Origin of the sequence: Hymenobacter cellulosilyticus, from assembly GCF_022919215.1 — a bacterium.
GTDB classification, from domain to species: domain Bacteria; phylum Bacteroidota; class Bacteroidia; order Cytophagales; family Hymenobacteraceae; genus Hymenobacter; species Hymenobacter cellulosilyticus.
The window spans coordinates 4614104-4728843 of sequence record NZ_CP095046.1 but is presented as its reverse complement, the minus strand read 5'-3'; the positions used below and the strand labels follow the sequence as shown (position 1 = coordinate 4728843).

General features: G+C 60.9%; 102 protein-coding genes and 6 pseudogenes (2 of these 108 running past the window's edge). 58 read left to right on the top strand and 50 right to left on the bottom strand.

All coding sequences use genetic code 11. The features are described from left to right. The 5 genes and pseudogenes from MUN79_RS23250 to MUN79_RS23235 all read left to right on the top strand — a co-directional run. A protein-coding gene (locus tag MUN79_RS23250; RefSeq protein ID WP_244674908.1) for a hypothetical protein crosses the window boundary here: on the top strand, window positions 1–663 show its 3' portion. Its footprint begins 18 nt before the window's first position; 663 of the gene's 681 nt are visible here — the last part of the coding sequence; its start codon lies beyond the left edge, outside the window; the stop codon is at window positions 661–663. Window positions 664–980: 317 nt separating this feature from the next. Next, window positions 981–2525: an SIR2 family protein gene (locus MUN79_RS23245; RefSeq protein WP_244674907.1), complete on the top strand. Its 1545-nt coding sequence runs from the start codon at window positions 981–983 to the stop codon at window positions 2523–2525. Next, entirely contained in the window at window positions 2522–4492 is a 1971-nt protein-coding gene (locus tag MUN79_RS23240; protein WP_244674906.1) for a hypothetical protein, read from the top strand. Before MUN79_RS23245 ends, MUN79_RS23240 begins: the two co-directional genes overlap by 4 nt. A gap of 193 nt (window positions 4493–4685) precedes the next feature. Then, a pseudogene (locus tag MUN79_RS30350) lies at window positions 4686–5333 on the top strand (serine hydrolase); the annotation flags it as partial. 47 nt (window positions 5334–5380) lie between these two features. Then, window positions 5381–6163, top strand: coding sequence for a serine hydrolase domain-containing protein (locus MUN79_RS23235; RefSeq protein ID WP_311136575.1), 783 nt, complete (start codon window positions 5381–5383; stop codon window positions 6161–6163). A gap of 308 nt (window positions 6164–6471) precedes the next feature. Here MUN79_RS23235 and MUN79_RS23230 read toward each other — a convergent pair. From MUN79_RS23230 to MUN79_RS23220, 3 genes and pseudogenes are all read right to left on the bottom strand, one after another. Continuing rightward, window positions 6472–7166: pseudogene (locus tag MUN79_RS23230) on the bottom strand (SDR family NAD(P)-dependent oxidoreductase). Between the two features lie 151 nt (window positions 7167–7317). Continuing rightward, a complete protein-coding gene (locus MUN79_RS23225; RefSeq protein WP_244674905.1) occupies window positions 7318–8262 on the bottom strand; it encodes a helix-turn-helix domain-containing protein in 945 nt (314 codons plus the stop codon). A gap of 345 nt (window positions 8263–8607) precedes the next feature. Next, complete coding sequence (locus MUN79_RS23220) at window positions 8608–9588, bottom strand: SDR family oxidoreductase (RefSeq protein ID WP_244674904.1); 981 nt, start codon at window positions 9586–9588, stop codon at window positions 8608–8610. A 412-nt stretch (window positions 9589–10000) separates the two neighbouring features. Here MUN79_RS23220 and MUN79_RS23215 point away from each other — a divergent pair, with 412 nt between their 5' ends. Further along, window positions 10001–12931, top strand: coding sequence for an endo-beta-N-acetylglucosaminidase (locus MUN79_RS23215; protein ID WP_244674903.1), 2931 nt, complete (start codon window positions 10001–10003; stop codon window positions 12929–12931). Window positions 12932–13063: 132 nt separating this feature from the next. Here MUN79_RS23215 and MUN79_RS23210 read toward each other — a convergent pair whose 3' ends face one another. From MUN79_RS23210 to MUN79_RS23200, 3 genes are all read right to left on the bottom strand, one after another. Continuing rightward, window positions 13064–15607, bottom strand: a complete 2544-nt coding sequence (locus MUN79_RS23210) for an alpha-amylase family glycosyl hydrolase (protein ID WP_244674902.1) — start codon at window positions 15605–15607, stop codon at window positions 13064–13066. A 358-nt stretch (window positions 15608–15965) separates the two neighbouring features. After that, window positions 15966–16085, bottom strand: coding sequence for a hypothetical protein (locus MUN79_RS23205; protein WP_244674901.1), 120 nt, complete (start codon window positions 16083–16085; stop codon window positions 15966–15968). Window positions 16086–16111: 26 nt separating this feature from the next. After that, window positions 16112–18694: a hypothetical protein gene (locus MUN79_RS23200; protein ID WP_244674900.1), complete on the bottom strand. Its 2583-nt coding sequence runs from the start codon at window positions 18692–18694 to the stop codon at window positions 16112–16114. 295 nt (window positions 18695–18989) lie between these two features. On the opposite strand from MUN79_RS23200, the gene MUN79_RS23195 reads away from it, so the two are divergent. Beyond that, the gene (locus MUN79_RS23195; protein ID WP_244674899.1) at window positions 18990–19997 is read left to right on the top strand and encodes an SDR family oxidoreductase; all 1008 of its coding nucleotides are present in this window, start codon (window positions 18990–18992) and stop codon (window positions 19995–19997) included. A 149-nt stretch (window positions 19998–20146) separates the two neighbouring features. Here MUN79_RS23195 and MUN79_RS23190 read toward each other — a convergent pair whose 3' ends face one another. Together MUN79_RS23190 and MUN79_RS23185 are read right to left on the bottom strand one after the other, a co-directional pair. Beyond that, the gene (locus MUN79_RS23190) at window positions 20147–21067 is read right to left on the bottom strand and encodes a T9SS type A sorting domain-containing protein (protein ID WP_244674898.1); all 921 of its coding nucleotides are present in this window, start codon (window positions 21065–21067) and stop codon (window positions 20147–20149) included. Next, the gene (locus tag MUN79_RS23185; protein WP_244674897.1) at window positions 21061–21909 is read right to left on the bottom strand and encodes an FG-GAP-like repeat-containing protein; all 849 of its coding nucleotides are present in this window, start codon (window positions 21907–21909) and stop codon (window positions 21061–21063) included. Before MUN79_RS23185 ends, MUN79_RS23190 begins: the two co-directional genes overlap by 7 nt. Before the next feature lie 266 nt (window positions 21910–22175). On the opposite strand from MUN79_RS23185, the gene MUN79_RS23180 reads away from it, so the two are divergent. The 4 genes from MUN79_RS23180 to MUN79_RS23165 all read left to right on the top strand — a co-directional run bounded on the left by MUN79_RS23180 (window position 22176) and on the right by MUN79_RS23165 (window position 25259). Then, the gene (locus tag MUN79_RS23180) at window positions 22176–22568 is read left to right on the top strand and encodes a PAS domain-containing protein (RefSeq protein ID WP_244674896.1); all 393 of its coding nucleotides are present in this window, start codon (window positions 22176–22178) and stop codon (window positions 22566–22568) included. Then, the gene (locus tag MUN79_RS23175; protein ID WP_244674895.1) at window positions 22520–23770 is read left to right on the top strand and encodes a sensor histidine kinase; all 1251 of its coding nucleotides are present in this window, start codon (window positions 22520–22522) and stop codon (window positions 23768–23770) included. The genes MUN79_RS23180 and MUN79_RS23175 overlap by 49 nt, the downstream gene beginning before the upstream one ends. Before the next feature lie 172 nt (window positions 23771–23942). Continuing rightward, window positions 23943–24101: a chryseobasin-related MNIO class RiPP peptide gene (locus tag MUN79_RS23170; RefSeq protein WP_244674894.1), complete on the top strand. Its 159-nt coding sequence runs from the start codon at window positions 23943–23945 to the stop codon at window positions 24099–24101. 3 nt (window positions 24102–24104) lie between these two features. Further along, window positions 24105–25259, top strand: coding sequence for a multinuclear nonheme iron-dependent oxidase (locus MUN79_RS23165; RefSeq protein WP_244674893.1), 1155 nt, complete (start codon window positions 24105–24107; stop codon window positions 25257–25259). Between the two features lie 133 nt (window positions 25260–25392). Here the strand turns inward: MUN79_RS23165 and MUN79_RS23160 are convergent, their stop codons facing one another. After that, window positions 25393–26268 (bottom strand): SDR family oxidoreductase, encoded by an 876-nt coding sequence (locus MUN79_RS23160; protein ID WP_244674892.1) that lies wholly within the window; start codon window positions 26266–26268, stop codon window positions 25393–25395. Window positions 26269–26763: 495 nt separating this feature from the next. Between MUN79_RS23160 and MUN79_RS32080 the strand changes: the two genes are divergently transcribed. The 4 genes from MUN79_RS32080 to MUN79_RS32075 all read left to right on the top strand — a co-directional run bounded on the left by MUN79_RS32080 (window position 26764) and on the right by MUN79_RS32075 (window position 29191). Then, window positions 26764–27090, top strand: a complete 327-nt coding sequence (locus MUN79_RS32080; protein WP_375378194.1) for an NHL repeat-containing protein — start codon at window positions 26764–26766, stop codon at window positions 27088–27090. 90 nt (window positions 27091–27180) lie between these two features. Then, a complete protein-coding gene (locus MUN79_RS30345) occupies window positions 27181–28194 on the top strand; it encodes an alkaline phosphatase D family protein (protein ID WP_262922927.1) in 1014 nt (337 codons plus the stop codon). Beyond that, a complete protein-coding gene (locus MUN79_RS30340) occupies window positions 28191–28919 on the top strand; it encodes an alkaline phosphatase D family protein (RefSeq protein WP_262923080.1) in 729 nt (242 codons plus the stop codon). Before MUN79_RS30345 ends, MUN79_RS30340 begins: the two co-directional genes overlap by 4 nt. Window positions 28920–28993: 74 nt before the next feature. Next, window positions 28994–29191 (top strand): recombinase family protein, encoded by a 198-nt coding sequence (locus tag MUN79_RS32075; RefSeq protein WP_375378193.1) that lies wholly within the window; start codon window positions 28994–28996, stop codon window positions 29189–29191. Here the strand turns inward: MUN79_RS32075 and MUN79_RS23150 are convergent. From MUN79_RS23150 to MUN79_RS31400, 4 genes are read right to left on the bottom strand one after another with little or no spacing between them, the layout of a single operon-like run. Then, the gene (locus tag MUN79_RS23150) at window positions 29181–30536 is read right to left on the bottom strand and encodes a sensor histidine kinase (RefSeq protein WP_244674891.1); all 1356 of its coding nucleotides are present in this window, start codon (window positions 30534–30536) and stop codon (window positions 29181–29183) included. The two genes, MUN79_RS32075 and MUN79_RS23150, sit on opposite strands and share 11 nt — an antisense overlap. Continuing rightward, window positions 30526–30657, bottom strand: coding sequence for a helix-turn-helix domain-containing protein (locus tag MUN79_RS31410; protein ID WP_311136574.1), 132 nt, complete (start codon window positions 30655–30657; stop codon window positions 30526–30528). The genes MUN79_RS23150 and MUN79_RS31410 overlap by 11 nt, the downstream gene beginning before the upstream one ends. Then, complete coding sequence (locus MUN79_RS31405; protein WP_311136573.1) at window positions 30645–31439, bottom strand: sigma 54-interacting transcriptional regulator; 795 nt, start codon at window positions 31437–31439, stop codon at window positions 30645–30647. Before MUN79_RS31405 ends, MUN79_RS31410 begins: the two co-directional genes overlap by 13 nt. A gap of 44 nt (window positions 31440–31483) precedes the next feature. Continuing rightward, window positions 31484–31906, bottom strand: coding sequence for a response regulator (locus tag MUN79_RS31400; protein WP_311136572.1), 423 nt, complete (start codon window positions 31904–31906; stop codon window positions 31484–31486). A gap of 303 nt (window positions 31907–32209) precedes the next feature. Here MUN79_RS31400 and MUN79_RS23140 point away from each other — a divergent pair, with 303 nt between their 5' ends. The 6 genes from MUN79_RS23140 to MUN79_RS23115 all read left to right on the top strand — a co-directional run bounded on the left by MUN79_RS23140 (window position 32210) and on the right by MUN79_RS23115 (window position 37924). Continuing rightward, window positions 32210–33469, top strand: a complete 1260-nt coding sequence (locus MUN79_RS23140) for an efflux RND transporter periplasmic adaptor subunit (RefSeq protein ID WP_244674890.1) — start codon at window positions 32210–32212, stop codon at window positions 33467–33469. Between the two features lie 39 nt (window positions 33470–33508). Beyond that, complete coding sequence (locus MUN79_RS23135; RefSeq protein WP_244674889.1) at window positions 33509–34192, top strand: ABC transporter ATP-binding protein; 684 nt, start codon at window positions 33509–33511, stop codon at window positions 34190–34192. An 18-nt stretch (window positions 34193–34210) separates the two neighbouring features. Further along, window positions 34211–35776 (top strand): ABC transporter permease, encoded by a 1566-nt coding sequence (locus tag MUN79_RS23130; RefSeq protein WP_244674888.1) that lies wholly within the window; start codon window positions 34211–34213, stop codon window positions 35774–35776. Window positions 35777–35781: 5 nt separating this feature from the next. Next, complete coding sequence (locus MUN79_RS23125) at window positions 35782–36567, top strand: FtsX-like permease family protein (protein WP_244674887.1); 786 nt, start codon at window positions 35782–35784, stop codon at window positions 36565–36567. Window positions 36568–36842: 275 nt separating this feature from the next. Then, window positions 36843–37253 carry a carboxypeptidase-like regulatory domain-containing protein gene (locus tag MUN79_RS23120; RefSeq protein WP_244674886.1) on the top strand — a complete coding sequence of 137 codons (411 nt, stop codon included), beginning with the start codon at window positions 36843–36845 and terminating at the stop codon, window positions 37251–37253. A gap of 368 nt (window positions 37254–37621) precedes the next feature. Beyond that, window positions 37622–37924, top strand: coding sequence for a hypothetical protein (locus tag MUN79_RS23115; RefSeq protein ID WP_244674885.1), 303 nt, complete (start codon window positions 37622–37624; stop codon window positions 37922–37924). A gap of 72 nt (window positions 37925–37996) precedes the next feature. Here MUN79_RS23115 and MUN79_RS23110 read toward each other — a convergent pair whose 3' ends face one another. Together MUN79_RS23110 and MUN79_RS23105 are read right to left on the bottom strand one after the other, a co-directional pair. Continuing rightward, window positions 37997–38497, bottom strand: coding sequence for an ankyrin repeat domain-containing protein (locus tag MUN79_RS23110; RefSeq protein ID WP_262922926.1), 501 nt, complete (start codon window positions 38495–38497; stop codon window positions 37997–37999). Window positions 38498–38565: 68 nt separating this feature from the next. Further along, window positions 38566–38904, bottom strand: coding sequence for a TfoX/Sxy family protein (locus MUN79_RS23105; RefSeq protein ID WP_244674883.1), 339 nt, complete (start codon window positions 38902–38904; stop codon window positions 38566–38568). 555 nt (window positions 38905–39459) lie between these two features. Between MUN79_RS23105 and MUN79_RS23100 the strand changes: the two genes are divergently transcribed. The 12 genes from MUN79_RS23100 (at window position 39460) to MUN79_RS23045 (ending at window position 57382) form a co-directional block, all read left to right on the top strand. Next, window positions 39460–40299, top strand: coding sequence for a ligand-binding sensor domain-containing protein (locus MUN79_RS23100; RefSeq protein ID WP_244674882.1), 840 nt, complete (start codon window positions 39460–39462; stop codon window positions 40297–40299). Then, window positions 40197–43514, top strand: coding sequence for a hybrid sensor histidine kinase/response regulator transcription factor (locus MUN79_RS23095; RefSeq protein WP_244674881.1), 3318 nt, complete (start codon window positions 40197–40199; stop codon window positions 43512–43514). The genes MUN79_RS23100 and MUN79_RS23095 overlap by 103 nt, the downstream gene beginning before the upstream one ends. 483 nt (window positions 43515–43997) lie before the next feature. Next, window positions 43998–45452 (top strand): T9SS type A sorting domain-containing protein, encoded by a 1455-nt coding sequence (locus MUN79_RS23090; protein ID WP_244674880.1) that lies wholly within the window; start codon window positions 43998–44000, stop codon window positions 45450–45452. Between the two features lie 75 nt (window positions 45453–45527). Next, the gene (locus tag MUN79_RS23085; RefSeq protein ID WP_244674879.1) at window positions 45528–46154 is read left to right on the top strand and encodes a GNAT family N-acetyltransferase; all 627 of its coding nucleotides are present in this window, start codon (window positions 45528–45530) and stop codon (window positions 46152–46154) included. 65 nt (window positions 46155–46219) lie between these two features. Then, on the top strand, window positions 46220–48964 hold the full coding sequence (locus tag MUN79_RS23080) for a beta strand repeat-containing protein (protein ID WP_244674878.1): 2745 nt from the start codon (window positions 46220–46222) through the stop codon (window positions 48962–48964). After that, a complete protein-coding gene (locus MUN79_RS23075; protein ID WP_244674877.1) occupies window positions 48949–49494 on the top strand; it encodes a tail fiber domain-containing protein in 546 nt (181 codons plus the stop codon). The genes MUN79_RS23080 and MUN79_RS23075 overlap by 16 nt, the downstream gene beginning before the upstream one ends. 71 nt (window positions 49495–49565) lie before the next feature. Beyond that, window positions 49566–50108: a hypothetical protein gene (locus MUN79_RS23070; RefSeq protein WP_244674876.1), complete on the top strand. Its 543-nt coding sequence runs from the start codon at window positions 49566–49568 to the stop codon at window positions 50106–50108. Between the two features lie 66 nt (window positions 50109–50174). Beyond that, complete coding sequence (locus MUN79_RS23065) at window positions 50175–50714, top strand: DUF6252 domain-containing protein (protein WP_244674875.1); 540 nt, start codon at window positions 50175–50177, stop codon at window positions 50712–50714. Window positions 50715–51222: 508 nt separating this feature from the next. Further along, window positions 51223–53382, top strand: coding sequence for a prolyl oligopeptidase family serine peptidase (locus tag MUN79_RS23060; RefSeq protein WP_244674874.1), 2160 nt, complete (start codon window positions 51223–51225; stop codon window positions 53380–53382). Between the two features lie 154 nt (window positions 53383–53536). Beyond that, window positions 53537–54613 carry an OmpA family protein gene (locus MUN79_RS23055; RefSeq protein WP_244674873.1) on the top strand — a complete coding sequence of 359 codons (1077 nt, stop codon included), beginning with the start codon at window positions 53537–53539 and terminating at the stop codon, window positions 54611–54613. A gap of 933 nt (window positions 54614–55546) precedes the next feature. Then, window positions 55547–56368 (top strand): SDR family NAD(P)-dependent oxidoreductase, encoded by an 822-nt coding sequence (locus MUN79_RS23050; RefSeq protein ID WP_244674872.1) that lies wholly within the window; start codon window positions 55547–55549, stop codon window positions 56366–56368. A gap of 111 nt (window positions 56369–56479) precedes the next feature. Then, window positions 56480–57382 (top strand): helix-turn-helix domain-containing protein, encoded by a 903-nt coding sequence (locus MUN79_RS23045; RefSeq protein WP_244674871.1) that lies wholly within the window; start codon window positions 56480–56482, stop codon window positions 57380–57382. A gap of 37 nt (window positions 57383–57419) precedes the next feature. Here the strand turns inward: MUN79_RS23045 and MUN79_RS23040 are convergent, their stop codons facing one another. The 13 genes from MUN79_RS23040 to MUN79_RS22980 all read right to left on the bottom strand — a co-directional run bounded on the left by MUN79_RS23040 (window position 57420) and on the right by MUN79_RS22980 (window position 71552). Next, window positions 57420–57956 carry a pyridoxamine 5'-phosphate oxidase family protein gene (locus MUN79_RS23040; protein ID WP_244674870.1) on the bottom strand — a complete coding sequence of 179 codons (537 nt, stop codon included), beginning with the start codon at window positions 57954–57956 and terminating at the stop codon, window positions 57420–57422. 186 nt (window positions 57957–58142) lie between these two features. Then, window positions 58143–58562, bottom strand: coding sequence for a hypothetical protein (locus tag MUN79_RS23035; RefSeq protein ID WP_244674869.1), 420 nt, complete (start codon window positions 58560–58562; stop codon window positions 58143–58145). Window positions 58563–58649: 87 nt separating this feature from the next. Then, window positions 58650–59003: a hypothetical protein gene (locus MUN79_RS23030; protein ID WP_244674868.1), complete on the bottom strand. Its 354-nt coding sequence runs from the start codon at window positions 59001–59003 to the stop codon at window positions 58650–58652. Window positions 59004–59019: 16 nt separating this feature from the next. Next, window positions 59020–59286: a helix-turn-helix domain-containing protein gene (locus MUN79_RS23025; protein ID WP_244674867.1), complete on the bottom strand. Its 267-nt coding sequence runs from the start codon at window positions 59284–59286 to the stop codon at window positions 59020–59022. A 395-nt stretch (window positions 59287–59681) separates the two neighbouring features. Beyond that, window positions 59682–60908 (bottom strand): ATP-binding protein, encoded by a 1227-nt coding sequence (locus MUN79_RS23020; RefSeq protein ID WP_244674866.1) that lies wholly within the window; start codon window positions 60906–60908, stop codon window positions 59682–59684. Window positions 60909–61069: 161 nt separating this feature from the next. Beyond that, window positions 61070–61657 (bottom strand): hypothetical protein, encoded by a 588-nt coding sequence (locus tag MUN79_RS23015; protein ID WP_244674865.1) that lies wholly within the window; start codon window positions 61655–61657, stop codon window positions 61070–61072. A gap of 38 nt (window positions 61658–61695) precedes the next feature. Then, window positions 61696–63156: an AAA family ATPase gene (locus tag MUN79_RS23010; RefSeq protein WP_244674864.1), complete on the bottom strand. Its 1461-nt coding sequence runs from the start codon at window positions 63154–63156 to the stop codon at window positions 61696–61698. Next, window positions 63117–66725 (bottom strand): DNA repair ATPase, encoded by a 3609-nt coding sequence (locus MUN79_RS23005; protein ID WP_244674863.1) that lies wholly within the window; start codon window positions 66723–66725, stop codon window positions 63117–63119. The genes MUN79_RS23010 and MUN79_RS23005 overlap by 40 nt, the downstream gene beginning before the upstream one ends. A 45-nt stretch (window positions 66726–66770) precedes the next feature. Further along, window positions 66771–67145 (bottom strand): DUF3592 domain-containing protein, encoded by a 375-nt coding sequence (locus tag MUN79_RS23000; protein WP_244674862.1) that lies wholly within the window; start codon window positions 67143–67145, stop codon window positions 66771–66773. Between the two features lie 204 nt (window positions 67146–67349). Then, the gene (locus MUN79_RS22995) at window positions 67350–69518 is read right to left on the bottom strand and encodes a flotillin family protein (RefSeq protein ID WP_244674861.1); all 2169 of its coding nucleotides are present in this window, start codon (window positions 69516–69518) and stop codon (window positions 67350–67352) included. Window positions 69519–69691: 173 nt separating this feature from the next. Then, a complete protein-coding gene (locus tag MUN79_RS22990) occupies window positions 69692–70318 on the bottom strand; it encodes a hypothetical protein (protein ID WP_244674860.1) in 627 nt (208 codons plus the stop codon). A 99-nt stretch (window positions 70319–70417) separates the two neighbouring features. After that, window positions 70418–71134 carry a PspA/IM30 family protein gene (locus MUN79_RS22985; protein ID WP_244674859.1) on the bottom strand — a complete coding sequence of 239 codons (717 nt, stop codon included), beginning with the start codon at window positions 71132–71134 and terminating at the stop codon, window positions 70418–70420. A 19-nt stretch (window positions 71135–71153) separates the two neighbouring features. After that, complete coding sequence (locus MUN79_RS22980; RefSeq protein WP_244674858.1) at window positions 71154–71552, bottom strand: type III secretion system chaperone family protein; 399 nt, start codon at window positions 71550–71552, stop codon at window positions 71154–71156. 200 nt (window positions 71553–71752) lie between these two features. Between MUN79_RS22980 and MUN79_RS22975 the strand changes: the two genes are divergently transcribed. The 3 genes from MUN79_RS22975 to MUN79_RS22965 all read left to right on the top strand — a co-directional run bounded on the left by MUN79_RS22975 (window position 71753) and on the right by MUN79_RS22965 (window position 73465). Further along, window positions 71753–72181 carry a helix-turn-helix domain-containing protein gene (locus MUN79_RS22975; protein ID WP_244674857.1) on the top strand — a complete coding sequence of 143 codons (429 nt, stop codon included), beginning with the start codon at window positions 71753–71755 and terminating at the stop codon, window positions 72179–72181. 11 nt (window positions 72182–72192) lie between these two features. Further along, the gene (locus tag MUN79_RS22970) at window positions 72193–72543 is read left to right on the top strand and encodes a S24 family peptidase (protein ID WP_244674856.1); all 351 of its coding nucleotides are present in this window, start codon (window positions 72193–72195) and stop codon (window positions 72541–72543) included. A gap of 337 nt (window positions 72544–72880) precedes the next feature. Continuing rightward, window positions 72881–73465 carry an alpha/beta fold hydrolase gene (locus MUN79_RS22965; RefSeq protein ID WP_244674855.1) on the top strand — a complete coding sequence of 195 codons (585 nt, stop codon included), beginning with the start codon at window positions 72881–72883 and terminating at the stop codon, window positions 73463–73465. Window positions 73466–73690: 225 nt separating this feature from the next. On the opposite strand, the gene MUN79_RS22960 is transcribed toward MUN79_RS22965, so the two are convergent. Both MUN79_RS22960 and MUN79_RS22955 read right to left on the bottom strand, forming a co-directional pair. Next, complete coding sequence (locus MUN79_RS22960) at window positions 73691–74677, bottom strand: hypothetical protein (protein ID WP_244674854.1); 987 nt, start codon at window positions 74675–74677, stop codon at window positions 73691–73693. A 29-nt stretch (window positions 74678–74706) separates the two neighbouring features. After that, window positions 74707–75609: a histone deacetylase family protein gene (locus MUN79_RS22955; RefSeq protein ID WP_244674853.1), complete on the bottom strand. Its 903-nt coding sequence runs from the start codon at window positions 75607–75609 to the stop codon at window positions 74707–74709. Between the two features lie 273 nt (window positions 75610–75882). Here MUN79_RS22955 and MUN79_RS22950 point away from each other — a divergent pair, with 273 nt between their 5' ends. The 13 genes and pseudogenes from MUN79_RS22950 to MUN79_RS22890 all read left to right on the top strand — a co-directional run bounded on the left by MUN79_RS22950 (window position 75883) and on the right by MUN79_RS22890 (window position 87113). Beyond that, window positions 75883–76146, top strand: a complete 264-nt coding sequence (locus tag MUN79_RS22950; RefSeq protein WP_244674852.1) for a hypothetical protein — start codon at window positions 75883–75885, stop codon at window positions 76144–76146. A gap of 830 nt (window positions 76147–76976) precedes the next feature. Beyond that, window positions 76977–78278: a PcfJ domain-containing protein gene (locus tag MUN79_RS22945; RefSeq protein WP_244674851.1), complete on the top strand. Its 1302-nt coding sequence runs from the start codon at window positions 76977–76979 to the stop codon at window positions 78276–78278. Between the two features lie 58 nt (window positions 78279–78336). Next, entirely contained in the window at window positions 78337–79026 is a 690-nt protein-coding gene (locus tag MUN79_RS22940; protein WP_244674850.1) for a TROVE domain-containing protein, read from the top strand. Next, the gene (locus MUN79_RS22935; protein ID WP_244674849.1) at window positions 78957–79523 is read left to right on the top strand and encodes a TROVE domain-containing protein; all 567 of its coding nucleotides are present in this window, start codon (window positions 78957–78959) and stop codon (window positions 79521–79523) included. Before MUN79_RS22940 ends, MUN79_RS22935 begins: the two co-directional genes overlap by 70 nt. Next, complete coding sequence (locus MUN79_RS22930) at window positions 79490–79858, top strand: hypothetical protein (RefSeq protein WP_244674848.1); 369 nt, start codon at window positions 79490–79492, stop codon at window positions 79856–79858. The genes MUN79_RS22935 and MUN79_RS22930 overlap by 34 nt, the downstream gene beginning before the upstream one ends. 128 nt (window positions 79859–79986) lie before the next feature. Next, window positions 79987–80834 (top strand): annotated as a pseudogene (locus tag MUN79_RS32070) (TIGR02452 family protein). A gap of 1388 nt (window positions 80835–82222) precedes the next feature. Further along, complete coding sequence (locus MUN79_RS22920; protein WP_244674847.1) at window positions 82223–82591, top strand: hypothetical protein; 369 nt, start codon at window positions 82223–82225, stop codon at window positions 82589–82591. Next, window positions 82567–83583, top strand: coding sequence for an RtcB family protein (locus MUN79_RS22915; protein WP_244674846.1), 1017 nt, complete (start codon window positions 82567–82569; stop codon window positions 83581–83583). Before MUN79_RS22920 ends, MUN79_RS22915 begins: the two co-directional genes overlap by 25 nt. Window positions 83584–84100: 517 nt before the next feature. Beyond that, window positions 84101–84430, top strand: a complete 330-nt coding sequence (locus tag MUN79_RS22910; protein WP_244674845.1) for an ArsR/SmtB family transcription factor — start codon at window positions 84101–84103, stop codon at window positions 84428–84430. A 1-nt stretch (window position 84431) separates the two neighbouring features. Continuing rightward, window positions 84432–84893, top strand: coding sequence for an SRPBCC family protein (locus MUN79_RS22905; RefSeq protein WP_311136571.1), 462 nt, complete (start codon window positions 84432–84434; stop codon window positions 84891–84893). A 14-nt stretch (window positions 84894–84907) separates the two neighbouring features. Next, window positions 84908–85299: pseudogene (locus tag MUN79_RS32065) on the top strand (DoxX family protein). A gap of 40 nt (window positions 85300–85339) precedes the next feature. After that, window positions 85340–85993 (top strand): YdeI/OmpD-associated family protein, encoded by a 654-nt coding sequence (locus tag MUN79_RS22895; protein WP_311136568.1) that lies wholly within the window; start codon window positions 85340–85342, stop codon window positions 85991–85993. 226 nt (window positions 85994–86219) lie between these two features. Beyond that, window positions 86220–87113: a carbohydrate kinase family protein gene (locus tag MUN79_RS22890; RefSeq protein ID WP_244674844.1), complete on the top strand. Its 894-nt coding sequence runs from the start codon at window positions 86220–86222 to the stop codon at window positions 87111–87113. Here MUN79_RS22890 and MUN79_RS22885 read toward each other — a convergent pair. After that, window positions 87110–87514: a hypothetical protein gene (locus MUN79_RS22885; protein ID WP_244674843.1), complete on the bottom strand. Its 405-nt coding sequence runs from the start codon at window positions 87512–87514 to the stop codon at window positions 87110–87112. The genes MUN79_RS22890 and MUN79_RS22885 overlap by 4 nt on opposite strands. Window positions 87515–87549: 35 nt before the next feature. On the opposite strand from MUN79_RS22885, the gene MUN79_RS22880 reads away from it, so the two are divergent. The 3 genes from MUN79_RS22880 (at window position 87550) to MUN79_RS30335 (ending at window position 89722) form a co-directional block, all read left to right on the top strand. Then, window positions 87550–87876: a zinc ribbon domain-containing protein gene (locus tag MUN79_RS22880; protein WP_244674842.1), complete on the top strand. Its 327-nt coding sequence runs from the start codon at window positions 87550–87552 to the stop codon at window positions 87874–87876. Between the two features lie 419 nt (window positions 87877–88295). Beyond that, a complete protein-coding gene (locus tag MUN79_RS22875; protein ID WP_311136567.1) occupies window positions 88296–89513 on the top strand; it encodes an RtcB family protein in 1218 nt (405 codons plus the stop codon). Then, entirely contained in the window at window positions 89432–89722 is a 291-nt protein-coding gene (locus MUN79_RS30335; protein WP_262922925.1) for an RtcB family protein, read from the top strand. Before MUN79_RS22875 ends, MUN79_RS30335 begins: the two co-directional genes overlap by 82 nt. 67 nt (window positions 89723–89789) lie before the next feature. Here MUN79_RS30335 and MUN79_RS22870 read toward each other — a convergent pair whose 3' ends face one another. The 7 genes and pseudogenes from MUN79_RS22870 to MUN79_RS22840 form a co-directional block, all read right to left on the bottom strand. Further along, on the bottom strand, window positions 89790–90008 hold the full coding sequence (locus MUN79_RS22870) for an alpha/beta fold hydrolase (protein ID WP_244674841.1): 219 nt from the start codon (window positions 90006–90008) through the stop codon (window positions 89790–89792). Window positions 90009–90040: 32 nt separating this feature from the next. Further along, window positions 90041–90604 (bottom strand): annotated as a pseudogene (locus MUN79_RS32060) (alpha/beta fold hydrolase); the annotation flags it as partial. A 37-nt stretch (window positions 90605–90641) separates the two neighbouring features. Beyond that, the gene (locus MUN79_RS22865; protein ID WP_244674840.1) at window positions 90642–91199 is read right to left on the bottom strand and encodes an efflux RND transporter periplasmic adaptor subunit; all 558 of its coding nucleotides are present in this window, start codon (window positions 91197–91199) and stop codon (window positions 90642–90644) included. After that, the gene (locus MUN79_RS22860; RefSeq protein WP_244674839.1) at window positions 91196–91528 is read right to left on the bottom strand and encodes an efflux RND transporter periplasmic adaptor subunit; all 333 of its coding nucleotides are present in this window, start codon (window positions 91526–91528) and stop codon (window positions 91196–91198) included. Before MUN79_RS22860 ends, MUN79_RS22865 begins: the two co-directional genes overlap by 4 nt. Continuing rightward, window positions 91474–91812 carry a hypothetical protein gene (locus MUN79_RS22855; protein ID WP_244674838.1) on the bottom strand — a complete coding sequence of 113 codons (339 nt, stop codon included), beginning with the start codon at window positions 91810–91812 and terminating at the stop codon, window positions 91474–91476. The genes MUN79_RS22860 and MUN79_RS22855 overlap by 55 nt, the downstream gene beginning before the upstream one ends. A gap of 27 nt (window positions 91813–91839) precedes the next feature. Beyond that, window positions 91840–96264 (bottom strand): annotated as a pseudogene (locus MUN79_RS22845) (CusA/CzcA family heavy metal efflux RND transporter). A gap of 99 nt (window positions 96265–96363) precedes the next feature. Further along, a complete protein-coding gene (locus MUN79_RS22840) occupies window positions 96364–96846 on the bottom strand; it encodes a hypothetical protein (protein WP_244674837.1) in 483 nt (160 codons plus the stop codon). Between the two features lie 358 nt (window positions 96847–97204). Here MUN79_RS22840 and MUN79_RS22835 point away from each other — a divergent pair, with 358 nt between their 5' ends. Together MUN79_RS22835 and MUN79_RS22830 are read left to right on the top strand one after the other, a co-directional pair. Then, complete coding sequence (locus tag MUN79_RS22835) at window positions 97205–97870, top strand: DUF2461 domain-containing protein (protein ID WP_244674836.1); 666 nt, start codon at window positions 97205–97207, stop codon at window positions 97868–97870. 236 nt (window positions 97871–98106) lie between these two features. Next, window positions 98107–98436: an META domain-containing protein gene (locus MUN79_RS22830; protein ID WP_375378272.1), complete on the top strand. Its 330-nt coding sequence runs from the start codon at window positions 98107–98109 to the stop codon at window positions 98434–98436. A gap of 75 nt (window positions 98437–98511) precedes the next feature. Here the strand turns inward: MUN79_RS22830 and MUN79_RS22825 are convergent, their stop codons facing one another. Both MUN79_RS22825 and MUN79_RS22820 read right to left on the bottom strand, forming a co-directional pair. Continuing rightward, window positions 98512–99255, bottom strand: a complete 744-nt coding sequence (locus MUN79_RS22825; RefSeq protein WP_244674834.1) for a T9SS type A sorting domain-containing protein — start codon at window positions 99253–99255, stop codon at window positions 98512–98514. Continuing rightward, on the bottom strand, window positions 99228–100199 hold the full coding sequence (locus MUN79_RS22820) for an SBBP repeat-containing protein (RefSeq protein ID WP_244674833.1): 972 nt from the start codon (window positions 100197–100199) through the stop codon (window positions 99228–99230). The genes MUN79_RS22825 and MUN79_RS22820 overlap by 28 nt, the downstream gene beginning before the upstream one ends. A gap of 482 nt (window positions 100200–100681) precedes the next feature. Here MUN79_RS22820 and MUN79_RS22815 point away from each other — a divergent pair, with 482 nt between their 5' ends. Then, window positions 100682–101470 (top strand): hypothetical protein, encoded by a 789-nt coding sequence (locus MUN79_RS22815; protein WP_244674832.1) that lies wholly within the window; start codon window positions 100682–100684, stop codon window positions 101468–101470. Between the two features lie 167 nt (window positions 101471–101637). On the opposite strand, the gene MUN79_RS22810 is transcribed toward MUN79_RS22815, so the two are convergent. Next, window positions 101638–102774, bottom strand: a complete 1137-nt coding sequence (locus tag MUN79_RS22810; RefSeq protein ID WP_244674831.1) for a hypothetical protein — start codon at window positions 102772–102774, stop codon at window positions 101638–101640. Between the two features lie 627 nt (window positions 102775–103401). On the opposite strand from MUN79_RS22810, the gene MUN79_RS22805 reads away from it, so the two are divergent. Next, window positions 103402–103839, top strand: coding sequence for a VOC family protein (locus tag MUN79_RS22805; protein ID WP_244674830.1), 438 nt, complete (start codon window positions 103402–103404; stop codon window positions 103837–103839). Window positions 103840–104095: 256 nt separating this feature from the next. After that, window positions 104096–104665, top strand: a complete 570-nt coding sequence (locus tag MUN79_RS22800; RefSeq protein ID WP_244674829.1) for a hypothetical protein — start codon at window positions 104096–104098, stop codon at window positions 104663–104665. A 312-nt stretch (window positions 104666–104977) separates the two neighbouring features. Here MUN79_RS22800 and MUN79_RS22795 read toward each other — a convergent pair whose 3' ends face one another. Then, on the bottom strand, window positions 104978–105142 hold the full coding sequence (locus MUN79_RS22795; protein WP_244674828.1) for a hypothetical protein: 165 nt from the start codon (window positions 105140–105142) through the stop codon (window positions 104978–104980). 281 nt (window positions 105143–105423) lie between these two features. Here MUN79_RS22795 and MUN79_RS22790 point away from each other — a divergent pair, with 281 nt between their 5' ends. After that, window positions 105424–105822: an endonuclease domain-containing protein gene (locus MUN79_RS22790; RefSeq protein ID WP_244674827.1), complete on the top strand. Its 399-nt coding sequence runs from the start codon at window positions 105424–105426 to the stop codon at window positions 105820–105822. Window positions 105823–105985: 163 nt separating this feature from the next. Here the strand turns inward: MUN79_RS22790 and MUN79_RS22785 are convergent, their stop codons facing one another. The 8 genes from MUN79_RS22785 to MUN79_RS22755 all read right to left on the bottom strand — a co-directional run. Then, window positions 105986–106816: a T9SS type A sorting domain-containing protein gene (locus tag MUN79_RS22785; RefSeq protein WP_244674826.1), complete on the bottom strand. Its 831-nt coding sequence runs from the start codon at window positions 106814–106816 to the stop codon at window positions 105986–105988. Next, window positions 106807–107652 (bottom strand): SBBP repeat-containing protein, encoded by an 846-nt coding sequence (locus tag MUN79_RS22780; RefSeq protein WP_244674825.1) that lies wholly within the window; start codon window positions 107650–107652, stop codon window positions 106807–106809. Before MUN79_RS22780 ends, MUN79_RS22785 begins: the two co-directional genes overlap by 10 nt. A gap of 102 nt (window positions 107653–107754) precedes the next feature. Beyond that, window positions 107755–108006 (bottom strand): sterol desaturase family protein, encoded by a 252-nt coding sequence (locus tag MUN79_RS30330; protein WP_262922924.1) that lies wholly within the window; start codon window positions 108004–108006, stop codon window positions 107755–107757. Further along, window positions 108006–108482 carry a sterol desaturase family protein gene (locus MUN79_RS30325; protein ID WP_262922923.1) on the bottom strand — a complete coding sequence of 159 codons (477 nt, stop codon included), beginning with the start codon at window positions 108480–108482 and terminating at the stop codon, window positions 108006–108008. Before MUN79_RS30325 ends, MUN79_RS30330 begins: the two co-directional genes overlap by 1 nt. Window positions 108483–108625: 143 nt before the next feature. Then, window positions 108626–110278 (bottom strand): T9SS type A sorting domain-containing protein, encoded by a 1653-nt coding sequence (locus MUN79_RS22770; protein WP_244674824.1) that lies wholly within the window; start codon window positions 110276–110278, stop codon window positions 108626–108628. Window positions 110279–110445: 167 nt separating this feature from the next. Further along, a complete protein-coding gene (locus MUN79_RS22765; protein ID WP_244674823.1) occupies window positions 110446–112173 on the bottom strand; it encodes a T9SS type A sorting domain-containing protein in 1728 nt (575 codons plus the stop codon). Between the two features lie 70 nt (window positions 112174–112243). Next, window positions 112244–113911: an SBBP repeat-containing protein gene (locus MUN79_RS22760; RefSeq protein WP_244674822.1), complete on the bottom strand. Its 1668-nt coding sequence runs from the start codon at window positions 113909–113911 to the stop codon at window positions 112244–112246. 138 nt (window positions 113912–114049) lie between these two features. Then, window positions 114050–114740: the 3' portion of a T9SS type A sorting domain-containing protein gene (locus MUN79_RS22755; protein ID WP_244674821.1), read on the bottom strand. The gene runs 245 nt beyond the window's last position; the window shows 691 of its 936 coding nt (coding positions 246–936); its start codon lies off the right edge, out of view; it ends in the stop codon at window positions 114050–114052.

Sequence of the window (114740 nt, the reverse complement as noted above, 5' to 3'; positions counted from 1 at the left end):
GAGCTGGGCCGGGCGGCGCTGGCCGGACTGGTGGGGCGCATTGGGCAAACCACAGTGGCCCAGGACCACACCACGACGGAGGTAACGCGTGACCGGCAGACGGTGAAAGCCGAGGCGGCGCAGAAGGCGGAAGTGCTGCGGCTGCTGGTGGTGGCCCTGACGAAGGACGCGGCCCTGCGCGGGGAATTGAAGAAGCCGCTCAGCAAGATGCTGCCCGGCAAGGACTATGAGCTGCTGGCCTACCTGCGCAAGGTGGACGAGGCCGTGGACACGCTGCTGCCGGCCGACCTGGCCGACGCGGGCTACGACCCCAGGGTGCGGCAGACGCTGCAATCGGACGTGCAGGAGCTGACGGCGACTCAGGGTCTGACGCGGCAGATTGAGGTGGGCACGAGTACGGCCACGGCCACGCTGCCGGAGCTGCTGGCGGCGGCCCGCGAAACGCTGGAAACGGAACTGGACCCCTTCGTGCGGGCCCAGGAGCTGGCCCAGCCCGAGCTGGTGCGGCAGTATGAGGCGGCGCGGACGCTGGTAAAAACGGCGGCTACGCGCAAGGCTGAGTATCGGGGCCGGTGCGCTACGGCAAGCCGGTGCTGGTGTATGACCGGCGGGAGGCGGGCGTGGTGGCCCCCACGCTGGGCAACCGCAGCGGCAAGGGGCTGACGCTGCGGTATTACACGGCGGTTTCGGCGTCGGCGGGTCCGGCCCCGGGCAGGGCGTGGTGGTGAAGCACAAGACGGACGTGGCCTTGGGGATTACAGCCGGCTGGGGCAGAGGACGCGCCGTATTTGCTGGTGGTGCTGGAGCAGGTGGACGGGGAGGGGCGGTGGCTGGTTAGGTGAGGGGGTGGTTTGGTTAGAACGAGAGAGGCCCCGGCGTTAGCCGGGGCCTTTTTTGATTGTTATTGCGAGGTCAAAGATGTAATATTGAATTGCAAAGTCATGTGCTTGACTTATTCAATGAAATTAAATACACTTTTTATGTCTTTCGTCATCCCTAATAACGTTTTGAGCGCAGTAAAAGCAAAAAAATTGGTGGTTTTTGCGGGAGCTGGTATGTCAAGAAGGTTTGGTCTACCAGACTGGAAACAAATGGTGGTCGATGTTATTAACAAATCTGACGATAATAAATTAAAAGGGTTTATTCAATTATTAGAAGATGGATTACTAAGTCCAATAGAGGTATTGGATAAGCTATTGCCAGAAAAAAATGATATATATAGATATATAGAGGAAAATTTTAAGATAAATAATGTTGAATTATTGAATTGTCATTATGATATAATGAAGTTGTCTGGCAAAGTAGTTACTACTAATTATGACAATGCATTTGAGCTTGCATGTCCAGAAGCTTACAGTGCAGTATATGATTCCAGTTTTAAAATAAATCAACTAAAAGGTAAAGATAGTTACATATTTAAGATCCACGGTAGTTCTAGCGTTGATCCGTCAGGATGCGTAGTATTCACAAAAGATTACGAGGCATTGTATGCTAGGGAAAATGCTGCAATATTAAAAATGAAGGAATTATTTATAAATAATACAATTTTATTTATTGGATTTGGGTTTAATGATCCATACGTGAATAATTTATTTACATATATTGATCAAATGTTTGATGGGAGTAATGTGCATTATGTTGTTACAAGTACACCAAATGATTTTAAAAAATTTAGTTTTATAAAACCAATTGTTGTATCAAATTACAGTGATATTGATCAAGTTATTAATCAGTGTTTGGATTCCAAAAAAGACGTTATTGAATCTGCTCCTGTCTTGTTAAGTAACTTTAATAAAGTTGAGCGCTTTCCAAAATTTGCATTTTTGTATCCTAAACCAGTTGATATTAAGATTTTTGACGATATACATCAAATTGTAAATTGTTTCGAGAATTTGAATATTGAGTTTGTAAAGTCTTATCTTAATGTTCGTGCTCTTCAAAAAGTTGATGACTATGATTTTATTATTATAATAGCCAAGGTATATAAAGGTAAGCTTTATATAGAAGATGATAATATGAAGAGTCAGCTAGTTTCTATTGATGAGTTAAGTTCTTATTTAATGGATGAAACTATTTGTAAGATAATTATATCTGATGATGTGATTGATATTAGCCTTGTTAGTAATGCTGTTAATATATTCAACTATAAAAACTCTGCTATCAACAAGTTTGTGTATAAGTCGTTGCGTAATCTTGAAGATGTGAGTTCTATTGATAATATCAATGTTAATAATTTTATGCCAGTTGATAAAATCACCAAAGGTAGTTTTGTCGAAAAAAGCTTATATGGCAAAAGAAATATTATAGATTTTACACATAAGAGTGTAGATGATATTGTTGGTAGAATTGAAGAGCAAGGCATTGTTGCTGGTAAAATTAGATCTATAGTGTCTTCTGGCAAGGTTCTTAATATAAAAGGGTCTGGGGAACGGGTAAAACGACCTTGGCAAAAAAAGTTGCATTTGAGTTATATAACAGAGGATTCTTTGATAACGGTGTGTCTTTTATATCTTGTGAACAAGTGACGAATTATATTGATTTTGAGGAGCAATTAATTAAAGGGTTTAAACTTCAAAATATTATTAATTTCCAAGAGTATCTTTTGGATTTAAACACTAAGTTTGATTTGCTTATTATTCTAGATAACTTTGAAACTGTTGTAAATATTGATAATAAAGATGAATTTAATAGAATTTTGAATTTACTGGAGTTTGCAACCGATTATGCAAATATTATTATTACTTCCAGAGAAACATTAGGTGTTGACTTCGAAGATGTTTTTAATTTATCATCAATGACAACTGATGATGCAGTAATCCTTTTTGAAAAATATTATGGGAAAATAGATGAGGATGAAATGCTGATTTTAAGATCTGATGTACTTGAAAATATATTAAACAACAACCCTCTTGCAATAAAGCTTGTTACTCGGAATACTGTTAAACAGAGTATATTGAATTTGAAAGAGCAATTAATTGACTCGTTTTTTGAAATAACATCTACTGATTTTGATAAAATATATAATAAAAATGCTGATCTAAATATTGAGAGGACCAAATCTATTTATCAGTCTATAAATTATTCATATAGCAAATTATCCTCAAAAGAAAAATTGGCTTTTGAGCTTCTTCACCTGTTTCCTGACGGAATTGGGTTGAGTGATTTTAAGAAGTGTTTTGCGAAGAACAGTGGTTCGAATAGAATTAGTGATTCTGAACTCAGGAGTTTGCAAAACAAATCCTTGGTAGAGAATTATGATGGCGTTTTGCAACTGCAGCCTATTGTAAGACGCTTTGCTGAGTTTCAATTCTCCAAAAAGAGCTCTGATGTTAAGCGTAAATATTATAATAATGCATACCAATTTAATGTATACCTAATTCAATATTTAAATGATGTGTATACTTTGAGAGATATTAATGCTGTGTATAAAATGCAGAATCTGGTGAAAAATAATCTTTCTCTTGTGTTAGAGTATATTCCATATATTGAAGTGGCCGATAACGGCGTTGTTACTAATAAAAAGCAGCTGCTTAGTTATGTCAATCTTCTTAGTCATTATGTAGTTAGTGAAAGTCAGGTTAATAAAATAAGATTGGAGATTGTGAATCTAAAAGGTTATTTCAGTGATGTAAAATATGCTGATAAATTGCTTGATGCTAATATTGCAAAAATGACATATTATTTAGAAAACTTTGATACTTCTTATGTTGATATAGTTAACCTTCTTACTGTCGAAGAGATGGGAAATAGAAAAATTGATACTGAAGATGATATTGAAAAGCTCTATAAGAATACAGCTTCTGCGATTCATAGCATGGAAGGATATACATTAAAATATATAAGTAATCAAATTAATTACAATGTAAGTGAAGCTAATAGGAGCTTGAACGATCATCTTTTCTATCTAGGTATTCATGATGAAGTCAAATATTTACCTAGGAGATTTTATTCTTTTGAACGTGATTATGTTGCAAAAAAACTTGATGTTGAGGTCTTGGAAAAATATATTGAAAATATTTTTAGTGAATATCATTTAGAAGTAGTGCAATGCACGTATGTACTATCAAAAATTAAGAGTATACCAATGGATAAAATAAAAAGATTAGTGGTTACTAATCCTTATACAAAAGGGCTTAAGGAACTTATGATGGCTTTTAATGAAGAAGATAACATGATGAAAAGGAATAATTTTCTCCAAGCAATCAAATACCTGTATCACATTAAGTATTATTATTTGGAAGCTTTGTATTATTATTGTAAATATTTGAAAAAGATGATTGATCCAGAATTTGATATAGTATATCAAAAAGGTCTTGATCTTTGTGTTGAATATAGGTATCAATATATGGAGTTTAGGTTTAAGAGTATAAATAGTGTACAATCAAATCCCTACGTTTGCTCATATGATTACTATGGACAAGAGGGACTTGAAAAATTTGTAATTGATTATATTAAATATAATTCAAACAAAGCTAAGAGCGCTAGGCTATAAGTTTGGTTTGCTTGCTGTATCTCAAAAGCATATATGCGTTTTGTTTATGAGGAAGATGGTTACATACTCGCCTCATTCCGTAGCTTGCTGCTGCTCGGGTGGCTGAAGAAGCGGCGGGCGGTAGTCTGGTTTCACTTTTACTTATTGCTATGATGCGTCGTTATGTTCAGGCCGCGGGCCCTTGGTGGGGGTGATGGGGTTGTTTTGGGCGGCGGAGGGGCGGGCTCAGGCGCCGCGGTTTACCTCGTATGCCCAGTTTAATGATACGCTGGTGGCGCAGTTCAACCGGGGCGACTTCAAGGGCATTGAGGCTTTTAAGAGTGAGGCCCTGAAGAAAGTGGAGCCGGTGGGCGTTATGGCGGCGTACCTGCAAAAGCAGCAGGCCAAGACGGGGCGCATCGTGGGCAGCAGCGGGCTGCCGGAGCGCAAGACCCGGCACGACTTTGCCTGGCGTGGGGAGCAGCAGAACCTGCGGGTGAGTCTGGTTTCGTCGGCCCCGGGCGTGATTGACGACTACTTTATTTCCGACTTCATTGCCCAGCCCACCGCCCGGGCTACGCCGCTGGCAACCGACAACCGCAAGCGCACGGCCCTGGACCAGGCCGTGGACCGGGCCGCCACGCTGTATTTGCAGCACCCGGATGCGGCGGGCATGTCCATTGGGTTGTACTGGCAGGGGCAAAGCTACTTCTACAACTACGGGGAGGTAACCAAGGGCTCGGGCCGCCTGCCCACGGCCAACACCTACTACGACCTGGGCTCGGTGGCCAAGACCTTCGTGACCACGCTGCTGGCCCAGGCCGTGCTGGACAAGAAGGTGCAGCTCACGGACGACATCCGGAAGTATTTGCCGGGCCGTATCCTAATCTGGAGTTTGAGGGGCAGCCGGTGCGGCTGGTGGATCTGGCCACCCACACCTCGGGCCTGCCCAGCACGGCGCGGCAGTACAGCAAGGAGAAAAAGGCGCGGCTGGAGAAGGAGCACGCTGATTTGGGGGTGCGCATCGCGCATTATAACCGCTACACGGCCGATAGTCTGCTCCAGGACATGCACACCTTTACGCTCAGCACCAAGCCCGGGGCCGCCTACCGCTACCAGAACCTGGACGTGCTGATCTTGCAGCTGGTGCTGGAGCGGGCTTACCAGAAACCCTACGAGCAGCTTATCACCCAGTTTGTGCAAAGCCGCTTCGGAATGAAGGACACCAAGCGGGTACTGTCGGCCCAGGAGCAGGCCCGCTTTGCTACCGGCTACGACGAAACCCTGCGGGCCCAGACCCACGCCAACTACACTGGCTACTGGGGCGGCTCGACGATGTGCTCCACGCCCGCCGACCTGCTGACCTACGTGCGGGCCAACCTGGCCGAAAAAGAGCCGGCCGTGAAGCTGGCCCACCAGCCGGCCTGGGGCACGAGCATCGGGCTGGGCTGGATGCTGGACACGGACCCCGACGGGCAGCGGCGCATCTTCCACAACGGGCATTCCATTGGCTTCAACACCCGCTGCGTCATGTATCCGGGGCAGCAGGCAGGCTTCGTGGTGCTGGTGAATGAGGCCATCAGCCAGACCCGGGTGACGGAAATGGAGGAGTACCTGAAGCAGGAGCTGGACCGGGTAGCTACTCCGGCCGCGAAGCCGGGCAAAGCGGGAAAGTCGGTAGGGCGGCGCTAGGGTGGGGGTTGCTTGCCCGTGCAGCGGCGGATTGGATGCGGTAGTGGTGACCTGGTAGCTGATGCTGCCGTTTTCGTCCGCGTCGGTTTCGATGGCCGTTGCCCGGGTCCCGGCTAAACCACACTTTCAGTAGCCGGGCCCAGGATAGCGCAATTCGGCTGTCATCGACGGGTGCGGCGGGCCTCGTACGTTTTGCAGTAGCGCTTAATGGGGCGCCCCTGGCTAAAATGACGCAAACGAAAGGCCTTTACTGGTATAACCCAGTAAAGGCCTTTCATTTGCGTGAACAGCTGACGGGCAAGGTGTTATTACAGCATCATACCACCCGTAGCTTCGAGGCGCTGGCCATTGAGCCAGCGGGCGGCATCGGTGCAGAGGAAGGCGACGATGCCGCCGATGTCGTCGGGCTCGGCCACGCGGCCCAGGGCCGTAATCTGGGCCACGTAGGCGCGGATTTCGGGCGTGTCCGTCATGGCTCCGCCGCCAAACACCGCGCCGGGTGCTACCACATTGGCGGCAATGCCCCGGCTGCCCAGCTCCAGGGCCAGATAGCGCGTGAATACTTCCACTGCGCCTTTCATACTGGCATAGGCCGAGCTTCCGGCGAAAGCAACCCGCGTGGTACCGGAGGAAATATTAATAATCCGGCCGCCGTCGCGCAGCAGGGGCAGCGCCTGTTGCGTAAGGAAGTACACGCCCTTGAAATGAATGTTGAGCATCTCATCAAACTGGGCCTCGGTCGTCTCGACAATGGGGCGGTGAGGCTGGTCCCGGCGTTATTGATGAGAAAGTCGAACCGGTCGGTGCCGAAGGTGGCGGAGAGGGCCGTGGTGAGCTGGGCGAAGAACGTAGCAAACGTGCTCAGGTCGGCGGCGTTCAGCGGCAGGGCCACGGCGCGCCGGCCCATGGCCTCGATGTCGGCTACCACCGCGGCAGCTTCGGCCTGCTGGCTGCGGTACGTCAGAACAACGTCGATGCCCTGCTGGGCCAGTTTCAGGGCCATATCTTTGCCCAGGCCCCGGCTGCCGCCGGTCACGAGGGCAATTTTGGAAGTACTCATACGAAGTGCATTTGTGGTGTTGATTTGAACACGACAAAGGTCTCCGGGCACGTTGGCAGCGGCGTTGTATCCGCCAATCAGCTTTTTGTAGAAATCAATCCGCCGTCGTCTTTAGGGTCCGATATGCGCCGGGACTCACGGCGGCATAGCGGCGGAAGAAGTGGGAGAAGTGGGCGACATCGACGAAGCCCAGGCTATCGGCAATTTCCCAGAGTGTCCAGTCGGATTGTTGCAGAAGCACCTTGGCTTCCTGCACCAGTCGCCCGCCGATAAGGTCGGTGGTAGTGCGGCCGGTGCTGTCCTTGAGTACTTTATTGAGGTGGTTGACGTGCACGGCCAGTTGGTCGGCAAAGTCCTTGGCCGTGCGCAGCGGTACCCGTTGCTGGGCCGTGGTTAAGGGAAACTGCCGCTCGAGCAGTTCCACGAAGCGCGAACTCAGCCGCGCCGCTGCCGAGTGGGCCGGGTGCAGTGTCGTGGTGGGCTGCCGCTTCTGGCCCAGGTGCAGCAGCTCCAGCACGTAGGCCCGCAGCAGGTCGTATTTGTGGGCGTAGTCGGAAGCTAGCTCCTCGTGCATCTGGCTGAAAATAGCCGTGGCCCGCGCCGCTTCGGCCGGCGTCAGCTGAAATACGGGGTAGCCGTCGGCCCGGAACAGGGGCAGCTCGTCGGGGGTGCTACCCCCAAGTACGGGCAGCAAAAACTCGGCCGTGAACAGGCAGAACTGTCCTTGCTGCGGCTCGGCAGGCCACCACTCAAACGACACTTTGGGCGTCGAAAAGACCAGCGCATCCGGCTCAATAGTGATAGTTTGCTCGGCATACTCGGCGTGACTACGGCTGCGCAACAGGCTGATTTTGTAGAACGAGCGGCAGGTGTAGGGAGTGGCGGGCCGCATCTGGGTGGGCTCCCAGAGGTCGGCGATGTCGAACACATTGAAGTGGCCGACTTCGCGCTGAATGCCACCGGGCAGCAGCGTGCTCAGGTCGAGGCTGGTGCAGGGAGCTAACTCCTGGTAGAGCGTATGGAGCGCGGTAGAAGTCATGGGAGCGGGTCGATTGTAGGATTCAAAGCTACGGTAGCCTCTCCAGGACACCAAATGTTTGGTATTGCTGAGACTAGCGGCCTACGAAATGACCTTTGTGCAAGGGGCTCGCTACAACGAAGCGAAAAATTACGATAAGCGCCCCGCCGCTGCGACTTAATGCGCTCAGTTGGGGCTCCACTGAATGCACATGTTGTGAGGTAACTAGGAGCTTGCAAAAAGCATTCTTTATCACCAACCTACGCGCCGTTTAGTGGTATCTCACTAGCTCACTAAGTAGCCAAGTGGCCGCTTGGTGAGCTAGTGAGACTTTTACTAATTCGCGGAGTGCAGTGCTAGTATTGCCTACCGGGCATTGCGGGGCCAGATGAGTAGCCCGGCACCCAGGCCGGCGACTAGAGCCGCGCCCACCCACTTGCCGTTGCGGGGCTTGGTGGGCTGGCGCCAGCCGCCGGACGTATCAGCGCCGTGGGGGGCGGGATTGGGCGTAAACAGGCTATTTTCACCGGTGGGAGCGGGGCGGGCCTGCTTAAAGTACGTGTCGAACAGGCGGCGGCTGGCCCGGCCCATCAGGCCCGGGGCCAGGGCGTAGGACCAGCGCAGCACCGGGGCCGGCCAGCCCACCATAGTAGTAGCTCGGGGGCGGGAAGCTACGGCCAGGATGGTATCGGCCACCTTCTGGGCGGGAAATACCGGCGGGGCGGGCTTGATGACCTTGCCCACGTAGTTGGCCCCGTGCTGAAAGCCCGGCGTGTCGATGTAGGAGGGGTGCACGTCGCAGACGTGAATGTGGGGCTCATTGCTGAGCTCGGCCCGCAGCGTATCCATCAAGCCTCGGGCCCCGTACTTGCTGGCGCTGTAGGAGGCCGTGTAAGGCTCGGGCAGCCAGGCTCCCAGGGATATAACGTTGATGAGCGTGCCGTGGCCCTGCTCCCGGAAGTAGGGCAGCACGGCGTGGGCCCCGTAGAGGTAGCCCAGCAGATTGAGCTTGATGACCTGCTCGTGGGCAGCTAGCGGTACTTCCTCAAACTTGCCCACGGCTCCGCTGCCAGCGTTATTCACCCAGATATCGATGCCACCGAAATGCTGGGCGGTCTGGGCCAGGCGGGCTACGGCCTGGGCGTCAGTAACGTCGGTGGGCACGGCCAGCACGTGGGCGCCCAGCTGCTCGCACTCGTGGGCCACTTCGGCCAGCACGCCGGAGCGCCGGGCGGCCAGGATCAGCTTGGCGCCGTGCCGGGCAAAGGTGAGGGCCGTGGCGCGGCCAATGCCGCTGCTGGCGCCGGTAATAACCACGACGGCACCGCTCAAGGAGTTCTTTTTCATAGCGAAGGTAGGTTAGCAGATCAGGTAAGTAAGCCTGTTCTAACGCCCCGCGCCGGGTGGGGTTTTGTAATGTGCTGGGAAGGAGAAGGTGAGAAGTACGCTGATGTTGTCATTGCGAGCAACGCTAAGCAATCCGTCCTCTGCTAGTGACCAACACCCTTTTACCAGAAAGCCCTAACATCATAGCAGACGCTAGGGCTTTTCAGTTAAGGCAGCTCAGCACATTTCAGAGGACGGATGGCGTCGTCGGACCTCCTCGCCATGACACGAGGCTTTGACAGACACTTTGCTTGGTCATGCTTCGTGGGTAAGAGTCGGCTTAAGTCAAATGCTAAAAGGATATAGCAGAATCCGAATTCAGTTGTACCTTGACCGGCGAGTGAATGGATTGTCTACTAAACCCCTAAGCCTGATGCTGCTACGCTACTCTTATTCTGGTTTGAACTCCGCCCGGCTCCGCCACCTTGCCTGGGCTCTGGTGCTGCTCCTGCTCAACTCCCTGCCGGCCCTGGCCCAGCTGGAACCCGCCGCGCAGTACACCAAGCTTTCGGTGGCCCAGCTGCTGGCCTGGACGCCCACCGGCCCCACCGCCGTACCGGCCAACGTGAGCCGGGTGGCGCTGGCGGCGCGCCAGAATTCGCTGAGCACCCAGCTTAACCCCAACCAGAGCTTCAGTCACAAAGTCAACTACATCCCCGACGGCATGACGGGCTTTGCGGGCTACCTCAACGAGCAGAACCGCTTCAACCTCTACAACTTCACCCACTGGCAGTACATTGACGTGCTGACCTGGTTTGACGGGCCGGTGGCCCTGCCCACCCGCCCTTGGGTGGAGGCGGCCCACCGCAACGGGGTGAAGGTTATCGGCTCGGTATTCACTTCGGCCGCCGACGTAAACCTGCTCATTCAGAAAGACGGCAGCGGCGAGTACACTGCGGCCCAGAAGCTGGTGGACGTAGCCAACTACTACGGCTTCGACGGGTGGTTTTTCAACCAGGAGTCGTCGGTGCCCACGGCCACGGCCACCGAGCTGCGCAACCTGCTCAAGCGCCTGCAGCAGCTGCGGCCCGCAGGCATGGAAATTCACTGGTACGACGCCATGCTACCCAGCGGCAGTATTTCTTACCAGAACGCGCTGAATGCCAACAACCAGCTCCTGCTGCAGGACGGCTCGGCCCGGGTCAGCGACGCTATGTTTACCAACTACTTCTGGTCGGGGCCCAACAACATCAACACCTCCGTAACCACTGCCCAGAACCTGGGCCGCAGCCCGTTCGACGTGTACATGGGCGCCGACCTCTGGCCCGGCCGCAACCCCCAGGCCCTGTTCACCCAAACGGCCTGGATTGACAACTACTTCACCGGCGGCAACCCGGCCCAGCCCCGCTTGTCCCTGGGTTTGTTTGCCACCAACCTGACTTACAACGGCGGCCTGAACTCGTTTAACAGCTCGGCGGCCGACTACGCGGGCTTTTACCGAACCGAGCAGCGCCTGTTTGCCGGCAACGACCTGGACGTAACCACCGAGGACGCCAGCGGCTGGAAAGGCTTCGGCAGCTACGTGCCCGTGCGCAGCGTCATCAACTCGTTGCCATTTGACACCTACTTCTCCGTGGGCCAGGGCAAGCTGTTCGCCAACAACGGCGAGCAGCTAACCAAGGGCTGGACCGACATGGGCAAGCAAAGCCTGTTGCCCAGCTGGCAGTGGAACAAGTCGGGCGCGGCGCCCATCACCGTGGGCTACGATTTCAGCCGGGCCTACTACGGCGGCAATTCGGTGAAGCTGCAGGGCAGCCTGAGCGGTAGCAACAGCGCCACCGTGAAGCTTTTCCAAACCAAGCTGCCCTTGCCCAGCACCACGCCCGCCAATCTGGACGTAACCTTCAAAACGGCCGCCGCGGGACCCAGCCACACCCAGCTGCTGCTCTACTTCACCGACGACCTGGCCAACCCCGCCGCCCTCGATCTGGGCGCGGTGTCCGACACGCTCTGGAACACGCGCACCCTCAGCCTGGCAGGCTACGCCGGGCGGGAAATAGCCCTCATTGGGGTGCAGGCTTCGGCGGCTGCGGCCGTCACCGACTACCGCCTGAACCTGGGCCGTCTGAAGCTCTACACCGGTGCGGCCGTGACCACCAAACCAGCCGTGGACTTCACCGCCAGTGCCACCGTGGTAGTGCCCAATCAGACTGTCACGTTTTCCAACGCCTCGACCAACGCCAGCAGCTACTTCTGGACGTTTGAGGGCGGCACTCCGGCGACCAGCACGGCCGTGTTTCCCACGGTGCAGTATGCCGCGCCGGGTACCTACAGCGTGAAGCTGCGGGCCACCAACGCCGCCGGCCGCGATTCGCTCACCCGCACCGGCTACATCACCGTGGTGGCGCCCGGCAGCTCCGGCGGCAACACCAGCCTGAGCTTCGACGGGGCCACCAAGTACGTAGACGCCGGTCCTATCAACCTGACCGGCTCGGCCCTGAGCATGGAGTGCTGGCTAAAGCCGAATGGCTTTAAGGCTACTTCGCCCTTCATTTCCAGCGTAATGGGCATGGAAGACGGCGCCAATACGGCCCTGGTGCGCCTCGGCGACGCCAACCAGGCCGCCAACCGTCTGCAGTTTGTGATGCTGGTCAACGGTATTGCCCGCAAGGTCAACTCGCCCACGGACCTGTTGGCCGGCACCTGGTACCACGTGGCGGCCACCTTCGACGGCTCCGTAATGCGGCTTTACCTCAACGGGCAGCTCAATGCCTCGCTCAACGCCACGGGTTCGTTTGTGGCCAACAGCAACTTCTTTATGGGCCGCAACTTCGACAACAGCCGGGTGCTCAACGGGGCCCTCGACGAAGTGCGCGTCTGGACCCGGGCCCTGACCCCGGCCGAAATCCTGGCGGGCCGGTGCGCGGTGCCCTCCACCGCGGCAGGCCTGGAGGGCTACTGGACCTTCAACGAAGGTAGCGGCCTGGTAACCGTCGACCAAACCGGGCACGGCCACCAGGGGGCGCTGGTCAATATGACGCCCACTGACTGGTCGACCAATGTGCCGTCGGCCTGCGTGTCGATGGCCGTGCAGCCGGCCCGGGCCACTGCGGAGCTGGGCGTTGCGGCCGTGGTCAACCCCATTCACGGCAACGTGGCCCAGGTAGAAATTCGCGGGGCCCAGGGTCAGTCCACGCTGGTGCAGCTGGTAAATCTGCTGGGCGCGGTGGTCTGGCAGCAGCAAATCCGGCCCGCTACCGCCGCCGAGCGGCTGTCGGTGCCCGTAACCCAGGCGGCCGGCCTTTACGTGGTGCGGGTAAGCAATGCTACCGGCACGGCCACGGTGAAGCTGCTCAAGCAGTAACGCCCGGCCCCTTCCGAGTGGATATCATTCGGTTACATTGAACAGCGAAGAGCCCGTCCTACACCAGTAGAACGGGCTCTTTGTCTTTAAACGAGCTTATTGATTTACAACAGGCTGGGTAGCTCAGGCCGGCTAGCGGGCAATGAGCAGACGCTGGGTTGAAACGCCGGCGCCTGACTGTACGCGCAGGAAATACACGCCCTCGGCCCAGGCACTGGTATTCAGCGTGCGGCTCGGGCCCGAGAAGGAAGCCGTGTGCAGCAGGCGGCCCTGCAAGTCGTACACCTGCACCGTGCTGGTAGCCGCGAAGGAAGCGCCCAGCTCCAGACGAACCTGGCTGGCGGCGGGGTTAGGGAACAACTGGGGCGCGAAGGCCGTGTGAGCTCCCGCAGTGGACAAGGTCTGAGCGGGCACCAGGCGCAGCAGCCAGGTCTGGTTGGCGCCCAGCGCCGCCAGGCTCGGCGTCCAGTTGCTGACGCCACCCTGGGCGTTGAGCGTCACGGTGCCGGCCGACTGGCCCGAGAGCAGCTCCGTAACCTGGTAGCTACCGGCTGGCAGCGTGGATACATTCACGGCCAGGGTAGTGCTGCTGGTAGCGCCGCCCATGTTAGTTACCGTAATGGTGGCTTCCTGCTGGTACACGCGGGCATAGCTGAGCACCGAGGTAGCCGAAGCCGCCACGGGCAGTACGTAGCCTTTGCGCAGCACCTCGTGGGTATTGCGCAGGCGGATGAGCTGCTTATAGTGGTTGAGCAGGGAAGTAGGGTCGGCCTGCTGGGTGGCCACGTTGAACTGCGTGTAGTTGGAGTTCAGGGCGCGCCAGGGCGTACCGGTGCTGAAGCCGGCATTGGTGCCGCTGGTCCACTGCATGGGCTTGCGCTTGTCTTCGTCGGAGCCGGTGCCAAGCATGCCGATTTCCTCACCGTAGTACAGGAACGGCACCCCGGGCATGGTCAGATACAGCGCCGCGGCCTGCTTCATGCGGGCCTGGTCGCCGCCGAAAGCATTCATTACCCGGTTCTGGTCGTGGTTGCTCAGGAAAGTGGCGTACTGCAGCTTGGGGTACGAACGGTCCACCAGCTCCAGCTGGGTGCGCAGGGCCGCGGGGTTGCCCGCGCTCAGGCTGCTGATAATGGCCGTCGACAAATCAAACTCAAAGCAAGCGTCGAGGCGCTGGTTGAGCACGTAGGGCACCACGGCCGGGGTGTTCGACCAGGCTTCGCCCACGGTAAAGGCCTGGGGATTAACGGCCCGTACCGAGTCGTGAAATTCTTCCAGCACGTTCAGCGTGCCGGGTGTGTTTTCGTTGGTCGTGCCGTCTTCCACCAGAAACTTCACCGCGTCGAGGCGGTAGCCGTCCACGCCTTTTTTCAACCAGAAGCGGGTAGCATCCCACATGGCGGCTTTCATCTGCGGGTTGCGCCAGTTCAAGTCGGGCATTTCGCTCCAGAAGTAGCCGTAGTAGTAGCTGCCGTTGCGCTGGTACCAGCCCAGGCCCGGGCTGGTGGCCGACCACCGGTACCAGTCGCGGTAGGAGCTGGTGGCGCTGCCGGCCGACTGCTGAAACCAGGGGTGCTGGCTGGAGGTGTGGTTGAGCACCAGGTCGATGATAACCTTAATGCCGCGGGCGTGGGCCGCCGCCAAAAAGGCTTCGAACTGAGCCATGGTGCCGTAGTCGGGCTCGGTGGCCTTGTAGTTGGTCACGTCGTAGCCGTGGTAGCTCGGCGACTCCATCATGGGCATCAGCCAGATGCCGGTAACGCCTAGGTCAGTGGTAGTAGCGGGGTTGCCGTCGTTGAGGTAGTCGAGCTTCTGGGTGAGGCCAGCAAAGTCGCCCTGTCCGTCGCCGTTGCTGTCGTAGAAGCTGCGTACAAACACCTCGTAGAACACCGCGTCGTTCCACCAGTGAGTGGTGTAGTCGGTCAGGGAAGGCGAGCAGGTCTGGCAGGTGTTGAAGCACACGGCCGGCATGGTATTTACGGCCGCCGTGGCGTCAAATACCCGGTTGAGCGTGCCGTTGGCGTCGGCCGTGCCGCAGGCGGCGGGCACGGTTTCGGCCTCGGCCAGCGTCGAGCCATTCACGAAGCGGTACATAAACCGGATGGGGCCTGGCAGGGCAATCTGTACCTCGTAGATACCGTCGCCGTTGTCGTCGGAAAGCGGCAGGGCCGTGGCGTCACCCTCGAGGCCGTAGCCGGCCAGGGGCTGGAAGTTGCCCACCACGTGCACGCCATTGCGCGACACGGTTTGGCCGCGCATGTTCACGGCAAAGCGCACCTGGGTGCTGCAGTCGCCAAAAGCCGGGGCGGGGAGGCGCACGGCGCTACCGGCTACCAGTACCTGGCGGTTCACGTTGCCGCTGCCATCGGTGGCGCCGCAGGTAGCGGGCGGCAGCTCGGCCCCGGCCCAGGTGTTGCCGTTCACAAACTTGTAGAGGTAGTTGCCGGCGGGCACGTTCACGGTCACCTCGTAGACTTTGTCATTATCCGCGTCGGTGAGCAGGGTAGTGGCCGGGTTCCAGTCGCCGGCAAAACCGGCGGCGGCCTGGAAGTTGCCGGCTACATGTACGCCGCTGGCGGATACCGTTTGCTGGCGCATATCGACCCGGAGCGTAAGCTGCACGGCCCGGGCGCCCAGGCTGCCAAACAGCAGAAAGAGTAGTAAAAGGTGTTTCATCAACAGGTGGGAAAAAACGGAAAAAACTACGCAAGAAATCTTTGACTAAAGGTAGTCTGATTTCGTGGAAACGGTAGCTAAAAGATTTTAGCGAAAATCAGATGAGGGAGCTGCCAAATCTGCGCGCAGGTGGTGACTGTTGGTTCGTTACCAGCCAAAATCCTCCCTGAGCAGTGTATTGGGAAAGCACTGCCAGGGCTGGGTTATAGTAAAAGAGGGAAGTCCACGCCGGCTATTTAGACGAACCGGTTGTAGGCAATAGCTACCTCGATAAACGCCCTGCTGAGGCAGTGGCACTGACGATGCAAGTGCAGGTTGCCGGCACCTGTAAAGAGCGGCCTGCGACTAGGCTGATTTGCTAGCGGATAACTTCCAAATGCCCTTTGTACACAGTGCTGCCTTGCCGGAGTAGGTAGTAGTAAACGCCGGCCGCGGCATCCGGGCCCCAGTCGTGGTGGTAGGCGCTGGTGTAGTACACCTGGCGGCCCCAGCGGTTATAGAGCGTCAGGGCCCAATCCCGCGGGTCAGGTTCTTGATGACGAAGGTGTCGTTGCGCTGGTCGTCGTTGGGCGTAATGACGTTGGGAATAAACAGGCAGCTGGTATAGCCCACCCGGACGCTGGCCGTGCGCGTGTTGCAGAGCGTGTTGACTTGCAGGGAATACGTGCCTGCATCCTGGACCAGCAACGTCGGGCCGCTGCTGCCATCCGACCAGCGGAAGGCTACGCCGGGACCACTCAGCGCCGGGGCGCGCAGTAGCAGCGGCCGCTCCAGGCATAAGGTTGTATCAGGGCCCAGGGTGAAGGCCGGGGCTACGGGTGCCGGTAGTACCCGCAGGGAGTCACGGCTGGTGCAGCCACCGGTATAGGTGAGCAGCACAGCATAGGTTCCGGGCTGAGTAGCCGTGATGGTAGGCGTGGTGGCCCCGGTATTCCACTGGTAGCTGATGGCGTCGGTGTTCAGGGCGGTGAGCCGGAGTGTAGTACCGGGGCACAGCAGCGTGTCGCCGCTTACCGAGGCTACTTTGGCCGTGGGCGGCCCCACGGTGTGGGTGGCCGTTTGGGTGCAGCCGTCGGCAAATGTAGCCGTGACGAAATACGTGCCGCCCTGGCTGACCAGCAGCGTCGGGGTGGTTTCGCCGTTGCTCCAGCGGTAGCCCGTCACGGCACTGCCGCTGGCCGTTGCCATGAGCGTGGTATTCTGGCCGGGGCACAGCTGCAGCCGGCCGCTGATACCGACGCGGTTGGCCTGCACCACTACCTGGCTCGTGAGCGAGCAGGCCGTGCTATAGGTAGCTACCACCGTGTAAGTGCCCGGCTGCGTCACGGAGATGCTAGGTGTGGTGGCACCCGTGTTCCAGCGCACTTGCTGCGCGCCCGGGGCCACGGCCGTGAGCTGGCGCGGCGTGCCGGGGCAGAGTACGCCCGTATTGCCTGTAATCTGCAGGCTGGGCGAGATACTACGCACCTGAAACTGCTCGGTGAGGCTGTAGCCGCCCTTGAATGTGGCCGTGACGGAGTACAGGCCCGCTTGCGTCACGCTGATGGTGGCCGTCGTGGCCCCGTTACTCCAGCGGTAGCTGATTGGGCCGCCCAGGGCCAGCGTAGAAACGGTAAGCTGCACGGCGGCGCCATTGCAAACCAGGGAGTCGCCGGTGATACGCAGCTCATTGGGCTGCATGCGGGCCACGTAGGTGGAGGCCACCAGTTTGGCGTCGCCGGGAAGGTTGATGGAGCCGAAGTCCATACTGGAGCTACGGTATTCGCCCACGATGTAGGGCGTGGCAAAAGGCCCAAGGGCCATACTCATGTTAACGTCAGTTTGCTCGCCGCCGGCGGGCACGGCCCACAGCCAGTTGCCATTGGTATCAAGCTTGGCCACGAACACGTCTTCAAGATACAAAGCTGGGTTACGGGGAATGAGGGTCACGGCCCCGAACCGGGTGCCTTGGGGGCCCTGGAAGCTGCCGCTGACGTAAGTGTTGCCGCGCCTGTCAAAGGTAATACCGGTGCTGTACTCAAGGGAAGCGCCCCCGGCCGTGGCTGCCCACTCCCAGTTCCCCCCGGCATCAAGCTTCGCCACGTACACATCTTCGTTGGGAATACCGGTGCCGACGCTGGTAAGCGTGTAGCTGCCAAAGCTGAGGCGCCCCACATAAGTGCCCGTAACGTAGCAGCAGCCCTTGGCATCGGCAGCAAAGCGCAGCATGGGAGTGGCGCCTACATTGGTCGTGTTGACAGTGGTTACCCGCTGAAAGCTGCCCGTGGCCGCATCAAGCTGGGCAACATAATAGCCCATTGCCACGTCGAATGAGCCCAACCGGCCGGCCGCCAGCATATTGCCCCCGATGTAGGCATGGCCCTGGGCATCTACACCAATGCCGGCAGTCCAGTCGTCGCCACTGCCTCCTCCCTGTACCGCCCAGCGCCAGGTGTTATTGGCATCGAGCCGGGCGACATACAAATCGGAAGGTCCGATACTGTTCAGGGTGGTGTTGCCAAAGGCGGCAGATTCGAAAAACTGGCCGGTAATATAGGCGTTACCGCCCGTGTCGAGGGCAATACCGCTAACAGTCTGTCCGCGGGCCTGCGCGGCCGAAAGCCAGTTGCCATTGGCATCCAGCTTAGCCACAAACAAGGCTCTCCGGCCGCTAGGGTTGGTTAGCGTAATGCTGCCCAGCGTGAGGGAAGCCGAAAAAAATTCGCTGGCAACATACAGATTGCCGCTGGCATCAACGGCCATAGTGGAAGAGTACCCGGTGCCGACGCCCGTGCGCAGCAGTACAATCCAGCGGTGGCTGCCGTCGGCATCGAAGCGCGCAATGTAGGTGTCGTTCGAGCCAGGCGTAATAGTTTGGCTGCCGAAGCGCATCGGGCCGGTGATAAAGCCATAGACATAGCTGTTGCCTGCCGCATCCACTGCCACCGAATGGGAATAGGGACGGGCACTGCCCGTGGGCTCCAGCACGCGCGTGGCCATGTCGAAGGTGGGCGGCGCCTGGGCCCGGGCCAGTTCAGGCATCAGGCTAGCGCACACCAGTAGCAGCCAGTCCAGCAGCCGAGGCGAGGAAAGTAGGAAATGCAGCAAATAGTGGAAACGAAAAGAGTGATAGAAGAGCTAGTAGGCAGGATAGCAATGCAGCCCAGTAACGCGCCCGAATCGGGAGTTAGTATTGAATCTGAGTATAGAAAAGCTTCTTTCTGCTAATATGCCGCCTAACTCCGCGCCGTCAGCGCGGTAGCGGCGCGAACGGGCAGCAGCCGACTTTTGCCGAGCGCCAGGCCACCCGAACGAATAGATAAGGACAGCCGTGGAGCTTGGGGTAACTGTAAGCCCCGGCCGGTGCGTAAAGGAAGGCTTGAACCTAACCTTCCTGATTGCTATGAAAGAAGATACCATGCTTAGCCGCCGTAAAGTCATTAGCGGCCTGGGAGCCAGTCTGGCCGTGGCCGCCGTCACGCCCGTGCTGGGCGCCGATGACTTCAGCCCCCTGGCCGAAACGGCCGCCGATCCGCTAAAAGACCCCACTACTGCCTACCCCAAGCCGCCGTTCAAAAGCCAGTCGCAGCCCTGGCCGGGACTGGCCTCGCAGATGGACCCCAAGCCTGACCACGGCGAGAAAAGCTACAAGGGCTCGGGCCGCCTCAAAGGCCGCAAGGCCCTGATTACGGGCGGCGACTCGGGCATGGGCCGGGCGGCCGCCATAGCCTACGCCCGCGAAGGCGCCGACGTGGCCATCAACTACCTGCCCGCCGAGGAAGCCGATGCCAAGGAAGTTATTGCCCTGATTAAAGCGGAGGGCCGCAAGGCCGTAGCTATTCCCGGCGACTTGCGTGAGGAAGCTTTCTGCAAGCGCATGGTGGAAGAAGCTGTGCGGCAGCTGGGTGGCCTGGATATTCTGGTCAACAACGCGGCCCGGCAGCAGCAGCGTCAGTCCATTATGGAGCTGACCACTGAGGACTTCGACGCGACGATGAAAACCAACATTTACGCCCCGTTCTGGACTATTAAGGCCGCCTTGCCCCACCTCAAGCCGGGCTCGGCCATCATTGGTACCACGTCTGAGCAGGCCACCGACCCGTCGGAAAACCTCTACGACTACGCCCAAACCAAGGCAGCCACTTCAAACTACGTCCGGTCCTTAGCGAAGCAGCTGGCCCCAAAAGGCATTCGGGTGAATGGCGTGGCGCCCGGCCCCATCTGGACGCCCCTGCAGGTCAGCGGCGGGGCTACCCAGGAAAAGCTCGTCAAGTTTGGCGGCGACACCCCCATGAAGCGCCCCGGTCAACCCGCCGAGCTAGCCTCCATCTACGTGCAGCTGGCCGACCCGCTGGCCAGCTACGCCACTGGGCAGGTGTACGGCTCCACGGGCGGAGCCGGCATGCCGTAACCGGCGTTGATTCACGGCTAACTTCAAATAAAAAAGCCCCGGCGCATTGTCGGGGCTTTTTTTATTTGCGGATAAAGCGGGTGGCAGCCTGGAGGAAGACCATTTCGTGAACCGAACCTGGACTATGCCACCGGCCGCCCGCCGGTTACTTACTGCTTGACAATGCGGCGGATGGCGCTGCCGGTATGGCTGTTTACATGCAGTGTGTACACTCCCGGGGCCAGGTCGGCCAGGCTAAGCTCAAGGGAGCGGACGGTTGGCACGTCCTGGCTGCGCACTGCCTGACCCATAGCGTTGTAGAGCACCAAACGGCCTTCCTGCACGGGGGCGGCAAACGTAAGGGTGCAGCGCTGCTGGGCCGGATTGGGATACACCGCCGTTTCCAGCTCCGTGTGACCAGCTCTGACGCTAGTGACCAGAGCGGGGGAGATGGGCTGGTTGAAATAGGTGTACATCGGGCAGGGCGGGGAGGGCGGGCTGTTAGGATGAAAGACTGCTACCAGATCCAGGTCATTGTCGCCATCAATGTCACCCAGCGTAAAGGCGTCGAGGGCGGGGGCGGTAAGCTGGTAGTAGCCAGAGAAACGCCCCTGCCCGTTGTTGAAATAAACCGAGAGGCTATAACCGCTCATGATCAACAGGTCCAGGTCACCATCGGCATCCATGTCGCCAAATTCCATTCCGGTTTGATTGTACATGATGTTTATAGCGGAAACCTTGCTGAAGTTGCCACTTCCATCATTTAACAGCACAGTTGCCTCTGCTGGAATACCGCTATACCCTCTAAATAGTGCTACCAGATCCAGGTCGCCATCGGCGTCAATGTCAGCAAATTTCAACTCGCCGACATTGACCGGCGTTAACTGAGTCGGGGCTCCGAAGCGCCCCGTACCGTCGTTAAGCTGCTTAAACACTGGAGCGTCAAGGCCAGCCCGTAGCAAATCCAGGTCGCCATCGTTGTCGATGTCGGCCATTGCTATTTGCCCTCCATGACCCTGCCATGAGTCGCGGGTATCCGTATAGCCTCCGGAAAACTGCCCGCTACCGTTGTTGTAGCGCACATTCAGCACCCCGACGAAGTTAGTGCCGCCCCATACATCAGACAGTCTAGGTCGCCGTCGGCATCGATGTCGGCCAGCTCCAAGTCGGTTAGCTTGGTAGTGCCCAGCTCCATGATATTGGCTACCGTGTAGACCCCGCTGCCGTTGTTGAGGCACACGCTGACCTTATACACATTGTCCGTAGCCAGCACATCCAGGTCTCCATCGTTGTCGATGTCGCCTACGGTAAGACTGCGGGAGCCTTGCGCGTCGCTGGCTACCGGTATTTCGCTGCCGCCGGAAAACTGGCCGGCGCCATTGTTAAGGCGCACGCTCAGCGGGGTTCCACCATAATAATTGCTGTTGGAGCTAAGAACGTCCAGGTCGCCGTCGCCGTCCACATCGGCCAGGCGTAGCGCGTTAGGATAGGCGCCCATCGAAAAGCTGCTGCCACCCACGTTGGTCAGGGTGCCGAGCCCGTTGCCGCCCGTGGCCGCCGTGAAGTCGAACACGTGGCCTTTGGCCAGGGCCTGCCCCGCCGTGTTGCGCGCATCCGTGGTGACGGTGGTGCGCACGGTTTCGCCGGGCTTCCAGGAGGTTGGCGGAATAAACGAGAGCTGGTTGCCGCCGACGATGGTTGTCCCGCTTTGCCCGGAGCGCATGCCCCCGCGCTGGGTGCTGAACACGCGCAGGGCGGTGATGCTGTTCCCACTCAGGGCCTGGCTAAACGATACGGTAATCGGGGCCGTGGGCGCGACATTGTGGCTGTTGGCCCGGGGCGCAGTACCCGTCAGCGTAGGTTGGGCCTGGGCTGCGCCGCCCCATAGGGTCGCTAGTAAGGCAGTCAGCTGGAATGGTAATAGGTGTCGCATAAACAAAGCACAATTAGGTGTAAATACTTAGCGGCTCTAATATAGGGGATAAGCGGCGGATGCCCAGCAGCTCCCGTGCTTGTAGCGCCAAAGAAGTTGGTCGAAACTCCTGATTCTTTGGTAGAAGTGGGCTAGGCTGAGAGCAGCAGCGCCCGAAAAACCGCTGCCAAGGTTAGCAGGGCAAGCAGGCAGCCGCACCGGTTTGGCTTGGCTTCTTTTGCGCGGGCTACGTTAAGTATTCTTTATTTCCTCTCTACCTCGTCGCTATGGACCCTAATGTGGCCCTCGCCCAGCAGTTGCAGGCCCTTGAAACGGTGCCTGATTCGTATATAGTGGTGTCGCCGGAACTGATTATTCTCACGGCCAGCAACGCCTACCTGGCCGACACGCTGACCCGGCGCGAGCAGCTGGTGGGCCGCTACCTGTTCGATGCCTTTCCCGATAATCCCGACGCACCCGAGGCTAACGCCGTGCGCAACTGGCGCGCCTCGCTGGAGCGCGTTATTGCCACCGGCAAGCCGCACCAGATGGCCCAGCAGCATTACGACGTGCCCGACCCCGAGCGGCCGGGCAGTTCGTGGAGCGCCACTGGCAGCCGCTTAATACGCCCGTGTTTGACGCCGAGGGACGCCTGCACTATATCATTCACAGCAGTGTAAATATCACCAAGGAGGTACAGGCACGCCGGGCGCTGCAAGTAAGTAAGCACCGGGAGCACGATGCCCTGGCCGAAGCCGAGCGCGAGCGGCAGCGGCTTAGCCACTTAGTGATGCAAGCTCCGGCGGCCATCTGCCTGCTGCAGGGGCCCGATATGGTCTTTGAGCTGGTAAACCCGGGCTATCAGGCCCTGTTTCCTGATCGGGACCTGCTGGGCAAACCCCTGCTCGAGGCTCTACCCGAATTCCGCAACACGGAAGTATGGGAATACTTTCAGGAGGTGTACCGTACTGGGCGTACCCACCAGGCCTACGACCTGCCCATCTCCCTAATTCAACCCAACAACTCGGGGGCCGAACAAGGCTATTTCACCCACACGATTCAGGCCCGCTACAGCGCCCAGCAGCAAGTCGATGGCCTGTACGTATTTCTCTTTGACGTGACCGAGCAGGTGCGGGACCGGCAGCAGGTGCAGGCCCTCAACCGGGAGCTGAACCAAGCCAACCACCAGCTCACCCGCGTCAACGCCGACCTGGACAGCTTCGTGTACATGGCCGCCCACGATTTGAAAGGGCCCATCAACAACCTGGAAGGGTTGGTGCAGGCCCTGCATAAGGACTTGCCCCCGGAAAGCCGGCCCCTGCTGGATATGATGCAGCGGTCCGTAGCGCGGTTTCAGCGCACTTTGGCCCAGCTCAGCGACGTGCTGCAGCTGCACCACACCCCCGACCCCGAAGCCCCGCCCGTGGAGCTGGCCGCCGTGGTCGACGACCTCCGCCAGGACCTGCTGCCGGCCCTGGCGCAAACCGGCGGCCGCCTGGAAGTCGACGCGGAAGCCTGCCCGGTGGTAGCCATGCCGGCCAAAAGCCTGCGCTCGGTGCTCTACAACCTGCTCAACAACGCCCTTAAGTACCGCCACCCCGACCGGCCCCCGCTGGTGCGCCTCAACTGCCGCACCGAGGAAGGCTTCTGGCACTTGTCGGTGCAGGACAACGGCCTGGGCCTGGACGCCACCCAGCAGGCTTCCCTGTTCGCGCTGTTTCGCCGTTTCCACGACCATGTGGAAGGCTCGGGCCTGGGACTGTACACGGTCAAGAAAACCGTGGAAAATCTGGGCGGGCGGGTGCAGGTGCAGAGTGAGCCGGGCGTGGGCTCCACTTTTTCGGTTTACATCCCGAGTCCGGCGCCGAAGGGGGCTTCGTGATGCCGCTATTTCACGGCCGCTTTGGGGTTTTGCTGGAAAAGTTGGGCATTCTACTGGGCTCATGCAACCGCGCCCGGGGCCGGTGCCTCTTACCAGTAGGACCGACTGCCCGCGTAGCCTGTCCCCACTGTTCCACAATCCAGTTATACCACTCTGAAATTACCCGTACGCCATGAAACTACCCCAAGCACTACTCGGCGCCATCCTGATGGGTGTGGTGGCCCAGGCCACTACCAGCTGCAAGAAAGACGCTCCTAGCCCCAAGCAGGAAGAAGGGTCCGGCAAAGAAAAGCCCGCGCCCATTAACTGCCCCGCCTGCGGCATGGGCTGAGCCGTGAGCACGCAAGGCCAGCCCGCCGGAGCCGCCGAGCCCGGCATTCTATCCGCCATTGCCTGCAACCTGGACGCCGACATCCTGTCGGCGTCCTTTCCGTTGTTGGAGGAAGGCCGCGTGGAAGCCCTGGAATGGTCGTTTGATACGCTGTTCTGGGCTGAGCAAATTCCCGATTGGTTTACCGAGCTGCTGCAGGCCTTTGCCGCCCAGCACCGGCTGGTAGGCCACGGGGTGTACTTTTCCCTGCTTTCGGGCCGCTGGACTCCCGAGCAGCAGCAGTGGCTGCAGCAGCTGCGGGCCCTGGCCGGGCAGTTCACCTTCGACCATATTACCGAGCACTTCGGCTTTTTCACGGGGCAGAACTTCCACTCCGGCGCCCCGCTGCCCATTCCCTACACCAGCTCAGCCCTGCACCTGGGCCAGGACCGCCTGCGCCGCATCCAGGACGCCTGCCAGTGCCCGGTGGGGCTGGAGAATCTGGCCTTCGCCTACTCCCTCGACGAGGTGCAGCGGCACGGGGAGTTTCTGGACAAGCTCGTGGAGCCGGTCAATGGCTTCCTGATTCTGGATTTGCACAACCTGTTCTGCCAGCTCCACAACTTCGCGGTGCCCTACGAGGAGCTGATTCGGCTCTATCCACTGGACCGGGTGCGGGAAATCCATATTTCGGGCGGCAGCTGGGAAGAATCGGGCCAGGTGCCGGGCCGGCAGGTCCGGCGCGATACCCACGACGATGCCGTGCCCGACGAGGTATTTGAACTGCTGAAGCTGACCATGCCCCGCTGCCCCAACCTGAAGTTTGTGGTGCTCGAGCAGCTCGGCAACGCCCTGCAGACCGAGCCCAGCCGCGCCCAGTTCCGCCACGACTTTGGTCGCATGGAAGCCCTGGTAGCCGAGTACCGCAGCCGGGCCGTCGGGCGGATAAGCCAGCTGTTTCTGCCCCTGCAGCCCTGGGTGGCGGGCCCGGTAGCCGAGGATGCCCGGCTCTATGAGCAGCAACTGCAGCTTTCCCGCATCCTCGAAACGGCCCCCTCGTTTGAGCAGGCCCACCGGCAGCTGCAGGCCTCTGATTTGGCTCACTCCGCCTGGAAAATCGAGGAGTGGGAGCCCCACATGCTCGAAACGGCCCTGCGCATTGCTCAGAAGTGGCAGTAAATGCGGCCTGCTGGGGCCGAAACCGCCTCGGAGCAGCCCCTAATCCCGGCTACCCGCCACCATAAAAAAAGCCCCTGGTACAGTATACCAGGGGCTTTTTGAATGTTGGGTTTTCCGCCGCGGGCGTACGACCTTAGCTTTTGGGCATGCCGCCGGTTACTTCCAGCAGGCTGCCGGTGGAATAGCTCCCATCCTGGGAGGCGAAGTAGACGTAGGCCGGGGCCAGCTCCTCGGGCTGACCGGGGCGGCCGAGCATGGTGGAGTCGCCGAACTGCTGGAGGTCTTCCTTGAGCATGGTGCCGGGAATGAGGGGCGTCCAGATGGGGCCGGGCAGCACGGCGTTTACCCGGATTTTCTTCTCGCCCAGGTAGCCGGCCAAGCTCTTGGTGAAGGTATGAATGGCGCCCTTGGTGCTGGCGTAGTCAATCTGGTGGGGGTGGCCCACCAACCCCACAATGCTGCCCGTGTTGATGATGGCGTCGCCTTCCTTCAGGAACGGAATGGCGGCCTGGGCCATAAAGATGTAGCCCTTGATGTTGGTGTCGAAGGTCTGGTGAATGTTCTCCTCGGGAATGGTTTCGAAGTTCTCGTACCCCATCTGGTAGGCAGCGTTGTTCACCAGAATGTTGAAACCGCCCAGTTCCCGGTGGGTCTGGCGCACGGCCTCGCGGCAGGCCGTAGCCGAGCGCACGTCGCACTGAATGGCCAGAAACTTACGGCCCTGGGCTTCCACGGCGCGACCCACGACGGCGGCATCCTCGGCGTTGGTGTGGTACACCACAGCTATGTCGGCGCCTTCCATGGCGAAGGCCAGGGCCACGGCCCGCCCAATGCCGGAGTCGCCGCCGGTGATGAGGGCTACCTTGCCCTGGAGCTTGCCGGCGGGCCGGTAGCTCGACATATCCCAGTCGGGCTTCACGTCCAGGCTTTCCTCGGAAGTGGGGTAGCTGGTAGGCTTGGGGTTGATTTCGCTGTTGGTGGGCCGGGGTTCGTTTTGCTCGGTATTCATCGTGAAAGAGTAGTGCGGGTTGAGGTTTTGCTTCGGTAGGAATACGAGGGATACCGGCGCGGGCTGGCCGATGCGGAAAAGTTGTTGGGAAATTAACCCGGAGCGGCCAGGGCAGCCACCCCGCCCCGGTGTCCATAAAAAAAGCCCCCGACCCAAAGGCCAGAGGCTTTTTCGAAAGCAGCTAAACTGAAGGCTAGTGCTTTTTGGGAAGATTTTTTCTAGGACAGCCTGAGAGTTTCTGTTGCCGTACCGCCGTAGTCGCTTGGCTGGGCCGAGTGATGCATATGCTTGAGTAGCTATGCTGCAAATCCGGTCGGTGCCGCTTATGTAGTGGGGTGTACCCACATGGCGCAGGACGCTCGCGGCAAAGCCGCTCCGGTGTAGTCGTCACTCTGCCTATCAGCGCAACTGTAGAGAGGACCACATTCCAGTTAATAAAGCCAAAGAGTATATCTTCACTCAATCTAGCAGACTGCTACCATTACATCCTTTTTCATGTTGATTCATTCCAGAGTCTATTGGTCTTTCTTAATTCTTCTGAGTAGTGTAACGGCTTGCCGTAAGTCTGAGCAGCCTAGTCCGGGTGTAGAAGTTAGCACCTTAGCTGGCAGTGGTATACAAGGGAAGGAGAATGGTCCAGGTGCCATAGCAAAGTTTACTGGCCCAGAAGGGGTTGCTGTCGATACACAGGGCAATGTGTACGTAGCAGATGGGTATGGTAATAAGATTCGGAAGATCACACCAACTACTCGCCGTGCGGTATCTCCGGGGTCCACGAGCCGGGGCGGGAGCGGGGACTGGTTCCAGGACCAAGCGACATAGAGCGCGGCTACGGGTTTGATAATATTCCTATAATACTCTGGTAATAGTACCCCTCTACTTTTGGCCGCAACCTTCTAACTACCCTGTAGTATGGCTAAAGTACGGAGCGCCGATACACTCAATAGACGTGATTTTATCAAGCAAACTGCTGTCCTGACGGGTGGCGTAGCGTTGTTGCCCGGCCTGCTGAGCGGCTGCGACGACGAGGACGAAGCAGACGTAGCCTATACCGGCGAGTTTGGATTTAAAGAAGGATTAGCCAGCTTCGATCCGCAGCAGGACCGCGTCATCATCTGGACGCGCTACACGCCGGCCGACAACGAGTCGGGCGACGCGAGCATTCGGTGGGAGGTAGCCGAAGATGCCGCCTTCGCCACCTTGAAGGGCTCCGGGGAGCTGCCGGCCCGGGCCGATGCCGACTACACGGTGTGGGCCGACGTGTCCGGGCTAAGCGCCAACCGCAAGTACTACTATCGGTTTCGCAGCGGGCGCACCGGCAAGGAGTCGGTGGTGGGCGAAACCCGCACGCTGCCCGCCGCCGGGCAGGCCAGCAGCGCGAAGCTGGCGGTGGTGTCGTGCGCCAACTACCAGGCTGGCCTGTTCAACGTGTACGGGGCCGTAGCGGCCTCCGACGCGGACGTGGTGGTGCACCTCGGCGACTATATCTACGAGTACGGGGCCGGCGGCTACGGCACCAACCCCACGACGGCCGGCCTGGACCGTCAGCACCAGCCCGCCACCGAAATCCTGAGTTTAGGCGACTATCGTACCCGCTACCGGCAGTACCGCTCCGATAAGCAGCTGCAGCGCGTGCACCAGCTCAAGCCCTTTATTTGCGTCTGGGACGACCACGAGCTGACCAACGACGCCTACACCGGCGGGGCCGAAAACCACCAGCCCTCCGAAGGCAGCTTTGAGCAGCGCCGGCAGTACGCCCAGCAGGTATGGCACGAGTACCTGCCTGCCCGCGTGAGCGACAAAACCAAGATTTACCGCAGCTTCGACTTCGGCGGGCTGGTCAACCTACTTATGCTCGACACCCGCATGGTGGGCCGCGACAAGCAGCTGAGCCTGACGGACTACCTAACCCCGACCGGGGGCTGAACGCGGCGGCCTTCGGGGCGGCGTGGCTGAATCCGGCCCGCAGCATTCTGGGCAGCGAGCAGCGCAACTGGCTCACTGCGGCCTTGTCCGGCAGCTCGGCCCGGTGGCAGGTGCTGGGCTCCCAGGTCCTGATGGGCAAAATTTACATTCCGGCCGAAATGCTGCCCCTGGTAGCCCAACTAGCCGGCAGCGGGGCCACGCCCGCCCTGCTCCAGCAGTACACCACCCTGGCTACCCAGCTCATTACCATCAAAACGCGCATTGCCGCCGGCGACCCTACCGTGACGGCCGCCGAGCGGGCCCGCGTCGAAACAGTGCTGCCCTACAACCTCGACGCCTGGGATGGGTACCCAATCGAGCGGGAGGCGGTGCTGGCCGCGGCCGGCTCCAAGAAGCTGGTGGCCCTGGCCGGCGACACCCACAACGCCTGGTACAGCGACCTTACCACCAGCACCGGCCGGCGCGTGGGCGTAGAGTTTGCCGCGCCTTCGGTATCGTCGCCGGGCTTCGAGGCCTTCTTCGGCGGCAACGCGGCGGCTATCCAGGGCTTCGAACAAGCCAATACCGCCCTCATCAACGACCTGCACTACCTGGATGCTTCGCGCCGGGGCTTCCTGGAAGTAAGCTTCACCAACAGCGCGGCGACGGGCACCTGGAAGTACGTAGCCGATCTGGCCACGGAAACCGCCGCCACAACCACCGGCCGCACGGAAAGCTACGCGTAAGCCGGCTTGCCCTTACCCAAATTTTCTATAGTGTTCTGGCCACAAGCTAGAACACTTTTTTTACTATTTCGCCTATGATTTTTGGCTACGCCCGCGTCAGCACCGCTGACCTGCAGTTGCCCCTTCAGGCCGATGCTTTGCAGGGTCATAGCTGCGCTGAAGTAGCGCAGGAAAAAGTATCGTCTATGAAAGTGCGGCCGGCACTGCAGCACCTCTTGACCCGCTTGCCCCTCGTACTGAACGTAGGAGTATTTTCATACCCTAGAAGGTAACTGAAGGGGGAAACCATAGCTGAAACGTACTGCCTGCCCCTGCTACAGAATGGACCTGAATGCTACCCTGGTGCAACTGCATGATTTGCTTGGCCAAGCTAAGTCCAATCCCGGAGCCGTTGGGGCGGGTGGTGAAAAAAGGGATAAAGATGCTGTCCAGCACGTCGGCAGGGATACCGCTCCCGTTGTCTTTCACCTCAATAACTGCTCGTTCCAGTTCATCAGACCAAGCCACCACGCTAATGTGAGGATTAGGGGTTTGGGTGACTGCCTGCGCCGCATTCAGCACCAGATTGATGAGTACTTGCTCTAGCAGGTGGCCGTCGGCGTGTAGGGTGAGGTGGGCGGGCCGGACGCTAAGGGTGACCTCAATGCCTTGTGCTTCTAGCTGTTCCGCTAGTAGCTGCCGGGTGGCCTGCAGCAATTCCTGCACGTAAAGGGTCGTGCGCTGCGGCGAGGCCAGGGTGCTAAAATCGCGGTACACCTGGGCGAAGCGCAGCAGCCCTTCGCTACGCTGTTGAATGATGCGAATGCCGGTGCCCACATCGTCGATTAATTCGGCGAAGGCATCCTGCTGTCGGGCGCGCTGCACGTGGCGGCCCAACGAATCCGCCAGCGAAGCAATGGGGGCGACTGAGTTCATGATTTCGTGCGTCATGACCCGTAGCAGTTGCTGCCAGGCGGCCGTTTCGGTATCCGCCAGGGCCTGGCTCACGTTTTTAAAGGCCAGCAGGGTAAATGCTTCGCCTCGCAGCTTAAATTGGGTGGCCGACACGAGCAGTTGCACCGTCTGGAGGTCTACCGTCAGTTTCACTACCACGGGCTGGCCAGGAGTTACCCGGCAGATGGCCTCGTATAGAACCGGCTGCCGGGATTGCAGCGCCTGGATATTGTTTAGGTACGGTAGGTGCAGCGTCTGTTTAAAAGCCTCGTTCACCCAGACCACAGTGCCCGCCTTGTCGTAGGACACAATGCCGGTATCGAGCAGCGCCAGGATGGTTTGCAGGTATTGAAACTGCCCTTCCTGCGCGGCCCGCAGTTCCCGAAACGTAGCGTTGACTTGGTTGAAGGCCTCGTGCAAGGGCCGCAGCGACGCCGGGACGGACTGCAACGGATACTGCCGCGAAAAATCCCGGTACTGGAGGGCTAAGGTGAAGTCGGCTAGGGCCTGCTGGCCGCGCGCCAGGTAGCGCGCCAGGTCCAAGACCAGGACTAGCAACAGCACTACGGCCCCCAGGGCTAGCCCGTAGGCGTGGTGCAGCGTGGCGTACCCGCCCCCGGCCAGCGCGGCTACCAGCAGTACTAATCGTCCCAGCAGGTGAGCGTCTAGGTTGTTAAATGTCATGCTTGTCGAGCCGACGGTAGAGGGCAGGACGGGTGAGCCCCAGTTCCTTAGCCGCTTTGGTAAGGTTGCCCTGGTGGCGCTCAATGGCCTGCAGAATGGTATTTTTTTCTACTTCCAGCAACGCCCGTGGATTCTCAGCCCCGGGCGCCGCTGGTGCTGCTGCCCCGGAAGCCGCCGTCGATTCGGGGTTCTGAAACGAGAAATCGGCAGGACGCAATACGGGCCAGCCCCTAGGATAACGGCCCGCTCCACGGCGTGTTGCAGTTCACGCACATTGCCAGGCCACGTGTGCTGGCGGAGCTTGCGCAGGGCAGCGGCACTGAATTCCGGCACGGGTTGCCGGTTGCGGGCCGCATACACCTGAGCGAAGTGCAGGGCTAACAGCTGCACGTCGTCGTCCCGTTCGCGCAGGGGCGGCAGCGTGATTTCAACCGTATTGAGGCGGTACATCAGGTCCTGGCGAAAGGTGCCGCGGGCCACTAGGGCATGCAGCGGGGCGTTGGTGGCCGACAACAGCCGGATATCCACCGGTACAGGGGTATTGCTCCCTACAGGCACCACCTGGCGGTTTTGCAGGGCCGTGAGCAGCTTGGCTTGCTGCGGCAGGGCTATGTTGCCAATCTCATCCAGAAATAAGGTCCCTCCGGTAGCCGCCTCAAACCGGCCTACGCGGCTGGCCTGGGCATCCGTAAACGCGCCCTTGGTGTGCCCAAACAGCTCACTCTCAAACAACCCTTCGCTGAGGGCGGCTACATCGGCGGCCACAAAGGGCCGGGTAGCGCGGCGCGACTGTTCGTGCAGGGACTTGGCGACCAGCTCTTTGCCCGTGCCGTTCTCGCCGAGCAGCAGCACGTTGGCTTCCGTTGGGGCGACCTTTTCAATAATAGCGCGCACTTCCTGCATGGCGGCTGACTCTCCAAGTAGCGCGGTAACAGCGGCCGGCCCGACTACTTTCTTCGGGTGCCCCCTCTTTTGCTGCCGGTCTTAGGTCGCAGGGCAGCGGCCAGCGTTTGCAGCAGCTGTTCGTTGTGCCAAGGCTTAAGCAGGAAATCGGTGGCGCCAGCTTTAAGAGCACGCACCGCCGTGCGCACGTCGCCATAGGCCGTAATCAGGATAACGGCTGTGGTGGGGTCGTGCTCCAGGATGCGGCCCAGCCAGTAAAAGCCCTCGTTGCCTGTCGTCTGGCCGCTGCGGTAGTTCATGTCGAGTAGAACGGCGTCGAAGTGCTGTTGCCGGAGCAGGGAGAGCAGCAGTTCCGGGTTTTTCTCCGTCACGACTTCCCGCACCTCGTTTTTAAGCAGCAGCTTGAGGGCGAACAGTACGTCACTCTCGTCGTCTACCACTAGGATGCGGGCGTGCTTAGAAATCATGAAAAAAAGGATGAGTAAAACGTAAAAGTCGGGGTTATCTGGCACCCGTACCAACCCAGGCCACATAAACCGTGCAGACCTCTGAAAATACTGGTTTTCAGTCAGCCAAGCTGATCCCAGTCCATCAGTAGATGCAAGCCGTAACAGAACCGTACGGTCAACTGTAACAAAACCGGACACTTGGTAACAACTAGCTATCAGGTCTTTATCTCATATTGCTGACTTGCACCTACTTACAACAAGGGCACCGTTTTTGGCACCTCTGGTCAATAGTTTTTGCTGCTATTGCTTGCGCCAAATCGAATGGATGTTCTGATACCGAAAAAAAAATGGTGGTTTGTTGCCCGTTGGTGGTGGCTAGGGCTTCTGGTGCTGGTGGGCACGGGTGTGGCCAGCATCTACTGGCCTAGGCCGGGCCAGCGGCTGCACGTAGCGGCCAGCCGGTTGACCATTAGCCCCGTTACACGGGGTAATTTTCAGGAATTTACAGCCATCGACGGGGTGGTGCAGCCCCTGCACACCGTGTACTTGGACGCGGCGGAGGCTGGCACGGTGCAGCAAGTACTAGTGGAAGAGGGCGCGACCCTGACGGCAGGCCAGCCGTTGCTGCGGCTAGCGAACCCCGACCTGCAGCTGGAAATGGTGAACCGCGAAACGGCCGTGTACGACCTGATGAACAACCTGCGCAACACCCGCACCCAGCTGCTGCAAAACCGTATTCTGCGCCAAAATCAGTTGGCCGACATCGACTTCCAGCTGGCCGAGGCCCGGCGGGTGTTCGACACCAACCAGGTGCTCTACGACCAGAAGGTGATTGCGCGGCAGGACTACTTGCAGAGCCAGAACGTCTACCGCTACCAGCTGCGCCGGCGGCAGCTGACGCAGCAGACCCTGCACCAGGATTCGGTGGCCATGCAGCAGCAGATAGAAGCCATGCAGGAATCAGTGCAGCGCATAACCAGCAACCTGGCCCTGATGCAGCGCAAGATGGCCGACCTGCTGCTGCGGGCCCCGGTGGGCGGGCGGCTCAGCTCACTGGCTGCGGAAGTGGGCGAGGCCAAAACCCGGGGTCAGCGCCTGGGGCAGATTGATGCGCTGGCTGGCGTGAAACTGCACGCCGCGGTTGATGAGTTCTACATTGCCCGCATTGCGGCCGGTCAGGTGGGCGAAGTGGTGGTGGATGGGCAGACGTATACCTTGCGCGTGACCAAAATCTTCGCCCAAGTGGCCAAAGGGCTGCAAATCGACCTGGCCTTTACCGACGTGCCCCCACCGGGTTTGCGGCGAGGACAGACCCTACCCATCCGGCTAGCGCTGAGCGCGAAGGCCCCGGCGGTGCTGCTGCCCAAAGGCGGCTTTTACCAGCAAACCGTGGGCAATTGGGCGTTCAAGCTGGGGGCTGATGGCACCCGGGCCCAACGCGTGGCCATCCGGCTGGGGCGGCAGAACCCCAACTACTACGAGGTGCTGGCGGGCCTGCGGCCTGGCGACCAAGTCGTGACCTCCAGCTACGAAAGCTATGCTGACCAACAGGAACTAGTGCTGGACAACCACCAGCCATAGAATTTTTAATGACTACCTGACCATAAATGACTGCTACTCATGATTAAGACCGAAAACCTGGAAAAGTTGTACCGCACCGAGCAGGTACAAACTAAGGCGCTGAACCACGTCTCGTTGACGGTGGAGCAAGGGGAGTTTGTAGCCATCATGGGCCCCTCGGGCTGCGGCAAATCGACGCTGCTCAACCTACTGGGGCTACTCGACGAGCCCGACGGCGGCAGCCTGCAACTGCTAGGCACCGAAACCAGCCGCTACTCCGAGCGCCAGCGGGCCGAGCTGCGCAAGCGCAGCCTGGGCTTCGTGTTTCAGAGCTTTAACCTGATTGAGGAGCTGACAGTGTTCGAGAACGTGGAGCTACCCCTGCGCTACCTCGGCGTAGGGGCTGCCGAGCGGCGGCAGCGGGTGCAGCAGGTACTGGATAAAATGCAGCTGCTGCACCGGCGCAACCACTTTCCGCTGCAACTCTCGGGCGGGCAGCAGCAGCGCGTGGCCGTGGCCCGCGCCGTGGTGAACGCCCCGCCGCTGCTGCTGGCCGATGAGCCCACCGGCAACCTCGACTCGGCCAGTGGCCACGACGTGCTGGGCCTGTTGACCGAATTGAATGAGGCAGGTACCACCGTGCTTATGGTCACGCACTCCGAGCACGACGCCCGGTACGCCCGGCGCGTCATCCGCCTGCTCGACGGACAGGTGGTGCTCGAAAACAGTCGCTACCAATTCTAACCGATTCCTCCTTCGGCCATGCTTCCCTACCCTTTGCTGCTCATCTACCGCAACTTCAAGCGGTTCAAAAGCACGTTCTTTATCAACCTGATTGGCCTCTCGACCGGCCTAGCCTGCGGGCTGCTCATCTACCTGTGGATTAGCGACGAGCGCAGCTTCGACCGCTACCACGCTCTGGATGGCCGGCTGTATCAGGTGATGGAAAACCGCCGCACGGCCGCCGGCATCGAGACCCAAACCGGGACCGTGCCGCTGCTGGCCGAAGCCCTGCGGCGGGAAATGCCGGAGATTGAATTCGTGGCCACCACCACGCCGGTACCATTCTTCCCCGGGTTCACGCTGGCGGCGGGCGGCCAGCACCTGAATGCTGTCCCCAAGTACGCGGACCCGGCCTTCTTCCAGCTGTTTTCCTACCCCCTGCTGGTGGGCACCCCCGCCACGGTACTGCGGGATAAAAACGGGATTGTGCTCTCCGAGGCCTTGGCAACTAAGCTCTTTGGGTCGCCACAAAACAGCTTGGGCAAAGCCGTGGAATGGCAAATGGCCGACATAAAACAGACCTGCCTGGTGGCTGGGGTGTTTGCCGGGGTGCCCCGTAACTCGTCCGAGCAGTTTGACTGCGTACTGCCGTTCGCCTCGTTTAAGGACCTGATGCAGATGGGCGAGACCATCAAGTGGGATGACGACGGCCCCTTCAACACCTACTTAGCCTTGAAGGAGGGAGCCGACCCGGCGCAGTTTCAAGCCAAGCTGGCGGGTTTGCTGAAAACCAAAAGCGCCCAAGCCCAGGCCCGGGGGCGCACGCTGTTCGTGCGGCCGTTCTCGGCGGGGTACCTGCACAGCACCTACGAAAACGGCATCGCCACCGGGGGGCGCATTACTTACGTGCGGCTGTTCGCCCTGATTGCCGGGCTCATTCTGGTGATTGCCAGCATCAATTTCATGAATCTGTTCACTGCCAAGGCCTCGCGGCGGGTAAAGGAAGTGGGTATTCGCAAGGCCCTGGGGGCAAGCCGCGCCGCGCTGGTGAGGCAGTACCTGACCGAATCCGTGGTGATGGCCTTGCTGGCCCTGATCGTGGCCGTGGGGCTGGTACAGCTCGTGCTTCCGCAGTTCAGCGAGCTGACGGGCAAGCCGCTGGCCTTGCGGTGGGAGCCGCAGCTGGTGGGGGCCAGTCTGGCCCTGGCGCTGGGCACGGGGCTGCTGGCGGGCAGCTACCCCGCGTTCTACCTGTCGGGTTTCCAGCCGGCGGTTGTGCTGAAAGGCAAGCTGCCGACCAGGGCCGGCGACGTGTGGACGCGGCAGGGCTTGGTCGTGCTGCAATTCACGCTCTCGGTGCTGTTCATCGTGGCCGTGGTGGTCGTCAACGCGCAGCTGGCGTTTATACAGCGCCAGCCGCTGGGCTACGACAAAGCCCACGTGCTCCGCTTTGATACGGGCGGCAAGGCGGCGCGCCAGCAAGCGGCCTTTCTGGCTGAGGTGAGAAAGTTGCCCGGCGTCGTGCAGGCGTCCAGCGTCTTGGGCGGCTTCTTTGGTGGGCGCTACGTCTCGGAGGTGAGCTGGCGGGGAAGCGCCTACCAGTAGCGACGATGCTGGTCAACTACGACCTGGTGGAAACGATGGGCATGCACTTGGTAGCCGGCCGCAGCTTTGCGTCGCAGTTTCGCGCCGACAGCGCCGCCATCCTCGTCAACCAGGCCCTGGTGGCCGGCCTGGGGATGCCGGACCCCGTGGGCCAACAGCTCGACGGGGCCCGCATCGTGGGCGTGGTCCGCGACTTCCACTACGAGTCACTGCACGAAAAAATCAAACCCCTTGTCCTCAAGCTCGACCCCCAGATTAACACGGTACTAGTGAAGCTCCAGCCAAATGCGGAGCAGGCCACGATTGCGCAGCTTCAGCAACTGTACGCTGCCTACAACCCCGGCTTTACGCTCGACTACTCGTTTCTGGATACCGACTACCAGGCCCAGTACGTAGCCGAGCGGCGGGTGGCGGTGCTCGCCCGCTACTTTGCCGGGCTGGCCATTCTCATTTCCGCCCTGGGTCTGCTGGGGCTGGCCACCTTCACCGCCGAGCGGCGGCGCAAGGAAATCGGCATCCGCAAGGCCTTGGGCGCGAGCGAAGTGGGCATTGTCTGGCTGTTGACCAGTAGCCTAACTTGGCTGGTCGTCGTGGCCATCGTACTAGCGCTGCCCCTGAGCTACCTGCTCCTGCAGCGGTGGTTAGAAGGCTTTGCTTACCGCGTGGCGTGGCAGTGGTGGTACTTTGCGGCAGCCGGACTGGGGGCCCTACTCATTGCCTGGCTCACAGTGAGTGTGCAGGCCTGGCGGGCTGCCCGCCGCAACCCCATGCTGAGCCTGCGGACCGAGTGATAGGCGTGTAGGTTGGCCGCTCTGAATTACTAAAAGAGGGGCAACCGTCCCCGCTGCCGTTGCATGCAGGCGCAGGTATAGGTAGGGAGCTTAAGCAGACTGAGCGAAGCACTCACGTCAGCGTTTTCCTTTTCAATTATGCCATCCCATTACAAATGCGCTTAGCAGTGAGTGCTAAAGCAACTTCCTACTTATTCTCTCACCCTATATCAGTTGCTGCCATGAAAGCTATTGTTGGTTGCTTTTTTCGCTGGGTACCTTCCCTGGCTTTACTTGTGCTCCTGCCGAGTAGTGCCCAAGCTGTCTCAGCCCAGACCCTAGATGGTCAGCCTCGCTACCAGGCTACCGGGCTCCGGACTATGATCAAGGCCCAGCCTAACTCGGCGCTAGTGCGAGTGCGTTACGAAAGTAACAACCCAGGAGTGGTGCATGTAGAGCTGCTCAATGACAAGAGGCGCGTAGTGTATACCGAGCGGAAGCGAGAAACGCATTTCGTTGGTGATTATAACTTAGCTTTCTTACCAGCCGGCGACTACACGCTGCATTTGTCTACCAACGGCTTCCATCACGTGGAAGCATTGCGTCTCAACCGAAATAACAATTCAATAGCCACTGTGCAGGTAATAGAGCTGAATGCCTTCCAAGTATACTCCCAATCGTTGTTTCCGTCCGCCGTTACCAATTAATACCTTGTTTGCTTATTCTCCCTGTGCACTGCCCAGTACTAAGTGAGGTATCGCACCCAGGAAATATCGGTGAATAAGCAGTAAGCCTACCGCCGGATTAAGGCAATTGCGCTGGAACGGCTGGACTTAGGGAGTTTTTTGCTTTGCTATCAGTCTTCTATGGCTCATAGGCTCACTAACTATGGGCTACCTGGTTTTTGAGGCGCGAGCTAAGTGCTCCTTCATAGTGCCACCAAGTCTGCTGTACAATAGTCAATTATAGAAGGCCCGATACGACTCGCACTTATCGGATTCTACAATAGGCCCTAACGACTTCTATAAACGACCGTTTTTCTGGACTGATATTCTGCCGTTTTACTATGCTCACTATGACTCAGCTTCTCTTCTTGTCCAGCCGCTTTCTATTTCCGCTGCTGGCAAACGCGTTGTTGATCCTGTGGGCGTGGTTGGGCTTTAACCAAGGCAAGGGCATTGCCTTTTTTGCCACCGATGTTGTGGGCCTTATGCTAACACTCCCGTTACTCGTGTTCATTAACCTCCTCTGCTGGACCATCACCTTATGCTTAAAGAGAGAGGAATGGGCCAAAGGGTTCGGCATACTAGGCTTGCTTTCATTGGTGACAACCCTGATGGTCTGGATTTACGGGTTTCTCAGCGGTGCGACGTCCTGAAGCGTCTTCTGCTAAGTAAATCCTCCTTTTGACTAATCGGACCGTTTTCCTGTACGCCAGTGCAGGTGTAGACTACGCCGCGAAGAACTGCTTGACGTCGAAATTGGCAATGGTTTCAGCTAATTGCCGCGGGGCCACGCCGCTGTCGTTGGCTTGGTCGGGATTAGCTCCGTGCGCGAGAAGAAGCTTGAGCATCCCGCCCTGCCCCCGCGATTCAAAGGTGGCCCGCCACAACGGGCTATTGCCATAGGCATCCGTTACGTCAACTGTAGCGCCTGCTATGAGCAGCAACGACGCCATTTCCACGGCGTAGGCTTGGGCCGCGAAATGCAATGCCGTCAAGCCGTTGCAATCTTGCTGGTCCAAAGCAGGGCCTTTAGGGAGTAGCCACTGCAGCATGGCCGCATCCCCATAGTTTACCACCAACGAAAGCAAGCTCCGGCCATTGCTGTCAGTTAGGTTGATGGTAGAGTCTGTCACCAGCTGCTCCAGAGTTGGGTAGTCTTGCCGATGAACGGCGCTAATTACATCTGGGGATAAACGATGCGAAGCGGAAGTACGAGGGTTGCTCATGACAGTGAACTTACCCTGGTTTTGCTTGCTACCGCGTGGTCGGCCCCTCTCGTCAATCAAGCTCCTGCTTAGGGGCTGGTACGCCGTTTGGGGGACTTTGGCTTAGGTTCGGGCAATTCCTCTACCGTGAGGCGAACGAAGGTCGCCAACCACTGCCGATCGTCTAACTGCTCTTCGATCAGAAAGCTTGGTTTTGCGCCCGGGTAAGGCGCCGCCTCGACTACTGCTGGCCAGAATGCGCGTCCGGCAGCGGTTGGCTTAATGTATAAACGATTGTCACAGACCAGGGCAAAGAGCTTGTCGCCCCAATACAGACCGTACTCCCCGAACATTTTCTTCGTGCTCACCTGCCCGGAGGCGTTGAGTTGTTCGACAACAAATTCGACAAATTGCTGGGTAGAGGCCATCGTACACGGGACTAGTTAAGCAAGCAAGCGGATCATTTGGTTCGGTCTTCGTTTCCCTGCTGCAAAGGTCGGAAAAAACCGTTGTTACGGAAGCACGCCTTGTCGTATAGAGGCGATAGGAGCCTTGTATAAACCGAACTCCTTAGGTCGCTTTTCGGACCGTTTGTCTGAACCAGCACATAGGGGGTTGGATGAAGTGCACTCCCGCCCCACCTTTTGGCGGAGGCCGACACCCTTTTCCGCACCTTCATTGGCTGTTTTCCTTCGCGATAATTTCCGACTGCTTGCAAGCGGTGTAATCGAGAACAAATCAGGCCAAAGCTTTTGGTTGCCGATTGTTATTAGGCGCTCCTAAGTTGTTGGGGCACAGGCAGCACCTGCTCGGTTGGTCCTGCGCACCTTTACGGCCACAATAACGGACTATGACTGTTAGCAAACACTGAGTTGTCTTGAATTTAAATATGGCAATTGATGAATGTTGCTTAGCTTTAGAATGCATTGAGCTTAGTGCAGTTCATGTAACAAAGCCTTGTTTCCGGTCTACTTTGGGTGCATATGGTGCGCAGGCTATTGAAAACACTCGGCCTCTGGTTTGGATTGCTTGGCGCGCTGCCCGGCATGACCCAGACGTTGGCTCTGCGCGAGTACACCATTGCTAACGGGTTGCCTCAAAGCGTGATATATGCCATCTGCCAGGACGGCACAGGTCGGCTATGGGCTGGCACCCAGGGCGGCTTGTGCGTGTTCGATGGCCAGCAGTTCCGGGTCTACGACGGCCGCCAGGGCCTGGCCGACAACCATGTGCGGGCCGTGGCCGCTGCGCCCGATGGCACAATTTGGCTGGGCCACGAATATGGCGGCGTGGCCTGGGTCCGTCAGGGCAAAGTGGGGCGCTGCCACCTGCCGGGTATGGCACCTACGCTGCACGCCCGCCGCATCTGGCTGGGGCCCGGCGGCGTAGTATGGGTAGCCACCGAGGGCCAAGGCCTGCTGCGCCTGCGCTGTGGCCCCCGCGACACCACCCTCACGCGTCTGGGCCGGACCCAGGGCTTGCCTTCCGACAACGTACGTTTTGTGGCGCCCGGACCTGCCGGGCAGCTCTGGGTTGCCACCGACGCCGGCCTGTCCGTCCTGGACGCCGCCACCGGCCACCTGCTGGACGCGCCGCGCCGCGCCCTCCCACCAGTCCTGCAGGTGGGCAGCGTCAATAGCTTTTTCCGGGTGAGCGACACTTTGTTTTGGGTAGCGACGACTAATGGACTCCTACGCTTGAGCGGGGGGCACCGTGGCGCGTGCGCCGCTTCGGCCCCGAAGCGGGCCTGTGCACCGCCAACGTGCGGCGAGTTCTGCAAGACCGTGCCGGCCGGGTGTGGGCCGCCACCACCACGGGCCTGAGCCGCGCCCCGGCCTCGGTACAGCGGTTTGAATGTGTAGCCGGGGGCGGCAGCTTCGACAGTGAAGTCGCCTCGGACCTGCTGGAAGACCGTGAGGGCAGCCTTTGGACCGTGCACGACAACGGCATAGCCCAGCACCTGCCCGACGAGCGGTTTGCCCAGTTCACCACCGCCCAGGGCCTGCCAAATAACGAGGTACACAGCATCCTCAAAATCGGGCCTGCCGCCTATTGGGTCGGAACGCCCAATGGCCTGACGGAACTGCGGCCCGGCGCGCCGGCCGGCCAGCAGGCCCGGCCGGTGCGGCTGCCCAGCCGCGGTCCGCAGCCGTTCGTGCGCTGCTTGTTTCGCGACAGCCGGGGAGATATTTGGGTGGGGCTGACGAGCGCCGGGGCTCTGCGCTACCGCCCCGCCACGGGGCAGTGGACGGTTTTCAACCAGCGTCCGGCGCTGGGAGGGCAGTCGGTGGCCAGCATTGCCGAAGACGGCCGCGGGCGCATCTGGCTGCTTACCCGGCAGGCGGGCCTTACGGTATTCGACCCCGCTACCCAAGCTTTCCAAACCTTTGATGCGCGACGCGGCGGATTAGGCACCAACAATTTGTGGAAAATATTGCGTGCCCGCGACGGTGTGCTGTGGGTGGGCACCGACGACCGCGGCCTTGTGCGCCTGGACCCCGCCACCGATAGGTTCCAAGCCGTACCGGGCCAGCCCGACCGCCTCAGCATCGGTTCCATCAGTGAGGACGAGCGGGGCAACCTGTGGCTGGGCAGCATCGGAAGCGGGCTGCTGCGCTACGACGGGCACCGGCTGCAGTCGTTCGGCCTTGAAACCGGTCTGCAGTCCAACAACCCGTTTTTTGTGCAGTGCGACGGCCGCGGCCACGTGTGGCTGGGCACCAACCTGGGGCTCGACTGTTTCGACATCCGAACGAGCAAAGCCCGGAGCTTTGGTCTCGCGGAGGGGTTTTCAGGCCAGGAAACCAACCAGAATGCGGTGCTGCCGGACGAGGGCGGACAGCTGTGGGTGGGCACCATCAACGGGCTGATGCATTACAACCCCGCCCTGGCCCGGCCCAACCGCGCCGCACCGCGCACGCTCGTGGCGGGCTTGCGCATCTTTCTCAAAGACACGACTTTGGTGCCCGATCTGGCGCTGCCGCACGAACTCAACCACCTCACATTCGATTACATCGGCGTAAGCCTGACCAACCCCAGCCAGGTGCGCTACCAGTACCGGCTGGCAGGGTTTGAGTCTGCCTGGGTGGGGCCGCTGAAGACAACGTCGGCCACTTACACTAACCTGCCGCCCGGCGACTATTCCTTTCAAGTGCGGGCGGCCAACAACGACGGAGTATGGAACCGCCGCCCTGCCACCTACGCCTTCTCTATTCGGGCGCCTTGGTGGCAGGCGTGGTGGGCGTACCTGCTGTATGCGAGTAGTTTCGCGTTAATTATTTACGGCGTTCGGGCCTATACCCAGGACCGGGAGAGGCAACGCGCCGACCGCCAGCTGGAGCGTCAGGCTCTGGAGCACCTGCAGGAAATGGACCGGGTGAAAACCGACTTTTTTACCAACGTGAGCCACGAGCTGCGCACCCCGCTCACCCTCATTCTGGGCCCGGCCGAAACCCTGGCCACCGAACCTACCGACGCGGCCGTGCGCCGCCAGGGAGGGCTCGTGCTGCGCAACGCCCGCAAGCTGCTCGCCCTCATCAACCAGCTCCTCGACCTAAGCAAGCTCGAAGCCGGAGCTTTGCGCCTGCTGCCCACCTCCGGCGACGTAGCCGGGGACGTGTGCCGACTGGTGGCCTCCTTTGCCTCCCTGGCCGAAAGCCGGGGCATTGAGCTGGTATGCGAAACGCCCGCCGGCCCGGTGCCGCTGGTGTTCGACGCGGGCAAGCTGGAAGAAATGATGTCCAATCTGATAAGCAACGCGCTGCGCTTTACCCCCGCCGGGGGCAAGGTGACGGTGCGCGTGGCCGAAACACCACCCGAAGTGGCGGCGCCCCGCGGCGGCGTGGAATTGGCTGTAATTGATACCGGCCCGGGCATTGCCGCCACCGACCTGCCTCATCTGTTTAACCGGTTTTACCAAGCCAGCAGCGCCTCCGATGACCAGTTGCGCATCGGTACCGGTATTGGCCTGGCTCTGGTGCGCGAGCTGACTGAGCTGCACGGCGGCACGGTGGCCGTTAGCAGCTGCCCGGGAGAAGGTGCCGCGTTTGTGGTGCGGCTGCCGCGGGTGCTGCAGCCCGTGGCGGAGGCTGCGAAGGCGTCCGTGACCCAACCGGGTGTAGCCGCCAGTAGCCAGCCCCCGGAGACCGGCGTGCCCGGCCTGGCGGAGTTGGAAGGTGCCACGGCCGCGGTGGTGCTCATCGTGGAAGATAACGACGAGGTGCGCGAGTTCATCCGGGCCACGCTGGCGCCAGCGGGCTACCGCCTGCTGCTGGCGCCTGGCGGGCGCGCCGGGGTAGACGTGGCCCTAGCCGAGGTGCCAGACTTGGTGGTAAGCGACGTAATGATGCCCGGCCTGAACGGCTACGAAGTTTGCGCCCAACTCAAATCTAACCCTGCCACCAGCCACGTGCCGGTGGTGCTGCTCACGGCTAAGTCGGATGCTGAAGCCAAGCTCGAGGGCCTGGAAACCGGTGCCGACGCCTTTTTGGCCAAGCCCTTCAATCCGCGTGAACTCCAGGCGCAGGTGCGCAACCTGCTAGCCCTGCGCCAGCGGCTACAAGCCCGCCTGGTAGCTGCGCCTGTGCTGAACGAGGAAATCTCGGAGGAAACCACAGCCGCAATGCAGCCTCGCCTAGTCCTACCCGACCCACAGGTGGCGCATGCGGCGGCCGTCGCTAGCTTGCCTTCGCTGGACCAGGAGTTTCTGCGGCGGGTGAACGAGTCCATCCTGGCGCACCTGGCCGATGAGGAATTTGGTGTGGACCAGCTCGGCACCCACATTGGTATGAGTCGCACGCAGGTGCACCGCAAGCTCAAGGCCCTTACGGGGCAGTCACCGGGCGAGGTCATCCGAGGCACGCGGCTGCACCGGGCGCTGGCGCTGCTGCGGGCGCAGGTGGGCACCGTCGCGGAGGTGTCGTATCAGGTGGGCTTTAGCAGCCCCGCGGCTTTCTCCACGGCTTTCTCGCGGCAGTTTGGCTACCCGCCGAGCAGCGTAGCGCGCCAGGTGGAGCCCAAGAACGAGAGCGGAGGCTAGGGCGTAGGCATAGAGGGGTAGCCGGATAGAGAGAATATCCATGCTCATCTGGCGTACGCGTAGCCGAAGCATCTTGCGTGAGGCGTTAATCCAATCGTTCACCAAAGCGGTATGAGCACGGGCAACAATACCCGGTTCGAGCATCTAGGACGAGTTCACTGGCGACTAACTCCTTGCAGATTACAGAGTTCGAGCCGGTGAAAAAGCACTCCTATGGGACATGCTATTTAAGATACCCGTATAGTTTATATCCAGTTAGAGGTGCCTAAATCCCAGCCGGTGAGCAATGCTGCTTACCGGCTTTTTCATGGAATTATTAGGCTGATTTCGGGGCGTTGTCACAAAATCGAAAGGATTTGCAACGAATGCGAAGGCACTGCAACGTGCGCGAAAGCATCGGCAACACTTTCAGAAGGCATTCGGCAGGGCAGGGGCTTGCTTTGGAACTACCAGGCAGCCAGCCTTCAGCCCTAGCCCGACGCCATGAAAAAATTCTACTTTCTAGTGACGCTCACGACCCTAGTCAGCAATCTGCCTATTGGCGCGGTGTGGGCCCAGGTTTCGGTCACAGGGCCAGTTACCTTATACATAGGTCCGGGTGGGGTGGTGGCCGTGCCCGCTTCCGTAACCGTAGGGGCAGGTGCCACCCTCACGAACGAAGGCCAGCTGGACCTGGGTGCCGACCTCATCAACAACGGCACCGTGACGGCGCCCACCGCACCCGCCGCATTGCTGCGGACTGTGGGCACTGCCCCGCAGAACCTGGCGGGCTCAGCTACCATTGCCCTTCGAAATCTGACCGTCAACAACGCCGCCGGGGTTGCCATTGGCGCCAACACGACCGTAGCTGGCACCCTCACGCTTACCAGTGGGCTGGTGGCCATTGCCGACGGTACGCCCCTGGTACTGCTGCCCACCGCCCCCGACCCCGTTGAAACGACCACCGCCCGCCTAGTCGGCCCGGTGGTCATGGCTGCCCGGACCGTGAATGAGGCGGCCTTTGAGCCTTTCCTGGGGGTGAGCATGCCGGCCGGGGCCAGCGTGGGTGCCCTGACCATCACGCGGGTGACGGGCCCCACGGCCATCATCACGGCAGCGGGCAATACCTCGTTGGCTGTGTACTGGGAGTTGGGCACCACGGCCGCCGGCAGTCCGGCCCGGGTCCTGAGCTTTGCCTGGCTGGCAGCGCTAGACAATGGCCGCAACATGGCTGCCGCCACACCCTGGCGCAGCACGGCACCTTACGCAACTTGGACGCGCTCTGCCGGCCCTACCGCCAACGTGTCGGCCACGAACCCCCGCCAATACGCGCCCGCCGGGACCGGAACAGAGCCCGTGGCTGGCCGCTTCACATTCTCGGACCCTAACGCGCCCCTGCCGGTAGAACTCACCGCGTTTACGGCTCGTCGCCAGGGCCTTCACGCACAGCTGGACTGGACCACCGCGTCAGAGAAAAACAACGCCTACTTCGATGTGGAGCGCAGCCGCGACGGGCGGGTATTTGAGCGCGCCGGCCGGATAGCCGGGCAGGGCAACAGCTCGACGGCGCGCAACTACCAGTTCGTAGACGCCAATGTCTCCCAATACGGGGTGCCCACGCTCTATTATCGACTGAGGCAACTGGACCAGGACCAAAAGGCCCACCACTCGGTGGTGCGCACGGTGGCGGTGGAAGGTGCTAAGGCATTGCTGGTGAGTGCTTGGCCCAACCCCTCGGCCGGACCGGGGCCGCACATCCGGGTAGAGCAGCCTACTGATGGGCCGCTCACGGTGCTGCTTACCGATGCCACGGGCCGGCTTCTCGGCGAGTATCGCACCCACGCCCGCGTGAGCGACGGCCTGTTTGCCGCCGAAACGGCAACCCTGCCCAGCGGCGTGTACCTGCTGCGCGTGACCACCACCGGCACGAGTCAGGTGGTCAAGCTAATGCGCGAATAAAACCCAGAAGCTTAGCCGGGACCAGTTGCCTGCTTAATCATCCGCGGCTTAATGCCATTCATTTTTCCCTTGCTCATGCCTACGCTCGCCTTGCCTGCTCGCCGCCTTGAGCCCGCCGATTTGGTGTGGGCCACGGCGTTGCTCGAAACCTGCGCTGCCGACCACCCGGTGCTGAACCACTGCTGCACGGCGGCCGACGCCCGCAGCCAGAAAGTATGGTTGCTAAAGCAGCTGCTCCGCTTTGGTCTGCGCTACGGGCGGGTGTATGCCAATGCCGATGCTAACGCTCTGGCCGTGTGGGTGGGCCCCAACCACCCGGCGGCCACCCTCTACCAGCTCTTGCGCACGGGCCTGCTGCCGGCGGCCCTGTGGCGCCTCGACTGGACGGGCTTTCAGCGACTGCGGCACTTTCTGGTGGCCACGGCGTGGCTGCGGCGGCACAGCGCGGAAGCGCACTCGCATTACCTGCTGGCGCTGGCGGTGCAGCCGGGAGCCCGCGGGCAGGGGCGGGGCCGGCGCCTGCTGCAGGCGTCGCTGTCGGCCATGCAGGCCACCCACGCGCCCTGCTACCTCGACGTGCAGCGCCCGGCCGAGCTGGGCTTTTTCCAGCAGCAGGGCTTTCGACTGGCGGGCCAGTGTCCCGCCGGCCGGGGGCCGCAAGCCCCCACCAACTGGGGCCTAGTTCGGGAAGGACGTGCCTAACGCTTGCAGAGCAAATGATTTAGCTACTCATAGACCAAGACAATTCATCTTTTTATCCTGACTGCATGAAATTCCACCTACGCCTTCTTACGCTCGCTACATTCGCTTACTTGGCCGGTCATCGGGCTGCGGCCCAGGTAGGGGTGGGAACCACCACGCCCGCCGCCTCGGCCGCACTCGAAATCAGAGCTACCGACAAGGGCGTGCTCTTTCCACGGGTGAGCCTGACGGGCCTGGCCGATGCCGTCACGGTGGCTGCGCCGGCCCCGTTTCTGCTGGTGTTCAACACGAACTCGACCATTGCCGGAGGGCAGGGCTTCTACTACAACGCCGGCACCTCGGCCGTGCCCAACTGGATCAAGCTCAACACCGGCACGGCGCCGGCGGGCAGTGGCTGGGGCTTGACTGGCAACGCCGCCACCGACTCAACCCAGCAGTACCTGGGCACCACGGATAACAAGCCCCTGCGCTTCGGTATTGCCGGCCAGGAGCAGGCCCGGCTGCACGTGGACGGGGCCCTGTGGCTGGGCGACCCCAACGCGGCCAAAAACGTGCTCATTGGCTACCAGGCCGGCAAGCGCATCGGGGCCAACGGAGCCCTGCTGGACCAGTACGTGGGCTTCCAGGCCGGGGCCGGCACCACCACGGGTAGCCTCAACCAGTTCGAGGGGTTTCAGAGTGGGCTGTACACCAGTACGGGCAGCAACAACCAGTTCAGCGGCTTTGCCAGCGGGCTGTTGAACCGCACGGGCAACAATAACTTGTTCATCGGCTTCAGCGCCGGGCACGACGCTACGGCCACCGACAGCCTGCACTTTGTGGGCTACTCGGCGGGCGCCAAAAACACCACGGGCAAGTACAACACCTATGAGGGCTACGAGGCCGGCACCAGTGCCACCACGGCCAGTAACAACACCTTTATGGGGTTTCAGGCGGGGCGCACCACCACCACCGGTGGGCGCAGCACCTTTCTGGGCTACCGGGCCGGCTACCGCAACACCAGCGGGTTTGCCAACGTGTTCGTCGGCTCCCGTGCGGGGCAGGCCAATACCACGGGCTACGGCAACGTATTCGCGGGGAGCTCGTCCGGGGTCAGCAACACGACCGGCGCCGAAAACGTGTTTGGCGGCAGCAACAGTGGGGCCGCCAACACCACGGGTTACGCCAACGTGTTCCAAGGGTTTGAAAGCGGCCTGCGCAACACGACGGGGTACTACAACCTGTTCGTGGGCTACAACGCCGGCTACTCCAACACCAGCGGCAACGACAACACGTTCAGCGGGCAAAGCAGTGGGGCCTCCAACACCACCGGGAGCAACAACACGTTTGCGGGGAGTGCCGCGGGCCTGCGCAACACCACCGGCGGGCTGAACACCTACCAGGGCTACCGCGCCGGCAACTCCAACACGGTGGGCAGCTTCAACGTGGCCCTGGGCGACTCGGCCGGCTATGCCAGCGAGTTTGCCAGCGGCAACGTCTTCATCGGGGCGGGGGCTGGCCGGCGCACCACGGTAAGCGGCATCGGGGCGCGCAACCATTTCGTGGGCTACCGCGCCGGCTACTTTAACACCAATGGCAGCGGCAACTATTTCAGCGGGTCCCGGGCCGGCTACGCCAACACCACCGGCAGCTTCAACCAGTTTGAGGGCAGCGCCGCGGGCCTGGCTAACACCACCGGCAGCTTCAACTACTTCAGCGGCAACTCGGCGGGCGTGAGCAACGTGACCGGCGACAACAACCTCTTCATCGGCGTGCAGGCGGGCTTCAACAGCACCGTCGACGACAACCACATGGTGGGTTTTCAGGCGGGCATCAGCACCACCACCGGCAATAATAACACGTTTGAAGGCAACCAGGCCGGCCTGGCTAACACCACCGGCGATAACAACACCTACCTGGGCTACCACGTGGGCGACGCCAACACGGTGGGTAGCCGCAACACCCTGGTGGGCTCCGAGGCCGGTGGCGGCATGACGGCGGCCTACGACAACACCCTCGTGGGCGAGCGGGCCGGGCTGGGCGTAACCACCGGCAGCAGCAATGTGATGGTGGGCGCCCAGGCGGGCCGCCAAAGCACCACCGGCCGCGACAACGTGTTTGTAGGCGTGACAGCCGGCGTGACCAATTCCAACGGCCAGAGAAACACCTTTCTGGGCAACAGCGCGGGCAGTGCCAACGGCACCGGCAGCAACAACACCTACGTGGGCTACGACGCCGGTGGGCAGGCCGATGACGAGACCGGCAATGTGTACTTGGGCCAGGAGGCCGGCCGCGAATCCCCCGGCAGCGCCAACGTGAAAGTGGGCTACCAGGCCGGCAAAGGCCCTGGCTACTTTCCCGCCCCCGTTGCCGGCCGCGTGACGTTGGTGGGCTACCAGGCCGGCCGGGCCAACACCAAGGACTACCTCGTAGCCATCGGCTACCAGGCGGGTTTCGCCAACACGGGTTCCAACAACCACTTTGTGGGCTACCAGGCCGGCCGGGCCAACACCACCGGTATTGCCAACCACTTCGATGGCTTCAGCACCGGCTCTGCCAATACCGTGGGCTCCGACAACACCTTCGTGGGCAACCTGGCCGGCCTGGACAACACCACCGGCAACCACAACACCTTTATGGGCCGGCTGGCTGGCAACAGTACCACTATCGGCTCCGACAACACGGCCCTGGGCTACAACGCCGGCCTTGCCTTTACCGGAGACGCCGTGACGGGCCTCAATAACACCTGCCTGGGGGCCAACGCCCGGCTCGGCGACGGCTTCTACTCCAACGCCACGGCCGTGGGGCCAATGCCGTGGTGGGCGACGTGAATGCCATGACGTTTGGCAGCACCGCCGTAACGAGCTGGAACTTTGGGCGCAGCAACAACGGCGGCGCGGGCATTGCCCTGCGGGTGGGGGTGGGTGCTACCAACGGCAACGGCGCCTACCTCACCGCGGGCGGCGTCTGGACCAACACGTCCGACATCAATCTTAAAGAAAACATCCAGCCCGTGGAAAGCAGCCAGGTGCTGGGCCTCATCCGTCAGCTCCCGCTCAGCCGCTGGACCTACAAGGGCACTGCAGGCGAAACTCACCTCGGCCCGATAGCCCAGGACTTTTACCGCCTGTTCCACCTTGGCCTGAACGAGACCAGCATCAGCACCATCGACCCGGCCGGCGTGGCCCTGGCCGGCGTGCAGGAGCTGGCCCACCAGAACGACCAGCTTCGGGCCGAAAACGCCCAGTTGCGCCAGCAGCTGCAAGCCGTGCAGGCCGGCCAAACCACGCTCGATGCCCGCCTCGCCACGCTGGAACGCACCGCTCAGCTGGCCATGCCCGTGGCCAAGGCCAGCCGCTAAAGCAGGTTGTAGACCGGCGGCCTAACCGGCCGCTCGATTTTCTTTCTTCTCCACTATTTCTCCATATTCCTATGAAACCACTTCATTTTCTGCTCTTATTCAGTTTGTTGCTGGTCGCTGGCTGCGACAAAGACGACAACGACCAGGCACCCTCCAAAGCCGGGCAGCTTTCGGCCGTGACGTGGCGGGAAAGCAGCTCCTCGCTGGTCGTGAACGGCGTGGAAGGCATTCAGACCATCTCGGCCACCTCGGCTGATACCTACCAGTTCGGCACCGACGGCAAAGTGGCGGTAACCAAGCCCGGCGGTATCGTCACGACCGGCACCTGGGCGCTGGCCGGCAACGACACCCAACTGACGGTGACGCTGGGCGGGCAAACCCAGACCCAGCAGATTTTCGCACTTACAGCCACCGGCTTTTCCCTGGGTGCCGCCTACACCCAGGCCCAGGTGCAGGCGGCACTGGCCGGGCAGCCCGTGGCGGGCGTACCCAACGGGCTGATTTCGCTCATCATTCTGTCGGCGGGCAACTTCACTTTTCCGGCGGGCACGCCCCCAGTCAACGCCAACCAGATTACCAGCCTACAACTGCGGACCAACCTGGTGCCCAAGTAAGCCAGCTGCGTTGCGGCCTACATGGGCACCTGCCCGCTTTTTCCACCCTCACTTTCTTTCTAAACCATGAATTTCCTTCGTTTTTTTCCCCGACCCTTGCTCTTGCTGTCCGGCGCGGCCCTGCTACACCTCAGCGCCTGCGACAGCAACAACGACGACCCGGACGTCGCCACCGGCGACGGCACCGTGACTTGGACCCACAACGGTACCACCCACACCAGTACCGTTGGCTCGTCGGCCATCGTCGATTCCGGCGATAAAATCATTGTAACCGGTGGCTCCAGCGATAACAACAACGTCGTGTCGCTGGCGCTGCAAGGCATCAATGCCCGGGGCGCGGGCGTGTACGACCTGCGCCGGGGCTCCATGCTCGACAACCTGCCCGTGGGCGGCCTTACCCTCATGAGCGGCAACACGGGCGCCACCTACCTCACGCTCTACGGCCCCAACGCCAGCAACGGCAGCATCACCGTGAGCCAGTACGACCGAGCGGGCCAGAAGCTCAGCGGTACGTTCAGCTTCACAGCCGGAGCTACCCCCAACACCAGCGCCGCCGGCACCCAAAACGTGACTACGGGCAGCTTCAGCTTCACCCGGTTTCGGTAGGGGCAGGGCCAAGATAAGTGCTCTATAATTAACAACTCACCTACTGAATCACAACCTCGCTATGGGGCTCTCCTTGTTGCTTATCGTTCTGCTGCTGATACTGGCGCCCCGGGCTGGGCGCAAAACACCCGGCTCGAAACAGGCTTCCTAAAGCATACCGTGACGGTGGGTGTCCGCACCTACCCGTTCTGGTTTGCCGAGGGCGCCGAGCAGGCCATGAAAGCCCTGGCCCAAACCGTAGCCTAGTTTCGGGCCGGCCCCATGCGGCTCTACGTCACGGGCCTGTCGATGGGCGGCTACGGGTCGTTCCACCTGGCGGCGAAGTACCTCGGCAAGTTTGCGGTGGTTGCCCCGGCGGCCGGCGGCGTGCCGGTACCCGCCTGGTTCGAGCAGGCCTTTCCCTCGCCCATGCTCACGGCCTACAAAAGCCACCCGCTGTACGCCTACGCCGCCGTGGACACAGCCCTGAGCAGCCCTTTTTCCCACCTTTTCACCCATTCTGCTTGTTATGAAAACCTCTGTACTTGCCTTGGTGGCTGCTGCCGCTTCTTTAGCTGCGCAAGCACAACCGTCCCTGCCCGCCACGCCCAAACGCCCCGTCACCGACACTTACTTCGGGCAGCAGGTAACCGACAACTACCGCTGGCTGGAAGACCTCAAGAGTCCCGAAACCCAGGCTTGGTTTAAGGCGCAGGGCGACTACACGGCCCAGGTAATGGCCGGTATTCCCGGCCGCGACAGCCTGATAAACACGTTGGTGCGCTACGATGCCCTGAAAGCGGCCCGCATCACGGGCATCTTGCGGCGCGGTGGGCGCTACTTCTACAAGAAAACTCTACCCAGCGAAAACGTCGGCAAGCTGTATTACCGCACCGGCACCACCGGGCCCGAGGTGCTACTTTTCGACCCCAGCACCTACGCAAAGGGCAAAAGCTACGCCGTGTCCTACTTTCTGCCCAGCGAAGACGGCCGCCGGCTGGCCCTGGGCGTGGCTGAAGGCGGGGCTGAAATCTCCACCATTCGCGTGCTCAACGTCGACACCAAAAAGCTTTACCCGGAGAGCATCTACCCCTCGTGGTTTGGCGTGAGCGGCTGGACGCCGGACGGCAAGGGCTTCATCTACACCACCCAGCAGAGCGGCGACACCAAGTCGATGAACATGCTGCTCAACACTCGCTCACTCTATCACACGGTAGGCACGCCCGTGGCACAGGACCGGGAGCTGTTTTCGCGGGCCAAGTACAAGCAGCTGCCCATCAAGCCCGAAGACTTGATTTACGTGACCTACAGCGAAGACTTCAAGTACATCATGGGCAACCTGGGCGGGGTCGACCGGCGCATGAACGCCTTCATTGCCCCGGCCACTGAGTTGCTCCAGCCCACCATCAACTGGAAGCGGCTGGCCGCCCCAGCCGACAGCGTGCTCGGTTCCGTCGTGCTCCACGACCGGCTCTATCTGCTGAGCACCAAGCGCGCGCTGAAAGGCCGCATCCTGGTGACGGACGCCCGCCAGCCCAACCTAAAGACAGCTACTGTGGCCTTGCCCATGGAAAAGCGCAAAATCGAAACCATTAGCGCCGCCAAGGACTACCTGCTGGCCACCCTCAACGACGGCCTTAATACCACCGCCAAGCAATTTTCGCTGCGCACCAACCGCTGGGAAGACGTGCCGCTGCCGCTCACCGGCTCGGCCGAAATGCAGGTGCTCGAACCTACCAGCAACGACTGCCTGCTCTACCTCACGTCGTGGAAGCAGCCGCCCACCATCTACACCTACAACCCGGTAACGAAAGAAGCCAAAGTAAGCCCCTTCGATACGCCCGTTACCTACCCCGGCCTTGCCGATTTGGTGGTGGAAGAAGTGGAAGTGCCCGGCCTCGACGGCACGCCCGTGCCGCTCAGCATCATTTACAACAAGAAGGTGAAACGTGACGGCCGGGCCGTGTGCTTCATGACCGGCTACGGCGCCTACGGCATATCGGCGGATCCGTATTTCAGCTCCCGCACGCTGGCCCTGCTCAACCAGGGCGTTATTGTGGCCGAAACCCACGTGCGCGGCGGTTCCGAAAAAGGGCAGGCCTGGCACAAAGCCGGCATGAAAACCACTAAGCCCAACACCTGGCGCGACTTCATTGCCTGCGGCGAATACCTGGTAAAGAACGGCTACACCTCGCCCCAGCATCTTATCGGCGAAGGCACCAGCGCGGGCGGCATTCTCATTGGCCGCGCCATCACCGAGCGCCCCGACCTTTTCGCCGCCGCCATTAGCAACGTGGGCCTGTCTAACATGCTGCGCTTCGAAAACACCCCCAACGGCCCTAACAACGCCAAGGAGTTCGGCACGGTGAAAGACTCAGTAGAATGCCGTGCCCTATACGAGATGGACGCCTTCCTGCACGTGCAGCCCGGCACCAACTATCCGGCCGTGATATCGGTGGGCGGTATGAACGACCCGCGCGTGATTGCCTGGCAGCCGGGCAAGTTTGCCGCCGCCCTGCAAGCCGCCAGCACCTCCGGCAAGCCCGTGCTTATGCAAGTCAATTTTGACAATGGCCACTTCACCGAAGACAAAAAAGTAGCTTTTCGCAACTTCGCCAACATGTATGCCTTCGCCCTCTGGCAGGCCGGCCACCCCAATTTTCAGCCCAGCCCGGTAGCAGTGAAATAGGCTTTTGCCAGGAAGGGCACCTTCCCCTTGGTTTAAACTTCACAGGCCCGCAAGCTGGCCGAATCCAGCCTGACGGTCGTGGTGCCGGCCTAGGGCGCTGGCCAAGCCCTCTTTGCTTCTTCCTATCTGTGCTACCAGATTTATGTTTCACATCATGTCTACTCTTCATCGTTCCCTTGCCGCGGCCTGTGCATCTCTGCTACTGGGCACCGCTTGTTCCTCGGATACCAAGCCGGCTACTGCGGCAGTGCCCGCGCCTGCTCCTGCGGTAGCGGCCGTTGCGACCGTACCGGCTGCAGCTACGGCTCCCGCCACCAGTGCGTCGACTCCCTCAAATTCGGTTGGGTTCGACCCTGCCACGGCGCCAATTGCTACGCCCACACTCGGGGCTTTTCCTTATTTCAGCCTGCTGGACGGCTACGTGAAAATGGACGAGAAAACGGCCCCCGGTAACTCAGCCCGCGAGTTCAACAAGGACACCAACTTCGACCGGTACGAGTTTTTCGACGGGGCAAAACTGATTCCAGTGGAAGGCCGCTTGCGCACGGTTAGCGCCCTGGGCAAGACGGCCTCGTTCTTCCAGGCCCAGAAGACCTACGAGAAGCTGGTGCGTGATCTGGGTGGCGTGACCGTATTCGAAGGTTCGGGTCAGAAAATGAAGGAACTCAAACTCAAGTACGAAGATCCGCGACACCGGAGCCGCTACGGCATGACTGACCAGGAAAAATCGGGCGTTTACCTGCTGCGTACTCCCGACAAAGAAGTGTGGGTGGAGGTATACAAAACCTACTCCAGTGACCCGGAAAACTACTGGCTAACGGTGGTGGAAAAAAAGGTTATGCCCATGGAAGCCACCGTGCTGCCCGCTGCCGAAATGAAAAAAGCCCTTGACATTAATGGCCACGTGGCCCTCTACCTCAACTTCGACACCGACCAAGCCACCCTTAAGCCCGATGCTCAGGCTATCATTGCACAGATCATCAGCCTGCTGAGCCAAAATCCCGACCTCAAGCTGGCCGTGCAGGGCCACACCGACGACGCGGGTACCCCTGCGCACAACCAAGAGCTGTCGGAGGCGCGCGCCCGCACCGTGGTAGCTACCCTAACGGCCCAGGGCATCGCGCCCGCGCGCCTGCAAGCCGCCGGGTTTGGCCAAACGAAGCCCCTGACTGACAACACCACCGAAGTGGGCAAAGCCAAAAACCGCCGCGTCGAGTTGGTCAAACTCTAACGCAGGTCACTTTGAAATTCTCTCCTCATATTATTGGACCGTTATTGTGAACTACCAGCGGTGTTCGGAGCTATCGGCCAAGGAGGGGATTCGTTGTTCAAAGGATTGCTCAAACCGATTGAGTTCTTGCTGGGATTGGCGGGCTCCGGCCTTCCCACTTGTGTCTTGACGGGACGCTTCCATTTCTTCCATTTGGCGTTTCGCAACGTGCTCCGGCTGGCTGTCCCAAACGTCAAAAAGAAAGGCTAGAGCAATCAGCGCTATCAGCATTCCAAAGGCCATAGCCACCCACCCGAGGACTGCCACGCACCCAATGCCTTTGCTCCCTGCCGCCGAGGCGCTCGTCGGTTGAAGCCGTATTCCGCCAAACAGGAGAAGTCCGCCGATGACTAACGCTGCGAGCCCCAACACCGCAAGAGAACCCGTGATATCACCTAGGAGAAAAAACGGTCGCATGAGCGGGGCTAGTTAGTACAGCGGAACAAGAAGGGAGGCGAGTGCAGCGACAAAACAGAGTCTGAGCCAAAGTAATGCTCCTTTTCTTGAACTGCTGCCTATGCACGTCTGCTAGCATAGCTAAGTGATGCTGCGGACCAGATTGAGTTCAAGAAACTGGTTCACTTTTCAAAGTTCAGGAAACTCAGATGGGCAATGAGTTTCCTGAACTCCTGGCTATTCGGAAGATTTGGGTAAGGACAAGGCATAAGCTAGCGGGGTACAACCACCGACAGGGCATCGAATAACGAATCAGGCCCTGGTCAGCAGCAGCTGGTCGGGGCCTGCTTTTTGGTTTTTACAGTACCCAGGAGGCGAAGCCGGAGCCGAGCTTGTAACGCGCCGCCGTTAATCTGTTCCATACTTTCCGCCTTTTGTATCCGTGCGGGGCTAGGCGTTTAGCGGAATTTTGCCCTATCACTTTTCCCCTACACCAGCATGGCCAAGACCATCTTTATTACCGGCGCTTCCCGTGGATTCGGGAAACTCTGGGCCGCCGCTTTCCTTCGGCGCGGCGACAACGTGGTAGCTACTTCCCGCAACGTGGCCGGGCTCCAGGACCTGGCCGATGCTTACGGCGCCACCTTCCTGCCCCTGGCCCTCGACATCACCAACCGCGCCCAGTGCCAGCACGCCATCGGGCAAGCCCACGCGCATTTCGGCCGCCTCGACGTGGTCATCAACAACGCCGGCTACGGGCTGATCGGGGCCGTGGAGGAAGTTGGCGAGCAAGACGTGCGCGACGCCCTTGACGCGAACCTGCTCGGCACGCTCTGGGTTACCCAGGCCGCTTTGCCCATTCTGCGGGCCCAGGGCCAGGGGCACATTATTCAGCTTTCCAGCGTGCTGGGCATGGTCAGCGCCCCGGCCATGGGTATTTACAGCGCCACCAAGTTTGCCGTGGAAGGCCTGAGTGAGGCCCTGGCCCGGGAGGTAGCGGGCTTCGGCATCCGGGTGACGTTGGTGGAGCCCAACGTGTTCAAGACCGACTTCGGGGGCTCGTCGGCCGTGCAAAGCCCCACCCTGGCCGCTTACGACCAGATAAAGGCCAGCCTGTGGGCCCTGCCGGCTTTCGACCCGGCCAACTACGGCAGCCCCGAGGCCACGGTGCCCATTATCCAGCAGCTAATTGATTCCGACAACCCGCCCCTGCGCCTGTTTATGGGCCGGGCCGCCTACCCCTGGGTTGAGCAGGCCTACCACGAGCGGCTGGCTTCCTGGCAGCAGTGGCAGCCCGTAGCCGAGGCCGCCCACGGCTAAGCTCTCGGAAATTACCGTTTTACAACCGCCCCAGCCGCGGCAAGTTCAGCCGGGGCGGTTGTGAGACTTTCCTGTTCTATCTTACCTGTTGTTACTAGCCTGCTCCGCGCCATGACGCCGCACTACGAGAGCATCAGCGCCTTCCACCGTGCCATTGGGAGCCCGCCGCCCGCACACCCGCTGCTCAGCCTGCTCACCTGCCAGATGCTGGCGCCCTGCACCCTGGGCGACAAGCCCCTGACGGCCGATTTTTACATGATCAGCCTGAAGAAAATCAGCGCCGGGGAGTTTCGCTACGGCCGCACCCGCTACGACCACGAAGGCGGGTCCCTCTCGTTTGTCAAGCCCGGGCAGCTGGTGGAGCTCACCCACGCCGAGCTGACCGAAAACTCCTTTCTGATCTTTCTCCACGAAGACTATCTGCTGGGCCACGCCCTGCACGCGGATATCCGCAAGTATGGCTTCTTCGAGTACGAGGCCAACGAGGCCCTGCACGTGGCCCCGCGCGAGGAGCACATCATGTGGGAGCTGTTCCGGCAGATGGAGTTCGAGTACGGCAACAATCCGGACGAGTACAGCCGCGGCATTATCCTGACCCACCTCGACGCGCTGCTGAAGTACTCCCAGCGGTTTTACAAGCGGCAGTTCCTGAACCGGAGCGCGGCGCTGTCGGGCCCCGTGGTGGCCCGTTTTACAGCTTTGCTCACCGCGTATTTCGAGCAAGGTCAGCTGCAAACCCAGGGCCTGCCCACGGTGAAGTACCTGGCCGGGCAGCTGCACACTTCCCCGCGCTACCTCACCGATTTGCTCAAGCAGGAAACCGGCCACACCGCCCTCGACCATATTCACTCATTTCTGCTGGGCGAGGCCAAAAACCTGCTGCTGGGCACCGACAATACCATTGCCCAAACGGCCTACCAGCTCGGCTTCGACAACCCGACCTACTTCTCCCGCCTTTTCAAGAAAGAAATCGGCCTGACCCCGCGTGAGTACCGGGCCCGGTTTCTGAACTAGCTTTTGCGGCAGTAGCCCGCGCAGCTCTGGGCCCAACTCAGATACCAGTGGGCTTGCCGTCGATGCTGCGGGTGTTGCGGTTGTGCCAGTACTGCTCTACCTGCTCGGGGCCGCGCTGTTCCATGTAGTCGTTCAGCTCGTCGCGCTCGGCCCGGTAGTCGAGGAAGGGCACGGCCATGCCGCAGGACGTCTGCACCAGATCCACGTCGACCACCAGAATCTGCCGGGCGCCGGGCAGGGACGGAAACAGGGGCAGCAGCTCGGTCCACTCCGCGTCGCGCGGGTGGTAGATGGCAGCCGTGCCGTAGAGGCGCAGGATGTTGGGCGGGCCCTCAAAGGCGCACCACATCAGCGTGATGCGGTTTACTTCCAGCAAGTGGGCGGCGGTTTCGTTGCCGCTGCCGGTCAGGTTCAGCCAGGCCACGCGGTTGGGGCCCAGCACGCGCAACGTATCCTGCCCCTTGGGCGAGATATTGACGCGCCCATCCGCGGCGGCCGTGCCCACGAAGAACACGTGCTGCCGCTCGATAAAGGCCTGAGTGTCGGCGCTGATGGCGGGGTATTGCTTGCCCATGAGAGAGGAGTTAGCGGGAGGGCAAGGTAGGGCCGGCGCGGGTTGGTGCCAAGACCATTTCGGGTAAAAGGTGCTGCTCATGGGCTACGGGGGCCGCAGGGCAGCCACAAAAAAACGACCCTGGCCTTACGGGCCAGGGTCGTTCGGGAAGCTATGCTGCCGGCTCCGTACCGGGGCCGGAACCGCTTAGGCGCTGAGCGTGTCCCGGTGGGCTGCAATACCGGCCAGCACCTTGTTCAGGAAATCAACCTGAGTTTGTACCTGCCCCGCATCCACGGTGCCCAAAAATCGTTCGGTGCCGACGTTGGCGCGGTTGTTCTTGACAATCTTTTTGCGCTGGAGGCGCAACAGATCCAGGGCGTCGTTGGCATCCTCCTGCTCCTCGGGCGTGAGGCCGGGGGCCGCGGCATCGCGCTCGGCGGCCGCTATTTCCTTGTCTTTCTTGGCCAGGGCCGCGGCGGCGCTGGCCTGGCTGCGGGCGGCCCGGTCGTCGGCCAAATCCAGGCCGGAGTCGGCGTGGGTGAAGGTTTTGAGCTCGAAGGTCACGTCGGCGGTAGCCGCGTCGCACTGAGCCCAGGTGGTGAGCAAACTGTAATCGGGATTCATGGTAATGAAGGATAAAAAGAGTGAGAAAAGTGAAATAATAGACTGTTTGAATATATGAGGGTAACTATCAGATTTACAAGGGTGGGGCTATAAAAAAGTGGCCAGTGCCTCGGCCTCGGCCAAGAGCCCAGCAGCCTGGGCGCGCAGACGGTGCAGGCGGGTAGCCTCCTGCGCGGTGAGGGGGCGGGCGCGGCGGTGCAGCCAGCCCCGCAGCCACCGGGCATGGTCGAGGGCAAAAGTGGGGTCGGCGGGGTCGGCGGCTTGTTCCAGGGCCGCCGCCAGCGCCTGCTTGGCCGGAGTAGCGGGGGCCTCCTGCGGGGCCGGCGCGTCGGGGTCGGGGGGAGCAGGGCCGGCAGGGCCACCGCCGAGCGGGCCGCGACGTGGGCCCGCCGCGCCAGCTTCTCGGCCTGGGCGAGCAGCCCCTGGGCCCGGCGCAGGCACTCCCGCCGCCGCAAGTTCAGGTCGGCTGCGTCGGGCGCGGGCGTAGCCGGGGGCAGCGGGGCGTCGGCGGCCGGAGCAGCCGGCACCTCGGGCGGGGCAGCTGAAGCCGCAGCGGCAGCAGGGCTACGCGCACGGGCAGGGTGAGGCCACGCTGCCCGGCCTCAATGGCTTGCAGCAAGGATTGGCTCACACCCAGGTATAAGGACAAGTCAGCGAGACTCAGTTCAAACCAGGTCCGCACCCGGCGCAGTACGGAATCAGAAGCAGCAGGATGGCGGGCCATACGCGGAAAGCAAAATGGTGTGGAGAATTTTTGTAATCTGTAAAAATTCTCCACATTTTACGCACTGATCGTGTGGAGAATTTTCCTAAAAATTAGAAATTCTCCACACGAGAACCGCCCGCGCCTGGCGGCTGAAAAGATTCAGTCGCGCCACAGTCGCTCGGCTGTGCCGGGTGACTAATACGCTTGAGCAGCTCTGCTGCGAATTAGGCCCCGCCGCTGGTTCGTTGAGGTGCGCCCGAATGGAGGGGGCACTCGCGGCATAGCCGCTCCGGCGTAGGCGTCACTCGGCACAGCCGAGCGACTGTGGGAGGCACAAATTCCTGCCCCCAATTAGGAAAGACAGGTATAGGTAGAGTCAATTTGAGACCGGAAGTGCAACGCATCCAGATAGGTCAGTGCCCCCGAAAAGTATAGCGTTGACCTTGCTTCATTTCCGAAGAATAGCTGCGGAGCTTGTCTAAAATAGGAAGGCAATGTGCATGCGAGTAAATATCGCCCCTTAGCGAGTATAGACTCTCTGATACTCTTGCTGCTTCTTCGACATTTGTTATTTCTACAGATTGAGAACTTACTATTAACTCGAAATACTCTTTGCGCTTTTCAGCATGAGGAGTACCACCTAGTGTATGAATTGCATGCTTTTTATTCATGTCCAGTATGTCGCGCAGTCTTTTTAATAGGTTGTCTTTTTGGCGGTGAGTAGTAGCTAAATTGCTTACAAAATCAATAGACTGATGAATGTTAAGTTGCATAGCGTGAAAGAGAAAATAAACAGGAACATTAACCGTGTTACCATGCACAATAGCCCTAATATAATCCTGAGGAGTAGCCTCCAGATGTCCAGTGCTAAATGCTTTGATTAAGTCTTCCTCATACAATGGCTTGGCACGTGTAATAACCCGTGCTACTTCTGGTATCTCGCCAATTATGCGTAAGGCCGGGGATCCTTCTGTCTTCTCTGAATACTTATCTACAATTTGAATCTGATTTAGTAAGGCTTCGTCAAGAATAAATGTATTAGCGTTTGATTTTATCTCACCAGTCTTCTTATTCAAAAATCCAATATTATCAACTCCAATTGTAGCACATTTTTCAAAAATATTTCGCCATTTACGAGTTTCGTCTTCCCTTACTTGGTTGATGATATTGACTAAGTCACCAGCTTTTATCTTTTCTGACTTCGCGCCATATCGGAAATAAATATCAGAACCGAACGTGACTGCTGAATCCTTAATGCAAACGACTGGTTTGGTCTGGTTTTCCTTGACCCAGATTATACCTATAGTTTTACCATCTACTTCATGCTCCGTGCGCTCAAACTCAATATAAGGTGTGAACAGTTCATTGAGAAAAGTGGTAATTACTGCATCGTCAATAGCCATGAAGTTAGATATGCCCACTACCTCATGAGGGGCATTCTTAATCCCAAATACTAGGCATCCGCCTCTGTTATTAGCGAATGCAGCCATTGATTTAGCATACTTAGACCGACTTTCTTTGCTAGCCCAGTCAAACTCACGCTTAAACTCGGTAGTAACTGATTCGCGGCGAATCAAGCGTCCTTGCTGATTTAGATGAAAGAAGTCAGCGAGCCAATCAGCATCATATATATTGATCATAGCAGAACTAATGATTATAAGTTAAAGCCTATTTACTCCCGCTTCAACGCCTCCCGAATCCCGCTCAACCCCCGGCAATGTCCTCCAACTTATCGAGCATTTGCAGGAGCTGGCCGGTGCCGGAGTGGCAGCAGAATTTAGTAAGGGGCTCGCAGGTGTCACTAGTATTGATTCTCCAACCAAATACCGGTAACCGGCCTTAGTAGTAAGTTCTCCCCAGGTTGCTTTTTTCCTGGACTTATGAAGCGAATGGTTGGGAAAACCAAAACAGTATACCAGTGTTCTCCATCGTTGGAAATCTCTTGTGCTGCTGGTAGAGAATTATCTTTTTTGTCAAAATCGATTGGCCCGTACTGCGCGATTACGTCGCTGAATCGATGTTTACCGGGCTGTATGCCCTTGGCAGACGATACATTGGCTGTAGAATCGAATTCGATCAGAGCTAACCCCTGACGCCACTTCGTGGTGTTCGTATTGACAAAGCAAATCAGGCCCTGTTTCCGAAAATGCATGGACACGCCTGTCACCCGCTTGGTGGTAATGCATTGCCCATCACGAGTTTTTTCTGTACCGACACTCACAATTTTCTCAGCCCGGTAACGGTTCCCTAATTGGGCTTTAACCTGCGCAACGGAAGATTTCCTGATTTGAAGTCCAAGAAACATACTGTCGCCTTGAATCACAGTTTGTCCCAACGCTTGCGATACCCCTCCAATAGCTAAAGAAGCCAGTAGAATATATTTTTTCATCAGATTGACTTACTACCTGTAAAGCTCAAGATAACAGCTTAGTACTCCCGCTTCAGTGCCTCCCGAATCCCACTCAACCCACCGGCAATGTTTTCCAGCTTATCCAGCATCTGCAGGAGCTGGCCGGCGCCGGAGTTGCGGAGGTTGTCGAGGTAGGTTTGCTTGATTTGCTGCCAGCGGGCGGCTTGCTCGGGGGTGAGCCAGCCCAGCAGCTCGCGCAGCTTGAGCAGGTTGGCTTCGGTGGCGCTGGTCAGGGTTTGGGCTTCGCTTTCGTAGTGGGCGGCCAGGAGCTGCTCGATTTCCTGGTCGTTCATCACGGGGCGCACTTTCTCGGCCAGCTTGTTCATGTTGCGGTAGGAGCCCTGCAGCTTGAACGGCGGCTCGGTGCGGTAGGCATCGGCCTGGGCGGCGCTGGCAATGTAGGCGGCATTCACGCGGGCCACCACGTCGCGCAGGCGCAGCAGCTTTTGCAGCACGGCCACGTACTCGTTGAGCTCCTCGGGCGAGTGGTTGCCCTCGAAGCTGAGGCCGTCCTGCTGCCCGGTCTCGGCCAGGCGGATGAGGGCGGGCACGTCCTGGGGGCTTTGGGTGGACAGGCGCGCCAGGGCTGCGTTGCTGGTCAGGGCGTTTTCGAGGTAGGAGAGGCGGAAGGCGTCTTCGGAGCCGGCCGTCAGAATGTCGCCCAGGTTGTAGATGTCGGCGCGGTTGGCCAGCATGTCGGGCAGCTGGAACACGTCGCCGCTTTCGGTGTAGGGGTTGCCGGCCATGACCACGCACACCTTGCGGCCCCGGAAGTCGTAGGTGCGGGGGCGGCCCTGGTAGACGCCCTCAATCTTGCGCTGGGCGTCGCAGAGCGAGATAAACTTCTGCAGAAACTCGGGGTTGCAGTGCTGAATGTCGTCGACGTAAATCATCACGTTGTCGCCCATCTCGAAGGCCAGGTTCAGCTTTTCGAGCTCCTGCCGCGCCCCGGCGTTGGGGGCCTGGGCGGGGTCCACGCTGGTCACGGCGTGCCCGATGGCCGGCCCGTTGATCTTCATGAAGATAAGACCTAGCCGGTTGGCCACGTACTCCATGAGCGTGGTTTTGCCGTAGCCGGGCGGGGAGATGAGCAGGAGCAAACCCATCAGGTCGGTGCGCTTGCCTTCCCCGGCGGTGCCGATCTGCTTGGCCAAGTTGGCCCCGATGATGGGCAGGTAGACCTGGTCGATGAGGCGGTTGCGCACGAAGGACGTGAGCACGCGGGGCCGGAAATCTTCCAGGCGCATGTCCTCGGCGGCCCGGCCCAGCAGCTGCTTCTTTACCTCCTGAAACGCCTCGTACTGGGCCACCGTGGCCCGGTCGTAGTGCAGTAGACGGCGGCGGAAATCGGGGAAGTTGAGTTGGTAAGTTCGGTCGTCGGCGAGGCGGGGGTGTGTACCCTGGAAGCCTTCGAGGGTTTCTAAAGTAGGCGTGTGGACTACGCGGGCAGGGTCGTAGGTCTGAGTGAGCAACAGCACGGCGCACTCAAGCGCCTCACCAACCCGGCCCCCTCTCCAAGGGGAGAGGAGGGAGCCTGACGATTTTCGTTGGGCGCATGTTGTACTGAGGTATGCGCTAGCCCAGTACCGTTTGCTAACGGCTGGCTCTCCCTCTCCCCTTGGAGAGGGGGCTGGGGGGTGAGGCGCTTCGGTTGTACCGCCTGCACCCACTGGCGCACCAAATTGAACTGCGCTACCGGCTGGTCTTTTAGCTGATCAATAGACTGCTGAAACAGCTCCGTGGCCTGGCGCTCGTGCAGCTGCTTCTGGAACTGCTGGTAGAGCTCGGCGGCTTCGGCGGCAATGATGAAGGTGCCGGTGTGGGTTAGCTCGTGGAAAAGGTAGTCACCGGCTTCTGCCACCTGGCCTAGCGTAAACAGTCCGGTTTGCTCCGCGAAGTGGTCTACGGCCGTTTGCAGCTCGGTTTTGAGCTCATCAAACTCCTGCGAATCGGGGAAGACCTGGAGCAGCACCCCTATGCCCTGCAACTGCCGCTCCCAGTGGGCGCGCTGGTCGGGGTCGGCGAAGCGCAGCCAGTAGAGGGCCGCCGCGGCGCGGGTGTCGGCCGGGTAGCGGAGCAGGTCGGCGGTGCGGGTGAGGCGCACCAGGGCCGTGAGCAGCAGGGCCGCGTCGTGGTCGTGCACGCCTTTGAGGTAGCCTTCCTGGTAGCGCGCAGCCATAAACTGCTGCACATAGGTTAGCAGCTCGGCGGGGCTGAGGTGGCCTAGCTCGGGTACGGACAGCACAGCGGCCCGGCCCGCTTCGGGGTTGGCAGGAGCGGGGTGCTGGGCCGCCTGCAGAATGCGCCAGGCCAGAAACTCGGCCCGGTACACGTCCTGGTTTTCCGACAGCACGGTTTGCTCCCAAACGGGCTTGGAGGCCAGCAGGGCGGGGTCGGTTATCTTCTGAAAGAAGTTGGTGCCGGTCAGGTGGTAGTGCAGGTCGCCGTCGCGCAGCACCACGGTCAGCTCCAGGGGCTGGGTGTTCACGGTGAAGGCGTGGGGACCGAACTTGAGGGTCTGGCCGCCGTCGGCGTAGAGGTCGGCCCGGTCGCGGAGCTGGCGCACGGCGTCCTCGCGCAGGGTTTTCAGCCGGCTCAGCACATCATCCGACTTCACCGAGTCGCCGAGGTTAATCAGCTCCTGGGCCATTTGGCGCACCTTTTCCACCATCACGTCGGCGGCAAAGTACCCGTTGATGTCCGCCACCGATTCCAGGCGGGTGAGGCGGCTTTGCACGGCCTTCAGTAGCCGCTCGGCGCTTTGCAGCAGGGCGGTGGCGCGCTGGTTACGGGCCGCTACCAGGGCCGTTTTCTTCGACTCGAAGGCTTCTACTACCTGCTCGCGGCGGGTGGTGAGCTGCTCGATAAACTGGTCGAAATCGGGAAACTTGCCTTCCAGCTCTTCGAGCTGCACCATGAGCTTGGTCAGGTACTCGTCGCACTTGGCGGGCGTGTCGGCCAAGTCGAGGTAGTTGGTCAGGGCCTGTTCCAGCAGCTTGAGCTGGGCCGTAAACTCGGCCTGGGCCTCGGTGCCGGCCAGGGCCTGCCGCCGCCGCTTCAGGGCCGCCCGGATCTGGTTGAAGCGGGCGTACACGGTCGAGATGTTGTCGATGATGGCCGTGGTCTGGGTCGGGTCGGGGATGGGTAGGTTGCTCACCACCTCAATGAGCAGCTCCAGCTCCTGGGCCACGGCGGCCGTTTCCTGCTCGCGCTGGTCGGCCTCCACGGTTTTCTGCACCTGCTCCACGCCGTCGGCAATAGCCTGCACACGCTGAGAATAAGGCAGCAGCGCATCGGGCCGGAGCAGAAAGTCCACCGTTTGCAGGGCCACTTCCTTGCTCAGGGCTTCCAGGTCGGCGGCGTGCTTTTCCACGGCCGGCAGCTCCACGTAGCGCAGCTCTTTGAGCGAAATTACCTCGCCCCGCACCCCGCGCAGCTCGCCCAGCAACTGCACGAATTCCGTGACCGTATCGGGCGCCGAACGGCGGATGCGGCCGGTCAGCTCGTCGGCTTTCTGGAACACGGCGGCCGTTTGCTGGGCCGTGTTCTTGCGGATGCTCTGCACCTTCTCAAACTCCTCCACGGCCGCCGTAGCCGTCTGCCGGATTTCACCCAGGGGCTCGGCCAGGGCCTGGGCCGCGGGCTCGCGCAGCCAGTGGTAGGCGTCGGTCAGGGCGGTGGTCTGGCGGATCAGGTCGAGGTAGAGGCCCGCGTAAGAGTCGTCCTTGCCGGTCAGCGTCAGCACTTCCTGCACCTCGCTCATGGCCCGCACGATTTCCTTGTTTCCCAGCTTGTAGAGGTAGGAATCGGAGGTGACAGGCAACTGGAAATCCGGGGCGGTGTAGGGCGTTTGCCAGATCTGCACGGCGTGGTGCTTCTTGGGCTCGTCGTCGGCCCGGAAGTAACACAGCTCCCCGTTCTCGAATAAGGCGTAGCCGTGGCACACAATGGGGTTGTCCACGCGCTGGGCAATGCGGTTGTAGCTCAGCAGCAGGTAGGTGCCGTGGTCCTTGTTGAAGAACACGTACAGAAAATCCTCCCCGTTCGGCGACACGACGCGCTTCTCAAACAGCATCTCGCGCAGGCCGTTATCGAAGAGCTTGTTGTCGCCGGTTTGTAGGTAGAAGCCGTGGGGAAAGATCAGGCCCTGGCCGTCGGGTAGCAGCACGCAGGCGTCGGCCAGGGCATCGAGGCGCTGGGCGGTTTTGAGCTTGTGGTTGAAGATGAAGTAGCGGTACTGCTGCTCCTGGTAGGGCCGGATCTTGAGCAGAATCAGGTTGCCGACTACCGCGTAGTAGATTTCCGAGTCGTCCAGGGTCTGGTCCTTGTTGTCGACCGGCTCGCTCAGAATGCCGTGGCCCGAAGTGGTGTTATCCTCAACTTTGATGGTCAGGTCGCCGCCCACGGTTTCCACAAACACCTTGTCCTCGATGCTGATGTGGGGGTGCTTGCCGCCGCGCTGCATGTCGCGGGTGGCGCGCTTCCAGCTGAACTCGTGCTGGGGCGGGAAGGTGTACTCGTGGTCGGAACGGTTGTCGATGTAGCTCAGCGTGTCGCCCTGAATCAGCCACTTAAACGTCTTCACATCCGAGGCGCTCTTGCCCACCCGAAACACCATGAACAGGTGCACGCCGATGACGGCGAACTTCACGAACTGGGTGTTCTTGTAGTATCGGTACAGGTTGCGAAACTCCTCCAAAAACTGCGGGTTCTGCAGCAGCTCGAGGCCCAGCGGCCGGAAGTCGTGCTCGGCGTACTCGTACACCCCAAACACGTCGGCTAGATCCGGCTCCGCCTTCAGCCCCAGCACTACGTTGTACCCGAAGATGAACCGCTGCCCCACCGGCACCATGTCCCAGGGCACACAGTTGTTTTCGGTGGTAATGCGGCCGGTGCCTAGCAGGCGGGTATCCACGGCCCCGAACACCTGCTTACGCTCGGTATTGAGCAGGTCCAGGCGCTGGCGTAGGTCGGTGCTGCTTTTGAGCAGGCGGTTGCGCAGGATTTCGTAGGTGCCGGTTTCGAGTTGGGTAGCTTGAGCTTCCATAGGCGGGCAAGGCACAAACCCTTGCCAGGAGAAAAGAACTGCTGATTACTTGGTTGAGGACCTCAACGTGGCCTTCAGGATAGCACTAGCTGGATTGGCTTTAGAATAGATGACGGCGGTAGTATCGCCTTTTGCGTGGGTGCGCAAAAAGATTCTGGGTACCCTCGTTCTGAGAGAATATTCTGCGCCGCCAACGATATACTGCACGGTTACGCGCCGGCTCTTGTGGGTTCTCACCCGGGTGATGATGCCCGTCGCGTACCCCGGATTCTTCAGAATCAACGCCCGCTTTTCGGCCTTATCCTTTTTAACGAAGTAGACGACGCCCGCGAAGAAGGCAATACCGAGAACCAGCCCGAGGACGAGGCTTATTATTTGCCGGGTTGTAGTTGGAGAGGTGGTGGAATCGGGTGCTTGCATAAAGTAGGTGGCTAGAGTTTCGGAACTAGGTTCTAGTCGCCTCACCCCAACCTCTACGCCGCTTGATGCGCGGAATGAAAAAGGAGAGGGGGCTCTAGCTGTAGTTCTCAGAGGTAGATAGAAAATAGTACTAGCCTTAGCTTCAACAACTAAAGCTAGTTCCCCCTCTCCTTTTCGGAGAGGGGGCTAGGGGGTGAGGCGCCCTTACTTCAGCTCCAGCATCCGGGCCGGCTTATCCCCGATACCCAGGGCCGTGGCCGTGCTGGCCAGCTCCGTGATGGTGTTGCGGGTGGTGTCGTCGCCGGCTTTGTGCATCATTTTCAGCAGCAGGGCCGAGACGCTCAGGTTCTTCATTTCCTCGGCCGAGAAGCCGAACTGATCCACGAAGCGGCGCAGGTTGGTTTTGAAGTCGCCACCCCCGTCCAGGGAGAAGAAAGCGTCTTTCACGGTGCCCAGCACTTCCGAGTTGTGCACGGTGCGGTCCACCATCTTGCCCTTGGTAATCGAGCCGATGATCTGGTCGAAGAACATGGTTTCGCCGCCCACGATGTCGATTTTGGCAGCTTTTAGGGCCTCGCCAATTACCTCGGCCTGACTCGCGGCAATGTCCTTCTGGATGTTGATCTGGGCCAGCTCCACCGACTTGTCCTTGTCGAGGCGCAGCTTGAACTCCTCGTGGTCTTTGCCCACCCCGTCGAGCTTTTTCATGGCGTCGGCTTTGGCTTCGATGCCCTTAGCTTCCACGGCAAACTTCTGCTCCGATACGGCGGCTTCAGCCAGGCCTTTCTTCTGGTCGGCATCGGCGCGGGCCTGGATGATGTCAGCGTCGGCGAGGCCTTTTTCGCGGTTGATTTTGGCGGCTACCAGGCCCAGCTTCTCGTCGGCTTCGGCCTGGGCGCCGGCTTTGGCCTGAATGGCCTGGGCTTCGGCGGCGGCGGTAAGCTGGAGCACGTTGGCCTCAGTTTCGCCTTCCTTCTGGCGGGCGGTGGCCTTGGCCTGCATCACCTGGGCTTCGGCTAGACCGACAGCGGTGGCTTTGCTGGCTTCAGCTTCGGCCAGGGTGCGGATGGCCTGCCCCTTAAATTCGGCGGAGGCTTTTTCGGCTTCGGCATCAATCAGGGCCTGCTTGGCGCGGAACTCGGCGGCCTGCCGCTCCATGTCGGCATTGCCCACGAGGGCTACCGTGGCGGCTTCGGCCTGCTGCTTGGCGGCGGTAATGGCCACCAGCTTTTCGCGGTCGGCCTGGGCCTGGGCGCGGGTATCCTTGATTTTCTCTTCTTCCTGCACCGTGGCTTTTTCCACCACGATTCGCTCCCGGATAATGGTCTGGATGTTCTTTTTCTCTTCTTCCAGAGCTTTTTCTTTCTCAATCTGGGCCAGGGCCACAATCCGCTCCCGCTCGTTGGCTTCCAGGGCTTTGGCCTGAGCCACGCGCTCAGTTTCCACCGCGTCGGTGCGCTGCTTGTTGCGCTCGGCCACCAGCACCTGCCGGTCGCGGTTTTGCTGGGCTATGCCCACTTCTTCCTCGGTGGCAATGCGGGCCTTTTCCGACTTGAGGCGCTCTTCCTGCATCACCTTCTCGGTTTCGGCCAGCTCCCGGGCCTTGATGTTGGCAATTTCGCGCTTCTGCTTTTCCTGGTTTTCAATGAGCTGCTTATCGAGCTGCAAAATGGTTTCCTGGGCTTCCACGTCCTGCTTCTTGATGGTTTTCTGCATCTCGCGGGCAATGGAGTTGGCCTGAATCTTCTGCTCCGAAGTAAGGGCCACAATCTTCTTGATACCCTCGGCATCGAGAATGTTGTCCTGGTTCAGGGCGTTGAGCGGGGTTTGCTCCAGGTAGTCGATGGCGCAGTCGTCGAGCACGTAGCCGTTCAGGTCGGTGCCGATGATGCGCAGAATTTCCTGCTTGAACTGCTCCCGGGAGTTATACAGCTCGATGAAGTCGAACTGCTTGCCCACCGTTTTGAGGGCTTCCGAGAACTTGGCGTCGAACAGGTTTTCCAGGGCCGTGGGGTCGGAGGCGCGGCGGCAACCGATGCTCTGGGCCACCTGCACCACGTCGTCGTGGGTTTTGTTGACGCGCACGAAGAAGTTCACCTTCACGTCGGCCCGCAGGTTGTCTTTGCAGACCAAGCCCTCGGAGCCAGCCCGGGCAATGACCATGTTTTTGAGGGTGATGTCCATGACCTCCAGCTTGTGCAGCACCGGAATGACGAAGATGCCGCTGAAGGATACTTTCGTGTCGCCCAGGCCGGTGCGCACCATGGCTTCGCCCTGCACGGCCTTCTGGTACATGCGCACCACAATGGCGATGATGCCGAGTAATAATACACCGAGCACGACCAGCACGGCGAAAGAGAGTTGACCAATCATAAGGGGTAGGGTAGAAGTAGAATCAGTGGAAGAAGCAAAAAGTGAGGTAGAATGCTGCCGTTATTCGAAGAGAGTTTCCAACACGAATTCCAGACAGACCACGCAGAAATTACCCAGCCAGCGTTGCCAGAAGGGCAGGCGGGGCTCTTTTTCAGGCATCATACATGGCAGGGTTAGCGGACATCGTACGGCTCAATCAGGTAGCAGCGGCTGCTGGCGCTGTAGTCGATGACCAGGGCTGTGTCGCCTTTGTGCAGCTCCGTGGCGGAGGCGGCCTTCACGTTCAGCACCAGCGTGTCGCCGTTGGTGCGCACCATCGCCTGGCCCAGGTGGCTTTGGGAGGCCGGCAGCAGTACCGTGCAGACTTTACCGATGGGGTTGCTGCCGCCGGCCTGATCTTTCTCGAAGGTGGCAAACAAGTGCACGAACGGTGTGGTCAGCACTTTGGCCACCAGCAGGCTGCCGATAAACAGGGGCAGGCAAAAGACGATGCCCAGCAGCCAGGACGTGTTGTGGGTGTAGTAGTTCACCAGAATGCTGCCCACCCACAGCGGCAGGGCCACGAAACTCAGAAACACCATCAGCGGCACCCGGCCCAGGTTGAAAAAGGCCAGCGCGTTGTTGAGCCAGGACACGCTCAGGTCGGCATCGTGGGGCAGGTCGTGGGTGCCGTGCAGGTCCAGCGTCTTAAAATCGAGGACCCCGATGATAACCGTGAGCCAGTACAGCAGCACGAAAATAAGGAAGCCCGTGGCCGGCAGATTAGGCGGAGAAACCGCCGCTTGTAGAAGTTCGGTCATAGGCATAGCTAGGGCAGCTTAAAGGTAGGAAAATTGCCGCGCGGGCCCACCCGGTAGCCCGGAACCTCGACCATTTTTAGTGCATACCAGCAAGCTAGCCTACTCGGGGCGGGAGCTCAAACCCAGCTTTTCCTTGAGAGCCAGCAAGTCGGCGGAGGCCTGCCCGGCGCTGCTCTGTTGCAGGGCCTTGTCGATTTCCTGGTCGACGGAGCGGCTTTCCTGGGCTATCTGCCCGTAGGATTCGGCCAGGGCTTCTTCGGCTGCTACCCGCTCCTTCATGCGTTCCAGCAAGCTCACCGTGCCCGAGGAGTCAATCTGGGCCAGCTGCTGGTTGATGGTCTTCGTGGCGGTGCTCACCGTGACGCGGGCCTTGAGCGTTTTGAGCTCATTCTCCCACTGACTGATGGTTTGCTTGAGCTGCTGCACGCTCTGATCGAGCTGAGCCGCCGAGGCCGCAAACTTCTCCTGGTCGGCGGCCGAGCGGGTGGCCTGGGCCTCGTTTTCCGTCTTTTTCAGCAGGGCCTCACTGGCTAGCCGGTCGGCCTCAGTTGTGGCCAAATCCCCTTTATGGGCCCGCTGCAGCAGGAGTACAGCCTTGTTTTCGTAGTCCATGGCCTTGGCGCGGAACGCTTCAGCCTCGTTGCGGGCCCGGATGACCATGGCCTTCACCTCGGCCAGGGCGTGCAGGCTTTTGTCGAGGTCCTGGCGCAGGTCGCGCAGGGCCTGTTCGGTCATTTTGATGGGGTCTTCCAGTTGGTTGACGGCGGAATGGGCTTCCGACTGCCCGATTTTGAAGAGGCGGCTAAGAATGTTCATGGCGGTTGGGCTACGGGGTTTAAGCTTTCGAAAAGGCAATCAGCTCGTCGCTGAATTCGCTCAGCAGCAGGGCCAGGGAGTTGAACACGGCTTCCAGTTCCGGCCGGTCGAGGTGCTCAAGCTGCAGCGTGTCGCGGAAGATGACCTTGCGGCCCGAGTCGTCGAGCACGAAGGCGCCGTGGATAATGTCGCGGTTTTTCTGGAGCAGGCGCTGGTACACCTCGCAGCTCGGGCCGGGCAAATCCAGCAGGTGCTGCTCCATAATCAGCAGGGGCTCCCCGCAGCCCAGCACCAGATGCTCAATGCCCAGCTCGGGGCGGCTCACTACCAGAATATTCGTGGCCGGGTCCTGGAAGTGGATGTCGAAGTCGAGTTCGAGTAAGTAGCGCTGGATTTTGGTAAAGTAGGCGTCGGCCATAGAAAGTACTGAGGTGAAAGAATAGGCAGAAGGTAGGAAAAGCGGAGCAGTAAGCGGGAACAGGTTTGCGCGGACGGCTAATGGCTCAAAAAAATAGCTGACTGATAGAAGTGGTTGGCGGTATTGTGGTAGTTTTACGGTGCAAGAGTACTCAAAGTTTTAGATGTGCTCAAGCTTTGAGCGAAATATATTTCCCTGCTATGTCCTACGTTGGCAAGAACATCCGCAAGATCAGAACGGTTAAAAAGCTGAGTCAGGCGGCTTTTGCGGAATTATTCGGCCTGGCCCGGCCCAGTGTAGGGGCGTATGAAGAAGGCCGGTCCGAGCCCAAAATGGAGACACTAATTCAGATTGCTCAGCATTTTGGCTTGTCCGTTGACCTGCTACTTACAAAAGAGCTGACGGTAAATGAGCTCTACCACTTTGATATTTTTCAGAAGGATGCGGCTCCCGCCCCAGCGGCCGTGCCCACGGCCAGCGCCGACCAGCAGGCCAACGTAACCCCTTTTGTACCCGCCGCCCGCCTGCTCGAATATATTGTGCAGCACCACAGCGCCGCTTTTCTCGACGCGCTGCCCCGCTTACGTTTCCCCACCAGCTGGGCCCGGCTACCCGGGCATTTGAAATAGTAGGCGCCGAAATGCAGCATCAGCAGCAGGGCCTGCGCCATCAGGACGTAATTCTGTGCCGCCGCGTAGACTTAGCCGCGCCCAACCTGCGGGTGCAGCGTATTTACGCCTTCGTAACCCAAAGCAAGCTGCTGGTGCGCCGCCTGGCCGAGCGAATCTCGGCTACTCACCTGCGGCTGCGGGCCGACAACCCTGACTACGGCTCCGAGGAATTCGCCCTGGAGCAGGCCCTGGAAATCTGGGAAGTGAAAGCCGTGTTTACCACCCATTTGCGGCCACCATCTACGATGGAAGAACGCCTCACACGCCTGGAGCGGCAGGTGGAAGAGTTGCTAACCCGCCTCAGTGAACAGGAAGACTAAGCCCAAACAAGGGTCAAATCGGCGGGAGTGCGGATATTTGCGCCCATGACTCCAACCACCACGTCCGCTCAGCCGGCAGTGCCGCCCGTTCTGAAGCTGCTGCGCCTGAAGTTTCGGCTGCTGGCGGCCTTCTCCACCACGGTTGCTTTTCAGTCGGCCTGGCGGCTGTTTACCACGCCCCGCCGGCTGCCGGTAAAAGCCTGGGAAGCCGCCGCACTGGCCGGGGCCCGGCGGTATGAGGTGCCGTTTGGCCAAGGCCAGCTGGTCGCCTACGAATGGAACCCGCAGGGGCACGGACCGTGCTGCTGGTGCACGGCTGGGAGCACCGGGCCAGCTTTTGGGGGCGTTTGCGCAGGGTTTGGTGGCAGCAGGCTACCGGGTGGTGGCTTTCGACGGACCCGCCCACGGCGCGTCCACCGGCCGGCGCACGACGCTGCCCATGTTCGGGGCCGCCATCCAGGCCGTTGCCGACCAGGCCGGGCCGATTTGGGGCGTTGTGGCGCACTCCTTTGGGGCTGCCGCCACGGCGGGGCTGCCGGTGCAGTTTAATGGAGAAGGACGGTTGCCGCGGCTGATGCTGCTGAGCGTGCCGGGCAGTACGCCGGCCGTGTTTCAGCGCTTTGCCGACCTGCTCCACCTGCCGGCCAAGGTGGCGGCCCGGATGGTGGAGTTTGCCGAAGCCCGGCACGGGCGCAGCTCCGAAAGCTACAGCCTGACCCAGGTGGGCCAGCAGGTACCGGCCGAGCGGGCCTTGCTGCTGCACGACCGCGCCGACGAAACCATACCCTTTAGTGAAGCGGAAGACATAGCCCGCAACTGGCCCGGCCTGGACTTCCGTCCCACCACCGGTCTGGGCCACAACCGCATCATGCGCGACCCAGCCGTCATTCAGCAGGCAATAGAGTTTCTGCAGCCCGAGTAGGCGCGGCCGAAACGTATGCACCCCACTATCATACGTGTCATTGCGAGGAGGCACGACGAAGCAATCCGTCCTCTGAAATGTGCTGAGCAACCCTAACTGAAAAGCCTTTTCTCGTTGCTACGGGAAAGGGCTTTCTGGTAATAGGCTGAGACTACCTTCGTAGAGGACGGATTGCTTCGTCGTGCCTCCTCGCAAGGACACAGGCACTGGTAGTAGCACAGCAACTCAAATCGTGTCGTGGCCTTCGGCGGCGAGCTGGCGGAGCAGGTCGCGCAGGCCCTCGGGGTCCTGGATGTGCTGCTCGACGCGCTGCAAATATTCGGCTTCGGCCCGCAGGTGGCGCTTTACCTGGCGCAGCTCGGCTTCCTGTTTTTTGCCGGTAGCGGCAAAGGCGTTGCTGGTGCCGTATTTGAGTTCATTCATGCGCTGCTTGAGCTCGTCCTGCTGCTGGCGCAGGGCCTGGGTGTAGCGGGTTAGCAGGTCTTCCGATTCGGAGTCGGGGCCGCCGGGCACGTGCTCCGAGAGCAGCTGCAGCAGCGTGTAGAGGTCATTGGCCTCGTAGGCCCGGGTGATTTGCTGCATCCGTACCGTCTTTTCCTGGGCCAGAACCGGGTCCCGCTCCAGGTCGGGGTGGTTGGCCCGGGCCAACTGCCGGTACAGGTTTTTAGTGTTGCCCAGCAGCTTCTGCTGTTCTTCCAGCGCCGCTTTTTCGGCGGCTTTGGCCTTCTTGCTCTTGCCTTGGCGCTTCGTCTGGCCGGGGTCGGGGTTGGCTTCCGCCCGGGGCTCCGGTTGCGGCCGTTCTTCGGGTTCCGCGGCCGTGCCCGACTTAGGAGCGTGGCGCTGCAGCACGTCGGCCACGTCTTCGCCAAACCGGTTTTGCAGGGACCTTGCGTTGCTCAGAATCAGCTCCTCCAGCTGCCGGTGCTCGGCGCGGCTGAAGTAGGGCAGAAGCAGGGCTTCTTCCAGAGGCGCAAATAAACCCCGGCGGGCGGCTACCACCGTTTGAGCCAAGGGGCCCACCTGCTGCCAGTAGCGGCGCCGGGCTTCGGCCTGACCTTCTTCCAACTCCCGCAGCCGTTCCCGCAGGTTTTCCACGTCCTGAATGGCCTGGCGGAATGCCTGCTGGGCGGGCGTACCAGGAGCCGCGGCCGGCGCTTGAACGGGGAGGGAGTTGGCGGCGGGCAGGTCGGTGGCGGGGTTATGCAGATTCATACGGCAAAGATACGGCGGGAAAACAGCGGCTACCCAAACAGCTCATACGCCACCCGAAACGTGTTGCAGTGGGCATCCACAATGTCGCCGATTCGCTCGGAATAGCCGCCGCCCATGCTCACAGCCACGGGTAGGCCGTGCCGCCGGCAGAGGCCCAGCACCAGTTCGTCGCGCCGACGGCAGCCTTCCCGGGTCAAACCCAGGTGGCCCAGTTTGTCGGTAGCCAGCACATCCACGCCGGCCTGGAAAAACACGAAATCAGGCTTTACGCGGTCCAGCAGACCGGGCAACGTTTGGGTCAAGAGCTGCAGATACCCCGCGTCGTCGAGGCCCAGGGGCAGGGCCACGTCCAGGTCCGACTGTTCTTTACGCAGCGGGTAGTTGGCCCCGGCGTGCATACTAAAGGTGAATACGCGCGGCTCGTGGCGAAAAATGCTGGCCGTCCCGTCGCCCTGGTGCACGTCCAGATCTACTACCAAGATTTGCCGGGCCAGCTGGTGGTGTAATAAGTGAGCGGCGGCAATGGCAATGTCGTTGAGCACGCAGAACCCCTCGCCGCGGTCGGCAAAGGCGTGGTGGGTGCCCCCGGCCAGGTTCAGGGCCACCCCGTCGTGCAGGGCCCGCCGCGCCGACTGCACCGTGCCGGCCGAGCTGCTCAGGGACCGTAGCACCAGCCGCTCGCTCTGCGGCAAGCCCAGTCGGCGCACCTCGGCGGCCGAAAGCTGCTGGTCACGCACTTTGTACCAATACTCCGGGGTATGCACCCGCAGCACGTCTTCTTCGGCGCATAGGCCCGGGTCGTAGAAATCGTGGGGTGGGGCAATGCCCTGCCAGAGCAGCTGCTCCCGAATCAGCTCATACTTGGCAATGGGAAAGCGGTGGCCGGCGGGCAGGTCGAGGGTATAGCGCTCAGAAGTGGCAAGGCAGGGCATAAAGCGGCGGCGGCGGCAAGGTGTTGTAAGCTGCCTGTACGATGATTCAGGGCCGAGCGGCCGGATAAACCCGCACCGGCCGTCCAACCGGCCCGGCGGACGCACCCCACCGGGTCGGCGCTTTTATTTTGCCTCTACAAACCCGGCTGACGTGTCCGGATCAATGGAAATAGACTGCATGCCCGGCAGCTGAGCCGCAACCAAAGCCCGCCAGCCTAGTACACTTCTAGGCACCGGTCCTCGGTGTCTGCGTTTCACTTTACCTTCTGCGCCATGTCTGCTTCCTTTTCCGACCCCACCGCCAACAACACCCAACTCGTCCGCTACAGCCTCGAACTGCCGGCCATGACCACGCCCGAAAGTATTGTCGCCGTACGGGAAGTACTCCAGGCCCAGAATCTGGTGGTCGACCAGATAACCGAGGGGCAGGCCCACGTGGCCTCGGCCACCGGCACCGAGCCCGACTGGCCCACGATCAAGCAGGCCCTGATCGATGCGGGCTTCCCCGTGACCCATACCCATACCATTGATGATTAAGCCTAGTTGATTGCGGAGGTTGTGCTGGTCGTTTAAAGTCAGCCTGCAGTAATTGCCACAGTTTTATCTGTTCTGCATTTAAAGCCGGTAGTGCTATTTAATTGCGGCGTTTTTTCTGGCTTTATTTCCAGCGCAAGTGAGTTGATTACTTCTAAATAGAAAAATATTTAAATTATTTTTCGAACTAATTTGGTGGATACAAAAACTCCCTCCATATTTGCATCACTCAACCACAGAAAAACAACTAAAACCATGTCGCGCCACTTTAACTACACCAGCAAGCAAGACGGTCTGAAGCCAGGGGCTTCCGCCTCGGTTCGGTATAGCTAAAGTAGCAGCAGGTTTTCTCTGATACTTCCGCCACCCGAACCCCAGAAGGTTCGGGTGGTTTGTTTTTCACCCCCTTTACGCTCTTCGGCCATGCATCTGTCAGCGGATTGCTTCCTCAACCAGCCCCAGTCCAAACGGCCCTTACGCCGGGAGTGGAATTGGTACGGCCGGGATTTTTTATCGAACGATTCTCGTAGGTAGATACTACGTGACTGATTCGTGAAAAAGGCCCGGCTTCTCCCAGAAACCGGGCCTTTTTCATATTATTTATTCGCTGAAAAATAATTTCCAGCGGCGTGGAAGAGGTATGCCTTTTAGGTTCTAATTAATTTAAATACTGCGTCGAATTTACGGCTTCCGTGAATTCATTTTCATCACTCTTTTAACAATTAAGTCATGTACGAAAGCTTCCGGATTCTACTCGCTACGCCTGCTATACCAGCCACAACTTCGGCTGATCTTTCAATCGGTAACCACCCTCGCGCAGGGAATTCAGCCCGATGTCTAACCGTCACAAACCCGTCCCCCATGCGGTCTGGGAAGCCCAGCAAGCCCGCATAGTTCTCTCCGCCGCCCGGCGTCTCGACTGGCGCCGCTGGCCACTCCGACAGCAAGTCGACTACCTCTTCTCGCTGGCTGGTCCGCTACCCGTAATCAATGCCCACCTGGGCGAAAATTCCCCGCTGACGGAGTTTTACCGTCACTGTATTCTCGAACAAAAAGACCCGCAGCGCAGTCAGTGCGCCGGACTGCTGCGCGGCCTGGCCGACAAGCGCACCGAACTGCTCTGGCGGGCTGAGCTGGCCCCGGCCCTGGCCGCCGTGGCCCGGTGCTTGCCGCGGCGCTGCCGGGAGTTGGCCGACTGGCAACCCCAGAGCCGCAACCCATTTCGGCAGCTGGAAAGCCTGGTGCGCCACCTTTTCGACCAGTACGGCGACGTGCCGGCCTGGGTGATTAGCTCCTGGACGGCCGGCCGCCTGCAAGACGGGCTGGATATTGCCAGCCTGACGGTGCATTTGGGTCAGGGAGAGGCCCTGCGCACATTTGCGGGGCTGCCGGTGCCGCTCACTCGCAAGATCGAGCACCATTTGCGCCTGGTCCCGGCGGGCTACACGTTTCTGCAGGCCCTGCGCTACGCCCAGCTGGCCAGCCGCGACCAGCTGCACTGGCTGGGCCCGGTGCTCGACTCCCGCCTGGGCCGCCACCTGGGCCGCGACGATGAGTTCTGGCTGCGGGTAGTCGACTTCTTTGCCGGCGCTCCCATGGTCGACCCCTACCAGCTGGGGCCCGTCTGCGACTGGATTCACCAGAAGCGCGCGGTGGGCATCGGCGACGAGCCGGCCCAACCGGGCTTCTCGCTTAAAGGCCGCTCCATGGCGAGTGTACTGACGCAAACGGCGCAGTGGCACCGCCAGCTCGTGCGGGCCCCGCACCGGCAGCCCGAAGCCAGCCTGACGCTGGCTACTACCTGGGTGCCCTTGCCTGTGCCTGACTTTTCCGGGGGCGGCAAGTGCCCGGTGCGCATCACCCAGCTGCGCACCTACGGGGAGCTGATCCACGAAGGCCGCACGTTGCGGCACTGCGTGGCGTCGTATCTGGACTCCTGCCGGCGGGGGCGCAGCGCCATCTTCTCCTTATCGCTCAACGGCACCCGTACCGTGACGCTGGAAGTGCAGGCCAACCGCACCGTGGTGCAAGCCCGGGGCCTGTTCAACCGCCGCCCCAACGATGAGGAAGGCGCCTGGATTCAGCGCTGGGCCGCCGATAACCGCCTGCTGGTGCCCAAGCACTTGCTCAACTAAGTAATTCGGCAACGGGCTCTACGGCGCAAAACTCACCCTTTCACCATCTCACCGCCTCATGCGCTTCAATCTACCCTTCCGCAAAGCCAAAACCGTCCTCAACCACGAAGGGGCGGCTGCTTATACGCTTACGCCCCAGCTGGAGCTGTACGCGGCCGTAGCCACGGCCGCCCTGAGCGACCAGTTCTACGAAAAAGCCGACACCCGCCTGCAGCGCCTGCGCGAGCTGGTGGCCCGCAACGACCCCGAGTTTGTGGCCCGGCTGGCGGTGTATGCCCGTGAGCAGCTCTACCTGCGCACCGTGCCCTTGGTCCTGACCGTGGAGCTGGCCCGCCTGCACCGCGGCGACAGCCTGGTAAGCCGCCTGGTAGCCCGGGTGGTGCAGCGCGCCGACGAAATTACCGAGCTGCTGGCTTACTACGCCCGAGCCAAGGAGCGGGAAGGGGTGAAAACCCTCAACCGCCTCTCCAAGCAGGTGCAGAAAGGCCTGGCCCTGAGCTTCAACCGTTTCGATGGCTACCAGCTGGCCAAGTACGACCGGGCCGGGCAGGTGCGCCTGCGCGACGCCCTGTTCTTGGTGCACCCCACGCCCGGGACGCTGAGCAGCAGGCCTTGTTCGACCAGCTCGTGCACGACACGCTGCCCACGCCCTACACCTGGGAAACTGAGCTGTCGGCAGTGGGTCAGCAAGCCTTTGCCTCGCCGGAGGAGCGCGCGGCAGCTTTTCGCACCGTGTGGGAAACCCTGATTACCAGCGGCAAGCTGGGCTACATGGCCTTGCTGCGCAACCTGCGCAACATCCTCGAAGCCGACGTGTCGGCTCAGGCAGTAGAGAAGGTGTGCGCTACGCTGAGCAATGAGCAGGCCGTGGCCCGGGCCAAGCAGCTGCCTTTCCGCTTTCTGGCCGCCTACCGCGAGGTGCTGGTTTTGAAGTCGGGCTACGTGGCCCTGGTACTAGAAGCCCTAGAAACGGCCATTGCGCACAGCGTAGCCAACCTGCGCGGCTTCGATACCAGCACCCGCGTGGTGGTGGCCTGCGACGTGTCGGGCTCGATGCAGCAGCCGGTGTCGGCCCGCAGCAAAGTGCTGCTCTACGACGTGGGCCTGGTGCTGGGCATGCTCCTGCAGAGCCGTTGCAGTTACGTAGTCACCGGCATGTTCGGCGACACCTGGAAGCGCCTGAGCCTGCCCGGGGCCGGACCCTGCAAAACGTGCAGGAGTTCTACCGCCGCGAAGGCGAAGTAGGTTACAGCACCAACGGCCACCTGGTCGTGCAGGACTTGCTGCAGCGCCGCGAGGTGGTGGATAAGGTGATGATTTTCACCGACTGCCAGCTCTGGAACAGCACCGGCGACGGTGGCACCCTGGCCCAGGCCTGGCTAGACTACCGCCGCACAGTGGCTCCCCAGGCCCGGCTCTACCTCTTCGACCTGGCCGGCCACGGCTCGGCGCCCCTCGAAGTGCGCGAAGGCCACGGCGTAGCGCTGATTGCCGGCTGGTCGGACAAGGTGTTTGACGTGCTGCAGGCCCTGGAAAACGGCGGCTCGGCCCTGACCGAAATTGAAAAAATAGACCTGTAGGAGGGAGGCTGCCCAGCCAACTCTTCTTCGAAATAAACCAACTCTGCGACCCTGCAAGCGGCACGGGGCGGCGGCAATCCGGCCGCTGCTCCCGCCCCACGGAAGTCCGTAATATTCCTGCCCCGTTTATGAACCGCGAACAACGTCAACAACTGGCCCGCCTCACCCTCGATGCCCTGGAAACCGGCTGCTACCACACGGCAAACGGTACTGAAGTCAGCATCGGGGCCTGGCAACACGCTGCCGCGCAAGGCAGTCTGCTCTACCGGCCGGCGGACGCTGCCGCGGTGGGGCAGGAACCCGGACCCGCCGCTGGTGCTCCCGCCGAAGTGTGCGTGTACCAAGCTACTACGCTCGAAGCCGCTGCGGCCCTGAGTAAGGAGTTCTCCCGCGTCGGGGTGCTCAACTTTGCTTCGGCCCGCAACCCCGGTGGGGCTTTCTGGGTGGCAGTCAGGCCCAGGAGGAAAGCCTGGCCCGCTCTTCGGGGCTGTATCCGTGCCAGCTGCTGTTTCCGGAGATGTACCAGCACAATGCCCACCTCAACGGCCTCTACAGCGACTACGCCATCTACTCGCCCGGCGTACCGGTGCTGCTCGATGATGCCGGCCGCTGGCTCCCCGAGCCCTACCGCGTCGACATTATTACCTCCCCGGCCGTGAATGCCGGGGCCTTACGGCGCAACTCCCCGGAGCTCTTGCCCGAGCTGCTGCCCACCATGCAGCGCCGCATCCGGCAGGTGTTGGGCATGGCCGCCCGTCACGGCTGCGAGGCACTGGTGCTGGGGGCCTGGGGCTGCGGCGTGTTCGGCAACGACCCGGCGCAGATTGCCCGGCTGTTTGCCGAAGCCCTGGCCCAGCCCGGCTGGCGCACCTCGTTCCAGCGCCTCGATTTTGCCATCTTCGACCCCCAGCCCCCGCACCCCGTGCTCCGGGCGTTTGAAGCCGAGCTGGCGAGTCTCACCCTTAACACCGTCTGACTCTCATGTCTTACCTAACCACCTAAAAATACCTAAAGTCGGGGGCCTAAATGCCGGGCCAAACGGGTCAAGCCTGCCTCCGACTACTGGGTAATTAGCCTTCTGGCAAGGTGCCGTAGCCGGGCGTTACTTCGGGCTGGTTTTCAGGCCGCCATATTACGGCGGTTACGGGTTCGATTCCCGCCGGGTCTGCTTCGGCAAGCCCGGGAAAACACTCGCCGGGCGTCTGCTGCCCCTGCCTTAGGTTGAAACCAATAAGCAAACTATCCCGCCGGGTGTCGTCGGGAAGCGTTCCTTCGGGTCGCGGGTTCGAGTCCCGCCCTGCGCCGGCTGCTGCCCGTGCACGTAGCTCAGCTTGGTAGAGCAGAATGGCTTCGGCCGCGCTTCCCTTTGTTACCCCGGTTGGGCCATTTGTATCTGTTCTTTTTCGGGTGCCGTAGGGGCGCAATCCTTCGTTCTCAATTGACACCGAAAGGCGTGCGGGTTCAACTCCCGCCTCGGGCCAGCCGGCTGCGAGTGGCGGAATGTAGACGCATCAATCAGCAGGGCGCCCCGCCTGTTGCCCCGAAAGCAAAGCAGACCAATACCTCGTTGGGTGCCGTAGCCTAGCCATACTTCGCACTTTTAATGCCCGGGTCGGGGGTTCGAATCCTTCTCGTGCTGCTTCGGCGGCACGGTAGCTCAGCTGGTCAGAGCACGATTAGTGGCTGGGCGCCTAGTTGCCCCAACGAGTTTGTTTTTACTGTTTACCAGGTGCCGTCGGAAGGCGTTACTTCGGCGATTCTTAGGAAGAGCGGGTTCAACTCCCGCACCCCGCCGCTTCGGTTGCGGGTGCTGCCTTGGTTACGGTAGCAATAACGCCCTCCACTTGTTGTCCTGGTCAGCAGTTCGTTTTTCGGTAGTGGTGCTGTAGGGCAGCCTTACTTCGCTTGGGGCGCTGGGGTCGGAGGTTCAAGTCCTTCCTGCCGTAAGGCAGTAGCTCAGTTGGTTAGAGCACAGTATAGAGGCTGCCCGCCTTGTAGCCCACTACCGGAGCCGGGCCGGAAACGGTGTCGTCGGGTAGTATTCCTTCGTTCTGAAAAATACGCCCTCGGACTACCCACCATATCACCCGTTTCCTCCGTCTGGCAACTGCTTTTCCGGCCCGGATGCCGTACGGCCGCGCTCCTTCGACCTGTCCCGTCGGGTAGTCCGCAAGTACTCCCACTATGGCGCGGCCGGCCCGTTGCTCCGGTTCGGACTAGCTTTTTCAATTCATAAAACGCGGCCGGCGGCGGCACCGAAATGTGGGTGCCGCCGCCTTACTGCCGGCCGTTTTTCCTTCAACTTCACGTCTTCGGACTACACTTGTATGGCCCAACAACTACGCGGCAACGACCTTCGGCAGCTTGGCTTCCCCGAAGGCCGTGCCATCGGGCTTGCCCTGGCGCAACTGCAGCGCAAGCACCTCAAGAAACTTTCCCTCACCGACCAGCTGGCCCTGCTTCAGCACCTGCTCACCGCACCCGCGAGTTTGCCACCCACCTCGACTGGAGCCACGTGGCCGCTGCCCTGCTGCCGCCCCGTCCCGCCACATCGAGCTGGTGGCCCGCAAGCCCTACGCCCTCTACGGGGCCGAGCACATCGAGCCCGGGGCCCTGCACCAGATGGACACGGCCATGAAGCTGCCCGTGACCGTAGCCGGCGCCCTCATGCCCGACGCCCACCACGGCTACGGCCTGCCCATCGGGGCGTGCTGGCTACTGATAATGCCGTGATTCCCTACGCCGTGGGCGTCGACATCGGGTGCCGCATGGCGCTGTCGGTGTTTGCTTTGCCGCCCAAGTTTCTGAGCCAGCGGGTGCAGGAATTGCAGAAACTGCTGCTCGACAACACCCGCTTCGGCAACCGCACCGGCTTCGACCGGGGCAAGAAGCTAGGCCACGAAGTGCTGGAAAGTGACACCTTCCAAGCCGTGCCCTTCCTGCGCAACAAGCAGGCTACGGCCGCCGAGCAAATCGGCACCTCGGGTTCCGGCAACCACTTCGTCGAGTTCGGCGTGGTCGACATCACCGACCCCACCAACGAAATGGGTTTGGCCGTGGGGCAGTACGTGGGTCTGCTCAGCCACTCCGGCTCCCGCGGCCTGGGCGCTTCGGTTGCCAACCACTACACCAAGTTGGCCATGGAAAACTGCCAGCTGCCCAATGAGGCCAAGCACCTAGCCTGGCTGGGCCTTGATAGCGAGTTGGGCCAGGAATACTGGGCCGCCATGACCCTGGCCGGCGACTTTGCCTCGGCCTGCCACCACCAGATTCACCACCGCCTGGCCAAAGCCCTGGGCGAGCGGCCGTTGGCGAAAGTGGAAAACCACCACAACTTCGCCTGGAAAGAACGAATGGCCGATGGCCGTGAGGTTATCGTGCACCGCAAGGGCGCTACGCCGGCCGGCCGGGGCGTGCTGGGCATCATTCCCGGCTCCATGACGGCCCCCGGCTTTATCGTGCGCGGCCGGGGCGTGGCCGAGTCCCTGGGCTCGGCTTCCCACGGCGCGGGCCGGCTTATGTCGCGCACCCGGGCCAAGCAGGAGCTCGGTGAAGCCCAGGTACGCCAGTACCTCAGAGACCACGACGTGGTGCTGCAGGGTGGGGGAGTGGACGAGGCGCCCATGGCCTATAAGGACATCCACGCCGTGATGCAAAGCCAGCAGGAGCTGGTGGATGTGCTCGGCTCCTTCACGCCCAAAATCGTGCGTATGGACGGCGCGTAAATCTGTTGTTTGATTCGAAAGAGGCCCCACCTGGGGCCTCTTTTTTTGCCTAAACTCCGACGTATAGCTACACAAACCCCGCTGTGCGGATTCGCAAATCCCGACTTGTGGTTCCAACGATTCGCGGTATGGTTTCGGTGGTCCGCGGTCCGGTCTTAACGATTCGCGGCCTGGTCTCAGCGGTCCGCGGTCTGGATTACGTCGTCCGCGGTGTGGTTTTAGAGCTCCGCGGCTTGGTCACATACGTCCGCGGTATAGATTTGGTGGTCCGCGGTAAGAATTCACGGTTTCGCGGTATGGTTTCACCGTTTCGCGCTCTGCACTCTGCTGTAGTACACGGCTGAACCGCCGTGTAGGACGGAAAACAACCTTTCGCGCCTGCCAGCTCCCGGGTATACGCTGGGCGGACAGTGCTGCAAACGCCGGCCAGAATTGGCTTGGCAATAGCAAAAAGAATGGCAAATATACTTGTGTAGTTAAATGGCTACGCGTATACTTGTAGCCACATAGCTACACGATGAATCTACGCCGCGACGCCTTCCAGGCCCTGGCCGACCCCACCCGCCGGGCCATTCTGCTGCTGCTGGCTTCCCAGTCGCTGACGGCCGGGGCCATTGCCGCCAGCTTCGACACGGCCCGGCCCACCGTATCCAAGCACCTGCAGATTCTGACCGAGTGCGAGCTGCTCACCCAGGAGCAGAAAGGCCGGGAAATGTATTACCACCTCAACCCGGTCGGCATCAAAGCCATAGCCGACTTCATCGAGCCCTTCCGCCAGATGTGGGACGAGCGGTTCAATAAGCTGGAAAGCATTCTGAAAGAGCGGCAGGCCAAACCCACGGAATAAGATGGAGCCCAAAACCCGCATCAGCGCCGAGGACAACCGGCAGGACCTGCTCATCACCCGCACCTTCGACTTGCCGCTGCCCCTGCTCTTCACGGCCTACACCGACCCCGCCATCATCGAGCAGTGGATGGGCACCAAGGTGCTCAAGCTGGACAACCAAAAGCACGGCAGCTGGCAGCTTGAAACCACCGACGAGCAGGGGCAGGTGGTATTCCGGGCCGGGGGCGTCATCCACGATTTTATTCCCGACCAGAAAATCACCCGCACCTTCGAAATCGAAAATGCCCCTTCGGGCCCCAGCTGGAATTTCTGGAGTTCGAAAGCCTGCCCAACGACACCAGCCGGCTCCGCATGCACATCATCTACCGCTCGGTGGCGCAGCGAAACCAACAGCTGCAGCTGCCCTTTGCCAAGGGCCTTAATAGCGCCCACAACCGCTTGCAGGATATCGTCAGCAAACTAAACTAGCGCTCCGCCATGCGCACGAAAGCCAAAATAGTTTACTGGGTGGCCACGGGTTGGCTGGCCCTAGGCATGCTGTCCAGCGGCATCATGCAGGCCCTGCAAATCAAGGCCGAAACGGATTTTATGACCAACCTCGGCTACCCGGCCTACTTTGCGGTACTCCTCGGGGTCTGGAAAATTCTGGGGTTCTAGCCCTGCTCGTGCCGCGGTTTCCAGTTTTGAAAGAGTGGGCGTACGCAGGCTTTTTCTTTGCCATGTCGGGCGCCGTCTGGTCCCACCTGGCCACCCAGGCGCCCATAACCGAGCTTTTTCCGGCCCTGCTGCTGCTGACCCTGACGGTCCTCTCGTGGTATTTCCGTCCCGCCGATAGAAGAATCGTGGCCCTTACCTACCCGGCAACATGAGCGCAACGGCGGACTTCTATTTCACGGATGGCTGCGGGCGTTGCGCCCTGGTCAGCACCCCGCCTGCAACGTCCACACATGGCAGGCAGAGCTGCGCGAGCTACGGGCCCTGGTGCTCGGTTGCGGCCTTACGGAGGAAGTGAAGTGGGGAGTGCCCTGCTACACCTTCCAGCACCGGAACGTCGTTCTGCTCCACGCCTTTAAGGAGTATTGCGCCCTCAACTTCTTCGCCGGCGCCCTGCTCACCGACCCGCAAGGCCTGCTGATTCAGCAAACCGAAAACGTGCAGGCCTCCCGCCAGATCCGGTTTACCAACGCCCAGGAAATAGCCCGGCTGCAGTCCGTTTTGCAAGCGTATATCCGGGAAGCAGTGGAAATAGAAAAAGCAGGCCTAAAAGTTACTTTCAAGCCTACCTCGGAGTTTGCCCTGCCCGAAGAGCTGCAAAGTGCCCTGGCCGATAACGCCGCGCTGAGGGCTGCTTTCCACACCCTGACTCCCGGCCGGCAGCGGGGCTACCTGCTCTATTTTGCGGCCCCAAACAAGCCAAAACCCGGGCGGCGCGAATTGCGAAATACACCCCACACATCCTCCGGGGCAAAGGCCTGCACGACTAAGCACATCGAAGCATTTTATCTGCTCCGCCTGCCATGCCGAGTTGAAGTATTTCACTTCTCATTCCACCTGTCATCCTGAGCTTTTGCGAAGGAACTTCCTCGCCTGAGTGACCAGGATTATTCAACGTGCCAAAGCCCTCTGCCGCTAATCTGGTAAAGGGCTTTGGTACGTTGGTACAACCCGTAGTAAGGTAGGAGAGGCAGGCCCTTCGTCTCCGCCTCAGGATGACAAACGAAATAATTGCCGTTTGCAAAGTTTCTTTGCCTCGCCCAACCTGCTTTTTCGGTAACCTCCTTACCTGCTTATGCCTACTTCATCCATCGTCTGCTTCGGCGAAATCCTCTGGGACGTGCTGCCCACCGGCCGGCAGCCCGGCGGCGCCCCATGCAACGTGGCCGTGCACCTGCAGCAGCTCGGCGTGCCGGCGCAGCTTATCAGCCGCGTCGGTCAGGATGAGCCGGGCGCTGAGCTACTCGGCTTCGTGGCTGGCAAAGGCCTGAGCACCGCCCACCTGCAGCGCGACTCTACCCACCAAACTGGCATCGTGCGGGCTAACGTAACCGATGCCCACGAGGTGACTTACGACATCGTGCACCCCGTCGCCTGGGACTTTATGCAGCCCGCAGTGGGCCTCGATACGCTCGTTTCCGACGCGGCTATGTTTGTCTTCGGCAGCCTAGCGGCCCGCAGCCCCGCCACTCGTGAGACACTTTATAGCCTGCTGGAGCACGCTTCGTTCCGGGTGTTCGACGTCAACCTGCGCCCACCGCACTACACCCGGGAAGTGGTGGAATATCTGCTGCAGAAAGCTGAGCTGGTGAAAATGAACCACCACGAGCTGGCCGAAATCCGGGCTTGGTTTGGCCCCGAAACCGACCCGGCCACCGCCATGCAGCAGCTGGCCGAGCACTTCCGCTGGCAGGCCCTGTGCGTTACCTGCGGGGCCGAGGGCGCCCTACTCTGGACCAATAAGCAGCTCTACCGCGCCCCCGCTGCGCCCGTCGAGGTGCAGGACACCATCGGCAGCGGCGACGCCTTTCTGGCCGCTCTGCTTCAGGGCTGGCTGGCCGGTCGGGAGCCCGGCGAGGCTCTGCGCTTTGCCTGCGCCACCGGTGCCTTGGTCGCCACCCGCCCCGGTGCCACGCCCGCCTTCACCGCCGCCGACGTGCAGCAGTTACTGGCTGGGTCGTCCTCTTAAACGACCCGCTTGGGGCCACAATGCAGATTCATGGTTGAGCCGTTATGCAACCAGCATATTCTAATCTTGGGATATCTGCTACTTTTAGGCAACCAACCACATGCCCTGCCACCATGAGCAACCTGATTCAGTTCGTCTCCAACCACGACGACCTGTCCACTGACAAAGGCTTCCAGTTTAAGTTTTACTGCGACAAATGCCGCAATGGCCACATGTCGCGCTTTCACCCCAACAGCATCGGCATTGCCGGGGAGCTGATGCGGGCCGCCGGCAGCCTGTTTGGCGGCCACTTCCACGACGCCGGCAACGCGGCCTACCACGTGCAGCGCGCCATCGGGGGCAAGGCCCACGACGCGGCCCTGGAAAAAGCGGTGCAAGAAGGCAAGCAGCACTTCAAGCAATGTACCCGCTGCGGCCACTGGGTGTGCCCCGACGTATGCTGGAACCACAAGGCTGGCCTCTGCGAAGACTGTGCCCCGATGAGCACGAGGAGCTGGCCTCCCAGCAGCGGCAGGCCGCCAAAGAGCAGATTTACACCAAAACCCGCGCCCAGGACTACACCAACAACCTGGACTTTCTCAACAAAGGCGCCGTCGTGCAGTGCAATAATTGCCAAACCACCCTCGACGCCAACAAGAAGTTCTGCCCCGAGTGCGGCACACCCAACGTGGCGGCCCAAACCAAGGAGAAATTCTGCGCCGACTGCGGGGCCAGCGTCAAGCCCGGCCAGCGCTTCTGCGCCGAGTGCGGCAAGCCCCAGTAGGTGAGATGGTGAGATAGTGAACTGGTGAGTTGACGTTCAGCTAACCCGTGTCATTGCGAGGCCCAGCCAAAGCAATCCGTCCTCTACGAAGCTACTCACTCGCCTTTTACCAGAAAGCCCTTTCTCGTTAGCTACGGGAAAGGGCTTTCTGCTGTACCGCGAAGCTTTACTTCGCGAGGTGTTGACCGATATTGTTTGACCGGCATGGTACTGTCTACCTCACTTGCGCCGCCCCCAAAGCTTTGTGAGTCAAGAAAGTTTGTTGCTAGCAGAGGACGGATTGCTTCGTCATGCTTCCTCGCAATGACAGAGGATATTGAACAGCAAACTCACCACTTCACCATTTCACCATTTCACCTCAACCATAACCCCACACCCGAATCCGCGCTACAACCTAGCTCCACCCATTTCTCCCGGCTATGTCCAAGCAAACGGTGCGCGGCAACGACCTGCGCAAGATTGGTTTTCCCGAAGGCCCCGCCATTGGCCGCGCCCTCGACGTGCTGGCCGACCGCCAGTTCAAGAAGCTCGACAAAGGCAGCGCCCTGGCTTTGCTCCAACAAATTCAGGCCGACCCCTACAAATATCTGCGTGACGAAACCTGGCGCGACGTGGCCAAGGAACTCGTGCCCCAACCTGATAAAAACGTGGGCCTCAACCCCGAAATCAAGGACTACCGCCGCTACGGCGAGGAGTTCATCGAGGACGGGGCCCGCAAGCAAATGGACACCGCCATGCAACTGCCCGTCACCATCGACGGGGCCCTCATGCCCGATGCCCACCAGGGCTACGGCCTGCCCATCGGCGGGGTGCTGGCCGTCGACAACGCCGTCATTCCCTACGGCGTGGGCATGGATATCGGCTGCCGCATGGCCTTGTCGGTGTTTCCGCTGCCCGAGCATGAGCTCTACCAGCGGACCAAGGAGCTGCGCAACATCATTCTGGCCAATACCCGCTTCGGTAGCAAGTTCAGCGCCTTCGATAAGAAAATGGACGACGCCATTTTCGAGCGGCCCGAGTTCAAGGAAATAGCCGTGCTGCGGGGCAAGCGCCAAACCGCCGTCGACCAAATAGGGACCTCGGGCTCGGGCAACCATTTTGTCGAGTTCGGGGTGGTCGACATTACCGACCCCGACAACGAGCTAGACGTGCCGCCGGGCAAATACCTGGGCCTGCTCACCCACAGTGGCTCCCGGGGCCTGGGCGCGGCCGTGGCCCAGCACTACACCAAGCTGGCCATGAACGTTTGTCCCTTGCCGCCCGAAGCTCGCCACCTGGCCTGGCTCAGCCTCGACTCCCAGGCCGGGCAGGAATACTGGGCGGCCATGAACCTGGCCGGCGACTACGCCTCGGCCTGCCACGACCAGATTCACCGCCGCATCAGCCGGGCCCTGGGCGAGAAGCCGATGGCCAAGGTCGAAAACCACCACAACTTCGCCTGGCGCGAAACCCTCTCCGACGGGCGCGAAGCCATTGTGCACCGCAAGGGCGCCACGCCGGCCGGCAAGGGCGTGCTGGGCGTAATTCCCGGCTCGATGACGGCCCCGGCTTTATCGTGCGCGGCCGCGGGGAGCGGGATTCGCTGCAGTCGGCTTCCCATGGGGCTGGGCGGCGCATGTCGCGGGGGCAGGCCATGAAAACCCTGAAGGAAGGCGACGTACGGCGGGAGCTCAAGGACCACGGCATTGAGCTCATGGGCGGCGGCCTCGACGAAGCGCCCATGGCCTACAAAGACATTCACCAAGTCATGGCCCACCAGCGCGACCTGGTGGATGTGCTCGGCTCCTTCACGCCCAAAATCGTGCGCATGGATGCCGGCAGCAAGGGCGGTAAAGGCGGCGAGTAAATGCAGTGAAATTCGTACGAAGAGGCCCGCCCGAAGCAGTTTCGGGCGGCCCTTTTGAATTTACGCTCTATTGCTTTCGGGAATCAGCTGTTTCAACCGAACGCAGGAAGTCCTGCACGATGGTTGCAAACCGTTCGGGCTGGTCCAGGTGGAGCGCGTGGCCCGCTTCCCTGATGTGCTCAACTTGCAGCTCCGGATTAAGACTCCGCAGCTCTTCGGCCACCGCCGGGGAAACCACGCCTTTGTCCGCACATACGAGCAGCGTTGGCAGGGTAATGGCCCGCACGACTTCTGCGTAATCGGGGTTCGGGGCCTGAGCACTTCGAATGCCCGCGGGCTGGTTTGGAGCCGGGCCCGTGCGAACAGCTCCAGGGTCTGCGCCGACCGGGTAGGGTGGCGGACCCGTGCTTCGGCCACTAGTTCATTTACTGACCGGGTAAGCAGCTTCCGGTGCTGGTCGGCTACGTCGCTTTCCCAAACCTCACGCTGAACGGTCGGGCTCAGAAAGGTTGGGTCAGCCAGGATCAGGCCCCGGAGCAGCGCCGGGGTTTGACGGGCTACTACGGCGGCAGTCATTCCGCCCATGGAGTGCCCTAACAGAAACACAGGGGGAAGCTTCAGGGCCGTTATCAACCCGGCAATGTCGGCCGCGTGGTCTTCGTACCTGTAGCCATAATCTGGAGCACTTGACTGCCCATGGCCCCGGGCATCGGGCATGATGACGTCATATTCCTGCTCCAACGCCTGGGCCAGGCTGGTCCAGCACAAGCCATTGGTCATCAAGCCATGAAGCAGAAGCAACGGTGGCTTGTTGCCCCCGGTTCTGGTATAGTGAAGGGCAATGCCGTTCGAGTCGCAGACTGCTGATTGCCAGTGGCTCATTAGTAGTGCGTTAGATGTGGGGTAAACCGGGGAACTGCTATTCTTCCTCAGCCGCGTTTTTAAGCTTACTCAGCAGCGAATAGGCCCCGTCGGTGGCGTAGCGGGCTCCGGCGGCCGCGCCGGGCAGCAGTACTTCGCTGTAGCCGTCGGCCTGCTCGCCGCGGCGCACTTCCAGCATCCGAAACACCTGCTGCTTGGCCGAGGACGATTCGAGCCGAAACACGTACTGCTTGCCTTCGTAGTCGACCACGGCCTTGTCGGGCAGGGCGGGCACGCGGCGGGCCGAGGTTTCGACCACGGCCCGCACAAACATGCCGGGCAGCAGGCTGGGGTCGTTTTCCCGGTCGAGGTGGCCGTGTACGCGCACGGTGCGCTGCTGGGCATCCACGGTGCGCCCGATCAGGTAGACACTGGCCGTGCGTTCGGCGCTGCTGTCGTTGGGCAGGGTAAAGCGGATGCGCTGGCCCGGGCGCAGCAGGGGCACATCCTTTTCAAACACGGTGAGTTCCACGTGCAGGTGGTCGGGGTCGACGAGCTCAAACAGGGTTTCGGTGGGCGTCACGCTCTGGCCCACCGTCACGTTTACCGCTTTCACAAACGCATCCTGGGGGCCCGCAGCGTGGCCGTAGACACGATGGGCCTACGACCGGCCGGCAGCCCGGCCAGGCGCAGGCGGGCCAGCTGCCCGGCGGCCTGGGCCTGCAACGCGCCGTACTCGGCCTGGGCCCGCTGCAGGTTTTTGGCCGGGGCCACTTCTTCCTTCACCAACTCCCGCTGCCGGGCCAGCTCGGCCCGGGCGTAGGTGAGCTGGCTCTGGGTTTCGAGGTAGCTCTGCTGCAGCTGAATAAACTCCGGATTCCGAATCACGGCTAGCACCTGCCCCTTGCGCACCCGGGTGCCCTGCAGCAGCGAAGTGCTTTCCACAATGCCCCCAGCGGCGCACTCACGGCCACCAGCTGATCCGGCGGCACGTCGAGCACCCCGTTTACTTTCAGCCCTTCGCCCAGCACTCGGGGCGTCAGAACCGCCGTGCGGATGCCGGCCAGCTGCAGCTCCTCGGCCGTCAGCGTGACCTGGTCGGTGGGCGGCTCGGCAGCTTCGGTAGCAGCGGCCGGCGCGTCGGTTTCGGCCGTGGGCTGGTCGGGGCTTTGGCAGCTGGCACCGGCCAGGGCCAGCAGAATCGGGAGCGTTTTGGTAGTAGAATTCATGGGAAGGAAAGCAACGCGGCGACCCGCTTACTCGGCGGGGCTGAGCAGGAAGTCGAGCTCAATAACGGTTTGGTTGTGTTGGAGCAGGGCGTCGAGGTAGTCGGTGCGCAGGCGCAGGGCGCGGTCCAGGCTGAGCAGGTACTCCGAGTAGTTGGTTTCCCCAGCTTTGAAAGCCTTGGTAGCCACGCGGGTAATGACGGCGGCCTGGGGCAGGCCGGTTTGCTCGTAAAACGCTAGGCGCTGCTGCTGCTCGGCGTGCTGGGTGAGCAGGGTTTCAAGGCGGCCGGCCAGCTCGGCCCGGTAGCGGCTGTGGCTCGTAGCCGCCACTTGTTCCTGCAGCCGGGCCGCCTGCACCCGGGCCTTCTGCGGACCCGGCACCAGAGGCACCGCCACCGTGGCCTGCACGCCGTGAAATCGGTCGGCGACCCCGTAATTGCGCGTGACGCCGTCCACCACCTGCGGCCCAATCAGGGACTGGTTGAAGTAGCCCACGCTCAGGCCGGGCTTGCCCTGGGCCTGCACGGCCCGGGTTTCGGCCTGGGCGGCGGCTACCTGCTGCTGGACCACCTGGAGCAGGGGGCTGCCGAGCAAGGCGGCCGTGTCGCCGGGGGCTACGGTTACCTTGGGCGTCAGGAGCGTTAGGATGCTGTCGGCCACAGTGACGGGTGCCGGGCGCTGAAGCAAGGTCTGGAGTTGGCGGACGGCCACCTGGTACTCGGTGCGGGCCTGGGAGAGGCGCAGGCGGGTTTCGCCCTGCTGTACCAAGGCCGAAGCCACTTCCAGCCGGGCCGTTTCGCCGGTGCGGAAGCGCAGCTCAGCGGCCCGTACGAAGGCCGTGTACAGGCTGTCCTGGCTGCGCAGGGCCCGCAGGCGGTGCCGGGCGTGCACGGCTGTTTCGTACTGCTGGCGCACCTGCCGGGCTACGTCGGCCCGGGCCAGCGCCAACTGTTGTTGCTGGGTACCTACCTGGGCCCGGGCCAGCTCGGTGAGGGCGCGGTAGTAGCCCGGCCAGGCCAGGGGCTGGTTGATGGTAAACTGATTGTCGTTCTGCAGAGAGTTGTACTGTCCGTAGCTGCCCTGAATGGTGGTGCGGCCCACGTCCCGGGCGGCCCGGGCGCTGGCCTGCTGGGCTTCGAGCTGCTGCTGGGCCCCGAGAACCGTGCCGCTGCCGGCCAGGGCCGCCGACACGGCCTGGGTGGCGTTCAGGGTTTCTCCGCCCGCACGGGCCGGGGGCTGGGCCCGGGCAACACTCGGCAGCAACGCCAAGCCCAGCAGAACCAGCCCGCTAAGCAGGCCGGGCGAGGCCGGGCGGGGTGGGGTAGGGCGGCGGTTGGCGGTCCAGGTTTCTTCCAGGTAATACAGCACGGGCAGCACCAGCAAGGTCAGCAGCGTGGCCGTAACCAGTCCGCCGATAACGACCGTGGCCAGGGGCTTCTGCACTTCGCCCCCGGCCGAGCTGGATAAAGCCATGGGCAGAAATCCCAACGAAGCCACGGTGGCCGTCATCAGCACGGGGCGCAGGCGCACGTGGGTGCCGGCCAGGATGCGGGTGCGCAGATCTGTCACGCCCTCGGCCCGGAGCTGGTTGAAGTAGCCGATCAGCACAATGCCGTTGAGCACGGCCACCCCGAACAAGGCAATAAAGCCCACCCCGGCCGAAATGCTGAACGGCATGCCCCGCAGCCACAAAGCCAGCACCCCGCCGATGGCCGACAGCGGAATGGCCGTAAAGATCATAACGGCCTGGCTCACGGAGTGAAACGTGGCGTAGAGCAGCAGGAAAATCAGCAGCAATGCCACTGGCACGGCCAGCAGCAGCCGGGCCCGGGCCGACTGCAGATTCTCGAACTGCCCGCCGTAGGAAACGTGGTAGCCTGGGGCCAGCTTCAGCTGCTGACTGAGGCGCTGCTGGGCCTGCTCTACCACGCTTTCCACGTCGCGGCCCCGCACGTTGAAGCCCACCACGATGCGGCGTTGGGCGTCGTCGCGCTGAATCTGGCTGGGCCCCGACACCAGGGACACCGCGGCCACCTGTTCCAGCGGAATCTGGCGGCCGTCGGGAGTGGCGACGAAGAGCTGGCGCAGGTTGCTGATGTCCTGGCGGGCAGCTTCCCGCAGGCGCACTACCAGGTCGAAGCGGCGCTCCTGCTCAAATACCTGGCCCGCCACCTGCCCGGCAAAGGCTGTTTGCACCGTGCGGTTCACGTCGGCCACGGTCAGGCCGTACTGGGCCAGCTGGTCGCGGTTGATACGCACCACCAGCTGGGTCTGGCCCGTGGCGCGCTCCACGTACAGGTCGGTGGCCCCGGGCAGGGAGCCTACCAGGTGACCTACCTCCCGGGCATAGTCGTCGAGCTGCTGCAAATCTTCCCGAAGATCTTGATGACGACATCCTGCTTGGCCCCGAAATCAATTCGTTGAAGCGCATCTGAATCGGCTGCTGAAAGCCGAAGGTAACGCCGGGAATGGTGCTCAGGCGAGCGGCCATTTTCTCGGCCAGCTCCTCGCGGTTGTCGGCCGAAGTCCAGTCGTCCCGGTCCTTGAGCACGATGATAAGGTCGCAGGCTTCGGGCGGCATGGGGTCGGTAGGAATTTCCGAGGAGCCCACCTTGGCCACCACTTCCTTGACTTCGGGAAAATGCTTGAGCAGCAAGCCGGCCGCCTGCTGGGCCTTCTCGGCGGTATAGGTGATGGAGGAGCCCGGCAGCACCCGGGTTTCGACGGCAAAGTCGCCTTCCTCCAGGGTCGGAATAAACTCGCCACCCAGGGAGTGAAACAGCAGCGCCGCGCCCACCAGCAAAGCCAGGGCCGCGCCCAGAATCAGCGTTTTGGCGTCGTCCAGGGCCCAGGCCACCACCCGCTGGTAGCGCCCGGCCAGCTGGTCCAGGATACGGTCGGAAAAGCCCTGCCGGGCGGTCTGCCGGCTTAGGGCCAGGGCGGCCATCATGGGCACGTAGGTTAGGCTCAGGATAAAGGCGCCGAGAATGGCGAAGCCCACCGTCTGGGCCATGGGCCGGAACATCTTGCCCTCGATGCCGCCCAACGCCAGCAGGGGCAGGTACACAATCAGGATGATGATTTCACCAAAGGCAGCCGAGGAGCGAATGCCGCTGGCGGCCTGGTACACCTCGGCGTCCATGTCGGCCGGGGCCAGGGGTTCCTGGTTGGGGCGGGGCGGCAAGGTGGCAATGCGGTGCACAATGGCTTCGACGATAATCACGGCCCCGTCCACAATGAGTCCGAAGTCGATGGCGCCCAGGCTGAGCAGGTTGCCCGACACGCCGAAGAGCCGCATCATGCCCAGGGCAAAAAACATGGCCAGCGGAATCACCGAGGCCACCACCAGGCCCGCCCGCCAGTGCCCCAGAAATAAGACCAGCACGAAAATCACAATCAGCGCGCCCTCGGCCAGGTTCTTCGACACGGTGCCGATGGCCTGGTCCACGAGCTTGGTGCGGTCCAGAAACGGCTCGATGACCACGCCCTCGGGCAGGGTCTTTTGGATGGTAGCCATGCGCTGCTTGACGGCCTGAATGACGGCCGAGGAGTTGGCGCCCTTGAGCATAAGCACCAGGCCGCCCACCACTTCGCCATCCTGGTTGCGGGTCAGCAGGCCGTAGCGCACGGCGTGCCCGAAGCCCACCTGGGCCACGTCGCGCACCAGAATAGGCACGGGCGTGGCCGGACCGGGCGCCCGCACCACCATGCGACCCACGTCGTCGAGGGAGGCGGCCAGGCCTTCGGTGCGGATGAAATAGGCCGTCGGGCTCTTGTCGATGTAGGCCCGCCGGTGTTCTGGTTGTTCTGTTCCAGGGCGTTGTACACCTCGGCCACCGTCACGTTGAGGCTGCGCAGACGCTCCGGGTCCAGGGCCACCTCGTACTGTTTTACGAAGCCCCCGAAGCTGCTCACCTCGGCCACGCCCGGGGTGCCCAGCAGCTGCCGGCGCACGAGCCAGTCTTGCAGCGTGCGCAGCTCGGTGCCCGAGTATTGGTGCTTGAAGCCGGGCTTGGTGTGCAGCACGTACTGGTAGATTTCGCCCAGGCCGGTGGTGACCGGGGCCAGCTCGGGCGTACCGGTGCCGGGCGGAATCTGCCGCTCGGCCTCGCGCAGGCGCTCGGCCACTTGGGCCCGGGCCCAGTACACGTCGGTGTCGTCGGGAAACACGATGGTCACGACCGACAGTCCGAAGCGGGAAAAGGAGCGCACTTCCTCCACGCCCGGAATGGTAGCAATGGCCTGCTCCACGGGGAAGGTCACGAGGCGCTCCACGTCGGGGGCACCCAATGACGGGGACTGGGTGATGACCTGCACCTGGTTGTTGGTGATGTCGGGCACCGCGTCGATGGGTAGGTGCAGTACCGAGTAGCTGCCCCAGGCCACCAGGGCCAACGTCAGCAGGCCGATGAGCAGCTTGTTGTGAATGGAAAAGTGAATGATTCGGTCGAGCATGGGAGCTGCGCGGAAGAGAAATCAACGGAAAGAAGCTGGGCGGGCGGCACGCGCAAAAGGTCCGCCCCGGCCACGGCAGAGCCGGACCAGCGCGGACCTTTAACGGAAGCGGGGCGTCAAATCAGCAGGGAACCCAGAAAAATGCGCAGATCGGGAATCTTGGGGGCAGGTGAGCGGGCGGCACCAGGGCCACCGCCGCGGGCCGGGGCCAGGCCAGGGCCGCAACGCGGCTACGGCTTCCGCTGGCTCCGTGGGCAGCACGGCCGCGCTGCCTAGCAGCTTGAGCACCAAAGGCGCCAGGCTGGTGAGCTGCTGCTCTCCACTGCCGGCGTGGGCGTGCTGGGCAGTAGGCTGCTTCACCGGCTGCCGGGCGCAGGCGTCGGCCCGGGTGTGCTCCTCCAGGTGGTGATGGTGGGCCTGGGGCATGCCGGGCAGGTGCAGGTGGTCCTGGTCGGGGGCCGACGGGCCCAGGCGGCCAAGGGCCCCAGCAGCGCGCTCAGAAACACAACCAGCAGGGTCGAGGCCGTAACGCGGATAAAGGAGCGGGGCAGGAGCAGCATGAGCAGGCAGGCAGACGGGCAAAGGTAAAACAGTCCGCTTACTTTGGTGTTTGGCCGCCGGTTGCCTTACCGGCCCAGCCAGGTGGTAGAGAAGGGGTTTGGAAATAGTTTTTACACAACCTAGTGGTTGGTGCAGAGTAACTGAAAAGGAACGTAATGTCGACCAGCGGGAGACATCTCGCGTGCAGTGGTAATTAGATTACTCTGGCAACATCGGCACGCAAGATGTCTCCCGCTGGTCGACATGACGTTCTTACTATTGCGGGGGAGTAGCCGCCTGGTCAGCCTAGGCAGTTGGGGGTTATTGGCCATATTGCGGCGTCCGTGGTGCTTGCCGAGGCTGGGAGCCGCGCGGAGCCTAATTTCCTGCCCTGACGTCTATGCTGAACGCCGCCACCTTCTCCTTTCTGACTGACTTACGCGCCAACAACAATAAGGCCTGGCTCGACACCAACCGGCCGGCCTACGAAGAAGCCAAAGCCGATTTTCTAGTGCTCGTAACTGAGGTGCTGCGCCAGGTCGAAGCCGCCGACCCGGCCATTGCCGGGTCGCACCTGCAGGCCAAGAAGTGCCTGTTTCGCCTCAACCGGGACATTCGCTTCTCATCCGACAAGACTCCCTACAAAACCAACTTCGGGGCCTGGTTTAACGCCGGCGGCAAAGGCGCGCCCACGGCGGGCTACTACCTGAACCTGGAGCCCGGCGGCTCCTTCGTGGCGGGCGGCATGTATATGCCCGAGGCCAAGGTGCTGGCTACCCTGCGCCAGGAAATCGACTACAACCTGCCCGCCTTCGAAGCCCTGCTGGCGGCGCCCGAGTTTCAGCGTCACTTCCCGGGCCTGAACCAGGAGCACCGGCTACAGCGCCCACCCAAAGGCTACGAAGCGGCCAACCCGGCCCTGCCTTACCTCAAACTCAAAAGCTTCACAGCCTCCCACCCCTTGTCCGACGCGGCCCTGCTGCGCCCCGGCGTAAGCCAGCAGATTACGGCGGGCTTCGCGGCCCTGCAACCCCTGGTCGAGTTTCTGAACCGGGGCCTGGACTAGCCACACGGTCAGCGCGGCCGGGCCCCGGGCGTCACCAAACCGGCGCGGGCACGTAGGTACTAAGCATCCGACCTTGTTGCTTATACCGCTATGCTGTACTCTGCTTCCTTGCGTTCTGCCGCGCTGGCCCTATTGCTCGGCCTGGGCGCCTGCAGCCTCGACCTCAACGAACGGCCCAACGCCACTAACGACGCCACCGCTTCGGCCGTGCCGGCCGCAACCCTGCAGGAGGTGCGCTGGGAGTTGGTAGAGCTGGACGGGCAGCCTGCCACGGCGGCCGCCCAAACGCCCTACCTGGTGCTGCAGGGCGGCCGGGCCCGGGCCGAGGGCGGGCCGGCTGCAACAAGTTTTCGGGCCCCTACACCCTGGCCGAAGCCGGCCGCCTGCGCCTGGGGCCCTTGGTCACGACCCGCAGCATCTGCCCCGACCAACCCACCGAAATCAGCTTTCTACAGGCCCTCAACCAAGCCCAGCGCTACCGCATCACTGGCAGCATGCTGCGCCTCTACGCCGCCGATACCTTAGGTACTCCGCTGGCCAGCCTCAAGGCCGTGGCTGCCGAGTAATCCGGCAAGTAAAAAGCCCCGCCCGGATCCGGGCGGGGCTTTTGCCGCTTATGTAGTTGTCTTGACCAGGAGGCCTTACTCCACCACCACTTTGCCCGTGAACTGCTGGCCTTTAGCATCGGTGGCGCGCAGGGTGTAGAGGCCGGGTTGCAGGCCCCGCACCGACACCAGAGCTGCAGCCGAGACGGTCGTTTCGCGGGCCACTCGGCCCAGGGCATCGAGAAGCTGCACGCGGGTGCCGGCGGGCAGCGTGGGCACCTGCAGCTGGTCGGTAGCCGGGTTGGGGTAAAGGCCCAAAGCCAGGGGACGGGCCGCCTGGGCAGAAAGCGGCGTAGCGGCCAGGCGGGCCAGGAAGGTTTCATAGGTGTTCGAGGTAGTCGAGAGGGAAAAGGGGGCCAGGGTAATAGAGCCGGAAAAGGCCCCCTTCACGTATACGTTGCCCTGCTTATCCAAACCAATAAGCCGGCCCGAATCCAAGTTCGGGCCGCCGGCTTGTTGTAGCCAGCGCACCTGCCCACTAGAAGAATACGCGGCTACCACAAGGTCGCCATTGCCCGCACTAGTCAGGGTGGAGGAGCCAAACCGAGCAGTGCCAGCGAAGTAGCCCGTCACATAAGGATTGCCGGCTGCATCAAGGCTCACACTGTTCCAGGCATCGAAGCTGGTTCCCCCGCTGGGCTGAACCCACTGCAGATTGCCTTGAGGGGAGTACTTGGCCAAAAAACCATCCCAGGAACCCACCCCGGTTATCGTAGTAGTCCCAAACCTGGCCGATCCGTCCAGGTAGCCCGTCACGTACAGGTTGCCGGACGCATCCACGGCTGCGTCGTAGGCCCGGTCTTCCCAGAACCGCCGATTTGTTCGACCCACTCAACCGTGCCGGCGGGGCTATACTTGAAGATGATTTCGTCGGTGCTGCCCCGGCTGACAATGGTCGTGCGGGAAGCGTCCGGTAGTACGATATCCAAGTTGAAGAAATTCAGCAGATAGGCTGCCCCATCGGCACTTACTGCCAGCCGCGGCAGAAAGGTAAACTGCGTGTTGCCTGCGGCATAGAAGTACGTCGGTGTCAGGGCCTGCACCGCCCCGGTGGTGGTGGAAATGCGGGCCAGGAAAGTGCCCGTTCGCTGGGTGTAAGGCGGGGCACTAATGGAAAGGCTGCCAACGGTCAGTGACGAAGTAAACATCCCGGCCAGATACACATGACCCTGAGCGTCAACGCCGATACTGGACCCGATGGAGGAGGCCGTTTCAGGGGCAGAGGCCTGCTGGGCCCATTCTGCAGTGCCCTCGGAGGAGTAGCGCGCCACGAAAAGCCAGTTGTTAGTAGTGCCGTTGGCTGGCGCGGTCAGGGAAACGCCGTTGCCTAGCGTAAGGGAGCCTCCGAAATAGCCTGATACGTACGCATTACCAGCGGCATCGACAGCTACCTCATACGCCCGGTCGCGGCCTGCGGAGCCAAGCTGGCGTACCCACAGCAATACCCCATTGGGGGCATACTTAGCCAGATACCCGTCGCTGTTGCCCACGCTGATGAGCTGGGTAGTGCCGATAAGCAGAGAGCCAGTGAAGTTGCCGGCCTCATAGGTGTTGCCCGCCGCATCCACAGCCATGCCTCCTTGCACCTCACTTCCCAAGCCGGTAGCAGTGGCATTGGTCCAGGCCGGCGGGGCCGTGGTTTGGGCCCGGGCGCCTTTGCTAAAGGCCAGGCTAAAGAGTACGCCAGCCGTGCCGGCCAGAATAGAACGGGTAGAAATGCGCATGCGGAGCTAGCAATTAAATACGACAACAAAGCTCAAATATAGGGCGCGGCTTTCAGCTGTTAGCCATTCTTTTAGCCCCGGCAGCAGCCGTTCGGGCAGCTGGTACTCGCCCGGCGGCCCTGCTTTCGTGCTGCTGATGAGTCCTGGCCTTCCAGCTGTCATCCTGAGCCTGCGAAGGACCTTATGGGATAGGAACAACAGGCGTTATTACGACTCTTTCAGGCGTAATAAGGTCCTTCGCTCTGCTCAGGATGACCGATGGAGTAGGCCGGTAAAGTACTGTACTGAGCCGGTGGCAAAGCACGGAGGACATTGGTAGCAGGCTTAGTGGGCTAGAGGAGGCAGGTCCTTCGCAGGCTCAGGATGACAGACGGGGAAAAGGCCGGCAGGAAGGCTTGACTGTCCGGGCCGGTGGCGGGAAGAACCGCGCGGACAAGGGCAGCAGCGGCCTTTTTTCGGCCGTATCTTCTACCTTGCCGCCCATGAGACTACTGTTTTGCTTCGCGCCGCTGCTGCTGCTGACTTCCGCCGCCCATGCCAAAACCCCGCAGGCCATTGAGCAGGAGCTGGTAAAGGCTGCCCGGCGGCTTACTTACTGGGCCGACTACGACGGCGACGCCCGCCTCTCCGCCATCGACTCCCTGGCCCGGGCTGGCGACAAGCTGCGCGACAAGCTGCTCTACTACACCGCTACTGAGCCCTCCACGCTGACCTACGCCTTTCCCGCCCTGCAGCGGGAGCACATCACCATCAGTACCGCAGCCGACGGGCGGATGCGCATTTACTCCTGGGACACCCTGGAGGGCGGCACCATGCACTACTTCGAAAACGTGGTGCAGTTCCGGGCCGGGGCCAAGGTGGGCTCCCGCCGCCTGATTATTCCCAAACCCGACGACAACCCCGACGCCGGACACCTTTACTTCGACCTCTTCCCGGTGCAGCGCGGGGGCCAAACGTACTACCTGGCCTACGGGCAGGCCACCTACTCCAGCGCGGGCTGCTACCAGCACGTGAAGGCCCTGACCATCGAAAACGGTCAGCTCAACCCCGACGCCAAGCTGATCCAGACCCAGTCGGGCCTGAGAAATACCCTGGGCTTCGAGTTTGACTTCTCCTCGGTGATGAACCGCCCCGAGCGGCCCGTGCGCCTGATTACCTACGACCCCAAAACCCGGGTGCTGGAGATTCCCGTGGTCTGGGCCGATGGTAAAGTCACCGCCAAGCGCATCCGCTACGCCTTCAACGGGACGGTTTTCGAGAAAGCAAAGTAAGCTCCCGGGTCCGGTGGCTCCGGCCCGGTAGGCGGGCCGCCGGGCGAGAACCAGGAATGCCAGCCGCTATTGAACCGCGCTATTCAAACGCAGGCCGCCCCTTCCCGGGCGCGGGAAGGGGCGGCCTGGCTGTATCCGGCAGGTAGCTTGTTCGGGCGGGCAAAAGCTTAGAAGCGGAGCCCGGCCTGGGCGCCCACCCAGGCGCGGGTATTGGTGCGGCCGTGGGTTTCGTTGAACAGCTCCAGCTGCTTACGGCCCAGGCGGGAGCCGTAGCCCGCCTGTTCCGGTTCCCGGTAGCTGGAAACCATCACGTTTAGGGTCGGGCCCAGCAGCAGGGTGGTGCGGCCGTTGGGCGTCAGGCGCCAGCCCAGCAGCGGGCGGAACTGGTTGAGCAGGTTCAGCTCGTCGGTCCAGCCTTTCCTCTCATTGACCTGGGTGGCCAGCGCATCCACGCTCAGCGTCAGGCGCTGGGAAAACACCACCTCGCTGCCCACGCCGTAGCCAAAGCCCCAGCGGAAGGTGCTGCCCGGCTGCACGCCCACGGCCAGGATGTTGTAGAACTTGCGCGAGCCACCCAGCTTGAGGGCCGCATTGGCCGGCAGCGCGTCGCTGGCCCATACCTCGGCGCGGTGGTAGCCGTGGCGCACCAGACTCAGAATCCCGATGCTGGCCCCCGACACCGAATCGGCAATGTTGAATGGGGCCAGCTGCAGGCCCCGCACGTGCTTGGCTACGTTGAGCAGGCCCGCTACCTGAGCGCCCCGCACGGTGCCGGGCGTCACGTTGGCCAGGCCCGCTACCTGGACGGTCCGGGTTTCGGTCCCTGCTCCCTGATAGTTGACCATGCCCGCCAGCTGGGCGCCTTCCACGGGGCCAACGGCCACGTTGAGCAGACCCGCCGCCTGCAGACCCTGCGCGTCGGCGGCTACCACGTTGCCGAAGCCCGCCAGCTGGGTGCCCCGCACCGGCCCGCCCACCACGTTGAGCAGGCCCGCGGCCTGCACGCCCTGCACGGCGTCGCGGTCTACGTTGAGCAGGGTAGCCAGTTCCAGGCCCTGCACCCCGGCGGCATAGCCGGCCAGCAGGTTCAACGACACGTTGTTGACGGTCCGGCCGCTGGCCAGGCCATTGGTGCCCAGGGGCGAAACCACGCTAAACTGGAACGGCTGCCGCTGCCGGGCGGCAGTTGGGGTAGCCGTAGGGACCAGGGCCGCGCTGGGTGCCGACAGGGTTTGGGCGTGCAGCAGGGAGGCCGACCCCAAGTAGAACAGGCCAGTAGCAAAGAGTAGGGATGCAAGTTTCATCGGAGAAAAAGACGAGTAGTGGAAGCCCGCTGGGGAGCCGTTAGGGAAGAAGAGGCGGTGGCCTTACCTCCTCTGCAACACCCGGCCTCGACAGAGTCGGGAGGCTGAAGGAAGGGGAAAGCAAGGCCGGCTGAAGCAAGGCGGCTGCCGCGTACAGCCGGCCGGTTTTGAAACGTTTCGCCTATAAGAGCCCCAACCCAGCCCATACCCCCACGCCGGATAGAAAAAAATATGTCGGCGGCCAACGGGGTGCTCTGCCGGTGGCCTGCTAGATGGCCCTGTAGTACTGCTTGCCGGGCCGTATTGCTCGCTGCCGCTTCTTAGTCTTTCCTGCCGCTCCTGGGGCTGCCTTCCAACTCTCCTCCGCGAAAGACCTTAAGACGATTTAGTAGGAGCTAGCCCGGGACCTGGGGTGCAGGCACTACTGAGCCGATTACAAGGGCGCTACTGCCACTCTGACCCCCGCCGGCTCCCCGGCTCCGGCCAGTGGCCGCTTCACCCACAGGTGCTGTGCGCGGATTGCTAAAAAGATTGTCGCAAACGCCCCCGCAGGTTGTCGTATTCAGCCGCCTGGTGGGGCTGTTTTGCTCTGTATTTTTGCTGTGTACCCACTTAACCACTACCCACATGATAACTAATATTTTTGTCAACCTGCCCGTTAAGGACCTGGATGCTTCGGTGGCTTTCTTCACCCAGCTGGGGTTTCGCTTCGATCCGCAGATGACCGACGAACGGGGCACCTGCATGGTCGTCAGCGACACGATCTATGTGATGCTGCTGGTGGAGCCGTTTTTCCAGACGTTCACGGGCAAGCCGCTGGTCAATGCCCGGCAGGCCAACGAAGTCATTCTTTGTCTGGCGGCCGACAGCCGGGCCGAGGTCGACCGCCTCGCCGACGCCGCCCTGGCTGCCGGGGGGCAACCGGTGCCGCAGCAGCCGCAAAACGAAATGGAATTCATGTACGACCGCAACTTCCAGGACCTCGACGGCCACCTCTGGAATGTGATGTACATGGACCCCACCTTCGCCCAGCAGCCGGCTACTGCCGAAGCCGCCGGACAGTAATACAAATACAGCTTTCGAGCAGTGCCCAAAGACCTTATCCCGAAAAACAGCAAGGGCTGCCCCGGAGTCCGGGGCGGCCCTTGTTCGTGCCGGAAGTAGGGGCCAGCTGCCTGGCGTAACGGGCCTAGATGGAGCGTCGCAAAAGGGTAAAGAGCAGGTTTTTGCGCCTCAAAAATAAATATGGTTTACACTATACTTAGGCTTGGCTAAACTGCTAACTTATTGGCGTTATTCACCTATTATCCTTTTAAGCCACATGGCACGCGTTAACAACAACATTATCACCCAGGGCCTGAGCGGTACGCTGGGCGGCACCCTCGTTTTCCGGCAGGTAGGCGGCAAAACTATTGTCGCGACAGCTCCGCGGGAGTCGGAGAAAGCGCCTTCCGTCAAGCAACTGGCCCAGCAGGAACGCTTTCAAATGGCGGCGCTCTACGCTAAAACCCAGTTGCAAAACCCCAGCAGCAAGGCCGAGTACGAAGCTGGTCGCCCGGCCGACAGCACGGCCAGCGCCTACGCCATTGCGGTAGCCGACTTTATGCAGGCCCCCGATATTCGCCAGATTGACTTAAGCAACTACACCGGCAAGAAGGGCGACACCATCCAGGTGCGCGTCACGGACGATTTTCTGGTGAGCAGCGTGCGGGTCCGGATCGAAAACGGGGATGGCTCCCTGGTGGAAGAAGGTCCCGCCACTATCACCGCCAACGGCCTCGACTGGAGCTACACCGCCACCGCTGCCAATGCCAGCCTCGACGGCGACAAAATCACCATCACGGCCACCGACAAGCCCGGCAACGCCACCGTCGACCACAAGACGTTCTAAGACCTGAACTTAGATTTGTACAACTATGCGCCCCTGTTGGCCCCGGCCGGCAGGGGTGTTTTGATCGAAGCTCCATCGAACCTACCCCGAACCTAGGGCGAAAGAGGGGTATCGGGAAAATGCAAACGGCCGCCCCGGATTCCGGGGCGGCCGTTTTGGTTGAGTGAGTTTGTATGGTGCGGACGAGCCACCCTGTTGTACTGTCATGCTGAGCTTGCCGAAGCATCTCTACCACCAAAGTAAAATCAATTACTCCTGCGGTAGAGATGCTTCGGCAAGCTCAGCATGACGTTCTTTTTATTGATATGCCCACTACACCGCGTAGCCTTCTTCGGTGTGGTGGATGAGGCTTAGGGCGGCCAGGGTGGCTAGTAGGGGCTCGACTTTTTCGGGCTTGAGGCGCTTGAAGCGGGCAGCGACCTGGGCGGCGGTTTGGGGCTGGGCGGCTTGCTGGAGGGCGTCGCGCAGGGTTTGCATCTGCTGAGCCAGCTCGGTGGGGAAGGTTTCACCGGCGCGGGTGGGCGCCTCACCCCCGGCCCCCTCTCCGAAAAGGAGAGGGGGAGCCTGACGATTATCGGAGGTCGTTTCCGAACGTTAGGGTAAGGCCCGGTTGCAAGCAAGCAAGCAAGCAAGCAAGCAAGCGCCGTGGCTCCCCCTCTCTTTTTCGGAGAGGGGGCCGGGGGTGAGGCGCGGTAGAGCGGCTAAATTTTGGTAGTTTGTTCTCTCTGAATTTATTGATTCTCTACCGGGTCTAGCCTATGGAAACGAACGATTCTTATTTACCACAGGATAAAATCTTCACGGCCGATAAGCGGCAGTACGGCAGGCTGGATTTGAAAGGGCGGGCCCGAAGCATGCGGCACGCACCGACGCCGGCGGAGGAAGTGCTTTGGCAACGGCTGCGCGGCAATCAGCTGGGGGTGAAGTTCCGTCGCCAGCACAGTATCGACCAATTCATTGCCGATTTCGTCTGTTTGCCGCACAAGCTGATTGTGGAGCTGGATGGCCCCGGCCACCGGGAGCCCGATCAGGCCGAGTACGACCAAGGCCGCTCCCAGGTGCTAGTGGCGCTAGGATACTGCATCCTGCGCTTCCCCAACGACGAGGCGCTGTACGAAACCGAAGCCGTCCTCCAAACCATTAAAGCGGCCCTGTAAGCAGCCCCCAACTCCCCTAACCCCTAGGTCGTCAGGCTCCCCTCTCCCTCGGAGAGGGGCTGGGGTGAGGCGCCCAACCGATGGGTATCCGTTCCCTTACGCCAAACGGCCGCCCCAGAATCCGGGACGGCCGTTTTGGTTCTGTAACCAAAGCTTGGCGGTACTATTCTACGGCTACGCGGCCACTATACTGCTGGCCTCGGGCATCGGTAGCGTGCAAGGTGTAAAGACCGGGCGCAAGGCCCCGCACCGACACCTGGGCCGCAGCGGATACAGTAGTTTGACGCACTACGCGGCCCAGGGCATCGAGGAGCTGCACCGGAGTGCCGGCGGGCAAGGAAGGTAAGGACAGGGTAGTAGTAGCCGGGTTAGGGGAAAAGCTCAGCATTTGAAAACGAGCGGGCTGCGCGCTCAGGACCGAGCTGCTCAGGCGGGCAATGATTCCTTCGCCACCGGAGGCCGTAGCCACGGCAACAGGGCCGAAGGAAGCCGTGCCGGCGGAGGAGGCGAAGACGAACACGTCGCCGCTGGCACTGAGGCCCAGGTAAATGCCGCTTTCATCGGCGGGCCCACCAGCCTGCTGCACCCAGCGCACCTGGCCCTGGGGCGTGTAGCTAGCCACCACCAGGTCGTACCCGCCAGTGCTGGTGAGAGTGGCCGTCGTAAACGTAGCGGTGGTGCTGAAGTAGCCTAGTACGTAGACATTGCCGGCCGCATCCAGGGCCACGTCCCCTAAGGCATCGGCGCCGCTGCCCCCACCGGAGCGAACCCACTCTACCGCGCCCTGGGGTGAGTACTTAGCTACAACTCCATCCATGCCGCCGGCGCTGGACGCCGTGGTGGTACCAAACCGGGTAGTACCCGTAAATAGGGCGCTCAGGTAGAGGTTGCCCGCGGCATCCACGGCTAAGTCGCTGCCTAATTCATCGCTCGTGCCGCCCGCCTGCCGGGCCCAGAGCAGCAGGCCCTGCCGGTCGTATTTAGCTACCAGCACATCCCGTCCGCCCGGGTGGTGAAGGTGGTGCCGCCCAGCACGGGGCTCTGGAAAAACGTAGTCATCAGGAAAGTTTCACCGGCGGGGCCGACGGCGATGCGCGGTCCATATAAGGCTCCCGACGCACTGGGGTTATTGGTGTAGCGAAAGGCCTCGGTCAGGGACTGCAGGGCGCCGGTAGCCCCGCTGAGCCGGGCCAGGAAAGCACCTCCCTCCGGGTTGGAGAGGTTGACGCTGGTGGTGCCGATGGTAATGCCCCCGCTCACGGTGCCGGTCACGTATACGTCGCCGGCCGCATCCGTCGCAATGCCGCTGCCATCGAGCAGGGAAGCGTTGGCGGGGGTGCTTTGCTGAGCCCACTCGGGAGTTCCCTGGGGCGAGTAGCGAACCACGAACAGGCGTTTGCCGGCCGTGGTTGTACTGGTCAGGCTTAGGTTGTTGCTCAGGGTGATGCTGCTGGTAAAGCCGCCCGTTACGTAGGCATTGCCGGCCGCATCCACGGCCACATCGAAGGCGTTGTCGCGCCCGGCTGATCCAATCTGCCGCACCCAGGCCAGCGTTCCGGTGGGCGTGTACTTGGCCAGGTAACCGTCATAGTCGCCCTGACTGGTAAGGGTTGTGCCGGCTACGGTTGTGGTACCCGAGAAGGTGCCGGCCTCATAGGTATTGCCGGCCGCGTCTACGGCCGCCCCGCCCTGAAAGGCCGAGCCTACGCCCACGGCGCGGGCGCTAAGCCAGGCGGGGGGAGTGGTTTGGGCGAAAGCAGCACTGCCGGTAACACAAAAACAAGCCAGCAAACTCAGGGACTGGCGAATGAAGGGGGTAAAAAGTGGCATAGAGAAACAAAATGATTAACGCAGAAGCAGGATCGGTAAGGGGTAAAAAATGGGGCCGAAAGATAGAGGAATTCACCTCCCGTCAGAACGAAACGCACTACCTTACTTCGGGTCTGGCCCGGCCGCATACGTGCCAAACAGCCGGTCCCAGAGCGACGTGTAGAAGCCGAAGTTGTGGGTGTCGTCCTGGTGGTGCTGGAAGTGGAAGCCGGAGGAGCCCAGGTGGCGGAGTAGAGGGTGGCGGGCCCAGGCGGCCGGAAACGGCTCCACGCCGCAGTGACCCAGCGCCCCAAACAGCACGTTTACCACCAGGTAGGCCACAATGGCCGTCAGGCTGGCCGGGTACAGCATCATCAGCAGCAGCCACAGCCCCCGAAGCCCAGGGTTTCGAGGGGGTGGAGCACAAACAGGTCGATGGGCTGGGGCGCGGTGTAGTGGTGGTGCAGGCCGTGCACCCAGCGGTAGAGCACCGAGTGGTGAATGAAGTAGTGGAACACGTACATCAGCAGGTCCATGCCGAGGAAGAGCACCACAAAATCGAGCAGCACGCGCCAGGAAACGTCTTCCCGAATCCGGATATAGCCGTGCCGCCAGAGCAGAAAGCCCAGGAAGGTAATGCCGGTGTTCAGCAGCAGAGTGTAGGCGGCAAACCGGATTTCCTGGGCGCTGACCGGCTGGTACAAAGCGCCCAGGGCCCGGCCCCGGCCAAACCCCGCCTGGAGCAGGTAGCCAAAGCCCACGGCCAGCAGCAGCACCAGCAGGTTTTCGACCAGGAAAAGCGGCAGGGCCGCCTGCCAGCTCAGGCTTTTACAGAAATCAAGCAAGGACATAAAGTACGGCAGAAAGAAAGCAGCGGCGCCGGCGAAAGATACTGATTCCTGTGCCTCGGCATGACGGTCGAGTGGAAGTAGGTATCACGCAAACGGCCGCCCCGGAGTTTGGAGCGGCCGTTTGTCTTAAGGCGGGCGGCGAATTACTCCACTACCACTTTGCCGGCAAACGACTGGCCTTTGGCATCGGTGGCGCGCAGGGTGTAGAGGCCGGGCAGCAGGCCCTGTACCGAGACTTGAGCCGCCGCCGACACGGTAATAGTGCGGGCCACGCGGCCCAGGGCGTCCAGGAGCTGTACAGGGGTGCCCGCGGACAGACCCGGCAGGTGAAGCTGGTCAGAAGCAGGGTTGGGGTAGAAGGCCAGGGGAAGGGAGGCAACTACTGGGGTAGAACTCAGGTGAGCCAAGCCGTTTTGGTAAACATCATCAGTCACCGGCGCCGTAAGAGTAAAGGGACCAAAAGCACAGGCACCCTGAAAGCGGGCAAATACATACGCGTCGCCCTGGGCATCGACGCCTAGGTGGGTGCCAAAGTCGTCGTTTGGCCCACCGGCGCGCTGCATCCAGCGGACCGCACCCTGAGCCGAATAAGCGGCCACGCCCACATCGAGGCCCCCGGCGCTGGTAAGTGAAAAGGCGCCTGCTTTGGTAGTGCCCGCAAAGCCCCCGGTTACGTAAGGATTGCCGGTCGGGTCCAGGCAGACGCCGCTCCAGAATCCGTTGCCGATGCCTTCAGCCCGTTGCACCCAACGCACGTCGCCCTGGGGTGAGTAGGCCGCCAGGTAGCCATCGGCGTCACCAGCGCCGGAGGAAGCAACAGGGCCAAAAGAGGCCGCGCCAGTGATAAAGCCGGTCACGTACAGATTGCCGGCCGCATCTACCGCGCCGTCCTCTATCCAGTCTCGGTCGGGGCCTCCGTATTGCCGAACCCACTCCAAGGTGCCCCGGGCACTATAGCGGGCAATCAGCACATCACTCTCGCCGCGACTGGTGAGCGTTGGGCCGCCAGGGAAAACAGGTGGCTCATAAAAGGTATTTAGAAAATAGACTGCACCATCGGGAGCCACGGCCAGTTGCGGATAGGTATAGTAAAAAACATATGGTTGAGGAGGGTAATGGTAAACCGGAATCAGCCATTGCACTGCCCCGGTAGTCGCCGAAAGCTGGGCCAGGAACATAACGAAGTCATCGGGCGAGGCGGTGATAGTTGAGGAGCCCACGGTGACCGAGTCTAAGAAAGTGCCCGTTAGGTACACATTGTCTGCTGCATCGATGCCAATGCCATCGAATCGGGCTTGCGTGGTGCTTTGCTGTACCCACTCGGGCTGGCCCTGGGACGAATAGCGTATAACAAAAGAACGGCCTTCCCCCGAGGCAGCGCCGTTAAGCGTGAGGTTATTACCTACGGCTATTGAGCTCACAAAACTGCCGGTAACGTAAGCGTTACCGGCTTGGTCAAGCACCACGTCCTTGACATACTCCATAAATGGGGTTCCTACCTGGCGCAGCCAGAGGCGCTTGCCAGCAGGCGAGTACTTGGCTAGGTAGATATCTAAATCACCCCGAGAGGTAAGTACTGTGTCCCCCACCCGCTTGGAGTTGTTAAAAGAGCCCGCTTCGTAGGTGTTGCCCTGCTTATCGAAGGCCACCGGCCCACCTAGGGTGAGAGCCTTGCCATTGCTGCCAATATCGGTGGCGCTGACCCAATTGGGGGACGTCATTTGGGCCTGAAGGCTCAGGCTACTGATCAGAAAGAGCAGTAACAGCAAGCGGGAAAAGATGGGGCGAGTAAGCATAGAACGGATAGGTAAACAGAAATCAAACGGAGTTTAACCTGGGCATTATATGATTCGCGCACCAAGCCATGTAGCCTTTGCCTAAGGACGTCTACTAATGCAAGGGCCGCTAAGGTAGCTAGCAAAGCTCCTCTGCTGGCTATGCCAGGCGTAAGGCGGGCGGCAGCTTACTCCACTACCACTTTACCCGCGAATTGCTGGCCTTTGACATCGGTAGCGCGCAGGGTGTAAAGGCCGGGTGCGAGCCCCCGCACCGATACCTGAGTGGCAGCCGATATGGTAGTAGCGCGGGCTATGCGACCCAACGCGTCCAGGAACTGCACCGGGGTGCCCGCGGGCAGTCCTGGCAACTGCACCAGGTTGGAAGCCGGGTTGGGGGAGAAGGCCAGGGCCAGCGGGGCAGGGCGGTGAGTCGAGGTAATGGTGAGGTCGGAGAAGGAAGCCCAGAAGCCGCCGTAGGTGCTGGCTGGGCTGGGCAGGGTTTGGCTGCCGAAGCGGGAAGCGCCGCCGGCTTCCCCGGCCACATACACGGTAGTGCCACGCACGGTCAGGGCCCGGCCCACGTCGCCGTTGGTGCCGCCGGCTTGCTGAGCCCAGGTGATGCTGCCCGTAGAGCCGGCATCGGTGAGGCGGGCCACAAATATGTCGGAAGTACCGTCGGCGGCGATGTTGGCGAGGGTGGTGGCACCGAAGTTGGCGCTGGCGCTGTTGAAGCTGCCGGTAACGTATACCTGGTTGCCGCTCACGGCCAGAGCCCGGGCTTCGTCGATGTTGGGGCCGCCCGCCTGCTGGGCCCAGGTCCAGGAAGCGGTGGTGCCGGCGTCGGTAAGCTTGGCTACGAAGACATCGGGGGTGAAGAAGCCGGGATTGGTATTCGCGTTGGCAAGGGTGGTAGCGCCAAAACTGATGCTGGAGCTGTGGAAATACCCGCTCACGTACACGTTGGCGCCATTGACGGCCAGGGCCAGGGCCTCGTCGTACTCGGGGCCGCCGGCACTCCGGGCCCATTCAAAGCTGGCTGAAGTGCCGGCATCAGTAAGCTTGGCCACAAACAGGTCGGGGTTACCGGGCGAGGCGTTGGTGAGGGTGGTGGTGCCGAAGATGGTGGTGTCGTAGAACACGCCGGCTACGTACAGGCTGCTGCCGCTCATAGCCAGGGCGGGGGCTCTTTCCAGGCCGGATCCGCCGCTGCTTTTCACCCAAGTGAAAGCAGCAGTGGGGCCCGCATCTACCATCTTGGCCACAAAGACATTGGCGGCGGGGTTATTGATGCTGATGCCGCCAAAGGTGGCCTGGCGCCGGCTGGTGCCTGAGAGGTAGATGTTGGGGCCATTGACGACGACGGCCCCCGCATAGTCATCCAGGGTGCCGCCCGCCTGCTGGGCCCAGGTCCAGGAAGCAGTGGTGCCGGCGTCGGTGAGCTTGGCTACGAAGACATCGGAGTCGATGGTGGTGGCAGAGTTGGTGAGCGTGGTACCCCCAAAACTGATGGACCCGATAAACGAGCCGGTGACGTACACACTGTTTCCGTTCACGGCCACGCCCGTGGCAACGTCGATGCGGCTACCCCCGCCTCCTGTGGCCCAGACATAGCTGCTGGTAGCGCTGCTCCACTTGGCCACAAATATGTCGGCCTGGCCGTTGCTGACGAGGGTCTGGCTGCCCAGGGTCACCGTTCCGTAGAAAATGCCGGTCAGGTAGACGTTGCCCGCGGCATCAGTGGTGGTGGCCATTACGACGGTGGAGCCGCCGCTGGCCTGGGCTACGGGCACAGCCTGCTGCCAGGTGGGCATTGTCTGGGCACGGGCCGTCGGGGCGCTCAGCAGACCCAGCAGGAATAAAGCCGCGGCCCGCAGCAGGAATGGAACGGATGAGTGGAGAAAAGATGAAGACATGCGAATGAATAAGGAGGATAGATCAGTCAGTAAGGGCAAGATGACGCTGCTGGCTACTGGCCAGTAAATGCTACTCCACCACCACTTTGCCGGCAAACGACTGACCTTTGGCATCGGTAGCGCGCAGAGTGTAAAGGCCGGGCAACAGGCCCCGCACCGATACCTGAGCCACCGCCGATACGGTGGTCGTGCGGGCGACGCGGCCCAGGGCGTCGAGCAGTTGAACCGGGGTGCCGGCGGGCAGGCTAGGCAGCTGCACCAGGTTGGAAGCCGGGTTGGGGAACAAGCTCAGGGGCAGGGGCGCCAGGGAAGTCCGGACGGCCAGAGGGGAGCTGCTCAGCTGGGCCAGAAACAGCCTGGGCGTCGTGGTGTTGACCAGTGAGGTCGTGCCGAAGGTACAGGTCCCAGCATAGTTGCCGAACACGCGCAGAGTGCCGGTACCGTCGAGGCCGATGGCCGAGGCTATGTCATCGACGGGGCCGCCGGCCCGCTGTGCCCACCGCACCTGCCCGGCGGCCGTATAGGAGGCGACCAGGATGTCGCGGTTGCCGGCGCTGGTAATGCTGGCAGTTCCCAACCGGGCCGTGCTGCTGAAGTTGCCGGTGACGAAGGCATTACCGGCCGCGTCGAGGGTTACGTCGCCGAAGAAGTCGGCGCTGGGTCCCCCGGCGCTTTGCACCCACTGGAGCGCCCCCTGGGGCGAATATTGGACCAGGAAGCCATCGTAGTCGCCGGCGCCGCCCAAGGTGGTGGTGCCGAACAGCGCCGACCCGAAGAAGTAGCCGGCCAGGTAAAGGTTGCCCTGGGCATCGGTGGTCCCGGACAGCAGACGGTCCTGACCGGGCCCGCCCAGCTGTTGGTGCCACTGGTACACACCCTGGGGCGAGTAGTGCGCCACCACCATGTCGGTGCTGCCCCGGCTGGTTATGGTGACATCCGGAAACACGATGGGCTGGGTGCTATTATTTAGCAGGTAGGCAGCCCCGCCGGGCTCGACGGCCAGCTCGGGATAGGAGTAGGAAGCGTTAGGAACGACCGGACCATAGTCAAAGGCTTTAACTAAGCCCTGGACGGTGCCCGTCGCGTTGTCGAAGCGCGCCAGAAAGGTGGCGGTTGACGTACCGGAAGCAGAGGTAAGGGTATAGGAACCTAGCGTCATACGGGAAGAAAAAATACCCGCCAGATACACCGTGCCCGTCGCGTCGAAGCCGATGCCGCTGCCGCTGCCGCCGGTGAGGGTCTGCTGGGCCCATTTGGGGGTTCCCTGGGGAGAGTAGCGCACCAGGTAAGCCTTGGAGGCCCCATTGCTGCTGGTCAGGCTCAGGTTATTTCCGAGCTCAATGGCGGAGGTGAAAACGCCGGTGATGTAGACGTTGCCAGCCGCATCGACGGCCACGCCAAATCCGTATTCGTGCCCGGTAGAGCCCAGCTGGCGCACCCAGAGCACTTGTCCATCAGGGGCGTACTTCGCCAGGTAGATATCATTGCCGCCCTGGCTGGTGAGCGTAGTGCTGCCTATCATATGCGTGGCGCTAAAGCTGCCCACCATATAGGTATTACCAGCAGTGTCGAAGGCATTTCTACCCGTGACGGGGGTGGTGGGACCTAGCGCAACTGCCCCAGACCAGGCGGGGGCAGCAGTAGTGGACTGTGCCTGCGTGGGTAGACTGGCACTCAGGGCCAGAGCGGCAAACAGGAAGGTGGTGCGCAAGGAGGCGAAGGGGTAAAGTCGGGGCATAGGGAGAAAAAATGGTAGCGGAAAAACGACGGGAAAACGGTAGTTGGGCCGGGTCCGGAGCCCCGGTGTGGCACATAATAATCCGGCAGTCCCTCCCGTCTGAAGATGCTGGAGGGGGCTGCCGGAATGGTATACTTACTACTCTACCACTACTTTGCCGGCAAACTGCTGGCCTTTGGCATCAGTAGCGCGCAGGGTATAGAGGCCGGGCGTGAGGTCCCGCACCGATACCTGGGCCGCGGCCGAGACGGTGGTCGTGCGGGCTACGCGGCCCAGAGCGTCGAGCAGCTGCACGCGGCTACCGGCGGGCAGGCCCGGCAGCTGCACTAGGTTGGAAGCCGGGTTGGGATAGAAGCCCAAAACCAGGGGCTGGGCGGCCTGGGTAGCCAGGACGGCATTGTCCAGGCGTGCTACTACCGACCGAATGGTGGTTTGAGCCGCCAGGGTTATGCTGCCGAACGTGGCCACGTCGGTATGGCGCCCGAAAACGAAGATGTCGCCGCGGGTATCCAGGCACAGGTAAGTACCGGCGTCGGGGCCGGGGCCGCCGGCTTGCTGCACCCAGCGCACCGCGCCCTGGGGCGTGTAGGCAGCCACTACGATGTCGCCGCTGCCGCGGCTGGTAATCGTGGCCGAGCCAATCTGCGCTACGTCATTGTAAGTGCCTACCATGTAGGGGTTGCCGGCCGCATCCAGGTCTACGCTCCCGGGTACGTCGGCGCCGGTGCCCCCGCTGGGCTGGGCCCACAGCATGGCTCCCTGGGGCGAGTATTTTACCAGGCAGGCATCGTAGCCACTCGTGCCGAAGCCCGTTACGGTAGTGGTCCCG

Bases quoted from the DNA above. Each gene is read 5' to 3' on its own strand.
- MUN79_RS23245 (WP_244674907.1), top strand. From the start codon at position 981: ATGTCTTTCGTCATCCCTAATAACGTTTTGAGCGCAGTAAAAGCAAAA.
- MUN79_RS23225 (WP_244674905.1), bottom strand. From the start codon at position 8,262: ATGACTTCTACCGCGCTCCATACGCTCTACCAGGAGTTAGCTCCCTGC.
- MUN79_RS23220 (WP_244674904.1), bottom strand. From the start codon at position 9,588: ATGAAAAAGAACTCCTTGAGCGGTGCCGTCGTGGTTATTACCGGCGCC.
- MUN79_RS23215 (WP_244674903.1), top strand. From the start codon at position 10,001: ATGCTGCTACGCTACTCTTATTCTGGTTTGAACTCCGCCCGGCTCCGC.
- MUN79_RS23210 (WP_244674902.1), bottom strand. From the start codon at position 15,607: ATGAAACACCTTTTACTACTCTTTCTGCTGTTTGGCAGCCTGGGCGCC.
- MUN79_RS23195 (WP_244674899.1), top strand. From the start codon at position 18,990: ATGAAAGAAGATACCATGCTTAGCCGCCGTAAAGTCATTAGCGGCCTG.
- MUN79_RS23185 (WP_244674897.1), bottom strand. From the start codon at position 21,909: ATGCGACACCTATTACCATTCCAGCTGACTGCCTTACTAGCGACCCTA.
- MUN79_RS23180 (WP_244674896.1), top strand. From the start codon at position 22,176: ATGGACCCTAATGTGGCCCTCGCCCAGCAGTTGCAGGCCCTTGAAACG.
- MUN79_RS23170 (WP_244674894.1), top strand. From the start codon at position 23,943: ATGAAACTACCCCAAGCACTACTCGGCGCCATCCTGATGGGTGTGGTG.
- MUN79_RS23160 (WP_244674892.1), bottom strand. From the start codon at position 26,268: ATGAATACCGAGCAAAACGAACCCCGGCCCACCAACAGCGAAATCAAC.
- MUN79_RS32080 (WP_375378194.1), top strand. From the start codon at position 26,764: ATGTTGATTCATTCCAGAGTCTATTGGTCTTTCTTAATTCTTCTGAGT.
- MUN79_RS30345 (WP_262922927.1), top strand. From the start codon at position 27,181: ATGGCTAAAGTACGGAGCGCCGATACACTCAATAGACGTGATTTTATC.
- MUN79_RS32075 (WP_375378193.1), top strand. From the start codon at position 28,994: ATGATTTTTGGCTACGCCCGCGTCAGCACCGCTGACCTGCAGTTGCCC.
- MUN79_RS23150 (WP_244674891.1), bottom strand. From the start codon at position 30,536: ATGACATTTAACAACCTAGACGCTCACCTGCTGGGACGATTAGTACTG.
- MUN79_RS31405 (WP_311136573.1), bottom strand. From the start codon at position 31,439: ATGCAGGAAGTGCGCGCTATTATTGAAAAGGTCGCCCCAACGGAAGCC.
- MUN79_RS31400 (WP_311136572.1), bottom strand. From the start codon at position 31,906: ATGATTTCTAAGCACGCCCGCATCCTAGTGGTAGACGACGAGAGTGAC.
- MUN79_RS23140 (WP_244674890.1), top strand. From the start codon at position 32,210: ATGGATGTTCTGATACCGAAAAAAAAATGGTGGTTTGTTGCCCGTTGG.
- MUN79_RS23135 (WP_244674889.1), top strand. From the start codon at position 33,509: ATGATTAAGACCGAAAACCTGGAAAAGTTGTACCGCACCGAGCAGGTA.
- MUN79_RS23130 (WP_244674888.1), top strand. From the start codon at position 34,211: ATGCTTCCCTACCCTTTGCTGCTCATCTACCGCAACTTCAAGCGGTTC.
- MUN79_RS23125 (WP_244674887.1), top strand. From the start codon at position 35,782: ATGCTGGTCAACTACGACCTGGTGGAAACGATGGGCATGCACTTGGTA.
- MUN79_RS23115 (WP_244674885.1), top strand. From the start codon at position 37,622: ATGACTCAGCTTCTCTTCTTGTCCAGCCGCTTTCTATTTCCGCTGCTG.
- MUN79_RS23110 (WP_262922926.1), bottom strand. From the start codon at position 38,497: ATGAGCAACCCTCGTACTTCCGCTTCGCATCGTTTATCCCCAGATGTA.
- MUN79_RS23105 (WP_244674883.1), bottom strand. From the start codon at position 38,904: ATGGCCTCTACCCAGCAATTTGTCGAATTTGTTGTCGAACAACTCAAC.
- MUN79_RS23100 (WP_244674882.1), top strand. From the start codon at position 39,460: ATGGTGCGCAGGCTATTGAAAACACTCGGCCTCTGGTTTGGATTGCTT.
- MUN79_RS23090 (WP_244674880.1), top strand. From the start codon at position 43,998: ATGAAAAAATTCTACTTTCTAGTGACGCTCACGACCCTAGTCAGCAAT.
- MUN79_RS23085 (WP_244674879.1), top strand. From the start codon at position 45,528: ATGCCTACGCTCGCCTTGCCTGCTCGCCGCCTTGAGCCCGCCGATTTG.
- MUN79_RS23080 (WP_244674878.1), top strand. From the start codon at position 46,220: ATGAAATTCCACCTACGCCTTCTTACGCTCGCTACATTCGCTTACTTG.
- MUN79_RS23070 (WP_244674876.1), top strand. From the start codon at position 49,566: ATGAAACCACTTCATTTTCTGCTCTTATTCAGTTTGTTGCTGGTCGCT.
- MUN79_RS23065 (WP_244674875.1), top strand. From the start codon at position 50,175: ATGAATTTCCTTCGTTTTTTTCCCCGACCCTTGCTCTTGCTGTCCGGC.
- MUN79_RS23060 (WP_244674874.1), top strand. From the start codon at position 51,223: ATGAAAACCTCTGTACTTGCCTTGGTGGCTGCTGCCGCTTCTTTAGCT.
- MUN79_RS23055 (WP_244674873.1), top strand. From the start codon at position 53,537: ATGTCTACTCTTCATCGTTCCCTTGCCGCGGCCTGTGCATCTCTGCTA.
- MUN79_RS23050 (WP_244674872.1), top strand. From the start codon at position 55,547: ATGGCCAAGACCATCTTTATTACCGGCGCTTCCCGTGGATTCGGGAAA.
- MUN79_RS23045 (WP_244674871.1), top strand. From the start codon at position 56,480: ATGACGCCGCACTACGAGAGCATCAGCGCCTTCCACCGTGCCATTGGG.
- MUN79_RS23040 (WP_244674870.1), bottom strand. From the start codon at position 57,956: ATGGGCAAGCAATACCCCGCCATCAGCGCCGACACTCAGGCCTTTATC.
- MUN79_RS23035 (WP_244674869.1), bottom strand. From the start codon at position 58,562: ATGAATCCCGATTACAGTTTGCTCACCACCTGGGCTCAGTGCGACGCG.
- MUN79_RS23025 (WP_244674867.1), bottom strand. From the start codon at position 59,286: ATGGCCCGCCATCCTGCTGCTTCTGATTCCGTACTGCGCCGGGTGCGG.
- MUN79_RS23020 (WP_244674866.1), bottom strand. From the start codon at position 60,908: ATGATCAATATATATGATGCTGATTGGCTCGCTGACTTCTTTCATCTA.
- MUN79_RS23015 (WP_244674865.1), bottom strand. From the start codon at position 61,657: ATGAAAAAATATATTCTACTGGCTTCTTTAGCTATTGGAGGGGTATCG.
- MUN79_RS23005 (WP_244674863.1), bottom strand. From the start codon at position 66,725: ATGGAAGCTCAAGCTACCCAACTCGAAACCGGCACCTACGAAATCCTG.
- MUN79_RS23000 (WP_244674862.1), bottom strand. From the start codon at position 67,145: ATGCAAGCACCCGATTCCACCACCTCTCCAACTACAACCCGGCAAATA.
- MUN79_RS22995 (WP_244674861.1), bottom strand. From the start codon at position 69,518: ATGATTGGTCAACTCTCTTTCGCCGTGCTGGTCGTGCTCGGTGTATTA.
- MUN79_RS22990 (WP_244674860.1), bottom strand. From the start codon at position 70,318: ATGACCGAACTTCTACAAGCGGCGGTTTCTCCGCCTAATCTGCCGGCC.
- MUN79_RS22985 (WP_244674859.1), bottom strand. From the start codon at position 71,134: ATGAACATTCTTAGCCGCCTCTTCAAAATCGGGCAGTCGGAAGCCCAT.
- MUN79_RS22980 (WP_244674858.1), bottom strand. From the start codon at position 71,552: ATGGCCGACGCCTACTTTACCAAAATCCAGCGCTACTTACTCGAACTC.
- MUN79_RS22975 (WP_244674857.1), top strand. From the start codon at position 71,753: ATGTCCTACGTTGGCAAGAACATCCGCAAGATCAGAACGGTTAAAAAG.
- MUN79_RS22970 (WP_244674856.1), top strand. From the start codon at position 72,193: ATGCAGCATCAGCAGCAGGGCCTGCGCCATCAGGACGTAATTCTGTGC.
- MUN79_RS22960 (WP_244674854.1), bottom strand. From the start codon at position 74,677: ATGAATCTGCATAACCCCGCCACCGACCTGCCCGCCGCCAACTCCCTC.
- MUN79_RS22955 (WP_244674853.1), bottom strand. From the start codon at position 75,609: ATGCCCTGCCTTGCCACTTCTGAGCGCTATACCCTCGACCTGCCCGCC.
- MUN79_RS22950 (WP_244674852.1), top strand. From the start codon at position 75,883: ATGTCTGCTTCCTTTTCCGACCCCACCGCCAACAACACCCAACTCGTC.
- MUN79_RS22945 (WP_244674851.1), top strand. From the start codon at position 76,977: ATGTCTAACCGTCACAAACCCGTCCCCCATGCGGTCTGGGAAGCCCAG.
- MUN79_RS22940 (WP_244674850.1), top strand. From the start codon at position 78,337: ATGCGCTTCAATCTACCCTTCCGCAAAGCCAAAACCGTCCTCAACCAC.
- MUN79_RS22910 (WP_244674845.1), top strand. From the start codon at position 84,101: ATGAATCTACGCCGCGACGCCTTCCAGGCCCTGGCCGACCCCACCCGC.
- MUN79_RS22905 (WP_311136571.1), top strand. From the start codon at position 84,432: ATGGAGCCCAAAACCCGCATCAGCGCCGAGGACAACCGGCAGGACCTG.
- MUN79_RS22890 (WP_244674844.1), top strand. From the start codon at position 86,220: ATGCCTACTTCATCCATCGTCTGCTTCGGCGAAATCCTCTGGGACGTG.
- MUN79_RS22880 (WP_244674842.1), top strand. From the start codon at position 87,550: ATGCTGGAACCACAAGGCTGGCCTCTGCGAAGACTGTGCCCCGATGAG.
- MUN79_RS22875 (WP_311136567.1), top strand. From the start codon at position 88,296: ATGTCCAAGCAAACGGTGCGCGGCAACGACCTGCGCAAGATTGGTTTT.
- MUN79_RS22855 (WP_244674838.1), bottom strand. From the start codon at position 91,812: ATGAATTCTACTACCAAAACGCTCCCGATTCTGCTGGCCCTGGCCGGT.
- MUN79_RS22835 (WP_244674836.1), top strand. From the start codon at position 97,205: ATGCTGAACGCCGCCACCTTCTCCTTTCTGACTGACTTACGCGCCAAC.
- MUN79_RS22820 (WP_244674833.1), bottom strand. From the start codon at position 100,199: ATGCGCATTTCTACCCGTTCTATTCTGGCCGGCACGGCTGGCGTACTC.
- MUN79_RS22815 (WP_244674832.1), top strand. From the start codon at position 100,682: ATGAGACTACTGTTTTGCTTCGCGCCGCTGCTGCTGCTGACTTCCGCC.
- MUN79_RS22810 (WP_244674831.1), bottom strand. From the start codon at position 102,774: ATGAAACTTGCATCCCTACTCTTTGCTACTGGCCTGTTCTACTTGGGG.
- MUN79_RS22805 (WP_244674830.1), top strand. From the start codon at position 103,402: ATGATAACTAATATTTTTGTCAACCTGCCCGTTAAGGACCTGGATGCT.
- MUN79_RS22800 (WP_244674829.1), top strand. From the start codon at position 104,096: ATGGCACGCGTTAACAACAACATTATCACCCAGGGCCTGAGCGGTACG.
- MUN79_RS22795 (WP_244674828.1), bottom strand. From the start codon at position 105,142: ATGCAAACCCTGCGCGACGCCCTCCAGCAAGCCGCCCAGCCCCAAACC.
- MUN79_RS22790 (WP_244674827.1), top strand. From the start codon at position 105,424: ATGGAAACGAACGATTCTTATTTACCACAGGATAAAATCTTCACGGCC.
- MUN79_RS22780 (WP_244674825.1), bottom strand. From the start codon at position 107,652: ATGCCACTTTTTACCCCCTTCATTCGCCAGTCCCTGAGTTTGCTGGCT.
- MUN79_RS30330 (WP_262922924.1), bottom strand. From the start codon at position 108,006: ATGATGCTGTACCCGGCCAGCCTGACGGCCATTGTGGCCTACCTGGTG.
- MUN79_RS30325 (WP_262922923.1), bottom strand. From the start codon at position 108,482: ATGTCCTTGCTTGATTTCTGTAAAAGCCTGAGCTGGCAGGCGGCCCTG.
- MUN79_RS22770 (WP_244674824.1), bottom strand. From the start codon at position 110,278: ATGCTTACTCGCCCCATCTTTTCCCGCTTGCTGTTACTGCTCTTTCTG.
- MUN79_RS22765 (WP_244674823.1), bottom strand. From the start codon at position 112,173: ATGTCTTCATCTTTTCTCCACTCATCCGTTCCATTCCTGCTGCGGGCC.
- MUN79_RS22760 (WP_244674822.1), bottom strand. From the start codon at position 113,911: ATGCCCCGACTTTACCCCTTCGCCTCCTTGCGCACCACCTTCCTGTTT.